Below are 115,343 nucleotides of genomic sequence, written 5' to 3'. Positions count from 1 at the left end.
CCGGAAAAGACGGAAATAAAGATCAATCTTATTTTTTGTGTCAGTTGTCGCAAGAACAATTGTCAAAAGCGCTGTTTCCTATTGGGGAATTAATAAAACCGCAAGTACGCGAAATAGCCGCAAAATTAGATTTGGTTACTGCAGAGAAGAAAGATTCACAAGGTTTGTGTTTCATCGGGAAAGTGCGTTTACCTGAGTTTTTACAGCAAAAATTAAAACAAAAAGAAGGGATAATTGTTGAGATTCCGGCAGAAGCCGCTATCTATGAAACAGAAAAACCGGAATTTGCTTCACTGGAAGAAGAGTTGCAATTTGAATCACAAAATCGTGAGTATGCTAAAGATCTGGGAAAAATAGTAGGAAAACACCAGGGAGCACATTATTTTACGAAAGGACAACGAAAAGGCTTAAATGTCGGAGGAACAAAAGAAGGACTTTATGTAATTGAAACTGATGTGGAGAACAATGTGATCTATACCGGTCAGGGAAACCAACATCCAGGATTGTTTAAAAAAGCATTGTTCATACAGCAAAGTGAAGTACACTGGATTCGTGAAGATTTGGCATTAAAATCTGGAGAAACAATGGAAGTAATGGCTCGGATCCGTTACAGACAGCCTTTGCAAAAAGCTACCTTGCACCAATTTGAAAACGGAATGTATGTTGTTTTTGACCAACCGCAATCTGCAATTACGGAAGGGCAATTTGTGGCTTGGCACCATGATGACGAAGTGTTAGGAAGCGGTGTAATTTCATAATGAAGTCTGAAAGAAAGGATAAGTATAGAAGAGATTAAGAAGTAAAAACGTCTTAGTCTTTTTTCTTTTTAATACCTTTTGCTCATTGTAAAGAAGTTTAAAATCTAAACAAATAGTTATATTCGCATTTTAATCAATAGTTATGAATTTATTCTACGTCATTATTGGATTGGTTTTATTAGTATTGGGTGGAAACTGGCTGCTAAAGTCTGCAGTAGGTTTGTCTCTTAAATTTAATATTTCCAAGATCATTATCGGTTTAACCGTTGTTTCCTTTGCTACATCTGCTCCGGAAATGATTGTAAGTATAGAAGCAGCATTAGATGGTTTTCCGGATATTGCAGTAGGTAATGTAGTAGGATCTAATATCGGTAACATAGGGTTAGTATTAGGAGTCGTGCTATTGATCAATGCCATTCAGGTGGAAACCAGCTTTTATGCGACCGATTGGCCAATGAAAATGCTGGCTTCGTTCTTATTGTATATCTTTTTACTGGGAGATGGTGTTTTGAGCAGAGTAGAGGGCTTTATCTTTATTGCCATTTTAATAGCTTTCATCATTTACCTGATCAGGAAGAATAAAACCATTGTGTCTGATTCTGACGAGCTTTCATCAGATGAGAATATGAGTTATCTGACGATCTTCGGTTTGTTAATTGCCGGAAGTGTCGGACTTTGGGCAGGTTCAGAATTATTGATCAAAGGAGCCGTGAACTTAGCACAAAGTTTAGGGGTGAGCAACCGTATCATTGCCGTTACAGTCGTTTCAATAGGAACCAGTGTTCCGGAACTGGCTTCCTCCGTTATTGCAGCATTGAAAAAAGAGAATGATATTTCCATCGGAAACATTATCGGTTCAAATATTTTTAATATTCTAAGTGTTTTAGGGATCACAGCTATTATCAAGCCGATCAACCATATAGACCCTAAGATCATTGGGAATGACATTTACTGGATGTTAGGGTTTGCTTTAGCATTGTTACCTTTAGTATTTTTACCCAAACGGAACAGTTTAAGTTTAAAAGAAGGAACCTTATTATTAACAGCCTACTGTATATTCATATATTTAACCGTTAAGTAATTTTACATTAGAACCGGCTTAAGCTGATCTTTCAGATTTTTAGTTATCTTTACCATACTATAAATCAGAAAGAATCATGAAAAGAACATTACTAACTTTCTTCATTTTTTTACTGCCGATATTAATCTTTTCACAAGAAGATGCATGGGTTTATTTTACAGACAAGCCTGATGCTTCTTATTATTTAGCGAATCCGTTACAAATGCTTTCTCAAAAAGCATTAGACAGGAGAACAAATCAGGGAATAGCCTTAGACGATACAGATGTTCCCGTTTCAACGGCTTATTTAGGGCAAATAGAAACATCAACCGGAATTACTGTTATGGCAAAATCCAAGTGGCTGAATGCCGTTCATGTAAGAGGAACTCAGACTGATATACAGGCATTAACTGCTTTATCATTTGTAGATCATATTTATTTTGCAAACCATTCCTTAAATACACTTACCGGTCCGGGAAGTACCACACCGGTTGCAACTAGCAGAGTAGGAGAAGTAAAAGACAAATTTGAAGTAGAGGTTAATTTCAGTTATGGAAACTCTGCCAACCAGATTGAAATGTTAAACGGAGATCTGTTACACCAACAGGATTATACCGGTGCCGGAAAGATCATTGCGGTTTTAGATGCCGGATTTATAGGAGTAGATACAGCATCACCTTTTCAGAGATTACATGATAATAATCTGATCTTAGGAGGCTATAATTATCCCGACGGAAATACGAATTTCTACACACGTCACAATCACGGTACAAATGTACTGTCTACTATGGGAGGTTATGTAGACGGACAATTAGTAGGAACAGCACCGGATGCAGAATATTATTTATTCATTACTGAAGATGTAAATTCAGAAAATCCGGTAGAAGAATCGTATTGGGTAGAAGCAGCAGAAAAAGCCGATAGTCTGGGAGTTGACGTGATCAATTCATCTTTAGGCTATGGAAGTTATGATAATCCGAACTATACATACACTTATGCGATGAGAGACGGTCAGGTTGGCTTTGCTTCAAGAGGTGCTTCCATGGCTTTTCAAAAAGGAATAGTTTGTGTAGTTAGTGCCGGAAACGAAGGAAGTACTTCTGAACCGCACATAGGCATTCCGGCCGATGCCGAAAATATCTTGACGGTAGGAGCCGTAGATAGTTCTGAAAATTATGTTTCTTTCAGTTCCATCGGAAATACAGCCGACAACAGAGTTAAGCCTGATGTATGTGCAAAAGGTTTGAGTGCCACGATCAGTTCAACCACCGGAACTATAACTACAGCAAGCGGAACTTCTTTTTCCAGTCCCATTTTAGCGGGAATGGTAGCTACTTTTTGGTCGGCTCTACCGAATTTAACAGCAGCTGAGGTCATTCAGTTTGTCAAAGAATCAGCAGATCAGTATGCCACTCCTGATATTTATAAAGGATACGGAGTGCCGGATTTTCAATTGGCTTTAACGAATGCTTTGTCGGCGCAATCTTTTCAACTACAAGAGGTTCATTTGTATCCTAATCCGGTTGCAGATTATTTATGGATCGATCCAAAAGAGAGCAATACAGGTAATTTAGAGGTTTTTAATCAACTAGGACAGAAAGTCTTAACGGTTAAGGTTGAGGGGCAAATGGTAAAAGTACCAACCGATGATTGGGCTTCCGGGATTTACTTCTATGATTTTTCCACTAATAATAGTAAATTGCGAGGGAAATTAATCAAACAATAATGAATCGAATTACACAACTTTTTAATATACAATATCCTATAGTTCAGGGAGGAATGATTTGGAACAGCGGTTACAAATTAGCCAGTGCAGTGAGTAATGCCGGAGGACTTGGACTAATAGGAGCCGGATCGATGTATCCGGATGTTTTGCGTGAACATATCCAAAAATGTAAAAAAGCAACTGATAAACCTTTCGGAGTTAATGTTCCTATGCTGTATCCTAATATAGAGGAGATTATGCAGATCATTAAAGAAGAAGGTGTGAAGATCGTTTTTACTTCAGCCGGGAACCCTAAGACCTGGACGCCTTTTTTAAAGGAGAACGGAATTACAGTGGTACATGTTGTGAGTAGTACCAAATTTGCCTTAAAAGCGCAGGAAGCCGGAGTCGATGCCATAGTAGCAGAGGGTTTTGAAGCCGGTGGACATAACGGAAGAGACGAAACAACCACACTGACATTGATTCCGATGGTAAAAGAAAGAGTGACGATTCCGTTAATTGCTGCCGGAGGTATTGCCACAGGAAGAGGAATGCTTGCCGCTATGGTTTTAGGAGCTGATGGTGTGCAGATGGGAAGCCGTTTTGCCGCATCTGTTGAATCAAGTTCACACGAAAATTATAAGAAAACGATTGTGGAAACCAATGAAGGCGACACGATGTTGACATTAAAAGAGTTAGCACCCGTTCGTTTGATCAGGAATAAATTCTACAATGACTTACAGGAATTGTATGCAAAATGTCCTACGCCGGAAGACTTAAAAGCACTTTTAGGAAGAGCAAGAGCTAAAAAAGGAATGTTTGAAGGCGATTTGGTAGAAGGCGAATTAGAGATCGGACAAATTGCAGGAGTTATCCATGAGATATTGCCGGTTGATACAATTGTTGAAAATGTAATCAATGAGTTCCGCCAGGCGCAACAAGAAGTTAGTAAAATTGAATTCTAAGACTATGAAGTTTTTTAAATACCTGACATTGTTATTATTATTTAGCGGAGTGTTTGTTTCGGCGCAATCTTTCCGTTTTAAGACAACCTCTTTGTCTATTTTAGAAAAAGACCATTACGGAAAATGGAAAAAATGGACCAAACCGAAACCAACAGAAGTTATTGTGACATTGGATTACGATAAAAATAAAATTGTTATTTATTCTTCTGATATTCAATATTACAGAATTGTAGAGTATTTAGGGAAAGAAATTTCAGAGACAGATGAGGTTAATTCCTATTTATGCACTAATGTAGAAGGAATAGCTGTTAAGATCTCATTCTTCGTCAGAAAAGACCAGCACAACAAAACACAACTTTACGTTTATCATAAGGACTTTTCGTTTTGTTATGATATAGAAGAAATTACAGACTAAAAAAATAAAAATGAAAACTAAAATCAGTGTACTGTTTTTTGCCTTAACAGCAGTACTATCCTTTGCACAGCAAAAACCAAAGTTAGTTGTCGGAATTGTTGTAGATCAGATGAAAATGGAATACCTGTACCGTTTTGCAGATGATTTTTCAAATGACGGTTTCAAACGATTAATGGACAAAGGCTATACGTTCCATAATACACATTACAATTATTTACCGACTTTTACGGCTCCCGGACATGCTTCTGTTTTTACAGGAACGACACCTTCAGTACACGGAATTGTAGGGAATTATTGGTTCAATAAAGCGATCGGTAAAGAAATGTATTGTACAGATGATGATTCGGTTACCACTTTGGGCGGAGGAACAGAAAGTGAAGGCAAAATGTCACCTAAAAATCTTCAGGCAACAACGATTACTGACGAATTAAAATTGGCTACTAAATTTGAAGGGAAAGTGATCGGGATCAGTATTAAAGACAGAGGAGCTATTCTTCCGGCGGGTCATTTTGCCAATTGGGCTTTCTGGTACAGTAAAACAGGTAATTTTGTAAGTAGTACGTATTACGGAGCTGAGATGCCGAAATGGGCGCAACAGTTTAACGATGAAAAACATTATTTAGAATACACCAATAAGACTTGGGATTTGCTGAAGCCTAAATCTGCCTATAACGAAAGTTTGAATGATAATAATCCTTACGAAGGGAAATTATTTAAAAAACAAGCCTTCTTTCCTTACAACATGAAAGAAATGTATGAAAGCAATGATGCCGGTGTTTTAAGAAGCAGTCCTTTCGGAAATAATTTAATCGTTGATTTTACTAAAAGAGCCATTCAAAGCGAACAACTGGGGCAAGATGCTGTAACCGATTTCTTAACGGTAAGTTTTTCTTCAACAGATTATATCGGTCACGCTTTAGGACCCCGTTCTATAGAGTTGCAGGATACTTATTTAAGGCTGGATCTGGCTATTGCCGACTTGTTAAATTACCTAGATAAAACAGTTGGTAAAGACCAGTATTTAGTTTTCTTAACGGCTGACCATGCCGGAGCTGAAAATGTTACCTATTTAAAAGACAACAAATACGATGTCGATAATATCCTTACCAAAAATTTTGAAAACTCGATTCATGCCTTCTCAGAAGAACATTTCGGTGCGGATCTGTTATTGAATTATTCCAATTTTAACCTGTTCCTGAATAAAGAATTAATTCAGCAGAAAGGTTTAGATTTATCCGAAGTAAAAGAAGCTTTCAGAACCTTTTTATACCGTCAAAAATTCATTAAGCGTGTTTATACCGAAGAGGACGTGATGCATGCTGCTGCCGGAGCAGATTATTATCTGAATTGTATAGCAAGAGGTTATGATCCTGTTCAAAACGGCGAACTGGTATTTATTTTCAAACCGGCTTATATAGAATATTCAGCAACAGGAACATCACACGGTTCGCCTTATACATACGATACCCACGTGCCGCTTATTTTTTATGGTTGGAAGGTACCAAAAGGCGAAAGTCATCAAAAGAAATACATAACTCAAATCGCTCCTACCTTAGCTCAAAAGTTAAAGATAACTTTTCCTAACGGAACAGAAGCTGAAGTTTTAGAGGAAGTACTGAAAGAATAAAGAAAAACGGTTGCTCAATTAAATGCGCAGCCGTTTTTTATAACCAATTTTAATCTAAATTATAAACCTTCAACTTCTACCTGATTTTTCAGGATATCTTCAAATGTTTCCCGTTGGCGTATCAAATGTCCTTTTCCGTTTAACCATAAAACTTCGGCAGGTTTTACTCTGGAATTGTAGTTAGAAGACATAGAGAAACAATAGGCTCCGGCATTGTGGAAGCACAAAATATCACCTTCTTTAATTTCAGCAATTCTTCTGTTGGAGGCAAAAGTATCAGTTTCGCAAATATAACCTACAACCGAATAGAATCGTTCTTTTCCTTTGGGATTGCTGATGTTCTCAATATAGTGTTGTGAACCGTATAACATCGGACGGATCAAATGATTGAAACCACTGTCAACTCCTGCAAAAACTGTTGATGTTGTTTGTTTTACCACGTTTACTTTTGTTAAGAAGAAACCGGCCTGACTGACTAAGAATTTTCCGGGCTCAAAAGCCAAAGTTAACGAACGACCGTATTCTTTTTCAAAAGTTAAGAAACGTTTGGTTAGTTTTTTTCCGAATTCTTCAACATTCGTTTCAATATCGTCTTTTTTATACGGAACTTTGAATCCGCTACCGAAATCGATAAAATCCAGATCTTTAAAGTGTTTAGCGGTTTCAAACAAAATTTCAGCAGCATATAGGAATACATCAATATCTAGAATATCAGAACCTGTATGCATGTGGATACCGTTAATGTGCATTTTAGTATTTTCTACAATGCGAAGTAAATGGGGTAATTGGTGTATGGAGATACCGAATTTACTATCAATATGCCCTACTGAGATATTGGCATTTCCTCCGGCCATAACATGTGGATTGATTCGAACACAAACCGGAATTTTCGGGTGGAGTGTTCCGAATTGTTCTAAAATGGATAAATTATCAATGTTGATCTGAACACCTAATTTAGCTACCTGTTCAATTTCTTCCAGTGAAACACCATTCGGTGTGTACATGATGGTTTTCGGGTCAAATCCTGCATGTAGCCCTAACTGAACTTCTTCAATGGAAACAGTGTCTAAACCGGAACCTAATTTTTTTAAAACCTTTAAAATGGAAATATTGGAAAGTGCTTTTACAGCATAATGGACTTTAAAATTTTCAACCTTAGAGAAAGCTTTTGTTAATCGTTGATACTGTTGTTCAATTCGTTCGGCATCATACACATACAGCGGACTCCCAAATTCCTCTACTAACTGTACTAAATCTTGCGTTTTCATTTTTAAAATTTTGTGCAAAGTAAAGGAATAAATTCTGAAGAAATCAATATTGTAACAATAATTAACAAATTATAACAAAATGTTATTTATATGTAAAAATAAAATCAAATTTTGATTAAAAATAACAAAAAGATGTGTATATCAAATTCCCAAATAATATACAAAAAAGTTAGCCATTTAAAAATTAGTTTGCTATTTTTGTTCCACATAAATAAAGAATAACAATCAAAAATTATGAACTTACACGAATATCAAGGGAAAGAAATATTATCACGCTATGGTGTGCGTGTTCAGCGAGGGTATGTAGCTAACAATGCTGAAGAAGCGGTTGAAAAGGCAAAACAACTTACTGCTGAAACAGGTACTGGATGGCACGTAATTAAAGCGCAAATCCACGCAGGTGGTCGCGGTAAAGGTGGTGGTGTTAAACTGGCTAAAAATTTAGATCAGGTTAAAGAAATCGCCGGACAAATCATCGGAATGGATTTGATCACTCCTCAAACACCTCCAACTGGTAAAAGAGTTCATAAAGTTTTAGTAGCTGAGGATGTTTACTATCCGGGTGAAAGTGAAACAAAAGAGTTTTACATGTCTGTTCTTTTAAATCGTGGAGAAGGTCGTAATATGATCATGTATTCTACAGAAGGAGGGATGGATATTGAAGAAGTTGCAGAAAAAACACCTCATTTGATCTTTACTGAAGAGATCGATCCTGCTGTTGGCTTACAAGCTTTTCAGGCAAGAAGAATCGCTTTCAATTTAGGATGTGAAGGAGATGCTTTCAAAGACATGGTAAAATTTGTTGATGCTTTATACAAAGCTTATGTCGGAGCTGATGCTTCGTTATTTGAGATCAATCCGGTTTTAAAAACATCAGATAATAAAATTTTAGCAGTTGATGCTAAAGTGGTTTTAGACGACAATGCTTTATACCGTCACAAAGATTTAGCAGAGATGCGCGACGTAAGAGAAGAAAATCCAATTGAAGTAGAAGCTAAAGAAGTTGGTTTAAATTATGTTGACCTTGACGGAACAGTAGGTTGTATGGTTAACGGTGCCGGTTTAGCAATGGCAACAATGGATTTGATTAAATATGCAGGTTTTGAGCCAGCTAACTTCTTAGATGTAGGAGGTACAGCAGATGCTAAACGTGTAGAAACCGCTTTCCGTATTATCTTAAAAGATCCTAATGTAAAAGCAATTTTGATCAACATTTTCGGTGGTATCGTTCGTTGTGACCGTGTAGCGCAAGGTGTTGTAGATGCTTATACAAATATGGGAGACGAAATTAAAGTGCCTATCATTGTACGTTTACAAGGAACAAATGCAGAGATTGCTAAAGAATTGATCGATAATTCTGGGATGCCGATCTTATCAGCAGTGCAGTTCCAAGAAGCAGCTGACCAAGTGAAAGCGGCTTTATCATAAGACAAAATTTTAAGAAGTGTATATAGTAAAAAAACGCCTGTACAGGCGTTTTTTTTATGCTATATAATTTTGATAATTATTGATGCTGATGTTTTGGGCCTTAATGTCGTGCATTAAGTTGTATAAACCGAAAAATGTTCGGTTGATGTAAATAAAATGCTTGGATCCTCTATTGCCATTCATATTTCGGATCTCAGTATCTTTAGAGTATTTTTCGCCCAATTCAGCTATTTTACCAAAGAAGACCTCATTCGAAAAATCGAAAGTAGTATTGTGAAACGGTTGCGTGAATAAACTCAACATTTCATGAAAGAGTTTTTTAAAGAAAACAATTTCTTCTTTAGAGTCATTAGGTTTCAAAATTTCCAGATCGTATAGTTTCCGTTCAAATAAGTCGGGATTATTAATGTTTTCTTTTTGTGCCAATTCAAAATAGGGAGCATAGAACTCTTCCGGGACAGTTTTCATACAGCCAAAATCCAATACAATAAGTTCACCGTTTGTATTCACTAAAAAATTTCCAGGATGCGGATCGGCATGTACTTTTTTTAATATATGCATCTGGTACATGTAAAAATCCCAAAGTGCCTGCCCGATTTGGTTTGCTTTTTCCTGATCGGTATTTACAGCAGTAAATTCAGAAAGATGCTGCCCTTCCATCCAGTCCATTGTAATGATTCGTTCAGAAGAAAGTTTGCTGTAATATTTCGGAAATAGAATATTAGGCAAATGCTGACATGCTTCAGCTACTTCAATACTTTGTTTAACTTCATTGACATAATCTGTTTCTTCGATGAGCTTGTTTTCTACTTCTTTGAAGTATTGGTCGGAATCTTTTCCTTTGATATTGAACATCTTAATAGCAATGGGCTTTACCAAAGCCAGATCAGAGGAAATGCTTTGTGCAACACCGGGATACTGGATCTTTACGGCTAATTTTTTGCCGTCTTTTTCAGCTTCATGTACCTGACCGATACTGGCTGCATTAATTGAAACAGGATTAAAGGTGTCATAAATTTCATTCGGACTTTTGCCGAAATATTTTTTAAAAGTCTTCGTAACTAAAGGAGCAGAAAGCGGAGGAACCGAGAATTGTGACAATGAAAACTTTTCTACATAGGCTTGCGGCAGAATGCTTTTTTCCATACTCAGCATCTGAGCCACTTTAAGAGCGCTTCCTTTGAGTTGTTTTAAACTGTCATAAATATCCGAAGCATTGTCAAGATTTAGTTGCTCTTTGGCTTCTTCTTCTGTTTTAATGAGTTTGTTGCCGTAGTATTTTAAATAATTGGCACCAACTTTTGCTCCGGTTTGCAATAATTTAGAAGCTCTTTCAATTTTAGAGGTCGGAATGTTGTCAATTGTTTTCATGACTTACGCTTTTACTTTTTCCTGCCAAATGAATTTTCCGAAATCAATGATATTTTTAAGTGGTTCAAGACTTAAGAAATCAAAACCTGCTTGTATCGACTTTTCAATAAAAACATCTGTTTTTTCAAACCCGGCTGAGGTATCATCGATCCAGAATTTCAAAGTGGACATTAATTGAAGCCATGCCAATTCAGAAATACCTTTTTGTTGTATCTTTTCTAAGTTTTCTTTTGGGAGATCAACAGGTTTTATACCTAAACCGTCTACATATTTTTTGAATTCAACACGAAGTGAACTTAATTTTTTCAGGTTTTCCAAGGCAGGTTTCCCATTTTCTAAAAGAAGTAAAACTAAGGTTCGGTTTGCCGTCAGCTGTTCGAAAAAAGTAAAATAAAAGCTCAAAAGTTTAGTTTTGGCATCATACGAATCATAATCTTTGCTATTACTCAAAGCTTTTACTGTAGCTTCAAAGAAATAGGTAAAAACACTTTCTTCTAATTGATCAAAATTGGTAAAATGCTCATAAAATTCTTTTTCACTGATCTTAATGCTTTCACAAAAAGCATAAACTGATTTCGGTTTTTCGTTTGTTTTTAGAAGTTCCTGAGTATAAGCTTCTAAAATTCCGTTTTTATCTTTAACTACTTTTTTAGCCATGACTTTTTCTTTCAAATTTACTAAAAAAATGTTGAATAGAATTGTAACAAATGTTAAACAAAAGTCAATTAATAACTATAAGTAAACAGAAAGTGTTAAAATTAAAATAGTATAAAGCAGTAATAAGAAAACCAGAGGCATTACAAATTTCAGCCATTTGTTATATCCCACATTGATCATGGCTAAAGAGGCTAAAATAAGTCCGGTTGGGTTGATAAAAGCAAATAACCCCATACCGTATTGGTAAGCATTAACGATAACTTCTCTGCCCAATCCGAAGGAATCGGCTAAAGGAGCCATGATAGGCATAGTTAAGACCGCCATTCCGGATGAAGAAGGAATAAAGAAGGACAAGCCTCCGTAAGTGATCAGCATACTGTTTACAAATACGATTTCATTCATGCCTGAAGTAAATTGACTGGCATGGTATAAAAGGGTATCGCTGATAAAACCTTCTTCCATAATGACTGAAACACCACGGGCAATTCCTATGATAAGAGCAACTCCTAATAATTCTGCAGCGCCATTGATAAAGGAGTTGACAAATTCACTTTCCTTGATTCGGGCAATAAAGCCGATCAGTACAGCAGCTACCAGAAATACACTGGACATTTCAACAAACCACCATCCCAGTAGGGAAACACCATAGATCATAACGACAAATGCCATAATAAAAATGAATACAATCAATTTTAGTTTTGCGTTGAGTTGTAAAACGGTTTGTTCTAAGCTCTGATAGTGTTCCAGAATGACTTGGTTTTCTTCAAAAATGACCGATTTTGAGGGATCTTTCTTTACTTTATTGGCATACCAGATGATATAAATTATACAGATCAATGTCCCCAGAATTAAAGCAATGATCCGTCCTTCGATTCCGGTGGTCCAGTTGATTCCTGCAGCGTTTGAAGCAATAATGGTGCTAAACGGATTTACGGTAGAAAACATAGTTCCGATTGATGAGCCTAAGTAAATAGAGGCCAGAGCGACCATAGCGTCATAACGAGCCGCAAGAAAAACCGGAATCAGAATAGGATAGAATGCAATCGTTTCTTCTGCCAAACCAAAGGTCGTTCCGCCCAAAGCAATTAACAGTGTAACAAAAATGATCAGTAAATATTCTTTTCCTTTCAGTTTTAAGGCTAACCAATTGATGCCTGCATTGAATGCTCCGGTCGTGTTCATGATGCCGACCAGTCCGCCGATGATCAGAACAAGAAAAATAATGTCTGCCGCTTCAATAATTCCTTTTATTGGTGATTCTATAAAATCTACTATTGTTTGGGGTTTAGCATCGATCTTTTTATAAGTATCGGGAATATTTATCGGTTTTCGGATGTCTTCATTTTTAAATTTAGCAATAGAAATTTTAATGTTGCGTTGCTCCAAATTTTCCTGAGTAGCAGCAATAGTTTCAGTGCCTTCCGGAGTTGTAATGATGAAACTATCATTTTCTTTATTATAAGTTAAAGTATCATATTTTCCTGTCGGAATGATCCAAGTTAAAAGCATCGTTAAGGCTGCAATGATGATAAGGATGGTTTGTGCTGTAGGGAATTTTATTTTTTTCATGTATTACTAAAAAATGAGCAATTGAATTATAAAAGTACTAAAAAAAGAAACTGTCTAAAAAGATGTGGTAACTTAGTTTGTTTTAAAGATACATCCTTTTAGACAGTTTAAAGAACAAAAGTAAAATGTTTATGATTTTAATTCTTTGTTGAAATATACTAAGTAATAATACATTTGTTTTTCTTCGTCCCAACCTTTTTCTACAAATTTTTCAGCACTTTCAGGATTAATGAAATCCATTTTGATCTGAATGTTCGTATCCAGTTCTATAGTATTTTTGGTTTTCTTTCTTACATCGGTTACGGCAGCATTGGCGATCGGAAAGTTAGAAACATCTTCAATACTGTATTTAGCCCCTTTGTCTACTTTGTAATTTTTGAATTCAGGAATGAACTCAGGGTTTTCCATTACTTCATTCAAGAAATTGGTTTCTTCAAATTCATCATTTTTAGCAAAGTGGTTAATGGCACGATTCATGAACAAAACTTCTTGTTGCTTATCTTCAGCCGGCAATACCACATCTTTAGCAAAATCTTTACAGAACTGAAGGTATTTTTTAGTCATAAAGTTTTCGTCTTGGAAAACATCAACAGAAAGGAAATGTTCTAACCAGTAGCGTGCATCGTAACGATTACTGTCAACCGTTAAAATTTTATACCCTTCTTCTTTTTGATAATTGAAAATGATACAACCTTTGTCTAATTTGTTTAGGTTAACCCCTTGCTGCAGGATCATGTTCAGACTGCTTTCGTTTTCTTCAAACTGAAGGAAATCAGTTTTGATCTCACTTTTGAAAACCCCGATAGCGTCAACTACATTGTTGTCAATAGAAACATGGGTTAAATAAGTAACGTAAACTTCTCCGCTTTTAATATGCGGATGATTAGACTGCTCAAACAGATGGTTCGCTATTTTTTTAGAGATTGTATGTACTTCAGAAGGATTGTTAAACGCCTCTGTAACCAAATTGTACATTTCGTTGTATTCTAAATCTACTTCATGAGCAAATTGATAATAGTTTTCTTCTTTTTCTCTGAAAGGTTTAAAGAAGAATTCCTTTAATAAAGGCATGATCTCATCGTTCAAGGCATAAGGCACATCAGATAAAAAGATAGCTTCGTTTCTGCTTTTATTCCCTACGCGGTGAATGGAAAGGTTCTCTATATGGGTGTTGAATAAGTTAATCATAAATACGGTGTCAATTAGTCAATTTTAATTTTTTAGAAATAGTACATACCGGTTTATTGTCAAACAGACAAACTACACGGGCAACTAGTTCCAGTTTTCATCAAATCCGAAGTCTTCAAAGCTATCATCTCCGTCAAACATATCAAAGTCTTCATCATCAAGATCATCATTAAATTCGCCGTAAATATCTTCACTAGACATAGCTGAACCTTTGAAACCGGTTTCAGGTGCTTCATTCGGTAAGTTTCCGTGAGAGAATAAAAGCTGCGGATAGTTTTCTCCCTTCTCTTTTTCCTCAATCGCACCTAGTTCAACAAAAAAGGTCCACATGGTGAAGAAATCGTAAACATAGATAATTTTAGTCTGGTTCTCATCTAAAATGTTTTCCAATACGAAATCGTGCATTACACTCATTTCTCCCGGAACATCTCCTGTATCAAATAGCGGAATTTCTTCGTCTTGTGTCCATTGGTCGTCACAAGTGTAAAAAGCAGCCATTTCCGTTCCGTCAAATCCGAAAGCGTTTACTACAGCATTATGTAAATCCTCTAAAGTTGCTTCACTTTCAATAGCAATGTCTCTAAAAATATCCTCTTCGGCATCGAGTATAACTCTGAATTTATAAATCATAACATGGGTATTAGATAAACCACAAAAGTAAGCATAATTTTAGATTTGGGATTTTAAAGTTGTCAACATTATTTTTCGTAGAACTCAAGAGGAAGATTGTCAGGGTCTTCAAAGAAGAAGAATTTTTTGCCTGTAAATTCGTCGGTTCGCACAGGTTCTGTCTTAATGTTTTGAGACTGAAAATATTTGAATGTTTCTTCTATGGAATCTACTTCAAAAGCTAAATGACGCAAACCGGCAGCTTCGGGTCTTGATATTCTGGCCGGTGGATCCGGAAACGAAAAAAGTTCAATGCAGTAATTGTTTCCTAATGCCAAGTCCAGTTTATAAGAATCCCGTTCTTTTCTGTACACTTCTTGCTGAATGGTGAACCCCAGAATTTCAGTATAGAATTTTTTGGAAACCTCATAGTTTGAACAAATGATGGCAATATGGTGTATTTTATTGATTTTTAACATAAATAAGAGCTTGTGAAAAGCAAAGATAGGCAAGAACTACAATTCGTCCTATTAATTCAACAGTTCGGTCAGGAACATTTCGATAGGAAGAAAAGCTAACGCAACTTTGTCATGTGAAAATTTAAAAACAAAATACTATGACACGATTAATTACAATTATTGCTCTTTTAATAGTTAAGTTGCTTTCGGCTCAGAGCATGAGTGAGAGTAAGATGGAAAAAGCTTTATCATTTTGGCAACAATCTAAAAATGAAGAAGCCAAAGTATTGTTTGAAGAAGTAACAGAATCCGATGCCGGCAATTGGTTACCGTATTATTATTTGTCACTATTGTATACAGCCGACGCGTTTGAGCAAAGAGAAAATCAAGAAACAATGAAAAGATTGTTAGAAACTGCTCAGGGATTTCAGGATAAGGCTAATAATTTACAGCCTGAAAATGCAGAAGTACTGATTATTCAGGCACGTATTTTAACCGGTTGGATTTTGGTAGATCCAATGTTGTACGGGCGTCAAAACTCGGCAGATGCAATGTATATTTTGAATAAAGCAGCTGAATTAGAACCGGAAAATCCGAGAGTTGCTTTGGAAAAAGTACTTTTTGATATAGGAAAAGCGAAGTATTTCGGACAGGATGTTCAAGGCTTTTGTGGTGAATTACAACGGACCAAAGAACTTTTTGCTACCTTTAAACCTGAAACGGCTTTGCACCCTGATTGGGGGAGGGAAAAGTTAGCCGAAGCATTGGCAAAATGTAATGAATAAAACTATGAACATTCAACGTGAATTTATAAAGGCTTTAAGCATCAGTATTATTATTTTTTTCGTTTTGGAAAGTGTTAATTATTTATACAACAGGCATTTTCCGGATCTTACAACATTAAAATGGCATTTGCTTTTTACCTTGTTGTACGGAATAGTACTGTACTTTATAAATGCAATGGTCTTTGTGGTACTGGATAAGATATTTATAAAGAACAGGTTTCATGCCAAACGACTGATAGTTGGGTTTTTAGCATCGTTCTTTATCTCCGGTTTAGCCGTTTTTGTATTGAGAATCGTGGAGGAGGTTTTGATTGAGAAAGTGCCGTTTTCACAATTTATAAAAGAAGAAACGCCTAATAACTACATGTTTACCATTGTTATAACCTTGATCGTTACTCTGGTTCTTCATCTGGTTTATTTTTATAAAAGTTTTCAGGAGAACAGGGTTAAACAGGAAAGGATCATAGCGGGAACGGCTTCAGCTCAGTTTGAAAGTTTAAAGAATCAGTTAGATCCTCATTTCTTATTCAACAGTTTAAATGTTTTGAGTTCGTTAATTGAGGAAAATCAGGATCAGGCTCAACGTTTTACTACTTCGCTATCCAAGATTTATCGCTACGTTTTAGAGCAACGTGATAAGGAGCTCGTTTCAGTTCAGGAAGAAGTAACCTTTGCTAAAACCTATATGAATCTGTTGAAAATGCGTTTTGAGAACAGTATTTCATTTGAGATTCCGGAAGATATTCCTCTTGAAGAATCTAAAGTAGTACCGTTGTCGCTACAGTTGCTTTTAGAAAATTGTATAAAGCACAATGTGGTAAGTGAAAAAAAACCACTGCACATCAGGATTTATATTGATAATAACGAATTAATAGTCGAAAATAATAAACAAAAGAAAGAAGTTTTACGAGACAGAAAGGGGGTAGGCTTGCAAAATATTGTGGATCGATACGCAATTTTAACCGAGAGAAATGTAAAAGTAGAAGAAACCGACGAGTCTTTTAAAGTAAAACTTCCGATTTTAACCAAACAAATCAGTATTATGGAAACAATAACAAATTATAACGAACAAACCGCTTATGCCAGAGCGAAAAAAAGAGTCAAGGAAATTAAAGAATTCTATGGCAACCTGTCTTCTTATTTAATTGTCATTCCCGTTTTGATGCTTATTAATTATAAAACGTTCTGGGCATTCCAGTGGTTTTGGTTCCCAATGTTGGGATGGGGAATGGGATTGATCTTTCATGCAATAAGAGCTTTTGGCTACGGAAGGTCATGGGAAGAGCGCAAGGTTCAGGAAATATTACGAAAAGAGCAAGAATCAAAGAATAATTGGCAATAATAATTTAAGAAATCAATAGCAGAATATCATGGAAACAAATTATATGGAACAAGATCGTTACGATAGAGCTTTGCATAAAGTAAAAAGGATGAAAAGATTTTATATACATGCTTTAGTATATGTAGTTGTAAATAGTATACTCATAATAGAGAGCATTCAGGAGTTAGGACCTGATGAGTCTTTTTGGGATTTAAAGAATTTTTCTACCGTTTTTTTCTGGGGAATAGGGTTGATGGCACATGGTTTATCAGTATTCCTGCCGGATATTATTATGGGGAAAGATTGGGAGGAACGCAAGGTAAAGGAGTTTATGGAAAAAGAAAAGGGAACTCAAAATAAGTGGCAGTAACCGGTTAATTACAGGATGAGAAAATACCTTTTAGTCATTATAAGCTTAGTCGCAATAAAGTTAGCTATTCATTTACCGGGAAATGGGAATTATGGTTTTCACAGAGACGAATTGTTACATCTTAGTGTAAGCGAACATTTAGCAACAGGATATTTTGAATTTCCTCCATTTATAGCATTTCTCGGGAAATTTGCACATGAGCTGTTCGGATACGATTTATTTTGGATAAGGATGTTTTCTACTTTAGCAGGTGTGTTAATACTGATCTTAACGTGTTTAATGACATACAAAATAGGAGGAAAGCTAAAAGCGGTTATAGTATCAGGTGTTTTAATTTTAGCTTTCGTTCCTTTTTATAGAAATCATTTACTTTTTCAACCGGTTGCTTTCGATCAGTTATTTTGGACGTTAAGTTTCTTTTTTACAGTTCTGTATTTAAAAGATAAAAAGAATTTGTACCTGGTTCTACTAGGAATTTCTCTAGGTTTAGGTTTTTTGAATAAGTATATTATATTTTTGTTGATAGTTTCTCTTTTTATAGCTTTGGTTATAACGCAACGAGAAAAGATCATAAAGAATAAATGGTTTTATCTGTCGGGAATAATTGCCTTGATGATGGTTTTGCCTAATTTATTCTGGCAGTACGAACACCATTTTCCTGTATTCTTACATTTTCAAAAATTAAAAGAAAGTCAGCTCGATGCAACAACCGGCTTAGATTTTCTGAAAGAGCAAGTAGCATCACCGTTTACTTTTATAATCGCATTACTTGGATTAATAAGCGTGTTTTTTATTGATTCTATTAAGAGATACAAAGCAATTAGTATTGCTGTTCTATTGGTTTTTGTGAGCATGTGGTTATTGAAATCGAAAGGATATTATTTCTTTTCGGCTTATCCGATGTTGTTTTCATTTGCCGGTTTTGCAGTTGAAACTATAACACAAAAGCGAAAATATATTTACTATATAATTACTGCAATTGTTTTGTTGCCAAGTATTTATTTTATTCCGGAAGCCATCCCGGTTTTACCTATTCCGGATTTTATTAAATACGAAAATCTTAAACCCGATGCAAATGGAAGATATAGGCTGACAGGCGACTATGCCGATATGTTTGGATGGGAAGAGCAAGTACAATTAGTCGATAGTATTTATAAGACTTTTCCGGAAGAAAAAAGGAAAAGTGTAGGTATTATGGCTGAAAATTACGGAGAAGCCGGAGCAATAACCATTTTAGGTAAAGCCTGTGATCTGCCTCAACCCGTTTGTGCTCACGGAAGTTTTTGGACATTTGGACCTGGCGAACCCAAAGTAGCATATATCACTATTGGATTAGAACCGGAAGTAGTTGACTTTGTGTTTAAAGAACGAAAACGGATTAAAATAATTCATCATCCTTATGCAATTGATGAAGAAAACGGAATTCCGGTTTACATTTGTTCGAAACCCAGTATCAATTTTAAAGAGTTTTGGCCAACTTTAGAAAGTAAAGTATTTAATTAAATCATATTTTTAAAAATGAATATATTAATCATCGAAGACGAAAAACCGGCAGCAAGACTATTGCAACGAAAAGTAGAGAAATTAGGTTTTACCGTGAATCAAATGTTACATTCAGTGGAAGAAGCTATAGTTTGGTTTCAGGCAAATGCCCAACCGGATCTGATTTTTTTAGACATTCAGTTGTCTGATGGTTTATCGTTTGAAATTTTTGAGCATTTTGATACAACCGATCCTATTAAAAGCGCCGTGATCTTTACGACCGCTTATGATGAATATGCGTTGCGGGCTTTTAAGTTGAATAGTATTGATTACTTGTTAAAGCCTATTGACGAAGAAGATTTAGAAGTGGCAGTCCGTAAATTTAAGGAACGCGCAGGAAATCAACAGATTAATTTAGACTTTGATGCTATTAAGAGAATGTTGGTCAACCCTGTAGAAAAAGAGTATAAGTCTCGTTTTTCAGTGAAAATAGGCAACCAGATCAAAGTGATTGCTATTGAAGAAGTGGAATGTTTTTATAGTGAAAACAAAGGAACCTATCTGCACACACTGGATAACCGTGATTATTTATTAGAAGGAACACTGGAAGTTTTAGAGAGTGAATTGAACCCGAAAGATTTTTTCAGGATCAATAGAAAATTTATCATTCCGTTAAAACCGATCCGTGAGATTCAGATGCACTCTAATTCCCGCTTAAAACTGATATTGCCAACGTATAAGGCGGATGAAGTAATTGTTGCACGCGAACGTGTAAATGATTTTAAAGATTGGATCGGGTAATTAAAAAAATAAGCGCCAATAGATAAAAAATCCAATTAAAACTAAATACAAAATATTGTTGAAACTAAAAGTTAGTAAGGCGAATGTATTCCACAATTTCTTTTTTATCAATTTGTAGTTAATTTTTAATAATGGAATTATAGCGATAGTCATTATATAAGGTAAATACGAAGTTAGAGTAACAAATACGCTATAAAAATCTTTGAAAGGTGCTGAAAAATAAAAGATATTACTATTAGTACTCAAAACAAACATGTAGTAAAACAATATTGGTCCCGTTGCTACTAAAAATAGTTTTACTGCATTGTATTTTTTTAATTTACGAGTTTTAAAATAATTGATGAGAAAATAAATAGAATTTACGATAAAAAATAATCCAGAAAGAACAAGGAAAAATCGGACAGCATTAGTGTTTTGCGGCGTTTTATAATGTGCCAATTGTTCAAATTCTTTGTTTCTCGGAAATAGAGTATCTATTTTTAAAATATGGTTTCCTTTTGCTAGTTCCTCTTTAATGTTAAACTGGATAGTAGTGTTATAATTATGATAAAAATATAGATTTACAGTTCCATTTGCATTATCCCAAATAGACGTTAAAAGAGTTCCATCTCCAATTTTATCTCGGCAAACGTGCATAGTGTCCGAAACGTTTTTACAAAATTCTAAATCTGTTTCGTACTTATCTTTTAAAAAAAGTACTCCGTTTTTATAGCGTGTTAGTCTAGTGGCATTTTCTTCCGAAGTAATAGATGGACAAAAATTGGATAATACGTAAGTTGGATTATTACCTTCGATAATTTTATAAGGTTCCACAACTATATAATCTCCGGATTTATCGATATAAATGAAAACATCATCAATAAAGAAACTTTGATCATATTTTTCAATGTATTCTTTAACTTCTGCTATTGTTTTACAAGTATGAAGAATATCTTTTAAATAAAATGTAGGATTTTTGATTTTTGATTTTGATTTAAGAGCTGAGTTTTCAATTTTTGGATGATAAGAAGCTAGTCGGGAAAAAACTAATCCATATTCATTCATTCCGGATTGTGGTGCATAGCCGTTTTGACCGTCATGTCTTGAACCTGTAAAAGCAGCACCATAAGGAGAATTAATAGTTCCGATTTCAAACCAAATACGAGGTGTTGTGCGCCATGCGTCTTCATTACATCCTACAATAGTTTTACCATTTTTGGTTATTTTGTACATGCTACACGAATTTCCAATACTAATTGAAAAAAGGAATAAAATACTGAATAGAACTTTTAAACACTTCATAATATTTTTTATCGCTATAAGTAAAACGATTGAAGTGCTTAAATGTTACAAAAACAAATTATTTACTCAAACGATGTAACGTATAAACCATAGTTGTTAATAAAACAAAAGCTACTAATTGATGTGCTAATCCTAACCATAACGGAACATGGAATAATAAAGTCATAACCCCTAAAGTGAACTGAAGCAAGACAATCGCTATCAGTACATTCAATCCGTTTCGCTGTTGTTTATCCGTGCTGAACTTTCTACTTTTAAAATATAAAAGAAACATCATAAAAACAACAATATAAGCAAAAGTTCGGTGAATGAACTGAACGCCGCTTTTTCCTTCGGTAAATGATAATAAAAGATTAGGCTGTTCTAAGGTAATACTTTCATGAAAAAACTGTCCGTCACTCATTAAAGGCCAATGATTATGCACTAAACCGGCATCTAAACCGGCAACAAAGCCCCCGTAGATAATTTGTATAATTAAGGCTATCAGAGCAATTCGGGCAATTTTTTGTAAAGATACAACAGCCGCTTTTTTTTCCGGATACATCAGATCTAATGCAACCCAGAGAGTGTAGGCAAATGTAATAAAGGCAAATGTTAAATGTAACGCCAGTCTGAAATGACTTACATCCGGATTGTCAATTAAGCCGCTTTTAACCATAAACCAACCTAAAAACCCCTGAAATGCTCCCATTCCTAAAAGAATGATACATTTTTTGATCGTTTCGCGATCGAGTTTCTTTCTGATTAAGAAATAAAGAAACGGAATGATAAAAACAACGCCTATGATCCTACCGATGAAACGGTGAAACCATTCCCAAAAATAGATGAATTTGTAATCTTCAAGATTAAATCCGCCTGATTTGAACTGGTTGATCTTTTGGTATTCCGGAAAAGTTTTATAGGCTTCAAAAGCCTCGTTCCATTTTTCTTCTGAAGTAGGAGGAAAAGTATCGGTAATTAAATGCCAATCGGTCATCGACAAACCGGAATTGGTTAAGCGGGTAATTCCGCCGACCATTACCATAATAAAAAGTAATACACAACCTAAAAGTAGCCAAATGATGACTGGTTTATTCGATTTCATTGTCCGATTTAATTTTTGCAAAATTACTTGATTTTATTTCTTTGATTGTATAACAAATCATAAAGTTTACTGTAATACTTTTTCATATGCTCTCCTTGCGTTTCCTCTTAAATAAACTTCACCACAATACTGATAGCCCATCCTGTCAAAGATCTTCATCATGGCATGATTATCAAAGTTTGTATCGACTTTAACGCTGAAAATATTTTGTTCTTTAGCATAGTTTTCAACATGCTCAATAATTACTTTGGATAAGCCTTGACCGAGAAAATTTTCATCGATTGCAATTCTGTGGATCACCACAAAATCAGAATCGGTTAACCATTTTCCGATAATGGTATCATAAGCAGGTTCAAAATTTTCAATTGCTGCACAATAGCCTATAACAGTTTCACTTTTAGTTAAAACAAATCCTGCATGATTCGCAATATCATTTTCAATTGATTGTTCATTCGGATATCCATCTTGCCATTGATCACTACCGTCTGCTTTTCTTCTCAAAATGGCTTGTCGGATTATTTTCCAGATAGTCTCTTTATCTTCAATTTCAGCTTTTCTAAAGGTATATGTTGTCATTCAATGCTCTAAAAAATAATCCAACGGTATGTTTTCAACTTAACTTATTTTCTTTAATCCCATTTTTTCGGCTCTTGCCAAAATAAACCGGTAAGCAGCATCATATTCATTAGGAATTTCTCCTTCTAAGATAGCTTCTTTTACAGCTTCTTTTAGAACACCGATCTCTCTTCCGGGTTTCAGGTCAAACAATTGCATGATCTCTTCGCCATCGATCGGCGGTTGAAAATTACGCACTCGGTCTTTTTCTTCAACTTCTACAATTTTTTCGCGAACGATCTTGAAATTGTTGTGGTATTTCTGAAACTTCTTAGGGTTTTTGGTCGTAATATCAGCTTCGCAAAGGGTCATAAGATTTTCCACATCGTCTCCGGCATCAAAAACTAATCGGCGAACAGCCGAATCAGTTACAATATCCTGTGCGAGAACGATAGGTCGCGAACTCATCATGACCATTTTTTGTACGAACTTCATTTTCTGGTTTAGCGGCATGTGTAAACGTACAAAGATCTTCTTTACCATTTTTCCGCCTAAGAACTCGTGTCCGTGGAATGTCCAACCTTGTTTTTTGTTGAATTTTTTAGTGGGTGCTTTACCGATATCATGAAGCAAGGCAGCCCATCTTAACCATAGATCGTCTGTATTAGGGCAAATGTTATCGACTACTTCTAACGTGTGATAGAAATTGTTTTTATGTGTATGCCCTTCTACTTCTTCGACATTGTTCAAAGCTGTAAGTTCCGGTAAAATGAGATCTAGTAATCCTGTTTGGTGCAACAGCAGAAAACCGATGGAAGGTTTAGCTGTGACTAATATTTTATTCAGTTCGTCGATAATGCGTTCTCCGGAAATTATTTCAATACGCTCAGCATTTCTGCTGATGGCTTCAAGAGATTCTTTTTCAATTTCAAAATGCAATTGTGTAGCAAAACGAATAGCACGCATCATACGAAGCGGATCATCAGAATATGTGATGTCCGGATTTAATGGCGTACGGATAGTTTTGTTTTTCAGATCTTCAACGCCGTTGAACGGATCGATCAATTCACCGAAGTTATTTTCGTTCAGGGAGAAAGCCAAAGCATTGATCGTAAAGTCGCGGCGCTCCTGATCGTCTTTAAGTGTGCCGTTTTCTACTACCGGTTTTCTGCTTTCAAAATTGTAGCTTTCTTTACGGGCTCCCACAAATTCTACATCAATATCATTATAGCGCAACATGGCGGTTCCGTAATTTTTGAAAACCTGAACTTTGGGTTGGTTCGGCAATAATTCCGAAACTTTTAAAGCCAGATCAATGCCGCTTCCTACCGCTACGATATCAATATCTTTTTTGTGATCACGTTGTAATAAAATATCGCGTACAAATCCGCCGATGACATAACTTTCAAGGTTAAGTTCTTTAGCGGCTTGAGCTACGATTTTAAAAACGTTATTGTCGAGATGTTGTTTGTAATTCATTATTCTTTGTTCTTTTTGTCATTTCGAACATAGTTGAGAAGCCTCAAATATGATGAGAATTTTCATTTTGTTCGGGGTAACAAAGCGTCATTACTTTCGGATAATCTTCACTTGGCTATCAAGGGTCAATTTGATAATTGTTGAAGGTTTATCGCAAATTTTATCGCGGTGCAAATTTACAACATAGTCAACACCTTTTATAATTTCAGGAGAAATTTCTTGAAAGGATTTTGGAGTAGGTTGTCCGGAAATATTTGCGGAGGTGGAAACCAAAGGTTTTTTCATTCGTTCCATGAGTTTGTAACAGAAGGGTTCGGATACTAAACGAATACCCAAAGTATTGTCGTCAGCAATAAGGTTTTTTGCGATATTCTTTGGTTTGTCTAAAATAAGTGTTGTCGGCTTTTTGGTATTGTCCCAAATATCCCAGGCTACTTGTGGTATTTCGTTAAAAACCTGATACAACATCCGTTCACCGTTTACTAAAACAAGCATGCTTTTGCTTTCTTCCCGTTGTTTAAGGGCGTAAATTTTTTTTATGGCTTCTTCATTGGTTGCATCGCAACCGATTCCCCATACGGTATCGGTCGGGTAGAGAATAATGCCTCCTTTTTGAATGACTTCTAAGGCGTTTTGGATTTCGGTTTGCATAGTGTTATTCTATAGAATTGGTATTTTGCAATATTTTTTGCCAAGCAGCCAGGATGCTCTCTTCCTCTTTTTCCATACTGTAATTTGATGTGATGAAGGTTGAAGCTTTTTCTGCTTTTTCTTTAAATAGGGAGGGGGTATTATTGTATTCGCTTATTATGGATTCAATGGTTTTAACAAATTCAATGATTTTCCCTTCTTTAATTTCAAATGAAAATTCCGGTTTAAAATATTCTTCCCCGCCTTGTCCGGAAAAACCGATAACAATGTTTCCTGCGGCCATTGCTTCTGCCGATGGTAGTCCGAACCCTTCTTTATGGTTCAGACTTAGGAAAAAAGTACTTTTTTTGAGAATATCAGAAACCTCTTTTTCTGATTTATTGTCAATTTCTGTGAATTGCCAATCTTTTATTTTTTGGCGTGCTTTGAGTATTTGAATAATTTGAGTAATATCTTCTTTTCTTTTTCTCGGCATATAGGCAATTGTTTTTTCCTTGCTATTTGATTCACAAGAAAAAAGATTCTTATCTATACCTAGTTTAATTCTGTAAACTTTGGTGTCAGGATATACAAAGTTTAAATATTTTTCAGAATTTTCAGAGACAACGATTGACCCCAGAAAGGATTTGTCGGTATAGATATTGCCTTTTTCAAAAGAGTCAGAAGAGCTATTGTCAAAAGTGTAAAAACAGTTTTGATTGAAGATGACTTTTTTCATGTCAGGTCTTATACAGTTTATATCCGGACCAAAAATTTCCGGAAATACCAGAATGCCGTTTTCGTCAATAGGGTCTTCACTTTTTGATCTTAGAAAGTTCTTAATAGATTTGTAGGTACCTGTCTTTTCTTTTAAGATCAATGTTTTTATTTCATTAAATAATGAGACATTATAGATGATCTTAGTGTTATTTTTAAACCATTGATGTCTGAACCCTTTTTTTCTGTGTACAACTTGCGCATCAAATCCGTTTTTATTCAGAATATCTACTTGACGGTATATTTGTTTTACCCCCCCGGCCGGTGCTTTACTATCTGTACAGATAAAATATATTTTTGTACTATTCATGTTATTTACGACAATATTGTTTTTACCCAGTTTTCTAATTTATATTTATTGTAGATATCTTCAGGAATATCCTCGTAAGGTGTTTGTAGAAAAGACTCAGGAATACTCTCGGTATTTTCATCCCATATAAAGATATTGTTGGGGTTGTAGAAATCGTATTCTTTTATATATGGATTAGTTGTTATTAATTTCTTTTTTAAGCCTAAGGCTTCATAAGGTCTGAATGATAAGCCTACTTGTGTAGCGTGTTGAATGTCTAATATTATTGTAGTATTTTGGTTATAGATAAAGGCTTCGTTAAAGGGAACAATTTTATGTATAAAAGAAATGTTCTTATGGTTTACAGTTTTAGAAAGCCCTTTGTCGTATGAGAATAGTGTAGCATGTGCGTGTAAATTTTGAGAACTGATTCTTTCCAGTATATTTATTAAATTGTTATAGCGATCATCATAGGTTCCCAGAAAGAAAACATCATATTCCGGTTCTTTTGAATTATCACTGTTGTAGAAAAAATTATACCCTTTAATCATTCCGTATTTTTTACAATCGTATTTGTCAAAACTATATACTTTGTCAAAATATTTCATAGTTTCAAACTGACCTTCTATTTTTTCGAAACTATCCCAGTAATATACAATAGATTTATTGCATTTATTAGTAATTTCTTCAAGTTGTTTTTCAGTTAAAATGTCGGGTCTGTTAATATAAGCAATGTCATATTTTTCATATTCATTTATTTTTCTTTCAAAATACTCTTTTTCATATATTTTTTTTATGTTTTTTCCTGTGAGTAGTTTTAAAAAAAAGTTATAGACCCTTTGTCCGAAATTCTTATATTTAAAGCCTTCGGCTCTGTTTGAAAAAGCAAATTGAACTTCATAATCGCTGAATTTTTCAAAACCTTCCAGAATCGTTTTGTAAAAACTATAATGATCCGGAGCAATATACAGAAGCCTTTTTTTTGAGGTACTCATTAAGAACTATGTTTAGATTATGTTTCCTGAAGTTTAATTTGATGTAAAAATAAGCAACAAAGATATTGTATGGATTCTAAAAATCATAGTTTGTTTTTAAGTATGAAAAGATTTTTAAACGTTCTAAGCAACTTCCATTTCTTTAATGTTATTTTATTATCTGACATTTTATATTTGTTAAAAATAATAGAGAACCATATATAGAATGTTTATTTTTGGCTTTTTATTTTCATTCAGACAAATGTTTTTTAAAAAAAGAGAGAGTAGACCATTAGATTTTTTAGTAATAGGAGCACAAAAATGTGGAACCACGGCTTTGTATTCTTATTTGAAGGAACATGAAGAAATAGGGATGTCTTTTAAAAAAGAAATGCACTTTTTTGATGATGAGACCTTATTTAGCGCAGATAAAGAAATTGACTATAAGGCTTATGAATCTTCGATTCAGGTAAAAACGGGAAAAGAAAGAATATATGGAGAGATAACACCGATCTATTTATATTGGCAGAACTCCTGTGAGAGAATTTGGCGATATAATAAAAATATAAAGTTGATAGCTATTTTAAGAAACCCCATTGAAAGAGCCTTTTCTCATTGGAATATGTCAAGGGAAAGAGGAATAGAGAAACATACTTTTTATGAAGCGATTCTTTTAGAGCAACAAAGACAAAAAGAAAGTTTACCATATCAAAACAGAGTGTTTTCGTATGTTGATAGAGGATTTTATTCAGAGCAGATCAGGAGATACAGAAGATTTTTTGATGATGATCATATACTTTTTATAAAGTATGAAGATTTTAAAGCGGATCAAAAAGAAAAATTAAATTCTATATTTGAATTTTTAAATGTAGATCCGTCCCGTTATGATTATGCTCATAAAATAATTCATAAAAGAGAATACGAATCAAAAATAACAGAGAAAGAGCGTCAGCTTCTTTTAGATACTTTTTATTATGATATAAAAGAAGTAGAAAGAATGTTAGGTTGGGATTGTTCAGATTGGCTAAAAAAAGAGAATGGATAAAAAAGTAATAGCTATAGGAGCGTTGGGAGGTAGTGGAACCAGAGCGGTTGCAAAAATAGTAAAAGAATCAGGTGTTTTTATAGGAGACGAATTAAATGGTCCTTTGGATAATCTCATTTTTACAAGGCTTTTTAAAAATCCGAAATGGAATAAAAAAGCGGCTATAAGTGACATTAATTTTCGATTAAGTGTTTTTGAAAAATATATGAAAGGAGAGAAACTTGATTTCGGAAGTTTTTATGAACTACTGAAAGTGGCAAAATCAAATAAGTTATCTCCTTCTCGGTATAATTTTTATTTTAATGTTCTAAAGAGGCGGACAATATTAGAAAACCCCAGAGATGTTTGGGGATGGAAAGAGCCTAATACACAGTTTTATATTAAAGAAGTTTTAGATTATTTTCCTGATCTGAAATACATTCATGTAATAAGAAATGGTTTAGATATGGCTTTTTCAACTAATAAACAGCAATTGCATAATTGGCATTGGAAGTTTAATATTGACAAAGATTTTAAAAATAAAGAAAGTTTTAATCAACTGAATTTATGGATCCGTTCTACTAAAAAAGTTATCAAAATAGCTCAAGAAGAAAAATATAAAAACAGGATTTTAATACTAAACCATACAGCATTATGTGACAACCCTAAAGAAGAAATTGACAGGATCATAGATTTTTGTGGTATTCCGTTATCTCAGGAAAAGTTAAATAAGCTTTATGAGATACCCGGTGATAAAGGTTCTAACGATAGGTATAAAAATTATGATCTCTCAATATTTGATTCTGAACAGTTGAAATTTGTTGAAAGTATGGGCTTTAATCTAAATTATAAAAAATGATCTCTCATAAATATAAGTGTATATTCATTCATATATCAAAATGTGCAGGAACATCAATAGAAGAAGCTTTTGGTGTAGACTCAGATAAATGGGATCAGCCGTCTTATGAAAATCTGTACGGTTGGTGTCCGAAAGAAAAACTCTTTCTGCAACATGCAACTCCTCAGCAGTTACTGGATAAAAATTATATTTCTAAAGAGCAATGGGAAACGTATTATAAGTTTATTGTCGTAAGAAACCCTTATGACAGAGCATTTTCGGATTATAATTGGGTGAAAAAAAATTTAGGGATCAAGAGAGCCGGTTTTTCAAGTTTTATATATGCTAAAGGTAAGTTTTATAACTGCCTGAACGTTAAAAACCTTGATTACAGAGGAATCATTTATACACTCAAAAATCATATTTTATATTGAATGATGGTTTAATAGAGTATGACAAAGTGTTAAGGTTTGAAAGTTTAAAAGAGGATCTTTCAGAACTTATTAAAGATCTGGGAGTAGAGAAAACTTTTTTCTCAGCAAAGCATAATGTTAACGACGATAAAAAGAAAGAGCATTATTCTCATTTTTATAATTTCGCAAGAAAGAATATTTTAGAGCGAAAATACAAAGAAGATATAGCGTTCCTGAATTATTCATTTGAAGATAAAAGAACCTTTTTTGAAAAGATATTTTAAGTAGAGAAATAAAATCAGAAAACTTATTTTATTTCGTTTAAAAAGTTAATTCTTAAGAATAGTAGAAATCCAGCTTTTTAAAGTATATTTATTGTAGATATTTTCCGGAATTTGTTCGTATTCATCACTGAAAAAATCGTTGGGAATATTTATTTCGTCATCTTCAATCACAAAGATGTTTTTAGGGTTATAGAAATCGTATTCTTTAATGGATTGATTTGTCGTAATGATCTTTTTTTCCAAAGCCAAAGCTTCAAAGATTCTAAAACTAAGCCCGTTTTGGTCTTTTCGCAGAATGTCTAAAATGATATCGCATTGTTCTAAATATTCTTTGACTTCTTTTTGTGAGATGCGTTTATTTGTAAAAATAGCATTTTCAATGAAGTCTTCAGGTTTCTTTTTGTTGAAGAAAATAGTTTGGTGAGAGATATTTTGGCGATCCAGAAAATCAACGATTTTTCGAAAAGTTGAGAAGCGCTCATCGATTGAAGCGATAGAGAAAACTTTATATTTTATTTGCTTTTCCTCATTGTGCGGCTCCTTATCTAAAGGAATATAGTTCGGTAAAAAAGTTAAATTGTATTTTTTGACATCATCTTTGTCAAAAGAATAAACCTTGTCAAAAATTTTTAAAATAGGTCGGGCATCATATCTTTCAAGGCTATCATACAAATAAGCAATGTAAGAAGAAGAAAATTGTTTGATTTTAAGATGCGTCTCTTTTGAAACCCATTCAGGATTTATTACTATAATTTTGTCGAAATCTGAATGCGAACGAAGCTGTTCAATAATATATTCTTCTGCTTTAATCCGCTTAATATTTTTCTTAAAAAAAGTTTTTTGAATGGAATTATGGATTCTTTCGAAAATGTGTTTGTACTTGTATTTGAATTGGCTAATTCTGATATGTTTAGCTTCATGACCTAATTCGTTCAGTTTAGCTACAATTTTTTCATCATATCCCCAAATATCAAAGCTTATTATACAGATTCTCATAGAATTTTTATATTTTTGCAAAAGTAACAATAAATTGGGTTTGAAAAAGATTTGTGTTGGTTTTTTGCTTTCGTATGACTATGAAAAGTTAAAGATATCTATTCCTTTGGTTTATAGAGATTCTGATAGGATTTTTATTGCAATTGATAGGGATAATCTTACTTGGTCAGGAAATAAGTTTGAGGTCAATGAAAGCTTTTTCGAATGGCTCAAAACCTTTGATGTCGATAATAAAATCGAACTGTATTACGAATCTTTTTACGTTCCTTCACTGTCAACTGAAGAAATGGATACCAGAGAACGGACAATGTTATCTGAAAAGATGGGGATAGGGAATTGGCTTATACAAGTTGATTGCGACGAATATTTTGTAGATTTTGCAGGTTTTGTCAAACAATTGAGAAAGTACGACCACTACTTAGATTTTCCAATCAAAGATAAAATTCAGATAGCAGCTTTTTGGGTCATTATATATAAATATACAGAGAAAGGCTTCCTCTATGTAGATAAGCCCATGAAAGCAATTTTTGCAACAAACTATCCTAATTATAAGTCTTTTAGAAGAACACATGAGAGAACTATTTATCTCGATAACTTAGTTTTACATGAATCCGTTGCTAGAACTGAAGAAGAACTTGAGTTTAAATTAAAGAACTGGGGGCATAATACACAAGTAAATGAGACTTTTTTGGCGAAATGGAAGAAAGTTGATGAGACGAATTACAAAGAACTTAAAGACTTTTATTATATAGAGCCGGAACGTTGGAAAACTTTAGGTTTTTTCCCGGTAAAAGAGCTTTCAGAAATTAATTTTTACACCAATAAAGACAAAAAATTAAAATTGACCAAGAGCTTTTTGTTCTTTAAAAACTTTGGGCAATGGTTTAAATTCCGGATTCTGAAACCGATTTCTTCAAAAGATAAAAACTGAATTCTCCTTAAAAATAGAATTTAAAAAGCATTAGGAAACCTAACAAATGAATATAGTTATAGTAAATAAAGGATTGCCTATTCCTGCCGTTCATTATGGGGGAACAGAAAGGGTGATCTGGGGGTTAGGTTATGAGCTAACTAAAATGGGACACGACGTTACATTTATAACTCCTCCGGGGTCTAAGTGTGATTTTGCAAGAGTAATCCCTTTAGATGAGAACAAATCTATTAATGAATTAATTCCGGCAGAAACTGATATTGTTCATTTTAATTCTTTTCTCGATGAGAGTTGTAATTTCCCTTTTGTTTTTACATTACACGGAAACAATCCGGAAGAGCATGAGATAAATCCGTATACAATTTATATTTCAAAGAATCAGGCAGAAAGAAATGGAGGGAAAACTTTTGTGTACAACGGATTACTCTGGGAAGATTATCCTGAAGTTTCTCTTACTAAACAACGTAAATACCTGCACTTTTTAGGTAAAGCGAGATGGAAAGTTAAAAACTTTGCAGGGGCTTGTGAGATTGCTTTGAAGGCTAATGAAAAGTTGTTAGTCATGGGAGGCAAAAGATTTGAATGGTATAATTTTAAGAATAAACCCTTTTATACTTTAAATCCGAAGATTCAGTATTTGAACTTTGTAGATAATTCTAAAAAGATAAGCATTATTGAGGAGTCAAAAGGTTTGGTTTTCCCTGTAAAATGGCACGAACCTTTCGGATTGGCAATAATTGAGAGTATGTATGCCGGAGCTCCGGTTTTTGGAACAGAAATGGGATCCTTGCCGGAATTGGTAAAATCAGAAGTCGGTTTTTTAAGTGATGACTACGATAAGATCGCAGATGTGATTAAGAACTCCTCTTTTTCGGCTAAAGTCTGCCACGAATATGTTGTAGAAAATTTTAGTGCCAGGATAATGGCAGAAAATTATTTAAAACAATACGAGAAAGTTTTAAATGGAGAAAAACTGAATTGATTTTTTCTACAATTTTACTTGTAAATATTGATCAATCCCTTTTTCTGTGAATTTGATCTTTTTTAAAGCCGTTTCATCCTCAATGGACTGATTAATTGTTACTCTGTCCTTTTTTAATTCTTTGTGATAGATATGATAGGCTATAGCAACATTTTTAAGCCTTCTGCCTTTTATCCCTGCATTGTGAAATCTTTCTATGAGTTCAGAGTCTTCCATTCCCCAACCGTTGAACTTTTCATTATAGCCGTTTATAGCAATAAAATCTTTTTTCCAGAAAGACACATTACAGCCCCGTAATTTTTTTGACCTTTTGGAAGTTGTTTTTATAAAGTTCATTAGGAAAGGAAACCGTATGGTTCTTGTTCTTTTTTTAATTCCTTTTGAAAAAGGTGAAAAATCGATTATCTTGTGAGTAAGTACACGATTGAGTGCCTTTTCCTGGATATTAGATCTGGAGCCGAACAAATAATGATTATCAAGAGCGTATGTTAAGTGGTCTTTGATAAAATGCTGATGCATAATAATATCACCGTCAATCTGAATAATATATTCATATTTTGATTGAGCAATGGCTTTATTTAAAATAGTAGCTTTTTGAAAGCCATTGTCTTCTTGCCAGACATGTAGTAAAGGGACAGGGAATTTTTTTTGAAATTTTTGAATTAGAAGCGCAGTATCTTCGTTTGAACCATCATCAGCAATTATTACTTCATCCGGCAGATGGCTCTGTCTTAAAACACTCAGCAGGAGTAATTCTAAGGCACTTGGCCAGTTATAAGTAGAAGCAATTAATGTGCATTTCGGGAAAAGGTTCATTTTAATATGTAATAAAGTTAATCTATATGTCTATACTTCATCCATAAAAATAATTCTTCTTTGAACTTTTTAAAAGCTAATAGATTTGCCAAAATTAAGCCGTTAAATCCATTAAAAATACATTTCATAAAAAAAAGTTCATACAAAAATACTTTAAAAGGTTCATTTAATATCCTGATCAAATAACTTTTTTTTCTTAATCTATAGGAGCGCATCGCATTTATTTGAGCTTCAATGGTAAGTAGAGAGTTGAATTGATCAAAATTATTATAAGGATGATAGTTAATCAGTTGTTTAGAAGTATAAAGGACAGGTTTAATCTTTTGCTCTGAAATGAAGAAAGCTTTAAAATATTCCTTGCTGAAAAGTACAGGAATAGTTTTTTTAGATAAACTGCTGTAGTTTATGGAGCCATCAATGAAATCAATTTGCTTTTTAAAAGCTAAACATTTATCAGGATGCCGTTTGTCTATAAAGGTTTTAAATTCTGTTACAGTGCCATCATGAATTCTGTCAAATGGTGATAGAATCAGGAAAAAATCTGCATCAGACGAATTATAGATTTTTTTATAGCTAATTTCTAAATCAAAATCAGTACAGTCTAAAAATGTAACCTCCCGAGAGGTAGATTTTATATCGTTATTATCAAATGAAAGTATAAAAATTTCAGAGATAAAATCATTTAATGAGTTGATAAGCGGCTCAAAATTAATATTTTGATGGTATTGGAATGTAATTAAGGCTACCTTGTTTTTCAACTGTTTTTTTATTAAAATGAAAACAAATTTAGTAAAATAATGAGTACTTTTGCAATTATTGCAAAAATATGAAGAAGCTATCGGTCTTAATGTATCACAATTTCACGACCATTAAAGAGAAGGGGAGTGGGCTGACAATTCATGCAGATCTTTTTGAATCCCAATTACAATATTTGGTAAAAAAGAACTACAAAGGACTGCATTTTAAGGATATAATAGCAAATAAGGATTTGCCGGAAAAAAGTATTATTTTAACTTTTGATGATGTAACGGTAAACCAATTGGAAATAGCACTTCCTTTACTTCAAAAGTATAATTTTAAAGCAACATTCTTTATACCGTTTGCTTATGTTGGAAAGTCAGATCTGTGGAATTCCGGTACCGAAAAGATCATGACTGTTGAGCAACTTAAATCTTTACCGGCTGACCTTATTGAATTAGGGCATCATTCTTTCGAGCATAAAAGGTTTAAAGCGTTATCAATCCTTGAAGCTAAAACAGATTTAGAACGATCAAACCAATTTATAAAAGACAATCAACTCGAAGTAGTGCCGGCCATTGCATATCCCTATGGAAGTTATCCTAAAGAGGTACAAAAGTTCAAGGAGTTTAAAACAGTTTTAAAAGAAAGCGGGATATTGTTCGGATTAAGAATCGGAAACAAGATCAATAGGTTTCCTTTTAAAGAACCTTATCTGATTAAAAGAGTTGATGTAAAAGGAGAAGATAATCTTCTGAGATTCAGTATAAAAATGCTTTTCGGAAGAATAAAATTATTTTAAACCTTTTTTGATCAGATACATTTTAGCATATCTGGAAAAAACTCCGTAGGCGTTAATACTGGCAATAGCTAAGCCGGGAACGCCATCTAAAAAACCTCTTTTCAAAATAAAAGATGAAAAAAAGCGGTAAAATGGCTTGAAGATCAATTTAAAAGTAGAGGCTTTCTTCCCTTTTTTAGTTTCCATATTAGCCTGAAACCAGGCATACGAATCCTTTTTTTGTAAAAAATGGTTCAACCCTTTATAGGTATAATGGAGCATAAAGTTTTTTAAGATACCTATTTCTCCTTCAACATGAAGTTTTTCATGAACATCACCGGAAAACGAAACACCGTTATTTTTAACCAATCGTAAAACCCTGTCTACTTTGTGGTATAAAAAACGGTTCATATAGAAATGAGGAAAATTGATTTTGTATCCATCATACCTGCGTGATTCAATGGCTTTAAGGATCTCTGCTTTTAACCTTTGAGTTACCCTTTCATCTGCATCAATAAATAAGATCCAGTCACTTTTAACCTGAATTAAAGCGAAGTTCTTCTGGTTAGAAAAGTTGTCAAATTTTCGTTTTAGAACTTTACAGCCTAATTCTTCTGCTAATTCAGCCGTACCGTCTGTGCTATAAGAATCTATCACAATAATTTCATCCGCAAAATCAACTGACCGGATAGCATCTTCCAGATAGTCAATTTCATTATAGGTAGGGATGATAACGCTTAACGTTGGCATAATTAGTTTTTCAAATAAGTAAGCAAATTTAAAAAAATGAAGTAAATTTGCCCTATGAAAAAAGAAATTTCTGTAATTATCAGTACATATAATTCACCGGAATGGTTACAAAAAGTGTTGTGGGGCTATAATACTCAAAACTATAGGAACTTTGAATTGATTCTTGCGGACGATGGTTCTAAACAGCCTACTTTTGATTTGATTGAACAGATGAAAAAAGAGGTTTTTTACCCTATAATCCATGTTTGGCACGAGGACAACGGTTTTCAAAAATCACAGATATTAAATAAAGCGATCGAAGCTTGTACCACAGACTACATTTTAATGTCGGACGGAGACTGCATTCCAAGACCTGATTTTGTAGAGCAGCACATTAAATACAGAGAAGAAAATCATTTTTTATCCGGAGGATATCATAAATTACCGATGAACCTTTCCAAAATGATTACCAAAGATGATATTTACTCCAATAGATGTTTTGATTTGTTCTGGTTGAAGAAAAATGGTATGAAAACCTCTTTTAAAAATTTAAAAGTGTATGCTAAAGGTTGGTTCAGTGATATTTTAAATTTTTTGACACCTACAACGCCAAGTTGGAACGGTCACAATTCATCAGGTTGGAAAAGAGATATTGTAGCAATTAACGGTTTTGACGAACGAATGCAGTACGGAGGACAAGACAGAGAGTTAGGCGAACGTTTGGTGAATTACGGAATTAAACCCAAACAAATCCGCTACAGCACTGTTTGTTTGCATTTAGACCACCCGAGAGGTTACGCTACCAAAGAATCTATTGATAAAAATAAAAATATCAGAAAAGAAACGCGTACCGAAAAGAAAAAGTGGACACCTTACGGGATTGTAAAATCATAATTTGTTTGCTAAAAAGCTTTCCATCTTCGGGATAATGATTTCAGGGGTTAGTTCTCTATACATGATACTAGGATTAGCCTCTATTTTTTTGCGCTCTGCAAACGTAAAAGCAGAATACAATTCCGGTTTTTCTTCTAACAGATGGACGGAAGCATGTAACTTGCCATCTTCAAAACTAGCCCAGTGATCTTTATTGACATAAGGAGAGAAAATAGTAAAAGTAGGTTTGTTTAGAGCCTTAGCGATATGAACGGCACCACCTTCGTTACCGATAAAAACATCGCATTGGTACATTAGAGTGATAAAATCACGAATGGATTGCGCATAAAGATCAATCAGTATGTTTTCCTTATGTTCGCATAAATTGTATATTTTTAAAGCTTCTTCTTTTTGTTTGGGAGCGTAATTAAAAATAATATTGATATCATATTGCTTAACCAGAAAATCACAGATTGCGGCAACATAATCATAAGGCATTGATTTTTGCGGTGTGCTGCCTAAGACGCCTAAAATAACTGTTTTCTTTCCGTTAGCATCAAACCATTTTTTGTTTTTCTCAGCTTCTGATAAGAAAAGTTTAGGATAATAGTCAAATTCAGCATTAGGTTCAATTTGCTTAATTAACTCAATTCTGTCTTCAATAGCTTTTCCGCTATTATGACTTTTCTCTTTAAGATGCTCTACAGGATGAGTATAGAATCCGAGATTTCCCATTTTTTTCCGACTCTTATTCCCGATGGTTATTCTGGCACCGCCAAATTTACAGATCAATCGGCTTTGCGTTTTTGAATAAGGGTCAAAAATGATATCGTATTTTTCTTTTCGTATCTGACCGATAAAAAGAAAGAGGTTCTTTAAATTCTTTAATTTTTTTTCTTCAATAGGAATTATTTTATCTATATTGGGATTGTGTTCAAGGACACCGGTAGTAAAATCATAAGCCATGAAATGAATTTCAGCATCTGGGTGTATCCTTTTATAATTATTTGCAATTATTGAGCTGATCAAAACATCGCCAATCCTTTTATTTTGGATGATTAAAACTTTCATGATAAAATAATTTCTTGGTGCAAAGTACTATTTTTTATACTTTTAAGCCAAAATTTAATTCAACATTTGTGAACATACGCATTTATACGAATCATACTATTGATCAAAGTATTATAAAACAATTGATTACAGATCTTCCGGCAAATAAAGATGTTTTAGTTGAGGGAAAACGAAATGTAATTAAAAAAGCTTCGTATAATGGTGCGGCAGTTACAATCAAGCAATTTAAAAGATTAAATTTTCTTAAAGCAATTATTTATACGTACTTCCGGGAAAATAAAGCAAAACGTTCTTTTGAATATGCAGCATACCTATTAGAACACGGAATTCTGACGCCTAAGCCTTATGCTTATGTTGAGGTGAGGAACGCTTTGGGACTATTATCTGAATGCTACTATGTTTGCGAATTGATCCGGTATGATTTTACTATCAGGGAAATTATTCACGACCCGTTATTTCCGGACAGAGAGAAAGTTTTAGAAGGTTTTACGGAGTTTTCATTTAAACTGCATGAAGCAGATGTGAATTTTTTAGACCATTCGCCGGGAAATACTTTAATTGTTAAAGACGGAGATCATTATAAATTCTACCTGATAGACCTTAATAGAATGAAATTTCAGAAAATGTCTCTTGAAGACAGAATGAATAACCTGAAAAAACTTTGGTTCTCTAAGGATATGATTCGTCTGATCTCAAAAAAGTATGAACAACTAAGTGGTTTGTCAGCAACAGAACTATCAGCTGAGCTGTTAAAGAAAACCAATAGTTTTAAAAAGAAAATTTACAGAAAAAAGTACTTAAAAAGAAAGTTGAAAGGAATATTCTAAATAAAAAAAAGGATTCAATTGAATCCTTTTTTTTATTTATTTTAAACGGCTACATTGTATTCTCTTAAAGCATCGTTCAGAGATGTTTTCAGATCCGTTGAAGCTTTTCTTTTACCAATGATTAAAGCACAAGGAACCTGATAGTCACCGGCAGGAAATTTTTTGGTATAACTTCCCGGAATAACGACAGAACGTGCTGGAACAATTCCTTTATATTCAACCGGTTCATTACCGGTAACGTCAATAATTTTAGTGGAAGCGGTCAGTACAACATTAGCACCTAAAACAGCTTCTTTTTCCACTCTTACACCTTCAACAACAATACTTCTTGATCCTAAAAAAGCACCATCTTCAATAATTACAGGAGCTGCTTGTAACGGTTCCAATACACCACCGATTCCAACACCACCACTTAAGTGAACGTCTTTCCCGATCTGAGCACAACTTCCCACGGTAGCCCAAGTGTCAACCATAGTTCCCGCATCAACATAAGCCCCGATATTAACATAACTAGGCATCATGATTACTCCGGAAGAAATATAAGCCCCGTGACGAGCCACTGCATTAGGAACTACACGAATCCCTTTCTCAGCATATCCTCTTTTTAAAGGCATTTTATCGTGATACTCAAAAATTCCGGTTTCGAGAGTCTCCATCTTTTGAATAGGAAAATATAAAACAACGGCTTTCTTTACCCATTCGTTTACTTGCCAACCTTTTTCTGTAGGTTCAGCAACACGAAGTGTCCCGTTGTCTAGCAATTCAATCACTTCTCTGATAGTCTTCTGTGTATTCTCGTTTTGTAATAGGGAACGGTCTTCCCAAGCCTGCTCTATAATAGTTTGTATCGCTTGCATTTTTTTAATTTTTGTGCAAAGATATAATCTTTTTTACAGATAAAATTTTGGTTTCAAAGGCTATTTTGTGAAAAAAATGAATATTCTTCTGTCACAACCTCTTAAAATAGTATGGCTGTTTTGGATAAATTTAAAATTTGTTGCATTATTTTAATCGATTTTTGCGAAAAGGTTATAATTTTTCAATAACTAACTAATATATTTGCAGTAGAAATCCTTTAAATCAAAATTAACATGAATATAGATGCAGATGTAGTACTAGTGGGTTCTGGTATCATGAGTGCTACATTGGGGACATTTTTAAAAGAGCTAGATCCAAATACTACAATTGAAATTTTTGAAAAATTAGACACCGCATCAATTGAAAGTTCCGATGCTTGGAACAACGCCGGTACCGGACATTCCGCTTTTTGTGAATTAAATTACACACCAGAAAAAAGCGATGGAAGTGTTGACATTTCCAAGGCTGTTAAAATAGCCGAACAATTTGAAGTTTCCAGACAGTTCTGGGCTTATTTAGTCAAAAAAAACTTAGTTGCTTCTCCTGAAAATTTTATTAGAACAACCCCTCATGTTAGTTTCGTATGGGGAGAAGATAATGTGAATTTTCTAAAGAAAAGACATGAAAAATTAACAGAGAATAACCTTTTCAAAGGAATGAAATTCTCTACAGCTGCTGATGAAATTAAATCTTGGATACCACTGGTGATGGAGGGTAGAAAAGAAGATGAGAAAATTGCAGCAACTTATATGGACAGGGGAACAGATGTGAATTTCGGAAATCTTACTCGTGCCTTGTTTGAATACCTTAAAGCGCAGTCAGGCGTTAAAATGCATCTGAAACATGAAGTATTGAATCTGGATAAAACCAAAGAAGGAACCTGGACTGTTGAAGTAAAAGATCTGAATTCCGGTAAGAAACGAAAAGTAACCGCAAAATTTGTGTTTTTAGGAGCCGGAGGAGGAGCCTTACCTTTATTAGAGAAATCTAATATTGAAGAAGGAAAAGGTTTCGGAGGTTTTCCGGTAAGCGGTCAATGGTTGCGTTGTACAAATCCGGAAGTGATCGAAAAACACCATGCAAAAGTATACGGAAAAGCAGCTGTTGGCGCTCCGCCAATGTCAGTTCCGCATTTAGATACGCGCATGATAGACGGGAAACAAGAGCTGTTGTTCGGACCGTATGCCGGATTTACGACTAAATTCCTGAAAAACGGTTCTTATAGCGATTTATTCAAATCGATCCGAACAAGTAATATTTCTCCGATGCTGGGAGCCGGAATGAAAAATATTCCTTTGACTAAATATCTTATCGGACAGGTAACTCAATCGCAGGAAGACAGGGTAGAAGCCTTGAGAGAATATTTTCCTAAAGCTGACGGGAAAGACTGGATGTTACAGGAAGCAGGAGTTCGGGTTCAGATTATTAAGAAAGATACAAACGGAAAAGGTATTCTTCAATTCGGAACAGAGATTGTAAGTGCGGCCGATTGTTCTATCGCAGCTTTGTTAGGAGCTTCGCCGGGAGCTTCCACAACAGTTTCGATTATGCTGGAATTACTGGATCGCTGTTTCGCCGAAAAAATGAAAACAGAGGAATGGCAAACTAAAATTAAAGAGATGATTCCTTCCTATGGACAATCGCTCAACAATAGTACGGAGCTTTTTGAAAAAGTAAGGAGTATGACCTCAGAAATATTAAAATTAGAAGCGTAAAAGTGGGAAAATCCCACTTTTACTTTTTTAAATTTGTTACTTAAAACAGAAATAATGGCCAGAGTTTTAGCTTTAGATTACGGAACGAAAAGAATAGGAGTTGCAGTTACTGATGAATTACAGATCATAGCATTCGGTTTGACGACCGTGACAACAGAAACAATTTTTACTTTTTTAAAGGACTATTTTGAAAAAGAAAAAGTCGAAACGGTTATTATTGGAGAACCCAAGCAAATGGACGGAACACCTTCACAAAGTGCTGAAGCAATTCTAAAATTCAGTACAAAGTTTCAAAAAGAGTTTCCCCTGATTCCGTTGGTAAAAATAGATGAACGCTTCACATCAAAAATGGCTTTCCAGACTATGATTGATAGCGGGCTGAAAAAGAAGCAGAGACAGAACAAAGGCTTGATTGATGAGATTTCCGCAGTTATTTTATTACAAGATTATCTAAAGTATAAAAGTTAATAAAATATATTTTTTTTAAAGAAATAATCTTTTTATATTAGAATTTTAAAACAAAATGTTAATGAAAGAAGTTTTAGATTCTAAAGATTTACAAATCTTAGAAATACTGCAAAATGACTCAACGCTGCCCATAAAAGAGATCGGTGAACAAATAGGACTTTCTTTTACGCCTACTTATGAACGCATTAAAAACTTGGAACGCAAAGGAATCATCAAAAAATATGTAGCACTAATTGACCGTATGAAAATAGGTCTGGAAATCGTAGTGTATTGTAATGTTACTTTAAAAGAACAATCCAAACAAGCTTTAATGGATTTTGAAAACACGGCTGCTTCTATTCCCGAAATTCAGGAATTGATCAGTTTGTCAGGAACATACGATTATATGCTCAAAATAGTGTCTACCGATATTACAACATACAATAATTTCGTTGTTAATGTAGTATCGAATATCCCTAACATAGGACAATACCATAGTAGCATTGTCCTGAATGAGATCAAAAAAGAAACGATGTTCAAACTTCCTAAAGCCAATAAATAGTATTAAACAACTTTACTCCTCACAGCATAGAAGGCCGATTTAATTTCATCCAAGCATAGATTTCCTATGCTGCCTTCGTGTGTGTGATTTAAATTAGTTATTGGTTCGTAGGTGTTATTTTCAATTTCCAAACCAATTTTTTTATAGGCTTCTCTAAACGACATGCCGTTTAAAACTTCTTGGTTTACGTTTTCAACACTAAACAAGTATTTGTATTTTTCGTCATCTAAAATATTGTCTTTAATGATGATATGATTCAGCATGAATTGACAAATTGATAAACAATCTTTCAAGGCTTCAATTCCGGGAAATAAACATTCTTTTGTCAATTGCCAGTCTCTATGGTAACCTGATGGTAAATTATTGGTCAAAAGCGCTAATTCGTTTGGAATCGCTTGAATTCGGTTGCATTTTGCACGAATCAATTCAAATACATCCGGATTTTTTTTGTGAGGCATAATACTGCTTCCGGTGGTTAACGAATCAGGGAAGGATAGAAAGCCAAAGTTTTGGTTCATATACAAACAAACGTCATACGAAAATTTACTCAGCGTAGCCGCAATACTAGATAATGCCACGGCAACAGCTTTTTCCGATTTTCCGCGTGTCATTTGCGCATAAACCACATTGTAATTCAAATCGGCAAAATTGAGTAATTCAGTCGTCATTTTTCGATTTAGCGGAAAAGACGAACCGTAACCCGCACCGGAGCCCAACGGATTTTTATTGGTTACATTATAAGCGGCAACTAAAAATTCCATATCGTCGGTTAAAGCTTCGGCGTAAGCACTAAACCATAAACCAAATGACGATGGCATGGCAATTTGCAAATGTGTATAACCGGGTAAAAGTACTTTTTTATATTGGTCACTCAACGCAATCAATTGTTCGAATAAGTTGGTTGTAAGTTGGGCAACTTCGCCTAATTCGTGTTTTAAAAACAATTTTAAATCAGTTAAAACCTGATCGTTTCTCGAACGGCCGCTGTGAATTTTCTTCCCGATTTCGCCAATGCGTTGCGTCAGCATAAATTCAATTTGCGAATGAATATCTTCAATTCCTTCTTCAATTTGGAATTTGCCCAATTCAATTTCACCTAAAATCGTGTTGAGTTCCTTTTCTAAAATAATCCATTCTTCATCAGAAATCAAACCGATGCTGTTGAGCATTTTAGTATGTGCCAATGAACCTAAAACGTCAAATTCAGCCAATAACATATCAAAATCGGTATCATTACCTACGGTAAATTTTTCGATAATGGTAGCATGATCTAAGTTTTCCGTTGATTTTTTTTGCCAAATTTTATTTCCCATTGTTATAAAATTTTAGAAAGTACGTTGATGTAAATGGATATTCCGTCTTTAATTTCGTCCAAAAAAATGTATTCGTCAGCGCTATGCGAACGTGTCGATAATCCTGGTCCCATTTTTAAAGAAGCACAAGGAATTACTGCTTGGTCGGATGAAGTTGGAGAACCGTATGTTTTTCGTCCGTAAGCAATTCCGGCTTGAACAAACGGATGTTCCAAAGGAATAGAAGACGAATTTAATCGCAACGACCTTGGTGTAACTTCACTTTTTACGTGTTGTTGTATGATTTCGTAAACTTCTGTATTCGAATAGTTTTCTGTAGTGCGCACGTCAACGGTAAACTGGCATTTGTCGGGAACTACATTGTGTTGTTCTCCGGCATGAATCACAGTAACCGTCATTTTTACTTCGCCTAATAATTCCGATTTTTTAGGAAACGAATACGATCTGAACCACAAAATATCGTCTACTGCATTTAGTAAAGCATTGTCGTTATTAGGATGTGCCGCGTGCGATGGTGTTCCTTTGGCTAAACAATCTAAAACCAATAATCCTTTTTCGGCAATGGCCAAATGCATTTCCGTTGGTTCGCCTACAATCGCAAATTCAATAGCACCCAATTTGGAATAAATAGATTCGACACCATTAACTCCCGAAATCTCTTCTTCAGCAGTAGCGGTCATCACTAAATTATAGTTGAGGTTTTCTTTGTCGTAGAAATAGACAAAAGTAGCTAAGAGCGAAACTAGTGCGCCTCCGGCATCATTACTACCTAATCCAAATAATTTTCCGTCTTTTTCAATAGGTTCAAACGGATTTAAAGTATAGCTTTTATTTGGTTTTACGGTATCGTGATGCGAATTCAACAAAATGGTTGGCTTGCTTTTATCGTAAAATTTGTTGTAAGCCCAAATGTTATTTTGTTCTCTGTGATATAGAATTTGGTGTTGTTTAAAAAAATCTTCAATCAACAAAGCGGTTTGATCTTCTTCTTTACTGAACGATTGCGTAGCAATTAATTTTTTTAGTAAATCTAAAGCGTTTTGGTATAAAATATTATGTTGTTCCGTTTGTAATTCGAGTACCTTCATACGAGTTTTTATTTAAGAGCGAAAGTATCGCATCTTCTTTAATTATAAATACATTCCTGACTCCTTTTTCAATAGCGGTAAAAGCATTTTGTAATTTGGGTAACATGCCTTTGTTGATGATTCCTTTTTCTTTGAGTTCCAAAAAATAGTCATAATTGATTTCCGGAATAAAAGAATTGTCATCTTCAAGATTAATCAAAACCCCTTTTTTTTCGAAGGAGTAAATCAAATTTACATCATATTTTTCAGAAAGTGAAACCGCTAATGATTGCGCAATAGTATCGGCATTAGTGTTTAATAACTGACCGTTTGCATCGTGAGTTATTGCACAGAAAACGGGGACAAGTGCATTATTTAAAAGGATTTCGATGAATTCCGTATTGATACTTTTTTCGGTCATGTCGCCTACGAAACCGAAATCTATCGGTTCAGTGGGACGTTTAACGGTTTGAATTGCATTTCCATCAGCACCCGATAACCCGATTGCATTACAACCTGATTTTTGCAATTGGGCAACCATATTTTTATTGATGTAACCGGCATACACCATCGTTGCAATTTTTAAGGTTTCAGCATCCGTAATGCGTTTTCCATCAATCATTTGTTGCGGAATGTGTAAACCTTCAGCCATTTTAGTAGCCAATTTTCCACCGCCGTGTACCAAGATTTTTAGCCCTTTTACCTGAGCAAAATCGGTCAGGAATTGGGCTAAAGTATCCGGATTGTCAATGACATTTCCACCTATTTTTATGATGTTAATTTGTTTTGTACTCATAATTGTTCCAAAATTTTCTTGAAAACAACTTGTGCCGAATAGATTCTGTTTTTGGCTTGTTCATAAATTAATGAATTTTCGCTATCCAAAACAGCATCACTTACTTCAACATTTCGTCTTACCGGAAGGCAATGCATAATTTTTGCACTATTGGTAACCGCTAATTTTTCAGGCGTTAGCATCCAATCTTCTTTCGTAGGAAGCACTTGTCCATAATCGGTAAAAGAAGACCAGTTTTTCACGTAAACGAAGTCGGCATCTTTCAAGGCTTCTTCCTGATTAGTTGTTACCACAGCATTTTGAGTGTATTTTTCATCTAGTTCATACCCTTTAGGATGTGTTATAACGAAATCTACATCGTTTGCCTGCATCCATTCGCTAAAAGAATTGGCAACAGCATGCGGAATCGATTTAATGTGCGGAGCCCAAGTCAACACTACTTTTGGTTTCGGTTTTGTTACCGGATGTTCGGCAATGGTAATACAATCGGCTAAACTTTGTAACGGATGTAAAGTTGCAGATTCTAACGAAACTACCGGAACAGTAGCGTATTTCATGAATAAACTCAAGGTTTTTTCTTGGATGTCTTCTTCTTTATTTTTTAATCCGGCAAAACAACGAATGCCAATGATATCGCAATATTCGCTTAAAACACGTGCGGCATCTTTAATGTGTTCTACCGTTGTGCCGTTCATGATAGCTCCTTCTTCAAATTCCCAATTCCAAGCATCTTGTCCGGCATTTAAAACCATAACTTCCATTCCTAAGTTTTGAGCCGCTTTCTGCGAACTCATCCTCGTACGCAAACTTGAATTTAAAAAGACTAAACCTATAGTTTTTCCTTTGCCTAAAGTTTCAAATGCGAATGGATCTTTTTTTAAAGCTAAGGCTTCGTTTACCAATTCGTTTAAATTGGTTATATCCTTAACTGAAATAAATTGTTTCATTTTTTATGGTTATAAATTATTTTTAAAATTATGCGTTAACTGCTGTTAGTGCTTCAAAAGCGGTAACAAACTCATCAATTTCTGTTTTACTGATATTCAAAGCCGGAAGAATACGAAGCGTATTGGGGTTCGAAGCATTTCCGGTTAACATTTTGTATTCGTCTAATAGTTTTTTACGAATTGGCGCACAAGGCGATTTCAATTCGATGCCAATCATTAAACCTTGGTAACGAATTTCCTGAATAGCACTGTTGTCTTTTAATTGGGCAACCAAATAATCACCCATTTCAGCAGCGTTTTCAATTACGTTTTCGTCTTCCATGATTTCTAAAACTGCCAAAGAAGCAGCACAAGCCAAATAATTTCCGCCGAAAGTTGTACCCAGCATACCATATTTTGCTTGGATTGAAGGAGCAATTAATACGCCACCAACAGGGAAGCCATTACCCATTCCTTTAGCTACGGTAATCACATCGGGTGTAACATTAGCAAATTGGTGTGCAAAGAATTTTCCGGTTCTTCCGTAACCCGATTGGATTTCGTCGCAAATAAAAACAGCACCAAATTCGGTACAAAGCGTTCTTATTTTTTGCATAAAAGCTGTAGTCGGAATTTGAACGCCACCCACACCTTGAATTCCTTCGATAATTACTGCGGCAATTTCATGTTGTTGGAAAGCTTCTGCTAAAGCGTTTTCATCGTTGAATGGCAGTAAAATAAAATTATCCGATTCGTTTACCGGAGCCACAATACTAGGGTTATCCGTTGCGGCAACAACAGCCGAAGTTCTTCCGTGAAAAGCTTTTGAAAAGTAAATTACTTTTTTTCTTCCGGTGTGGAAAGAAGCTAGTTTTAATGCATTTTCATTGGCTTCCGCACCGGAATTGCACATGAAGAAATTGTACTCCTCGTAACCGCTCAATTGTCCTAATTTTTCAGCCAATTGGTTTTGAATCGGGATTTGAACCGAATTCGAATAAAAACCGATGTTTTGCAATTGTTCGGTGATTCTTTTTACATAATGCGGATGCGAATGACCCACTGAAATAACAGCGTGACCCCCATATAAATCTAAATATTTTGTTCCGTTTTCGTCCCAAAGATAGCTTCCTGAAGCTTTTACAGGTGTTACATCAAATAACGGATAAACATCAAATAATTTCATTGTTCAAAAATTTAAAAAGCGTTTGCTTTAAGTTGTAATCCGGTGTTTTCTTCCCAACCCATCATCAAATTCATATTTTGAATCGCTTGTCCAGAAGCACCTTTTAATAAATTATCTATAGCCGAGTGCACTACTATAAAATCGTCTTGTTTTTCGATGTTTACTAAAGCTTTATTCGTATTCACTACTTGTTTTAAATCAATCCTATTTTTAGAAACCGTAACAAAAACGGCATCCGCATAAAACGATTCGTATAAAGCATATAATTCGTCCAAACTCAACGTTGTTTTAACCGTTGAACTCGTGTAAATTCCACGAGTAAAATCGCCACGCCAAGGCACAAACTGAATGCTCACTTCGTTGTTGTAACTGTTCAGTGTTTTTTTTATTTCGTCCAAATGTTGATGCGTTAAGGTTTTATAAGCCGAAATATTATTGGCTCTCCAACTAAAGTGCGAAGTAGGTGATAGCGATTGTCCCGCTCCGGTTGAACCTGTAATTCCTGTGGTATAGACTTCTTTCAACACATTTTTTTGTGCCAAGGGTAATAGCGCCAACTGAATGGCAGTGGCAAAACAACCCGGATTAGCAATATATTGCGCTTTTTGAATGGCTTCTTTTTGAAATTCCGGCAAACCATACACAAATTCGCCCGATTCGAAAGCGCCTTCCAAACGGAAATCATTTCCTAAATCGATGATTTTAGTGTTCGCATCTAATGTGTTTTTTTGCAACCAATTTTTACTTTCTTTATGTGGTAAACACAAAAAAAGAACATCGGTTTTTTCAACAGCATCCGTGAATTTTAAATTGGTTTCACCCCATAAATCCGTGTGAATTTCCGAAACTGGTTTTCCACTATAGGTACGACTCAAAGCAAATTGCAATTTCGCTTTGGGATGAATTTGTAATAATCGAATCAATTCTCCGCCCGTATAGCCGGCTGCGCCTATAATTCCAACTGTAACCATATTAGATTTCTAAAGGTTTTGCTTCTTTGTTTACTTGGTAATAAATAGAAAGTGAGTTGCTTACGATTTTGGAAAATCCTTTTACGTCTTCTCCGGTCCAAGCATTGTTCATTTCGCCATAGCTACCAAATTTAGAAGCCATCAAATCGTGTTCCGACTCAATTCCGTTTAAGATAAATCGGTAGGGTAAAAGTGTTACGTAAACTGTTCCGCTTACCATTTTTTGAGAGCTTTGTAAAAAAGCTTCGATATCACGCATGGCAGGATCAAGGAATAAACCTTCGTGCAACCAACTGCCATACCATTCTGATAATTGTGCTTTCATACTCAATTGGAATTTAGAAATCGTATGTTTTTCTAATAAATGATGTGCTTTTAACGTAATTAAAGCCGAAGCTGCTTCAAAGCCTACACGACCTTTAATTCCGATAATCGTATCGCCCACATGAATATCACGACCAATAGCAAACGGAGCGGCTATTTTTTCTAAATGTTGAATAGCTTCCGATGGATGTGCAAATGAAATTTCGTTAACACTAACTAATTCGCCTTGGTTAAAAGTCAAACTGATTTTTTCAGCTTCTGTTTTTTCTAATGGAGAAGGGAAAGCATCTTCCGGTAAATATTCGTGAGAAGTCAGCGTTTCTTTTCCACCCACAGAAGTTCCCCAAAGCCCTTTGTTGATTGAGTACAAAGCTTTTTCGAAATTCATTTCCACGCCATGTTCTTTTAAGAATTCGATTTCGGCTTCACGCGATAATTTTAAATCACGAATTGGTGTAATGATTTCAATTTGCGGACAAATTACCGAGAAAATCACATCAAAACGGACTTGGTCATTTCCTGCTCCGGTACTTCCATGTGCTACAGCATCGGCATTAATTTGTAACGCATAATTAGCAATACTTGTCGCCTGAATGGTTCTTTCGGCACTAACCGATAACGGATAGGTGTTATTTTTTAAAACATTACCGAAAACCAAATATTTAATGCAACTGTCGTAGTAGCTTTTTACAGCATCGACACAATGGTAAGAGTCAACGCCTAAAGCTAATGCTCGGGTTTTGATTTGTTGGATTTCTTCATCTGAAAAACCACCTGTATTTACGGTTACTGCGTGAACTTCATATCCTAAAGTTTTGGTTAAATAAATAGCACAAAATGAAGTGTCTAATCCTCCGCTAAATGCTAATACTACCTTTTTTTTCATTTTAAATTTTGATTTTCAATTGTTAAAAAAATAATCCTACGCCTTTGTTTCTAAACTTTACAGTTAAAATCTTGAGCAAAGAGTGTTTCTTTTTCATGTTCTTTAAACGCTCTTTTGCTTTTGACTTTTGTTCTATTTTTAAACGTTTTTCTTTTTCCTTTTCTATCGGATCCCAGAGCATAGCAGTACACATACAGTTCTTTCGTTCTTTACTCTTTAGTATTTCGAAATTCACACAGGAAGTGCAGCCTTTCCAAAAATCTTCATCTTGGGTAAGTTCTGAATACGGTACAGGTTCGTAACCTAAATCACTGTTGATTTTCATTACCGCTAATCCGGTGGTTAAACCAAAGATTTTTGAATTCGGGTATTGGGTTCTGGAAAGATTAAAAATGGCTTGCTTAATCTTTTTGGCTAAGCCAAACTGGCGGTATTCAGGAGATACAATTAAACCGGAATTGGCCACAAATTTTTCATGGCTCCACGTTTCTATATAACAAAATCCTGCCCAATCACCGTTTTCTGTAAGTGCAATAATGGCGTTTCCCTGCAACATTTTTTTTTCTAAATATTCGGGTGAACGTTTTGCAATGCCGGTGCCCCTCACTTTTGCGGAGGCTTCCATTTCGTTACAAATAGCTTCTGCATATTGTATATGCTTTTCAGAGGCTTGTTCAATTTTAAATACCATAGAGTTCTAATCCAAATATGTGGACAAATATAGATACAAAATTTGTATGAAATATTAGTTTAAGGATAAATTAACCTGTAAAAACATCAATTTGGATAAAAAATATTTTTTGTAATAACATTTTAGATAATTTATCTTTTTAGTGGGTGAAAATTCTATCAAAACATATAATTTAATTGTGTAATTTTGCGGTGAAAAATAAAAAAGCACATGATTTTACCAATTTATGGATATGGAGAGCCTGTTTTACGTAAAGTAGGAGAAGATATTTCGAAAGATTATCCTAATTTAAAACAGACAATTGCTAATATGTATGAAACAATGTATAATGCGCATGGAGTAGGATTGGCGGCTCCGCAAGTAGGCTTGTCGATTCGTTTGTTTGTTATTGATGCAAGACCGTTTGCTGAAGGAGATGATGTTTCTAAAGAAGAAGCTGCTCTGTTGAATGATTTTAAAAAAACTTTTATTAATGCAAGGATAGTAAAAGAGGAAGGTGAAGTTTGGGGATTCAATGAAGGCTGTCTGAGTATTCCGGATGTCAGAGAAGATGTTTTTCGTCATGATAAAATCACTATAGAATATTATGATGAAGATTTCAATAAAAAAACAGAGGAGTACGACGGGTTGATTGCTCGTGTCATTCAGCACGAATACGATCATATTGACGGGATATTATTTACAGACCATTTGTCGAGCCTTAAAAAGAAATTGATAGGTAAAAGACTTCAAAATATAATGGAAGGTAAAGCACGTCCGGATTATAAAATGAAATTTGCGAACAAAAAAGGGAAATAATAAGTGTGTCGTTAGTTTATAGCGAATAAGGATTAGTTTTTTTCAGCTTTTTGACTTTGAACTTTCGACTTTGAACTATATATTTGCCAACCTTAATTAAAAACAAGATTATGAGTATTCAAAAGATATTGGCTATATCAGGGAAACCGGGATTATATGAACTGAAGTTACAAACTCGTACAGGTTTTGTAGCGGAGTCTTTATTAGACGGCAAAAAAATTACTGTTGGTATGAGAAGCAACGTAAGTTTATTATCAGAGATTGCTGTTTATACCTATAGTGAAGAAATCCGTTTGAGCGAAGTGTTTAAAGCAGTTGCTACAAAAGAAAATGACGGTCCGGCGATGTCGCACAAAGAAAGTGAAGCTGATTTGAGAGACTATTTCAGAGAGGTACTTCCTGAATTTGATGAAGACCGTGTATATACTTCTGATATAAAGAAGATACTGAACTGGTATAATATTTTACAGCCTAAAGGATTGGTGACTGTAGAAGCCTTGACTGAGGAAGAGAATCAGGAAGAAGAAAAAGCAGCAGAATAAATTTCAGAGCATAAAATAAAAAATCCTACGTTTTTCCACGTGGGATTTTTTATTTTTATACATCAAATTAAACAGTAACAGAAATGAACACACGCCAACAACAATTGGAAGCCTTTAACAGGTTATTGGATATCATGGACGATTTGCGCGAAAAATGTCCTTGGGACAAAAAGCAAACCCTGCAAAGTTTACGTCATTTAACGATTGAAGAAACGTATGAACTGGGTGATGCTATTTTGGATAATGATCTTGAAGAAGTTAAAAAAGAGTTGGGTGATGTTTTGCTGCATATCGTTTTTTATTCAAAAATAGGAAGTGAAACTAATGCTTTTGATATTGCTGATGTTGCCAACTCAATTTGCGATAAATTAATTGACCGACATCCTCATATTTACGGAGATGTGGTGGTAGAAAATGAGGAACAAGTAAAACAAAACTGGGAAAAATTGAAACTGAAAGAAGGCAAAAAATCAGTTTTAGAAGGCGTTCCTAAAAGCTTGCCGGCTTTGGTAAAAGCCAGTCGCGTTCAGGATAAAGTAAAAGGCGTAGGCTTTGACTGGGAAGAACCGCATCAGGTTTGGGATAAAGTTCAGGAAGAATTACAAGAATTGCAGGATGAGGTAAAAGAAGGAAATCAGGATAAAATAGAAGCTGAATTTGGAGATGTGTTGTTCTCTATGATCAATTATGCCCGATTTTTAAAAGTGAATCCTGAAGATGCACTGGAACGAACCAATAAAAAATTCATTAAGCGATTCCAATATTTGGAAAGCAAAGCTGCCGAATTAGGGAAACCTTTAGCGGATATGACCTTAGCTGAAATGGATGTATTTTGGGAAGAAGCGAAGCGCTTACCAAAATAAGGAATTGGAAAATCTATGATTTTCAAATACTCCAAAAGGAAGAAGTGAAGCGATTATGATTACCGATTTAACTAAATTCATATAAACAAAACAGTTAAACCATGGCACAGATTAACCCTCATATTAATTTCAATGGAAATGCAGAAGAAGCCTTTATATTTTACCAATCGGTTTTTGGTGGAGAGTTTGCAAAAATTATCCGTTTCAAAGATATTTCAAGTCCGGAATTCCCGGTTTCAGAAAAAGAGGCAAATAAAATAATGCACATAGCATTACCCATTGGGAAAAATTTTTAATAGCAAATGATGTCCCGGAAAGTATGGGGCGAACAAACGAAAATGAAAATAGAAGTAAAATTTCAATAACTACTGAAAATAAAGAAGAAGCACTCAGATTATTTAAAGGACTTTCGGCTGGCGGACAAATTGAAGTGCCTATGGAGGAAAGCTCTTTAGGAGCTTGTTTTGGTATGTTTAGAGATCAATACGGTATTGAATGGATAGTGAACTTTGATCCTAATGATAAAGGATAAAGAACCGATTCATGATAAAAATTTTAAAACTTCATTTTACTATTTACATAAGAATAAAGATTAATTTTACAACCCAATTAAAAAATAATACTATTTTATGGCATCAGGTATTTTTGCGATTTTAGATGATATTGCGTCTTTGATGGACGATGTAGCAATGAGCAGTAAAATTGCAACCGAAAAAACAGCAGGTATTTTAGGTGATGATTTAGCAGTAAATGCAGAGAAGGCAACAGGTTTTGTTTCGTCAAGAGAATTGCCGGTACTTTGGGCGATCACTAAAGGTTCATTACTGAATAAAATGATCATTATACCGATCGCTTTAGTATTGAATTACTTTTTTCCGATAGCAATTAAAGTCATTTTAGTTTTCGGAGGGTTATATCTGGCTTTTGAAGGAGTAGAAAAGATCATTGAATATCTTTTTCATAGCTCAGAAACAGTGGTCGAAGCCCAATCGGATGAAAATATCGATAATGGATTAGAGGCGGAAAAAGTAAAAGTAAAATCAGCCATTACAACCGATTTTATTTTGTCAATTGAGATCGTTATAATAGCCTTAGGAACAGTTTTAGACAAAAGCATAGGAACACAGATTATAACGGTTACTATTGTTTCTTTTTTAGCAACTGTGGGAGTATACGGAATAGTAGCATTGATCGTAAGAATGGATGATGCCGGTTTTAAACTGTTGAAACGTTCCAACAATAGAAAAGGTTTTTTGTCAAGTCTAGGACAATTTTTAATAAAAGCCTTACCGGTTGTGATCCGGTTACTGGGAGTTATCGGGACAGTAGCTCTTATTTTGGTTTCCGGAGGAATCTTGGTACACAATATAGATTATTTACACCATTTGTTTCCGCAAGTACCTTCTATAATCAAAGAAATAGTTTCTGGTTTAATAGCCGGAGTTTTAGTAGTTTTTGTAGTGAAGACTTTCGGTAAACTACTTACTGTTTTTAAGAAAAAATAACACACCCTAAACTATATGAAAAAACCGAAGATATACTTCGGTTTTTTTAGTTCTTTATAATTTATTTATCATCTCTGATATAAGGTTTAAAGATCAGGCGGAGTGACGAATTTTTATTAAAATAGGCCGCCGTCCAGTTCACAAAAACATGAATTCGGTTACGCATTCCCATGATGAACAATAAGTGAAGTAACATCCAGGTTAGCCATGCAATAAAGCCTCCGAATTTTATTTTCGGTAAATCCACAACTGCTTTACTACGTCCTACGGTTGCCATACTTCCTTTGTCTTTGTATTGAAAAGGTTTTAACTTTTTGTCGTGTAGTAGTTTTTCAAAATTATGTGCCAGATTACCTGCCTGATGGATAGCAACATTGGCTAACTGAGGATGACCATGAGGAAATTTTTTGGTTTCCATATAAGAAATGTCACCTATAGCATAGATGTTTTCATAACCTTCAATCTGATGATATTCATCGACTTTAATTCGATTACCTCTTACCTTAATTGCTTTGTCAATACCTTCAGGATAGTTTCCGGCGACACCGGCTGCCCAGATCAACAAGCGGGAACGTATTTTAGTACCGTCAGCTAATTCTACCCATTTTCCGTCATAATCTTTTACCTGAGTCTTTAGCATAACATTAACGCCCATTTCCGTTAAGTATTTTTCAGCTTTTTTAGACGAGAACTCAGACATAGCACCTAGTAATCTTGGTCCGGCTTCAACCAGATAAATTTTCATTCTGCTGATATCCAGATCCTGATAATCTTTTGGTAAAACATATTTTTTCATTTCCATTAGGGCACCGGCTAATTCAACCCCTGTAGGACCACCACCAACTATTACGTAGTTAGACAAACTCTCTTTGGTATCTTCGTCTTTGGTTTTGTACATATCCTCAAAATTCTGGAGAATACGCATACGAATATACATGGCTTCTACAGTACTTTTCATAGGATAAGCATGTTTTCGTATGTTTTCATTACCAAAATAATTGGTATCGGCTCCGGTGGCAAATACTAAATAGTCATATTGAAAATCGCCGATCTCTGTAATAATAGTATTCGTTTCAGGTACCACTTTCAATACGTTTGTTATACGTAATGTTACATTGCGGGAACCGTTAAAAACTTTTCGTAAAGGAAAGGAAATATTACTGGCCGCTAGGCGTGAAGTTGCAACTTGGTAAAATAGAGGCTGGAATTGGTGGAAATTATTTCGGTCAATGACCATTACTTTGTAATCAGAATCGGATAATTCTCGTGCCAGCTTTAGTCCGGCGAATCCACCGCCTACGATGATTATTTGTTTTTTCATTTTATAGTTTTAAAAATGATGAAACGTCAGTTAAATAGTAATTTTTGAGGGTGATTGTTCAGATTGTGAATAATAGAATAAAAGGAACAATAGCTCCTGAAATGTAGATGATGATACATTAGATTATTGATTTTGGGTTAATGATTGTCTTGTTTTGTAATAAAAGAGTAGAGCGTTTTATGGTATTGTTTTGATTTCAAGTATTCTATAAACAGAAAAGAGCACTTGAACGTTTTACGGAATAAAATTAATTAATTATTATTTATGAAATCAAAAAATCGTTGAATTTTTATTAACGAAAACGAAATATTAGTGTAAATACTTCAAACAGGTTTTGGAGTTTGTAAAACTCAAGTGCTCTTAATTTATTTTTTATTTGAGATGTGCTCTCAGCATCCAGGCTGTTTTTTGGTGTTTATTCATTAGACCGGTAATAAAATCACTCATTCCTTCAGCTTTGTAATCTTCGGCAAAAGGAGCAATTTTTTCTCTCAGATTGATGATAATGCTTTCGTGCGTGTTCAAAAGTTCAGCAAAATAGCTCTGACTATCATTTTTACCTTCATAGACTTCACTTAAATGCGTTAATTCCTGATATTTAGATAAATTAGCCGGAACATAATGTCCTATAATACGAATGTATTCGGCTACTTCGTCAACGGTTTCCAACTGTTCGTGGTACAGTTCATCTAAATAAGTATGAACACTATGAAAGTCAGAACCTTCAACATTCCAGTGCGCATTCAGTAATTTAGAAAATAACACAAATTCATCTGCTAAAATGGCAAATAGTTTTTCAGCAATTGCCTGACGGTTTTCGGTGGTAATTCCAATGTTCGTTTTCATATATGATTTTAATTTAAGATTATCGAAATTCATTTGAAAGTATAGTTCAAATAAAAAATAAAAGGCTGTCTATAATAAAATGTTATAACAGATATTTATAGCATAAAATGTCCTCGCCTGAAATGAATCCAGTGAAGCCCTTCTTTTGAAGCAAGAGATTTCGATACAGCTAAAGATGTATTTTGGCTGTTTAAAAGAAAGGATTTTTGTTGTTGTAACGTTAGATTGGGGAAATCTAAAGTATTCATAGCTGTAAATTTTAATTAAACTTTAGTAAAAACTAAAATAGGTGGATGAATTTATTGAGCTATTTTGTTACCCAAATTTACGAAGAAATCAGCGCTTAAATAATTAACTTAGCTTAAGGTTTTGTTAAAGTTTAAATTGTTTAATTTCAATAAGTCAGATGAACACAGAAAATAAAAAACTTCCGTATTATGCAGTAATTTTTACGTCAGTCAGAACCGCTATCGATGAAGGATATGCAGAAACAGCATCCCGAATGATCGAACTGGCAGAGAGCCAACCCGGTTTTTTAGGGTTGGAAAGTGCTCGTAATGAGATCGGGATCACAGTTTCCTATTGGGAAAACCTCGAAGCTATACGAGCCTGGAAACAAAACAGCGAACACCTTTTAGCTCAGGAAAGAGGAAAAGTTTTGTGGTACGAACAGTATAAAGTAAGGATAGCTAAAGTAGAGCGGGAGTACTCATTTTAAAAATGAGTAATAAAATATAAACTTCCGATACTGATTATACTCCAGAGAATAACAGCAAAGACTAAAGGTTTACTTCCGATGGTTTTCAGGGTGCGGGGTGTTAAAGTAGAACCGATAAGGAATAAGGTCAAGGTTAATCCGGCTTTAGCTATTTGAGTGACAACAGGGGTAAAAGGATTGAGAACAGGAAAATAACTGTTCAGCAGAATGGCTAATACAAACAAACCGATGAACCAGGGAATTTTGATTTTTGACGTTTGGTTCTTAAACCAGAACATAGAAAATAAAGAAACCGGAATGATCCATAAAGCCCGTGCTAGTTTAACGGTAGTGGCAATTTTTAACGCTTCGTTCCCGTACTTAGAAGCGGCTCCTACAACCGAACTGGTATCGTGTATACCAATGGCACACCACAAACCGAATTGTTCCTGTGTTAGTCCTAAAAAGTGTCCGATCACCGGATAAATAAACAAGGCAATAGAATTAAGCGTAAAGATAATAGCTAAGGACAATGAGATTTGTCGGGTATCTGATTTGATAATAGGGGAAACGGCAGCAATAGCGCTTCCGCCGCAAATGGCAGTTCCAACGGAGATCAGATAGGACAAGGAATTTTCCAGCTTAAAAATTTTACCGAAAACGTACCCCAGAATTAAAAGAACAGAAATACTCACAGCAGTTATACTAAAACCGGTTTTTCCGGCGGCTAACGCTTCGTCTATCTGTAAGCCAAAGCCTAACCCGACAATTGAGATTTGTAATAGTAAGTGTATGACGCCGTGTAATTGTTTTTCAAACGGATTGCCTATGGCAATTGCAGTAATAAAACCCAACGCCAATGCTAAGGGCGAAGAAATGAGCGGAGTCAGACACAATAGTCCTAAGATTATAAATAACAGTTTCGGGTAGAGATGCGGTTGTGCAATGCTTTTCATCAGTTGACTTTTTGAATTTCAGAGTTCAAAAGTCTTTATTTTTATAGTACAAAACCAATCGTATTTTGTTCTAATGGATAACTAAAAGTTATAAGTAAGAAATCGCATAAAGAGCGTAATAAGTTCCGAACGTTCGCCTTTGGGTAAAATGAGTTGGAACGTACGGTTAATATTAAAGTTCTTAATATCAATTATAGCGAGTGTATGATTTTGCAATTCTTGAAAAATACTGCTGATGGATAAAAATGCCATTGCCTGAGAATGTAACAGGTAATTTTTGATGCTTTCGCTACTTCCTAAGTGCATAATGACCTGTAGTTTGTTAAGAGCAATACCTTTGTCCTGTAAATGATTTTCGATAAACTCCTGGGTACCCGAACCCGGTTCACGAAAAACGAGTTCCATAGCATACAGGTCGTTTACTTTTAGAGTCGTATTGGCTAAAGGATGTTGCGCCTGAGCGACCAATACAATTTCATCTTTTTTAAAAGGGTGGTATTCCAGAAGAGAGGATTGTGAAGCACCTTCTATGATGCCCAGATCGATAGTGTGGTTTTCCAGTAAGGAAGAAATGGTTTCGGTATTATGCGTAAGCAATTCAATCTGAATGTCTTTGTAGTACGCATGAAAAGTAGCCAGGATTTCCGGTAAGATATAGTGTGCAACAGTGGTACTGGCACCGATTCTGAGTTTACCTTTTTGTTTTTGGTTCACCTGATGGATTTCAAATTCCAAGTCACGGTAAATACTTCTGATTTTTACGGCATAGTCGTATAAGATTTTACCACTTTGTGTAAGTTGAATGCTCGTGCCTTTGCGGTCAAACAGTTTGGTGTTGAACTGTTGTTCGATCTCTTTGATATGTTTGGTTACTGCAGGCTGACTGATATGCAATTCCTGTGCAGCTTTGGTAAAACTCAGCCGGGTAGCAACGGTATAAAATACTTTTAAACGGTAATCAAACATATACAAAGACTTGGATAAAGGTCAAAGGTAGGTTTTTTATAGAAAAAGGAAAACAACTGAAAACAGATCTATATTTAGTCTAAAGATTCTTTTAAGAGATTTAGTATTTGAGAGAAGTGTTTTATTCTGTTAAAATTATCCAAGTAAAAAATAAGTTTCGTTTGAATTTTATAATTTTACAAGATGAAAACAACCGAAAATATAGAGCAGTTTTACCAACGTGTTCCCAGAGCCAATGCTTTAAATTTACCGTTAGACAATACCGGAGCGGGGCATATCAATGTGTTTTCCCGAGAGCAATGCAGCATTAAAGCGCCGTATATGCGCCGTGATTTTTACAAAGTATCTCTGGTTATCGGAACCGGAAAACTGCAATATGCTAATCAATACTTACTTATTGACCGACCGGCTTTGCTTTTCAGTAATCCGCAAATACCATATTCATGGGAAATTACCTCTCAGGATCAGAAAGGTTGGTTTGCTTTGTTCTCCGAATCTTTTTTACTGAACAATGAGCGTGCCGGCAGCCTGAAAGAATCGCCTTTATATCGGGTAGGAGGGAATCCGGTTTATTTTCTGAACGAAGCACAATTAAAGGAGATCTCAAGGATCTTCGAAAAGATGTATGCAGAGATACAGTCCGATTACCCTTTTAAATACGATGTCGTTCGCAATTGTTTGCATTTAATTATACACGAAGCTATGAAAATGCAACCGGCCGATACGTTCCAAAAGCATCACAATGCCTCTGAACGGATCGTAGCTTTGTTTCTGGAATTGCTGGAGCGGCAGTTTCCGGTAGATTCACCCGACGATCCGTTGGCTATGACGACTGCTAATCAATATGCAGAACAACTTTCGGTTCATGTCAACCATTTGAACAGAGTGGTGAAACAACATACCGAACAAACCACAACGCAGCATATTGCACAACGCATTGTTCAGGAAGCATGGGCATTATTGCAACACAGCGATTGGAGTATTTCGGAGATTGCTTACAGCCTCGGATTTGACACACCGGCTTATTTTACGAACTTCTTTAAACGTAAAACAGGAAAAAATCCGTTGCAGGCCAGAGGAAGTACAAATATTTGAAATTTATAAGTGATGCTTTGAAATCTATAAGCTAAAAGAACCCTTTCGGGATAACTTTGTTGTATCAAAAAAATAATTATGATGAAGTATAGAATTTTAGGAAACAGCAACGAAAAAGTTTCCGCTTTAGGCTTAGGTTGTATGGGGATGAGCTTTGCTTATGGTCCGTTTGACGAAAGTGAGAATTTAAAAACACTGCAACGAGCATTAGACTTAGGAGTTAACTTTCTGGATACTGCGGATATGTATGGTAACGGAGCCAATGAAGTTCTGTTGTCTAAAATACTCAAAGACAATCGGGATAAAGTATTTTTAGCAACAAAGTTCGGTTTTCGTTTTCGCAACGGAAAGGTTGGTGACAGCAATGCTGTAGACACCTATTTTGACGGTTCTCCCGAATATGTAAAGCAGGCTGTTGATGCCAGTTTGCAACGTTTGGGTGTAGATGTAATTGACTTGTATTATGCACATCGGGTAGATCCACAGGTGCCGATAGAGGAAACGGTTGGTGCCATGGCTGACTTGGTACAAGCGGGAAAAGTACGTTATCTGGGATTGAGTGAGGCTTCACCGGAATCCATCCGCAAAGCGAATGCGATTCACCCTATTGCGGCTTTACAGAGTGAATATTCTTTGTTGACACGGGACGTGGAAGGAGAGATATTAAATACGGTAAATGAATTTAATATGGCTTTAGTTCCGTATTCACCTTTGGCGAGGGGTTTGGTTACAAATGATTTCAATGTATCGGCTTTAGATGCCGGAGATTTCAGAAAAACATTGCCGCGCTATCAGGGAGAGAATTTAGAAAATAATATGAACCTTACGGATGCTTTTAAAGCGTTTGCAATCGAAAAAGGCATTACATCAGCACAATTAGCACTGGCTTGGGTATTGCATCAGGGAGAAAACATCATTCCTATTCCGGGAACGCGTAAAATAACACGATTAGAAGAAAACAGTAAGGCTGTTGATGTGGTACTTACAGGAGAAGATTTAAGAACAATAGATGCTATTCTGGCGAAATACCCTAATGTAGGGAATCGCTACAACGAAGGTGCTATGAAATTGGTGAACAACTAGATCAACCAACATTTTCATAAAAATAAAACCCAAGCTTTAAGCTTGGGTTTTCTGTATTAGATCTCTCTGAGTTTTGTTAACTTTTCTTTCCAAAGTTTCAGATCATCCTTGTGGCGTTCAATGTTCTTTTGTACTTCTTTTAAGAACGGATTGTCTTTTTTAGCGTTAGTGATGAACTGTATGTTATTTTCCAATTGGAAAATTTCGTTTTGCACTTCATCAATTTTCTTTCTGATGAAGAACTGCTCTTTTTCAATAGCATGATTGTCTTCATTTTCCACCCATTGTTCCAGTTTGGCATCAAACTTCATTAATTCAGTATCTTTTTTAGACAAGCTTAGCTTTTCAAATAAAGCATCTAATATTTTGTTGAACTTTCCTTCAATATGGCGACGGTTAAAAGGTACTCTTCCAATAGATTTCCAAGCTTCTATATGTCCTTTGATTGCATCCAGATCTGTTTTGTGATCGCCGCTTAAAACAAAAGATTTTAAATCTTCTAAATAAGCTTTCTTATTTTCAAAAGCTTCTACTTCTTCTTTGTTTTCGGCGTTTTTTACTTTGTGTAAACGGTCAAAATAATGGTTGCAGGCATTTTTGAACTCAGTCCAGATCTTGTCGGAATATTTTCGTGGTACATGACCGATCTTTTTCCAGTCATCCTGAATTTTTTTCATGATCGGAGTAACTGTGTTGAAATCCTCACTATCTTTTAAGGACTTGGCTTGTTCTACTAAAGCCAGCTTTTTATTCAGGTTATCCTGTTGTTCGTTTTTAATTTCTTTGTAAAAAGCATTTTTCTTAGCGTTGAAATTGCGAACGGCAGTTTTGAACTCGTCCCAGGTTTGCTCTGTAACTTCTGCAGGAACTCTTCCGGCTTTAAAGAAACGTTCTCTCATTTCTTCCATTTTCTTGATCTGAGCCTGCCATGCATTGTGACTGTTGATCTCTTCTTCGCTTAGAGCAATGATCTGATCAATGATTCCTTTTTTCTTTGCTAAGTTCTCTACTTCACGTTCTTTGATAGTCGACAAATACGCTTCTCGTTTGTCGTGCATCTCTTTAGTTACCTCGCTGAACTCGTTCCAGATGGCTTCGCGGTGTTCGCGATCTACAGGTCCGATCTCTTCTTTCCAGACACGGTGTAACAGTTGTAATTCTCTGAAAGCTTTTAAAACATCTTCTTCCTGAAGCAGCTCTTTAGCTTTATCTATAATCTCTTGTTTTTGTTCTAAATTGTGTTTAAAGTCCAGATCACGGGCTTCTTTGTCCAAATGGATCAGGTCATAAAAACGTTCAATGTGAAAATGGTAGTTATTCCAGACAATATTGTATTTGTCTCTCGGAATAGCTCCTGCCGTTTTCCATTGCTCTCGAATGTCGTTCAAGCGTTTGAACATATCTGCAATAGAAAGCGTTTCATCTGTATTGTCTACCAAAGCTTTTAGTTCTTCGATCAACTCATTTCGTCTTGATAGATTGCTCTTCAAGTTTTTCTGAAGCTGATTGTAATGCTGATTGCGTTTGTTCTTGTAATCGTCGTATACTTCGTCAAAACGGTTCTTTATTGGTAAGTGGTATTCGAATTCGACATTTTCATCCGTATTAGAAGCATTGAACTCATCTCTTTTTTCATCCATCAGATGCTGATAATGGTTCATGAAAGCTTTGCGAATTTCTTCAGCATGATCTTTAAAAGACATTACCGGATGATTTTTTACCAATTTCTGAAGTTCATCGGTAAGTTCGTCCATGGACATGGAATCGTAATCTAACATCGGGATGCTATGGCGATCCTTAATTGAGTCGTCTTCATTTTCTTCTGCGTTGGAATTGTCAATTTCATCCTGAGCAGATTGGTTCTTTACAACAACATTTTCTTGCGACTCTAATTGTGGTTGTCCATCTGCTTCTTGCAGGTTATCATGCTTATCTTCTAACATTTTATAAATGCTTAAGGTTACTAATTCTGCACCAAGATAGTAAAGCGGAATGAGAATTCAAAGAAAATCCGATAAATGTATCGTTTTTTTAAGCTAATGAATTGTCCTGTTGAATGATAGTTCCGGGTTTGTTGTTTGCGGTCTGTTTTTCTATCAGGTTTAAATGTGATATACTATTTATTCCAGATGCGCCAAGCTTTTTCAGCCTGAAAAACTAACATTTCGTAACCGTTTTGGATTTTAGCACCTTGTTCTTTCGCTTTTTTCATAAAAGTGGTTTCTTCCGGATTGTACACTAAGTCAAAAGCAATGTGTTTGGCGGTGAACAAAGAATAGTCAAGTGGTGGACATTCATCTACCTTAGGGTGTGTGCCGAGTGGGGTAGTATTGATAACGATTGTATATTCTTTAAAAACATCGGCTGTAAGTTCGTCATACGAAAGCTCGTATTCAGATGGTGTGCGACTTACATAATCAAATTCGATCTTTAATTTGCGCAACGCAAAAGCAATAGCTTTGCTGGCTCCGCCGGTTCCTAAGATCAGTGCTTTAGTATGGTGCTCTTCTAATAGGGGGAGTAATGCTTTTTTAAAACCGTAATAATCTGTATTGTAGCCTTTTATTTTTTTATTCTTTGAAATAGTTATTGTATTGACTGCGCCGATCTTTCGGGCATTTTTAGAAAGAGCATCAAGATAAGGGATGATCTCTTCTTTATAAGGAATTGTCACGTTGAGTCCGCGCAATCCCTTTGTGTCTTTTAGTAATTGGGGGAAATCTTCAATTTTAGGCAGATCAAAATTCACATATTCGCAATTGTCAAAATGAAGCAAAGCGAATTTTTCAGCAAAGTATTTTCTGGAAAAGGAGTAGGAAATATTTCTGCCTATTAAACCAAATTTTACCTGTTTTTTGAATTTTTTCTTTTTTCCCATTTTATTCTTTTTTTCCTAATTGAAGGGCTAATTTTTCAAGTCCAAAAATTACTAAAAATCCTGCCAATGCCATAACGATTGCCCAAATAATTTTAGGGTCGCCGTTAAAATATTGCGGTAAAATGCTTTTTTCTATAAAGGGAACCGTTTCGCCATGGCTGTTGATCCTTGTTTCCAAAACTTCTTTCCAAGGCCATATTTTATTCAGTGAACCGATCATAAAACCGATCAATAAAGCCAAAGTGGTATTCTTATGATGGGCAAACATCCAGGTAAGTATGCGGGAGAACAATTTTAAGCCTAAGATAGCACCTAAGGCAAAAACAACAAGCTTAAGTATAGCTTGTCCTAAAAGTTCAGAGTTCATTTGTGTAATGCCTTCTCTTAGTTGGTTGATCGTGCCAATAACCGTTGCGTAAGACCCCATTAAAAGTAGGATAAAAGCTCCTGATACACCTGGTAAAATCATAGCAATGATAGCTAAAAAACCCGACAAAAAGAGGTATGGATAACTGTCAGGAGAATGAGTCGGTTCTGCAATGGTGATGTAATAGGAAAGTACCGTTCCTAAAAGCAACGCAATAATGCTTCGTGCTTTCCAGTGTGTAATTTCTTTCCATATAAAAGCAATACTGGCCAGTACTAATCCGAAGAAGAAAGACCACACTAAAATAGGGTGTGTTTCCAGTAAATGTGTTATGACTTTAGAGAAAGTAAAGATACTGATCCCGATACCAAGAAGCAAAGCAACTAGAAAATTACCGTTTATAGCTCCCCATGTTGCTTTTAACCCGTTTGTTTTTAAGGTTTTTAAAGTACTCAGGTTAATTTTATTGATACTATCGATCAATTCCTGATAAATTCCGGAAATGAAAGCAATGGTTCCTCCGGAAACTCCCGGTACAACATCGGCTGCTCCCATAGCAATTCCTTTTAGCGTAATGAAAAGGTAGTCGGGGAAAAGTTTTCTCATAGTTCATAAAAAAGCCATTTTACTCCGCTAAAAGGTAGTGTTGTAAAATGACTTTGTAATTATCAATTAGTTTCTAAATTTTTCAATAAGGTTTTGCACAGCTTTCTTTGTCCATACGCTTGGAAAAATTTCCGATAGAATTGTATGATTGTTGAAATTTAAGCGCAAGGCATTTGTCAGGTGAAATTTTCCGCTTTTGCCATCACCTACTAAATAATATAATCCTGCTAAACGGTATTCAATCTCATATTCATCCGGAAAAACTTCTATGGATTGCAACAATACTTCAATAGCGGAATCGTATTCGCCCAATTGTTGTAATGAATTGGCCCATAAAACAAAAGTGTCCAGATTAATATCGCCGTTTTCAAATGCTTTTTTATAGCCTAATTCGGCTTCTTCATAAAACTGAAGGGCATCATTTATTGCAGCATAGCGTTTCCAGTAAAAACTATTGTCCCCGTCAATTCCTAAAGCTTTATTAACATAATATAGAGCTTTCTGGAAGTTTTTTTCATGAAGGTAAAAATCGGTAATAGCGATCCAACCTTTGTCAAGTAAGGGGTCTTCATGAACAGTTTTATGATAGAATTTTAATGCTTGTTCTTTGTTTCCTAGCTTTTCATAGCATTTTCCCATGCGCAACAGCGCGAAAGAGGTAGCATCGTCAATTTCTGTTGTAATCGTATAGCAGTCAATGGCTTCCTGATAACGTTTTAGTTTTTCAAGTGCCTTTGCTTTTTCTAAATAAGCACCTAAAAAAGATTCATCGATCAAAGTAGCATAATCAAATGCCCATACAGCCTTTTCGTAATTTTTTAAAGCATAGTACTGGCGGCCTAACTGATGCCAGGCTACCTCGCTATATGGACTTCTGTCAATGAATTTTTCTAAGTAACGGATGGCGTCTTCATTTTGGTCTAAAAAGTCAAAACAATAGACAACATTGTATAAGGAGGAATAATCCTGTTCGTCTTCTTCCAGACATTTGATAAAGAATTCTTTGGCTTTTTCCAGATCATCCATGAAAAGATATTCCATACCGATCATTGAATATACATCAGCATAATCCTCAGTGTACTTTAAGGCGACTTTCAGGGAATCGATTGCTTTAGCATGTTCATCTCTCTTCGAAAATATATTAGCCTGCTGAATGTAGATCTCTTCATTTGTAGGTTCAATGGCATACAATTCACCCAAGAGTTTTTCTGCAAGGTCTAATTTGTCTTCGTAAACCAGCATTTCAACCTGTACCAGCTTTAAACCTGTTGACTTAGGGTGTTGCTCTAAACCAAGTTTTAAAGCTTTTTTGGCTAAATTTAGCCTTCCGGTATCCATGTAATGGAGTACTATGTCTTCGAATTCTTCCGAATCGAAAAAGAAAACTTTATTCGTTTTCAACATGGACTCAAACTTGGATAGTGAAAGGTTGTTTTCATCTTCATCGTGACTCAATCTCATACGCTTTGCAATTTATGGTTTTGTCCTTACTAAAAGTAAGGAATATATTTGGGTCGATTTTTTGAATAGCAAATTGTTTTAAACAATTTAATTAACAATTCAGATCGCTCTTAATTTTCGTTTGCTATTTCATTTAGTATGTCAATAATGATGCCACAACCTTCTTTGATTTCTTCTTTTGATATAGTAAGCGGAGGGGTTATGCGAATTGCCTTACCTTCGAAGAGTAACCAGAACATGATAACGCCTCTTTTAAGGGATTCTAAGATGACACGATTAGTGATTTCAGGACTTTCTGTCATGGCTGCAAGCATTAAACCCTTACCACGGACTTCTGTAATAAGCGGATGAACTAAAAGTTCCCGGAACAATTGTTCTTTTTCTAAAGCTTCTTCCATTAAATGGCTTTCCGTTATTTCCTGTAAAGTGGCCAGTGAAGCGGCAGCTATTACAGGATGTCCGCCAAAAGTCGTGATGTGTCCTAATTTAGGATCATGGCTTAATAGATTCATCATAGCATCAGAGGCTGTAAAAGCACCAACCGGCATACCGCTGGCCATTCCTTTACCCATAACCAAAACGTCAGGAACTATATCGTAATTCATAAAACCGAATAATTTTCCGGTACGGCCAAAACCCGGTTGAATTTCGTCTAATATCAATAGGGCACCTACTTCGTCACATCGCTGGCGTACTTTTTTCAAAAAACCGTTTTCCGGTTGGATGAAACCGGCACCGCCTTGAATGGTTTCTAACAGAACGCCGGCAGTTTTAGTGGTTATTTTTTCTAGATCGTCTTCGTTGTTGAAGGTAATAAAGTCAACATCGGGAATTAGAGGACGAAAAATTTGTTTGCGTTCTTCGTACCCCATAACACTCATACTTCCCATTGTATTTCCGTGGTAAGCATTATAACAAGAGATCCATTGACTTCTTCCGGTGACTCTCCGGGCTAATTTTAAAGCACCTTCAATAGCTTCGGTTCCGGAATTGACCAAATAGGTTTTATTCAACGGTTCAGGTAGGTGAGTAGCGAGTAGTTTACAGAATTCTGTTGCAGGATGTTGGGCAAACTCTCCGTATACCATTACATGAGAATATTTGTCTAATTGCGCTTTAATGGCATCGTTGACTCTTTTAGGTTGATGTCCTAATGTATTTGCTGAAACTCCTGCTACGAAGTCGAGATAAGCGTTACCGTTAGTATCGTAAATATAGCTTCCTTTAGCATGTGATATCTCTATTGCTAAAGGATGTTCAGAGGTTTGTGCCTGATATTTGAAAAAATCGTTAAGCATGGTAAATTGAGTGAATAAAAGTTAGATCAGGGCTGTTTTTCTACAGTCTTCTTGTCTTTGTTATCCGGATTATTTTTGTCGTATTCTAAAGTTTCCGGTAAAACTTCCATAGGAACATCTTCTTCTAATGCTTTTTTCCTGCTTTCGATTAGGATTTGTTCGTGAATAAGGTTCTCTTCTTCCGGAAAGATCCCTTCTTTAGATGTAATGCGTTCGTCTCCTCTCCATATAAATCCTCTTAACCTTCTGGCATTTTCAGGGAATTCACTTTCAGGGTAAAGATTGCTTTCTATTTTGTCAAATGCAGTTACCGTTTCTATCTGGTTGTTGCTGATCTGCATGTTAATCTTACTGCACTTTTTCTTGTCTATACCAATAAGTTCATTATCATCGTTATAGATGTAATAAATGGATTCTGTGTTTTTAACGAGATCAACTTCACTTAGTTTGTTGTCCCTGAATTTTCCGAATAGGTTTTGTCCTTTCATCTGATTGTAGCCGTTTTGGCTTAAGGTATCTTTTTGGACCAGAAAAGCATTATTCAAAACTTTCAGTGAATCCAGTTGCTCTGTTTGGTTGTTACCGATAAGATGCATAACATCACCGGTCATTTGATTTTCATTATTCCATAGAACAGGGTTTCCGATTAATTGTGTCAGAGCTGTTTTATTATTGGAATGGATAGAATCGCATTTTCCGCTCATATCGGTCTTGTAAAAGCGCACGTTGTTAAAAGCTCTGATCGTTCGGTCTTCGGGAGGACCGGTTACCAGAATTTTTTTGCCGTGCATATACAGCGAGTCGTCTTCTACTTTTGTAATAACAACAGCTCGTTTCGTTAATATGATGGAATCTTTTCGGGTTACAGGATCGCGCCACATTTCCGCATAATGCCCTTTGGCAACCATGTTGTTTATCGTATCCGTGATTTTGACATTATTGACGGCTCTAGAAAAGTTTCGGGATTGGTCGTAGTAAAGATCATCTCCTTCAATAATTTTATTATCATACGTTATTGTGGAGTTCTTTAATAGTTTTCCTGTATTGTTCTTGGTGTCATAAAAGCCGTTTTCAGTATAAATGACATTTCCTTCGTTTGTAATAGTTGATGGTCCGAAAACATAAGCATGTCCGGATTCTTCGTAGAAATCCAAGTGATTGGTCTCTATTTTTGCTTTTGGGTTGGTAACAACAACTTTGGTGTTGAATTGGTATTTTTTAGACTGAACAAAGTATTTTCCGGATTTACTCTTTAAGGTATTTTCTTTGTTTACAATTGTACCGTAACTGTTGTAAAAAGCAACTTGATTTTTTTTGTCAAAATAGATTGTATCTGTTGTCAGAGTAGATTCAGGAGAGCGCAAATATACATCTCCGGTCGCAAAAGCCAATTCTTTTTGTCCGTCATATTCAGCATAGCGACTGTTCAGGGTAATGCTGTCTCCCTGATTTATACGAACATTTCCGAATGCTTTGATGTAATTTTCCTGATCAAAGTAATAGGCTTTGTTGCAATTGATCTTTACGCCATTATGCAGGACTTTCACATTTCCGGTAAAAACGGTAGCTCCGGGAATCTCATCTTGATTCCGATCAACAAAATCCGAATTTTCTACAATTATTTTTTTGGTTTCCTGAGCATTTAATAGTGCGAAGCAGCTGAACAGGGAAATAATATATAAGGCTAATTTTTTCAAACTTTGATATTTTGGTTCAAAAATAAGTAAAAACTCTAAAAGCCTTTGAGTATTAAGAATTTTTTATAAAAAAAGCGTCCTACTTTTTTGTGGGACGCTTTGTGTATTATTTCACTATAGTTTGTGTTCTATCCGGACCAACTGATATAACTTTTATAGGAACTTCTACTTCTTTTTCAATAAAAGCAATATATTCTTTTAGTTCCTGTGGAAGTTCTTCATAGGAAGACATTCCTGTTAAATCTGCATTCCAACCTTTTAATTCTGTGTAAACCGGTTGAACATTTTCAGGTTCTATGTTGTAAGGCAAATGATCAATTGTTTGACCTTTATACTTATAAGCAGTGCAAACTTTTAAAGTATCAAATCCGGAAAGGACATCTCCTTTCATCATATATAACTGAGTTACTCCGTTAATCTGAGCAGCATATTTTAAAGCTACGAGGTCTAACCATCCGCAACGACGGGCACGACCGGTCACTGAACCGAATTCGTTTCCTACTTTTGCCATAGTTGAGCCGGTTTCGTCAAAAAGTTCAGTAGGAAATGGGCCAGAACCCACACGGGTTGTGTATGCTTTGAAAATTCCGAAAACTTCTTTAACGCGGTTAGGCGCAATACCTAAACCGGTACAAGCTCCGGCAGCAGTAGTATTTGATGAAGTAACGAAAGGATATGTTCCGAAATCAACATCTAATAAAGAGCCCTGAGCTCCTTCAGCTAAAATAGATTTTCCTTCTTTTAAAGCTTTGTTTAAATAGTCTTCACTATCAATAAAAGTTAGTTTTTTTAAGGCTGCAATAGCTTCAAAAAATTCTTCTTCCATTTCTTTTAAGTCGTATTGCAGGTCAACATCATAAAAAGCGATCATGGCTTCGTGTTTGTCTGCTAAGGCTCTATAACGTTGTTTAAAATCGTTTAATTCAATGTCTCCTACACGTAAACCGTTTCTTCCGGTTTTATCCATGTAAGTTGGACCGATTCCTTTTAATGTGGAACCGATCTTTGCTTTTCCTTTAGAAGCTTCAGAAGCTGCATCGAGTAAGCGGTGAGTGGGTAGAATAAGATGTGCTTTGCGAGATATGAATAACTTAGAGGTTACATCCATATCAAATTTAGCTAAACCTTCAATTTCTTTTTGGAAAACAACAGGGTCCATAACCACGCCGTTTCCGATAATATTAATGGCATTTTTGTGAAAGATCCCGGAAGGAATTGTTCTTAAAACGTGTTTGATACCATCAAATTCTAAGGTGTGTCCGGCATTCGGTCCTCCTTGAAAACGGGCAATAATATCGTATTTTGAAGTAAGAACGTCAACGATTTTTCCTTTACCCTCGTCGCCCCATTGTAATCCCAGTAGTAAATCTACAGTCATTTTTTAGCAGTTAGAAATTATAAGTTAGTATTAGTTTGTTGTGTTATTTTCTTTTTTTCTTCCGTAGAAGTAAAGCGAGTGGTTCTGAATTTCGATTCCGAACATATCTTCCATTGTTTTTTTGATCTGCTGGATGCGTGGATCGCAAAATTCAATAACTTCACCTGTATCGGTTAAAATAATGTGGTCATGTTGTTTGTCGAAATAGGATTTTTCATAATGCGCTTGGTTTTGGCCAAACTGATGTCGACGAACTAAACCGCAATCTAAAAGTAATTCTATGGTGTTGTATAGTGTTGCTCTACTAACGCGATAGTTTTTGTTTTTCATTTTGATATACAGGGATTCAATATCAAAATGTTCGTTTGAATTGTATATTTCCTGAAGAATAGCATACCGTTCAGGGGTCTTACGATGTGCTTTTTCTTCTAAGTATTTGGTAAATACGTTTTTTACAATTTCCTGATTGTTGTTGTTTTCCATTAGTTATAAAATGAAACAGCTACAAAGATACTCTTATTTTTTTGAATGTGAAAAAGATCTCTGAAAATGAAGTTGAGATCTTAGTTCTGATACACCCGATTCACCTTGTCTACGCCGTCTACTTTTTTAATATTATCAATTAATTTTTTCAAAACAGTATTGTTAGGAACAATAACGGTAATTCGCCCTTTAAAGATACCCGCTTCTCCGCTTAGTGATATGTTTTGAATGTTTACGTGCATCTCGTTAGAGATCACTTTGGTTAGTTCATTCGTTAAGCCTAAGGTGTCCATTCCTGTGATTTCTATAATGGCTTTGAAATCTTCCTGAGAGGAGTCGATCCACTTGGCCTGAATGATACGATAAGCATAGTTAGACTGTAAACTAATAGCATTCGGACAATCTTTTCTGTGTACTTTTATGCCTTCATTGATTGTAATAAAACCGAATACATCATCTCCGGGAATAGGGTTACAGCAACTAGCCAGTTTGTAGTCCAGTTTTTCCTGTTCTTTTCCGAAAACCAGCATGTCATATTTTTTGCTGATCTCATTACGCTGAATGATTTCCGGTTGCGGATTCGGAGAACGCTTGATGGTTTTCTTGAAAAAATTTACCAAAGTATTGTTCTTCTGGGCTGCAAAATCTTTTAACTGCTGGTTGTCGATGGTACCTATACCCACTCTGTAAAACAGATCCAGACTGGTTTGTAATTTAAAATATACAACTAATTCATTGACAACATTTTCGGAAAGATTGATTTTTAAATGGCGAAGTTTACGAGCCAGTATTTCTTTTCCGTCTTCTCCTATTTTTTTGATGTCTTCGTTCAGTACATTCTTAATCTTATTTTTAGCACGAGATGTCGTAACGTAATCCAACCATTGAGCTGTAGGCTTTTGATTAGGAGAAGTGATTATTTCTACCTGATCGCCACTGTTTAAAATATGATTTAGCGGAACCAGTTTTCCGTTGACACGGGTACCTCTTGTATGTACTCCGATCTCAGAGTGTATAGAGAAGGCAAAATCAAGAGAAGTAGCTCCTTTAGGTAAGGATTTAATATCTCCTTTAGGAGTAAAAATATAGATCTCTTTGGAATACAGGTTTAATTTAAAATCTTCGACAAAATCTACAGCATTTGAAGTCTGATTTTCCAGAGCTTCTTTTAATTGATTGAGCCAGATTTCTAATGTATGTTCTTCGGTATCATCTGAATTTTTGTATTTGTAATGTGCTGCATATCCTTTTTCAGCGATTTCATCCATACGTTCGCTACGGATCTGAATTTCTACCCAGCGCCCTTTGGGACCCATAACGGTCGTATGCAGGGCTTCGTATCCGGTTGATTTCGGAGAAGAGATCCAGTCACGCAAACGGCTTGGACTCGGGCGGTAATGATCGGTAACTATGGAATAAATTTTCCAGGCTAAGAACTTCTCGTCGTGTTGGGTGGCTTTATAGATAATACGTAAGGCAAACTTGTCATACACTTCATCAAATGTTACTTTCTGAGCACGCATTTTTCTACGAATAGAATAAATGGATTTCGGTCTTCCTTTGATGATGAACTCAATACCTTCATCGTCTAAAGATCTGGTCAAAACATCTGAAATGGATTTGATATAAGCATCCTGTTCCTGTTTGGTCTCTTTTATTTTGCTGACAATTTCGTTGTAGATATCAGGTTCTGTGTATTTTAATCCCAGATCTTCCAGTTGGGTTTTAATGTTGTACAAACCTAAACGATGTGCTAACGGAGCGTAAATATATAGGGTTTCCGAAGCAATTTTAGCCTGTTTATAGTCAACCATGCTTTCCATCGTCTGCATATTATGCAAACGGTCGGCTATTTTGATTAGAATTACCCGAACATCTTCATTGAGTGTAAGCAACATTTTTCGGAAGTTTTCAGCTTGAAGCGAAATATCCTGATCGGTTTTTACTTTAGCAATTTTGGTTAAGCCTTCAACGATCTTCGCAATTTTAGGATTGAACATTCGCTCAATATCTTCAACGGTAATGTTAGTATCTTCAACGACATCGTGCATTAAAGCAGCGGCAATGGAAGTCGCTCCCAGACCAATTTCGGCTGCAACAATTTTAGCTACTGCAATAGGATGGAAAATATAAGCTTCTCCGGATTTTCTTCTTTGCTCTTTATGAGCATCTACTGCTACATCAAAAGCTTTACGGATCAGTTTCTTATCCTCGTCGGAAAGCGTTTGGTAACTGATGCGTAAAAGTTCTTTATATTCTTGCGCAATGGCTTTGTTTTCTGCTTCTAAATCTATTTCTACCATACTAATACTATAACTTCTTTAAAGTTACTACAAAGGAATGAAATTAACAATTTTATTTTAATAGGAAAAAGACTTTATGGCAAATAGCTATACAAGGTTACTTAAAGTCTCTTTGACGTTTCGCTTCAAAAAGTAAAATGGCAGCAGCAACAGAAACATTCATGGAGTCTATTTCACCCTGCATCGGGATGATGATGTTTTTAGTACTTTCTGTTCGCCAAATCGCGGTTAAGCCTGTCGCTTCAGTTCCGACAACTAAAGCGGTAGGCAAGCTGTAATTTTGAGTATGGTATTCGGTCGAATCCTGTAATGTCGCCGAAAAAATGTTGACCTCGTGTTCTTTTAAATACTGTACTACTTCTTCAGACGTTCCCACAGCAAGTTGTCTTGTAAACAAACAGCCTACACTTGACCGTACGATGTTAGGATTGTAAATATCAGCCCGGGGATTAGCAATAATTACCGCATCTATATTTGCCGCATCTGCGGTACGTAGAATGGCCCCTAAATTTCCGGGTTTTTCTAAACCTTCGGCAACCAGAATAAGCGGATTGTTTGATAATTTTAAATCTTCAAGAGCTAACGATTTGGATTCGGCCACCGCCAAAATACCTTCGGTAGTATCTCTGTAGGCTAACTTTTGGTATACTTCTTTTGAAATTTCTATTTTCTCTGTTTCTTTTGAAATTTCTAATGAGGTTAATTGTTCTTCCGAAAAGATATGAGGTAAAAACAGGACGGTTTTCAGGGTGTACCCGCCCTTTATAGCAAGTTCTATCTCTCTTTTTCCTTCAATTAAAAAGGTTCCGGTTTGTTTTCTGGTCTTGGCTTTTTCCTGAAGCTGGATCAGTGATTTTACATACGGATTCTGAACAGATTCTATTTTTTTCATCATGCTGTTTAGTTCTCAGTTTCTTTTGGATCGGAATTATCAGTAGAAACAATACTTTCTTCTTTCGTAACTTCTTGTTCTTTACTTCCGAAAATGAATTTTCTCAGAGCGCCTAATAATCCGAGAAGACCTACAATGATAACTTTTCCGAATTTAGCTAAAATAGCAAAAAAACCTGTTTTTGCGAGTAGCTTTCCGGCTACAAGTCCGCCAATGGTCCATGCTGCTACATTATCGGTTCCGGAATCAAAATCACTATAACGTGATCCCTCTTTGTATGTCACACTTTTTGTTATGAGCGGAATAGATTTTTTAACTTCATCCAGTTGGTTGATACCGGAAACTGCCGAAAGGTTAAACATCCCTTTTCTTCCCAGTACCCTAAGATCATAATTTAAAGTATTGGTCTCACTATCGTCAAATTTTATTTCTTTTGCCCAGTGAAGCACTTTTGCAGTATTGTCATAATATGGTTTTGAAGCCCAACCTACCAGGTGCGCTTTTTCATAGCCTAATTTTTCTCTTTCAACATTTTCACTTTCAAAATCTTTCTGTAATTCTTCCAGTAACTCATCATAATCAATGTCATTGGCATCGTCGTCTTTTACATAGCCGATATTGTGATAGCTTATCACAAACATCCAAGAATTTTCACTGGTAACGCCTAGTTTTTCAGGTAAAATAGATCCCAAAACAGTTGTGTCTCTTATATTTCCCCATAGATCGGTTAAAACATATTGGGTTTGCTCTCCGTCTAAGAATTTATATCCTTTTGGGATATCAATATCAGCATTTTCATTTTTAAATTCAATTTTTCCGGTTTGATACTGCATTGAATTTTCGATCTGCTGAAAAAAAACAGCCAGAGAGTCAACCTCTTCTTGAGCAGTGGAAAAATAAGTACAGCTAATAGTTAATAGAAAGGTTAGTAGAGCTTTTTTCATATAGGGTTAATTTTTAAAGTATTCCTCGAGCTTTGATTTCTAAATATTTATTGATCGTGTCTAATGTTAACTGTTCGGGTTCGGTTAAAACCGAGTAAATGCCATATTTTTTTAATTCATTGACAATTAAGCGTTTTTCAAAAGCAAATTTTTCGGCAATGGTTTTGTCGTAAATTTCTTGAACAGTGGTCGCTTTTTTATGAATCAGTTCATTAAGTTCCGTATTGTTAAAGAACACTACAACCAATAAATGATTTTTAGCCATTCCTTTTAAATAAGGCAATTGTCTGTGTAAACCGTCTAATGTTTCAAAGTTGGTATACAACATAAGAAGACTTCGCTGGTTGATGTTTTTCTTTACATCTACATACAGACGACTGAAATCGCTTTCAAAAAAATCGGTTTTTATGTTGTAAAGATTTTCCATGATCTGCTGCATCTGGCTCTGGCGTTTTTCGGCAGCTATAATGTTCTCAACCTTCTTTGAAAAAGTCAGCATCCCTGCTTTATCGTGCTTTTTAAGGATTACATTCGATAAAACTAAAGTTGCATTGATCGCATAATCGAGTAAGCTTAAACCATTAAAAGGCATTTTCATAACACGCCCTTTATCGATGAGCATGTATACATTTTGCGATTTTTCGTCCTGAAACTGGTTAACCATCAATTGGTTTCTTTTTGCAGTTGCTTTCCAATTGATCGTTCGGATGTCATCTCCCTGAACGTATTCTTTGATCTGTTCAAACTCCATAGTATGACCGATACGTCTTATCTTTTTTAATCCGTATTGGAACAGGTTATTGGAAAAAGCCATTAAATCGTATTTTTTTAATTGAATATACGATGGGTAAGTGGGTACCATTTGGTTTTCCTCATAAATGAATCTTCTGCTGATTAAACGCAGCGGAGAAGACACATAAATATTAAGTTTTCCAAATGTATATTCACCACGTTCAGTAGGTCTCAGGAAATATTGATAACTATCTTTTGTCTGAGTTTTAATTTTTCTGGAAACTTCAAAATGCCGTTGCTGGAACTGATACGGAACTTCGTCGATGGCTTTAATCAGAACCGGAAAAGTGTAATAGTTTTGTAAATGAATAGTAATGCTATTGTCATCACCATTAGAAAGTTTTTCCGGAGTAAGGCGAGAAGCGGTTACTTTTTTTCCGGAAGCAAAGAGTAAAAGGATATCGATAGTGGTAAAAGCCACTAATAACACCAAAAGATACCAGGCGGCATTGTAAAACATAGGAAGAAAGAACGACACTATGAATAGTGCAATGATCCCCATGATACAATAGAAGAAAAAATTATTGATGTATAGCTGTTTATAGAATGCCGGCATTGTCCTTTTTCAAATTGAGTTTTTAGTTATCGCGGAATTTCGACGGTATCAATGATCTGTTTGATGATCTCGGTACTGTTAACTCCTTCCATTTCACGTTCCGGAGTAACAACAACGCGGTGTTGCAATACCGGAATAGCTGCCTCTTTAATATCGTCGGGTGTTACAAAATCGCGTCCTTTGATCGATGCGAAACCTTTAGCAGCATTTAAAATAGCTATAGAAGCTCTTGGAGAAGCTCCCAGATACAAAAAGGCATTTTCGCGGGTATTGGAAACTATTTTTGCAATGTATTCAATCAAATGCGGTTCAATGATGATTTGTTTTACCAAATGTTGAAAATCAGCAATATTAGTTTTAGATAAAATTGTAGCGATAGCGGCTAATTTATCTTCATTTTTCAATTCATTTTCTTTATTTAAGATATGGATCTCCTCTTCTAAGTTCGGGTAATCGATATTGATCTTAAACAAGAAACGGTCTAATTGTGCTTCGGGCAGTCGATAAGTACCCTCTTGCTCAATCGGGTTTTGCGTGGCAATTACAAGAAACGGTTTGTCTAATACGTATGTAGTTCCGTCGGCAGTAATTTGGCGTTCTTCCATTACTTCAAACAAAGCGGCTTGTGTTTTTGCCGGAGCCCTGTTGATCTCATCAATTAAAACAAAGTTGGAAAATATCGGTCCTTTTTTGAATTCAAAAGTTGATTTTGACAAATCAAAAACGGAAGTTCCGATGATATCCGAAGGCATCAAATCGGGTGTGAACTGGATTCTGCTGAAATCAAGAGATAAAGTCCTGGCTAACAGTTTAGCACTAATAGTTTTGGCTACTCCCGGAACCCCTTCGAGTAAAACATGTCCGTTTGCTAAAACAGCTACGAGCAATTGGTCGATCATTTTATTTTGCCCTACAATCACTTTAGCGATTTCCTGACGAATTTGAGCCAGACCATCCTGTAAGGGCTGTAGATCGATACGAGATTCAAAATTTACATTTTCGGCATTTTCATTTGTCTCGTTTTGCGGATTGTTTTCAAAAAAGTTTTCCATTATAGATTTAATTTTTCAATCAGTTCGTTCAATTTAATAATATCAGCTTCTGTAGCTTGTGTTTGTCTGCGTAATTGGTTGATGTGATGGACCAATTTTGCAATATCGTCTATATTTTTACTGGTTTTTTGATGTAATCTTTTAATAAAAGAGTCATCCAGATTAAAGGTATCAATATAGTATTCGTTTCTAATTTTTTCAAGTAAATATTTGATCTTTTTTTCAATGATATCCAAATGATTCTTTTCCTGATAATACAGATTCCCTATGGTTTTGGTGAATTCTACGGTTGTATTTTTTAACGGTTCAATAACGGGAACTACTCGTTGGCGGCGCTTAGCATTAAAGATCATAAAAAAGATCATAGAAAGCAGTGCAAAGAGCCAAGCCCACTTTAATGAAGGTTCACTAAAAATAAAACGCAATGGTGACTGATCTAAATTTTCACTTTCATAGCGATCTACTTTCCAGAAGATAGGATCTTTTTGAGGGATATTATTCAGTATACTTTCAGCATAGGACTGGTTCTTCAGCATGTAATAATTTGTGAAAGCTTCCGGCTGGGTGTGTAGGTAAAAAGCACCTTCACCAAAGGGGACTTTAATGAAATTGGTTTGTTCGTTTTTAAAATTCTTGCCGTATTTCTGTTTCCCTAAAACAGTTGTACGAGCAGAGTCAATTTCTATAAAATAACTGTTGTTAGTGCCTTTGTCAAAATAGTTCTTTTCTTTTTTTGCATTTTGAACCTCCAGTTGTAAGGTATCACTAAATATATTTCCATAACTTATTTTAAAATGAAGTGAATCGTGTAAGATCTTCGGAAAATCAAAAGAACTTAGAAAGATAGAGTTTCCGTGACTGGCAAAATACATTAGTTCTTTTAAGGATTCATCATCAATATCAAATTTGTTGTCAATGTACAAGACCGTTCCTGAGACACTATAAGAGGAATCTTTGTAACGGTATTTAGCATCTAAAAATTCGTATGGACTTTTCCCGAATCGTGTAACGGATTGCGGATTAAAATAGGTGTCACACTCGTTATCAAAGATATAGAGTCCGAAAGGCTTCTTGTCTTTGATCTTATAGGTTTCGGTCCAATCAACAGGTTTCGGTCGGCTGGCATCAATAGCGATGATGGCAATCCAGAGAAAGAACAGAATTCCTATGAATATTTTTAACTTTTTTGACATCTTATTGTTTTCCTATTGATTTTAAAAAGGCTTTTTGAGCTTTCTGGAAATCCTCTTCGGTTAGTTCAAATTCGCCATACCAACTGTATTCGTACACATACGAAAGAAATCGGAAATCTTTTTGTAAAGCCATATCGTTAATTTCGTATAGGTAGTCTGAATTCGTCTTTTCGATATCCCATTCAATAATGTTTCTGTCGGAAAGCGATTTTAGCAACCATAAATAATAGTAACGAATCGCAACGCGGAAATCTTTTCCGCCTACGGCATCTTTTACAATTTTATTGAAATCAATGGTATGGATATTTTCTTCAACATTTTCTGTTACGTTGATCTTTTTACTTGAACGACTAAAAATCCAGCCTCCTTCTTTGTTGATGATCATTCTGACGATCAGATAGACCACAAACAGAATAACGATAACAGCTAGAATACGGATGAGGATCTGAAAACCGCTCAAAGCTTCCGAGGCAGAAGTGTTACCGAAGATATTAGAGATCAAATTTTGTAGAAATCGTAAGATTTTATCACCTAAAGAGGGTTCGTAACTGTCTTGTTCTATTTCGTAATTAAAATCGTTTCCGTTGTATTTTTCAGCTAATGCACTTCCGAATGTTCTATGAGCATTAGCAATAGAATCTCTAGCTGTTTGTGCTAAAGACTGAAAGGCTATAACAAGGCTTAATAGAAAGGTTATGTAGATGCTCTTTGTTTTCATATTAAGCAATGGTAACTGATTTTTTTACTTTTTGATGTACTTTGAACGGATAGATCAGATAATAAAAACTAATCGCTGAAAGCGTAAGTAAAATAATTGAAATGCTTAGAAATGTAGGCATTTCTAAAGCGTATCGGGTAATGAAACCTTCTAAAAAACCGGCTGCAAAGGTAAAAGGCATGGTGCTGATGAAGATTTTAAAACTGTTTTTGAATCCTATTTTGAAGGAATCTAAGCGCGAATAGGTTTTAGGAAATAAAATGCTGGCTCCTAAGATAAATCCGGCTCCGGCTTCAATGACCATGGCAAAAATTTCCATTGAACCGTGGATCCAGATACCGCGAACACTTTCCCAGAATACATTTTCCTGATAAAAGAAATATTGGAAAGATCCCAGCATGATACAGTTCTGCAACAATACATAAAAAGTACCGATCCCTAGAAAGATTCCCCAGAAATAAGACATGGCACCTACTTTTAAATTATTAAGCGTGATACCGATAAAACTTCCCCAATTACTGCCGCTTTTGTAAACAGCTACAGGGTTTCCGTCTTTGATATTCTCTAAGGTCATGTTTACATAGTAATCCCCTAAAATAAGTCGTACAAAGCTGTCGTCGTTGTGAGCAGAAAGGACACCGATCCCTGTTAGCAGGAAGAATGTAATAAAAGCGTATAGAATGTACCTGCGGTACTGGTAAACCAGTAAAGGAACCTCCGTTGTAAAAAAATACTGAATTCTATTGGTCTCAGTTCTTTTTGTTTTGTAAATTTTTTGATAGGTTTGTGCCGCTAAATAATTTAGATAAACGGTTGTCTTGCTTTTCGGGTAATAAGTCTGAGCATAAGACAAATCATTGACTAAATGAACGTATAAACTAGCCAAATCATCAGGATTTTTTTTAGCTTTGCCAAAAATAGCTTGTTCAAAGTTAAGCCATTTTTCTTTATTTTGTTTAATAAATGCGACCTCTCTCATGGGAGTGCTAAAATATAAATTAAGATGCAATTAACCATAAACACGACACAAAATGTTACTATAAATTTTACAGCTGCAACTGTAGGAGATAGGTTATTGGCTCAGATTTTAGATATTTTAGTTAAGGCGGCATACATTGTTTTAGTTATTTTTTTATTTGAACTGACTGATTTTGACCGTTTTTTTACAGGTTTAGATCCTTGGTCAATTATGGCTGTCATTTCGTTAATCGGTTTACCGGTCATGTTCTATTCTTTAGTTCAGGAAAGCCTGTGGGAGGGACAAACCATAGGTAAAAAGATCGCAAAAATTAAAGTGATCAAACTGGACGGTTATCAGGCTAGTTTCGGCGACTATCTGATACGCTGGTTGTTCCGTATTGTGGAATTAACCGTTGGGAATGGTTTGTTTGCTTTAATCGTTATGATTATAAACAAGCGCAATCAGAGGCTAGGAGATATTGCAGCCGGTACGGCAGTGATCTCTTTAAAGAATAAAATTAATATCAATCATACAATTTTACAGGAGATCAATGATGATTATGTACCTACGTATCCGTTAGTTATCAAATTATCAGATAATGATATGCGGATCATCAAAGAGAACTTTGAAAAAGCAATAGCTATGAGAGACTTTAATACCATTATAAAACTACGGGAGAAGGTCATTGAAGTAACCGGAATAAAGAACCAGTCCGGAAACGATCAGGATTTCATCAAAACACTATTGAAAGATTACAACTATTATACGCAAAATATGTAATTAATAGGTAAGGTACAGGTATCCGGTTAAGGCTTCGGGATAGTCTTCGTCGTTAAGATATAAAATGTAGAAATAAGTACCTTCAGGAGCTTTATTACCGGCAAATCCATCTTTAACATAACCGTCCCAATTCGGAACATTATTGTTACCAGTCCATAATAATTTACCCCATCGATTGTAAATTTCCAGTTTAAAGTCGGTAAAAATATCCCGCAATCCGTCAATGAAGAAATCATCGTTATAACCATCATTATTGGCAGAGACTGCATTGTAAATTGTCGGAGGACAATTTCGGACGATCAGGTCAAATGAGGTAATACTATAGCAGCCAAATTCATTTTCAATTCTTACATAAATAGTTTCCGGAGTCGTTAAAGCCTCATAATTCATTGTATTGAGGATCTCATTTTGTTCATTTTCGGCATCTTCATAGGAATTATAAAAAGTAACCGAATGATCAGCATTGGTTGTAACCGACTCTTCATAAGCCGAAAAATCAAAATTACCTTTGGTAAGTCCTAAATTGCAAGAGGTAAGGTTTTCTAAAGTAGCAAACGGAGGAGATAACCACTGTGTTATTTCTATTTCAAAAGAATTGTTAGTTTCTACTAATTCTAAAATAGTATTATCATAATCAACAGTAGCAGTAAGGATGAAAATTTCCGTTGCGTCCAGCGGAATTGTTAATGTCACCGAACCTTGTTCATTGGCTCCGATGGCAATAGGATTTTGTGTAAACGTAGTTCCGATCAAGGTGTTGTTGACATAAAAACCAATGGTAGTATCTTCCGGAAGGATCTCAGTACTATTAACATTGTAAACGGTATAATCAACAGTTATTGAGTCGGAATTACAACTTGTGCTGTAATCATTCAAAACAATAGTAGCGTCGGGCAGTTGACTATTCAGTTTTACAGCAACAGCATTAATCATGATAAAATCCTGAAAAGATGTTAGTTCAATCAAAGCATCTGTATCACTGACTTGGATATAATTTTGAATATTATAGATGTCCAGATCCATATTATATAGAGTATTAGATCCCGTAACACTATTAGTTCCGTTAAAAACATTATTGGCCGGATTAAGAGCGTTACTCAGAACCTGACTATTGATATAAAAGGATTCCGTAGGTAAAACGGCATCACCTTCCCAAGCGATGAATCCGGCAGTAGCACCGTTGTTATCTAAAACGTTAAGATTGGTCAGATTAATACTAAGGTTATCCGGGACACCTTGTAAACCATCATAAATATTGATCTGATTGAGTTGAAAGACCGGATTTTCATAAACGATTAAAATGGCCCAGCCTGCAAAGTTAGTTTTTCGAATAAGATGTAAACTTTCATAGGCAGAAATGTCTAACCCGGAAAGTTCGTATGTACCGTTTCCATAACTTTGTACGTAAGAGGTAATATCTTTGAAAGCACTGAAATAAGTATACGTATTAGGCGAAAAAAAACGGCTATGACTAAAGGTACGATCAGGAGTGATTGCATTGCCGTTTAACTGAACATCAAAATCCCCATCGCCGCTTCCTGCCCAGTAAAGATAAGCTTTAACCACAGTATCATTAGGACCGAGATTTAAAGTAGCTGAAGAAGATGTGATCGTTACAGAACCGGCTGAGGTATTATTTTCGGCAGTATTCATGGTATTACCGACAAAAGTAAAATCATAACGCCCGTTAACCTGTGTATAAAGTGAAACATCTTGGCTGTAACTATAATAAGAAAGCAGACTTAATATGAAGAAAAATAAATTTCGGGTCTTTTTAGTCATTGGGTCACCGGATCTTTTATAAAGCAAATTACCATAAAAGTAATAAAAAAGCCAATAGCTTTTTATTCCTATGGTAAAAATTAGTAATTTTCCCCGTTAAAAGATGTAATCTTGAAAATTTATCAGGTAAGGAAATACGAGAAAGAAAGTAAAATGCTTTGGAACGAATTTGTTAAAAAAGCTAAAAATGCTACTTTTTTATTTGATCGGGATTTTATGGAATACCATCAGGATCGATTTGAAGATTATTCTTTATTGGTCTTTGATGCGAAAGAAAATGTAAAAGCTGTTTTTCCGGCAAATAAGGCAGGAGATACAGTGTTCTCACATCAAGGGCTGACTTACGGAGGCTTAGTTGTGGAGAAAAAAACAAAATCGGAAGAAATTTTTACAATAATGGATTCCATTGTTCGTTTTTTAAGAGCACAAGGGATTATCACTTTACAAATGAAATCCTTGCCTATCATATACAATTCAACGATGTCTAACGAATTGGATTTTTACTTTTTTAAATCCGGTGCCAATTGTTTCAGAAAAGATCTGAATTTAGCATTTCCTTTAAAGGATCCGGAATTATGGTCTAAAAGTAAATGGAAACATTATAAAAAGACTAAAAATATTGAAGTTAGATTTGATAATAAGTTCAACGATTTTTGGGAAGAAATATTAATTCCCAGACTTTTACAAAAATACAATGCAAGCCCGGTACATACCTTACAAGAAATAGAATCACTGGCATCCGATTTTCCGGAGAATATAAAACAGGTTAATGCTTACATAGATAATCAGATCGTAGCAGGAATCACACTTTTTCAGGATACGTTTGTTGTAAAATCCCAATACGGAGCTACGTCAGACTTGGGAGAAAAGAACAGAGCGCTGGATTATTTGTATTTTACCTTATTTGAACATTTCAGAGCGGAAAATAAGCTTTATTTTGATATGGGAGTTGTTACAGACACAAGTTTTAAAGAAGGTTTTAATAAAGGCTTATTGCAGCAGAAAGAAGAGCTCGGAGGTGTTGTGTTTTGTCAGGATTATTACCAATTAGATTTACAGGTAAAATGATAAAATTTCTTGATTTACATAAGATCAATAAACCATTTGAAAATCGGTTTAAACAAAGATTTCAGCAATTCTTAGATAAGGGCTGGTACATTTTAGGAAATGAGGTTCAGACATTTGAAACTGATTTTGCGGCTTATAGCGGTAGCCGATTTTGTGTAGGAGTAGCCAATGGATTAGATGCTTTGACTTTAATTTTAAAGGCATATATTCAACTGGAAAAAATAGAAAAAGGAGATGAGGTTATCGTTCCTGCCAATACCTATATTGCAACTATTTTAGCAATTCTGGAAGCCGATTTAATTCCGGTTTTAGTAGAACCAAAGTTAGAAACCTATACAATAAACCCTGATCGGATCGAAGAAAAAATATCCTCAAAGACAAAGGCAATCCTTCCGGTACATTTGTACGGACAATTAGCCGAGATGGATGAAATTTCAGCTATAGCTAAACGATATGATCTATTAGTTATAGAGGATGCAGCACAATCTCACGGAGCTAAAGCTCATTATGAAAACCATCCGAAAGCCTATAGCTTTTATCCCGGAAAAAACTTAGGTGCTTTGGGTGATGCCGGAGCCATTACAACAGATGATCCCGAATTAGCAGAAGTTTTGTATGAACTACGGAATTACGGTTCGAAGAAAAAATATGAGAACGAACGCATCGGCGTAAATTCTCGTTTAGATGAGTTACAAGCGGCATTTCTGAACTTAAAATTACCTTTTTTAGACAAGGAAAATGAAGCCAGAAGGCATATTGCCCGACGCTATTTAACGGAAATGACAAACCCTAAAATCATTTTACCGGATTGGAATAGGGAAGCTGCTCATGTTTTTCATCAGTTTGTTGTCCGTACGGAAAACAGAAATGCATTTCAGAACTTTTTGCAAGCGAACGAAATTGAAACGATGATCCATTATCCGATTCCGCCCCACCAGCAAAAAGCATTAAAAGACTGGAATCAGCTTTCGTTTCCTGTCACTGAGAAAATCCATCAGGAAATAATCAGCTTGCCGATCAACAGCAGTTTGACCGAAGAAGAAATAGCAACCATTATTAAGGTAGTAAATGCGTATTAAGTTTGAATGAATTTCAAAAAATAAAGGAAAATGTGCTTTTTAAAATCTTCTCATTCAATAGTCTGAGTTTGGTTTTAAGAGTCGTGACCAGTTTTTTGACCTCAAAGGCAATTGCTATGTTCATCGGAGCTTCCGGAATGGCATTAGTAGGCAATCTAAGAAACTTTCTATCTTCTTTAGAGGCTTTAGGAACTTTGGGAATCCAAAATGGAATTATTAAAAGAGTAGCAGAGAATTATTCCGACAAAAAGAGATTATCACATTTGTTCTCAATACATTTTTTAGGAATTCTCATTCTTTCCGTTTTTTTAGGAATCGGAATTGTTGTGTTTTCTGAGTTCATTGCGAACAAAATTTTCGATCATGCCGATTATTCAACGGTTCTGAAAGCTATTGGAATTTTATTCCCTTTTCAGGTACTGAATGTGTATTGCATTGCTTTTCTGAATGGGTTGAGTCGCTATAAAAAAGTAGTCTGGGTAAATAGTGTCAGTTACTTGTCCGGATTGGTACTTTCTGTTGTTTTGATGTATTTTTTCAGAACAATGGGGGCATTATTGGCCGTTTCAGTCATAGGGCTCGTTTTGTTTTTGGTTTCTTTTTATTTTGTAAAGGAAGAAATCACAGCTTTTCAGATCGGGAGTTTAAGAAGTAGCTTTAAAGAGCTGAAAGGAACCTTGTCGTATGGACTAATGAGTTTGTTCTCAGCAATAATTTCGCCTCTTATTTATTTGTTTATCAGAAGTCTGGTTATCAATTGGGACAGTCTGGATGCGGCGGGATATTACGAGGCAATGAACAAGATTTCGGCTCTGTATATGATGTTCATTTCTTCCATGATAACCTTATATTATTTGCCGGAATTTTCAAAAGATACAAATCAGATAAAGCCTTTAACTAAAAATTACCTGACTAAGATCATTCCGCTTTTTGCTTTAGCACTGAGTGTTTTATTTTTGTTGCGAATGTATTTTATTCCGTTGTTTTTAAGCAAGGAATTTTTACCGGTTTCCCAATTGTTCTTCTGGCAAATGCTGGGCGATATTTTCAAGGCAGCTTCTTTAATACTGGGAATACAGTTTTACGCCAGAAAGTTAGTGAAACCTTATTTTATATTTGAAATTATTTCTTTTGCAACGATGATCTCTTTGAGTTGGTTTTTGATTTCGTATGCTAAAGTAGAAGGAGCCGTTATGGCTTATTGCGGGACCTATTTTGTGTATTTTGTAATGTTATGGATGTACTTTAACGGTTTATGGAGAAAACAAACAGAATAGGCATATTGATCCCTTGTTTTAATGAAGTTGAGCGTTTTAAAATGCTCAACTGGAGCAAGCAATTTGAAACCTATCGGGATGTCGATTTTCTGTTTATAAATGACGGAAGCTCAGATCAGACTCAGAATGTATTGGATACTTTTAGCAAGGAGTTTGAAAATGTTTTTTGCCTGAGCCTGTTAAAGAATTCGGGAAAGGCTGAGGCTATCCGGCAGGGAATTTTTCAGTTTAACATTATTCAATATGATTATGTAGCGTATTTAGATGCTGATCTGGCAACTCCGGTTTCTGAATTGATTCGTATCTCTCAGTTTTTACTGCAAAACGGTAATTTGGCTCTGGTAATGGGAGCAAGAATAAAACTGACCGGAAATCAGGTAAGAAGATCGTTGCTACGCCATTATTTCGGACGTGTATTTGCAACTATCATGAGTCAGGTTATTCTAAAATTTCCCATCTACGATACGCAATGCGGGGCTAAAGTCATGCGTTCTGATTTGGCATACCGATTATTTAAAGATCCTTTTATAACCAAATGGCTTTTTGATGTTGAATTGCTTTTGCGGTTTAAAAGGTCAGATCGTGAGTTTGAGTTAAAAATTAAAGAGATCCCGTTGGAAATATGGGAAGAAAAAGGAGGTTCAAAAATAAGAAAAAGAGAATTTTTTCAGTTTCCTTTGCAACTTTTAAAAATATATTTCAACTATGTTTAAATGGATCGATAAGATTTATATCCCTTTTGTAAAAACAGCGGAGGTAAAATTTCTCATTCTCTTTGGGTTTTTCTTCAGAGCCCTATTCTTTGCGTTGTATTTTACAATTACTAAATGGCCGGATAGTTGGAGCTTTATGGAGTTAGTGCCTTATCTGATGAAATTTAATTTATCCGGTTATACCGGAGAAAGGAGTCCCGGATATCCGTTATTGATAGCATTAGGGGGAGGAACTATGCGGCTAACGATCGTATATCAATTTGTTATCGGTGTTGTAACTTCTGTGATCCAGTATAAATTATTATTAAAATTAGGTTTTCAAAATAAAAATGCGCTTTGGATCGCGGTTTATCTGGAAACTTTACTATATGTGTTTTTTTATGAAACAGCTATTTTAATAGAAAGTCTTACCGTTTTTTTACTATCGGCCGTTTTCTATATTTTAGCAGATAATTATTTCAATAAGCGAGACCTTAAATCAGAGTTATTGTTTAGCCTTCTTTTAGGTTATCTGGTTTTAACCAAACCTTTCTTTGCTTATATTCCGTTTGTTATCTATGGTTTTACTGTTTTGTATCGATTTCATTGGAAAAAGATCATCAACCAGAAGATCATTATTTTAATTTTCCCCTTATTAGTCTATTTCGGTTGGTCTTATGTCAATAAAGTAAACACAGGATATTTTGTTTCTACAACTTATTTTGGTCTCAACATTTCCCAAAATTGCGTTTATTTTGCTGAAAAAGGTCCGGAAAAATACCAGTGGATCATAGATCCTTATGTAAAATACAGAGAAGAAACCATCAGAGAGAAAAAAGATGTGGCAATGGCTATCTGGCATGCTCATTATCATGATTTACAATATAAATATCCTTATTTTCCGGAGTGTTCCTATTATTTGGGAGAATATGCAAAAGAAACCATCAAGAACAATCAGTATGATTATTGGAAACAGGTTGTAACCCGTTCCTGGTTGGATTTTTGGAGGGTAAAGATTTATTGGGATTTTGAAAAAGTAAAATTAAAACCACTTGTAAGAACCATTTGGCGTTTGCAAAAGATTACATTGTACTTTTTCAAATGGAGTTTTCTGGCTTTAGTTCCTTTTTTTGTCTTCCGATTTTTTAAGAAACGTAAGATCGCTTTTGAAATAGTAGCAGTGACCATTATATTTGCCGGATCGCTTCTACAAGGTATTGTTACTTACGGAACGAATGTAAAATACGCTTATCCGTATGAATTTTTAATGATTATTGTAGTGCTGTTGTTTTTTAAAAAAGAAGTCAAATTGCCCAGACGGATAAGTACTTTTTTGCAATGATCCGATAATGATGTTCTGCCTCAATAAACTTTCGGGCATTAGTTGAAATATCAATGATCTCGGCAGGATTTTCAATTAAAAAAGAGAGTTTTTGACATAGTTCTTCTACATCAGGAACAGCATTGATACAAACACGGTCATCCTGTAAATGGTAGTATTCGGAAAATTCGGTTTCAGCACCGGTAAAAACAACTTTTCCTTTAGCCATAGCCTCTAAAGCATTATAGCCCTGATCGTAAGCATAAACCTGATCTAAAAGGATATGTGCTTTGTTGTATAACTGAATATATTCGGCATAGGGAATGTTCTCCGTTACAATTGCCTCAACACAATTCGGGTATTTTTTTTGAATTCTTTCCAATGCCTGTTCAAAGAACGGAATGCCTTTTTTTTGATAACTCAAGTGGTTAATGCCTAAAAAGATGATAATTTTATCTTCAAAATGTAAAGGTTCAAATTTGATTTTGTCAACATTAACAGGATTCGGAATAAAATGGGTTTTAAAGCCCGTTTTTTGCATTGGAATCTCATAATCCAGATCAGATGTAATGAGCGATTGACAATTGTTTTTTAGCCATTGAAATGTTTTTCGGTAAGATGTTTTTCTGTATTTTAACGGAAACTGAAATAGTTTTTTGAGACCCAGATTTTCAAAGTAAGGGGTTAAAATAGAATAGTTAAGTTCTTGTTTGAAAAGATAGTCTATAACAGGAGTTTCATCGCCGCAAATTAATAAACTTCTGTTCTTTATCCTTTGAAACAGCTTTTTATAAAGCCATCGACTGAGTACCGGATAGGTTTCTAAAGCATCTGAATTAATTAGCTGAACATGGTTGTAATCTGAAAATTGAGGAAGTAAGAAATAAAAACGAATTGCCTTTTCAAGTTTTTCTAAATTGATGAGCTGTAGTTTTCGCAGTAGTTTATGAACATAAATGATCGGTTTAGTATGCGTAAAAGAAGCGTAGACAGAATGATCTACCGGAAATTGTTTGAATTTATCGCCGCAACCTACAATGGTAACCTCATGACCTAAAGTTTGTAGCCCTTCCTTTAAAGAATTGTGCAATCGGCTGTATTCACCAACTAAAAGGATTCGCATATAATTAATTCTAAAATATTCTAATTTCTGATTACATTTGTGTAAATATACTACAATTTGAGTGTGCTCTACCAACAAAATGATTTAGAAATTTTAGTTTCGACCATGAATCAAAAGGATCTCGGTTTTTTATATCGAATGTTTCCCGATGATCTATGGCAATCAATTTCCGTTTTGGTGGTGAATCAAACCGACGGAGAAGAGCTGCAGTCTGGTTTTGAAAATGTGAAAGTTGTGAACTGTTATGAATTCGGACTTTCAAAGAGCAGAAATATAGCCTTACAACAGGCTGAAAAAGATTTGGTTCTGCTAGCTGATGACGATGTTATTTTTGAACATGATTTTGCGGCTAAGTTATTACATGCGTTTAATAAAAATCCTTTTACAGATGTTGTTAGGTTCCGGTATACTCAAAACGGAAAACAGATCAAGAAATATCCGCAAGCCTTCTGTCAGGATTTAAACTGGTTTCAGGTTTTAGATATCTCTTCTGTAGAATTAGCTTTTAAGAGAAAAGTTATTCTGGAAACTAATGTCAGGTTTGATGAAAATTTCGGTATCGGAGCTTGTTTTCCGATAGGAGAGGAGGCAATTTTTGTGTCAGATCTGAAAAATAAAAACTTCAGGATAAGTGGTGAGCCGGAAGTCATTTTAGATCACCCGGGAGAAACAACAAGTAAAAGGATAAATTCTGAGATGCTTTATTTTAATCAAAGTGCCGTTTTTTTTAGAATTTTCAGGAATAAATATGTACTTTGGATTTTCTTAAAACTATTTTTTGATCTCAAACAAGGTAAAATAGGGATACTTCAGATTCCCAAGTTAATTTCACAGGCTATAAAAGGTAAAAAGCAGTATGTCAAAAATTCAAGATTGTAAAATAATTGCCATTCCGAAAATCCATGATCCGAGAGGGAATTTATCGGTTATAGAAGAACAAGTTATTCCTTTTGAAATAAAGCGTGTGTATTATTTGTATGATGTTCCGGCCGGAGCAGAACGCGGCGGACATTCGCACAAAGAACAGCAAGAATTTCTAGTGGCTTTATCCGGAAGTTTTGAGGTAATATTAAATGACGGTGAAAGGGAGAAAACAGTTGTTCTGAATAAACCCTATGAAGGCTTATTAATAGCTAATAATATTTGGCGCGAATTGCGCAATTTTTCTTCAGGATCTGTATGCTTGGTTATCGCTTCAGATGTGTTTGAAGAAAGTGATTATATCAGAGGATTTAATGACTTTTTACAAACAAAACGTTAGTTGTAAATACTAAAATCAAAACCTTTACTTCTTAAGAATTGCTTGAACCGCAAAAGCTTTTTAAGAACACTGCCGGGCATTTTATACAATAGTTTTGTTTTGAACGGAATTGAAGTCTTTATTGTTTTAAAATAATGTTCTGATCGCTCTAGATCACCAGCAATTTTAAACTGCATTGCATATTCTAAACGGTAGAGATCCAAAAACCGTTGTAAACTTCCGTTACTTTTTTCTTTTTCAGAGAATTGTTCAAAATTCATTAATCTTTTCCGAGTGATCGGAGTTTTAGAAAGTTGGTTGTCTAAAGAAAAATTGTATTCTACAGTGAATGCCGAAGTCAGGGCAACAGGATATTCAAGAGCAATCTTAGTATATAGTTCCAGATCCTGTCCGCTAGTAACAGTAGGATTGAATCTTTTCTCCGTAAAGATACTTTTCGGAATAGCAAGAGAAGATGTTAATCCGATCCGATAAGGTAAACTGGCGTCAAAAAAATTGTTCACGACACCTCTGAAGTCTTGAGCAATATTTTTATAAAATGTTCTGACGTTCTTGTGAGTAGCTATTTTCATAAAATAACGACTTGCATAGATACCACAATCAGGAAAATCCTGATACAAAAGATAAATTTCCTCTAAGTGATCGGGTAGCCAATAATCGTCAGCGTCTAAAAAAGCAATCAACTCTGATGTAGCCTTTTCAATTCCGAAATTACGTGCCGTTCCTACACCTTGATTGTCCTGATGGTATAATTTAATCCTTGAGTCATGGTATGATTTAAGAATCTCAACAGAATTATCATCGGAACCGTCATTAACAACGATAAGTTCGAAATCTGTAAAAGATTGTTGTAATACAGATTCTAGGGTTTTCTGAAAAATAAACCCTTTGTTGTAAAGTGGTATGATGATCGAAATTTTGGGCATTTATTTTGTAGCGACTAAAATGATTTCGTTTTTACGGAAGCCAAAATAATCATTTTTATCAAAACTTTTGACTTCAATCGAAAAACCAACGGATTCTAATCGTTTTTTTAAGCCTTCAACGGAATAGATACGAACATGATCTTCTTGTCCGAAATGGATCAAGCGGTCTTGTTCTGAAGTGATATTTTTGTCTTCGTAGATATCTCCGTCTTTAAAAGGAGTCTGTATCAGAATCTTTCCGTTTGTCTTTAAAACCCGAAACAATTCTTTCATAGCTTGCACATCATCAGGAATATGTTCCAGAATATGATAACAAAGAATAAGGTCAAAAGAAGCATCAGAAGTAGCTATCTCAGTGATATTGTAGTGATGGTCAGAAATAAAATCACCTGACAGATCAGAGGCATGATAGTCCTTATTTTGTATATTTTTCCACTTTCGGTACAAACATCTGGAAGGGGAGAAATCTAAAACGGAATGTACCTGAGGTAAATATTCAGAAGCAATGATCTCCCATAGTCTTCTGTCGCGTGATAAGCTACCGCATTTCGGGCAAAGTTTGTCCTCATTTTCCAGAATGATCCATTCTTTATTTTTAAAATGGCAGATAGTACATTTGTGTTGGTTTCCTTTTTTAGATAAGGCAAAAAAACTCCGCAAACCGGGCTCAATCATATAAAGCACCTTATCAGGAATAAGGTTGCGGATAACTTTCTTGAGAGAATTATACATTTTGTTTTGGGCTAATGGTACAAAAATAGCCTAATTTATAAAGGAAAAACAGATTTAGATTTGGTTTTTTTGAAATTAAATTGTTTCGTATGCTTTTTTCAAATTGTTTGAATAAGAACTTGAAGAAATTTAAGAATCCGAATTTCTTTAAGAATTGATAACTTGTTCCTAATTTTGTGTCTGTATATTCTAAGCGTTGGTTACAGATCAGAAAGTATAAGTTTTCAATAGCCTTTTCTGTTTTTTTTATAAATACGGAGTTCGTCTCTACATTAAGATGGATCAAAGGGTTTTTAAAATGTTCCACAAGAACGTTTTCTTGCTTTAAAAGCTTTAAAAAAACAACATCTTCATAACCGTATTCTGTTATGTATTCCGGAAATCTGATAGTTTGAAAGATTTCTTTTTTAAGTGCCAGATTCCAGGTAAAGACAAATTGATATGGATTTTTTTTTCGAAATTCTAATTTTTTCACTTCTGTTTTCGTACCATATAACCAGCGAAGTTTGTTTTCGGCAAAAGGTTCTTCCGGATACAAAACGCCACCGAAGATGGCATCTTTATTAGTTTCTTTTAAAATAGTTACCCAATTTTTAATGTAGTTTTTTTGTTGCGGCATGGCATCGGCTTCCTGAATTAATATCCAGTTATATTGCGATTGCTCTACCAGAAAATTAATGTTTTGTCCCCGACCTAAATTTTTTTTGTTTTTTATATACCTACAGTGTGATAAATGTGTTATTTCTTCGTTATCAGCTGAAGTATTACGACTATCATCTCCTACAATTATCTCATAATCAAAACCTAAGGTGTCGGCTTGATTCTTTAATTCCCTTACTAATGGCAAGACATTATATTCGTATGTAGGGATCAGAATAGAAAGCATATTTACACCGTTCTTTGAACTACTTCAAATACTTTTCCTTCATCAAACTTTAGGGTTTTAGAAGGGAATTTCAATAATAAAGCATAATCGTGAGTAGCCATAACGATAGTTTTGCCGTTAGCATTAATTTTTCGTAACAATTCCATTACTTCAACACTGGTTTGCGGATCAAGATTTCCGGTAGGTTCATCGGCTAGTATTAAATCTGGGTCGTTAAGTAAAGCTCTGGCAATAGCAATGCGTTGTTGCTCTCCACCCGAAAGTTGGTGGGGCATTTTATTGAGATAATGCTTTAAGCCTACTTTTTCCAGTACTTCATCAATCTTAAGGTTTATTTCTGCTTTGTCTGTCCAACCGGTTGCTTTCAGTACAAAAAGAAGGTTCTCTTTTATATTTCTGTCCGGTAAAAGTTTAAAATCTTGAAAAACAACGCCCAATTTCCTTCTCAGGTAGGGAATGTTCTTTTCTTTTAAACCGTTTAAATCATAACCTACAAGTCTTCCTTCTCCTTCTTTTAAAGGTAAATCAGCATATAAAGTCTTTAAAAAACTACTCTTTCCTGCTCCGGTTTTACCTATCAGATAAATGAACTCCCCTCGTTTAACTTCTAAATTAATATTGGTCAATACGGGGTTTTTTTCTTGGTAAATGGTCACATTTTTTAAAGAGAGAATGCTTGTGGACATAATTTGACGACAGATTTTGGTGTAAAAGTAAGAACTAAATTTTCGGTTACAAAATTTTATTTCACTTAACGGGAAGTTCCTTTTTTTATTGCTTGGTTTAAAATAATTGTTTGATCGTTTTTATTTCGTTACGGTTAATAAAATGTTACAATAATCTGTTAACACTTTTCGTTAATACCATAAGGAAATATTATCTTTGAGGACTATTACAAAAAACAAATTCAAATGATTAAGAAAATCAGACTAGCCTCCCTTTTGTTTATGGGAAGTCCGGCTTTGCTTTTTTCGCAGCAAACGGCCATTTATACAAATGAATTGAAAGAGTTTGACAGAGCGGTTGAATTGTACAAAGACAAACAGTACCAATCCGCTCAGATTATGTTTGGGGAAGTTAAAAATACAATAAAGAATCAGGAAGTTCAGGCTGATTGTGCTTACTACATTGCAAATTGTGCCATTCGTTTAAATCAATACGGAGCCGATCAATTAATTGAAGATTTTGTAGAAGATTATCCGACAAGTACAAAACAAAATCAGGCGTATATTGAAGTGGCTCATTACTATTTTAACCAAGGAGGCTATGCTAAGTCCTTAGAATGGTTTGACAAAGCCGATACGAGTAATATGTCAAATGCCGACAGGGAAAAATACAATTTTCAAAAGGGATATGCCTATTTTACTTTGAAACGAAATAAAGAAGCTCAGAAACACTTAAATCAGGTGGTTAATTCGCCTGTTTACGGTAGTCAAGCTAAATATTATTTGGGTTATATGTCTTATGAAACAGATGATTATAATGCTGCTAATGAATACTTTGATCAGGTTTCAGATCAGGACAAATACAAAGAAAAGATGGGCTACTTTCAGGCCGATATGAATTTTAAACTGGGAAATTTTCAAAAGGCTATTGATCTGGGGCTGGCTCAGTTGCCTAAGTCAAATGCTCAGGAGAAAAGCGAACTGTCTAAAATTATCGGAGAAAGTTATTTTAACCTGAAACAATACGATAAAGCACTCCCTTACCTGTTAGATTACAGAGGAAAAAAAGGCAAATGGAATAATACTGACTTTTACCAGTTAGGGTATACCTATTACAAGCAGAACGATTATGAAAATGCTATAAATCAGTTCAATAAGATCATTAACGGAAATGATCATGTGGCACAGAATGCTTATTATCATCTGGCAGAATGTTATTTGGAAACAGATAAAAAACAACAGGCTTTAAATGCTTTTAAAACAGCTTCTGAAATGGATTTTGATCTGAAAATTCAGGAGGATGCCTATCTTAACTATGCTAAGTTGAGTTATGAAATAGGAAATCCTTATCAATCCGTTCCGGAAGTATTGAAAGCTTATTTGGATAAATATCCGAATACATCTTACAAGCAGGAAATTAATAATCTATTGATCAGTTCATACATCACATCTAAAAACTATACAGAGGCTTTAGAGTTGTTAGAGAAAAACAAATCCCCTGAAAATCGTCTCGCTTACCAAAAAGTAGCTTTTTACAGAGGACTGGAACTTTTTACAGACGGGAATTATCAGGCGGCTTTTGACTTGTTTAAAAAGTCGATCTCAGAAAATAAAGATCTGAAGTTTACGGCACGTGCAACTTTTTGGAAAGCTGAAGCAGAATATAATTTAGAACAGTATAATGAAGCTATGTTAAGCTATAAACAATTTTTAGGTTATAGTGAAGCGGCTTCTGTACCGGAATATAAAAATGTTCAGTACAATTTAGCGTATGCGTATTTTAAATTAAAGGATTATGATAATGCCATCAAGCATTTTACGGATTTCTTAGCGGTGGTTAAGAATGATAATGTAAGAAAGGTTGATGCTTATTTACGCTTGGGAGATTGTAACTTTATTTCAGCTAAGTATTGGCCGGCAATGGAAGCATATAACAAAGCTATTGAAATGAATAGCGTAAGTAAAGATTATGCTGCATTCCAAAAAGGGATCAGTTACGGATTTGTCGGAAAGAATGACCGAAAGATTGAAGATCTGGAAAAATTTATTAAAACGTATCCGAACTCACAATATGCCGATGATGCTTTGTATGAGTTAGGGAATACGTATGTGAATGAAAATAACGAATCAAAAGCTATTGCATCTTATGATAAGTTAATCGCTAATTACCCGAGTAGTTCTTATGTAGCCAAATCGATTTTGAAACAAGGATTGATCTACTACAACAACAATAAATCAGAACCGGCTTTAGTGAAGTTTAAAAAAGTAGTAGCGGAGTTCCCGAATTCGCCGGAATCTTTACAAGCGGTTTCAACAGCACGTTTGATCTATGTCGATAACGGAAGAGTGGATGAGTATTCAGACTGGGTAAAAACATTGAGTTTCGTTGAAGTGTCGGATGCCGATTTGGACAATACTACTTATGAATCGGCTGAGAAGCAATATTTGATGAATAATAGTAAACAGGCTATTTCAGGATTCAGCAATTATGTAGCTAAGTTTCCGAATGGATTGCATGCTTTACATGCTAATTTCTATTTGGCGCAATTGTATTTTGCTGATGGTTTAGAAAGTAATTCGGCTAAACATTATGAATATGTGATCAGTCAGCCGAGAAATGAATTTACAGAACAAGCTTTAGCTCGTTTGAGTCAGGTATATTTAAAAGCGAAAGAATATGACAAAGCCATACCGGTTCTGTCCCGATTAGAAAATGAAGCCGATTATCCGCAAAATAAAACCTATGCGCAGTCTAATTTAATGAAAGCGTATTATGAAAAAGAGAATTATGCAAGTGCTGTTGTATATGCCGAAAAAGTTTTGTCAAACGATAAAGTAGATGACCGGATAAAAAGTGATGCACAGATCATTATTGCACGTTCTGCTATTAAAACCAATGACGAAACAAAAGCAAAAGCAGCTTATGCAGATTTGTTGAAAATTGCAAAAGGAGAATTAGCTGCCGAAGCATTGTATTATGATGCCTATTTCAAAAATAAAGAGGGAAAATTTGAAGAGTCAAACAAAGCGGTTCAAAAATTAGCAAAAGATTATTCAGGATATAAATACTACGGAGCAAAAGGCTTAGTAGTAATGGCAAAAAACTTTTACGGATTGAAAGATAGTTTCCAGGCAACTTATATTCTAGAGAGTGTAATTAAAAATTTCGGAGATTATCCTGATGTTGTGGAAGAAGCTCAAACTGAGTTGGCAGCCATAAAAGCAGAAGAAGCCAAAACGAATTCATCAATCACAGAATAAATTACTTCAGATGTTAACTGATAATCGAAAAAAAGAAAACGTACGTATGAAAAATATCAAGATATACCTTCCTTTAGCTATAGCTTTGTTCGTAAGCCAAGTTTCGTTAGCACAAGAAGAAGATAATATAGGTTCAGAAGTTGTAAATGTTGTAAAACCTTATACTCCGGCTATTTCTGATGCTTTTAAAGTGAAAGAAACACCGGTAATAGACGATGATGAAAACACACAGAAAGAAGCAATAGAATACAATATTTTTTCTTTTCCGGTAGCCTCAACCTTTACGCCGGCAAAAGGAAAAGCAGCAGGAGTTGATAAAGCAGAAAAAGAAAAGCTCTATAGGAATTATGCAACTCTGGGTTTCGGAAATTATCCGACAATCAATGCCGAACTCTTTGTTACCGAAAATTTCGGGCGTAACAGTTACATAGGCGGAATGTTGCGTCACCTGTCATCGCAAGGCGGAATTAAAGATGTGGTTTTAGATGACAAATATTACAACACCAGTTTGGATGTTACTTACGGTACCCGGGATCGTGATATGAGTTGGAATGTCGATTTAGGTATAAAAAATCAAATCTATAACTGGTACGGATTACCTGTTGAGAATATCATCTTTACAGAAGATATGATTAATGCAATAGACGAAAAACAATCGTATAACACTATTGCACTGGGAGGAAAATTGAGTTTAACGGATAGTTATTTCAGCGAAGTAAGTTTGCAGTTCAAGCGCTTTTCCGATGCTTTAAGTTCAGGCGAAAATCGCTTTTTTGTAAAACCGAATTTTGATATTGAAGCTTTCGACCAAAAGATCAAGGCTAATTTCATTATTGATTATGTTGGCGGAAGTTTTGATAAAGATTACGAAGGTCTTTCTGATATCAGTTACAGTACTATCATTTTCGGAACTAAACCGAGTATTTTATACCAGCAAGACGATTTATCAGTTCAGTTAGGTGCAGGAGTATTCTACAGCACAGGTAAATTCAACGGAACAAGTGATAGTAAAATATTTGTATATCCTAATGTAAAAGCATCGTATAAGATCGTAGGCGATTTATTGATCGGTTATGCCGGTGCTGAAGGAGGATTAAATCAAAACTCGTATGCTGATTTTGTAGATCAGAACCCTTTTGTATCGCCAACGCTTTACGTTGCACCAACTGACAATAAATATGATATTTATGTCGGTTTAAAAGGGAAATTAGCTAATTCGGTAGCATTTAATGTAAAAGGTTCTTATAACAATGAAGACGGAAAAGCACTTTTTACAAGTAATCCCTATATTTATGCAAATGCAAATACAGAAGGCTATACTAACGGAAACTCTTTCGGCGTGGTATACGATAATGTAAAAACGGTAAGCATTTTCGGAGAACTAAAAGCTGATTTCTCTAAAAGTCTAAGCTTGGGAATTAACGGAACCTATAATAACTTTTCAACAGATTATGAAACAGAAGCATGGAATTTACCGCAATTGAACATCGGAGCGACTGTTGATGTTGATTTTGATGAAAAATGGTATGCCGGAGCCAAAGTGTTTTTTGTAGGCGAAAGAAAAGACAGAATTACAGTTCAGAGCTTAGCGGCCGTTTTTCCACCGGAGTTCATGACAGAGGAAGTAACACTTGATAGCTATTTTGACCTGAATATGCATGTGGGGTATAAGTATAATGACCGTTTAACCGCTTTCTTGAAAGGAAATAATTTAGCAAGCCAACAATACAATCGTTGGGCTAACTATCCGGTTCAGGGAATTCAGATTTTGTTAGGTGCAAATTATAAATTTGACTTCTAAACAACAGAATTAAAACAATATAACCTGTAAGATTTTTTAAAAGCTTACAGGTTTTTCTTTTTTTAGCTATGACATCACTTAAATCGAAAATATATACACATTATCAAGAACTTTTAGAAGATAAGGTTCAAACCCTGCGAAAACAAATTTCGGATCTGGCGGAGGATGCTCAAAACGATGCTAAAGGTTCTGCGGGAGATAAGCATGAAACAGCATTATCAATGATGCATTTAGAGCAGGAAAAGCTAAATCAGAAACTAAAAGAAACCTTAGCACAAAAAAGCGTATTAGAAAGTATTGATATTTTAAAAGTAAATAAATTAGTAGGAATAGGAAGTCTGGTATATACGGATAAGTTCTTGTTTTTTGTAAGTACGGCACTGCCAAAAATAATTATTGATGGTGCAAACATAATCTCATTATCACTTGAATCTCCTATCGGAAAAGAGATGAAAGGAAAGCACGCCGGAGACGAATTTAGTTTTAATACGTCAAAATATAAAATCTTAAAAATAGAATAGATAGATTGTTACAAAACAACTTCTTTGTCAATCTGAGCCGGTTTCAGATTCTATAATAGTAAATTGATTATCATTTGAAATCGAAGATTTAACAACGTAGGACACGGTCAAAATAGCAACTGTTTAACTTTTTACAACCGTTTCTCTCGGTTCTTAAAGAAGATCTTCTTTTCCGAAGATTAAAAAATTAAATAAAAAAATTGAAATATGTAACTAAAGTTAACTAAAACCGATTCGTTTAGTTTGTAATAGTTGTAAAAAGTGTATTTTTTGTTTTAAAATATAACTAATAATCTCATTGTGGTTTATAAAAATAAGCTAAAAGCCCAACTTTGCTTCATCAAAATAATGTTACAGGATAAAAACATTAAAAAAATAAAGTAAAAAGATAGCAACGATATGTGTGGTATTTTAGCAGTTATAGGAAAAGGAAAAGATGAGGCTTTAGTTAAGCAACTTTCTAAAAGAATGAGTCACAGAGGTCCGGATGAAAGTGATGTTCATGTGACGGAGGCAGGACATATTCTGGCTCACGAACGATTATCAATTGTAGATTTACAAACCGGAAAGCAACCTATTCAGGGAACTTCAACCGCTTGGATGGTTCACAACGGAGAGATCTATAATCATAAGAAATTAAGAGAAACAGTTTTGAAAGACCATACATTCAGAACAACTTCTGATTCTGAAGTTATTGTACACTTATACGAAGAATTCGGATATGATTTTTGTGATTATTTGGACGGAATGTTTGCTTTTGTTGTGGTCAATGGAGATGATTTTATAGCCGGACGTGATCCGCTGGGGATTAAACCGTTGTACTACGGTATTGATGATAGAGGAAGGTACTATTTCGCAAGTGAAATGAAAGCAATTGCAGACCAGTGTACGACTTTTTCAACTTTTCCTCCGGGGCATTTTTATACTGAAAAAACAGGATTTGTTAAATATTACAAACCAGAGTGGGAAGATGCCGCAAAAGCAGTCGAAGAGATCGATTATAAAGCCATTCGTGAAACATTGACCGAAGCGGTTAAAAAACGTTTAATGGCTGATGTCCCTTTTGGAGTATTGCTTTCTGGCGGATTGGATTCTTCTTTGACTTCTTCGATAGCGAAAAGATTACTGGAAAGTTCCGGACAAGTGTTGCACTCATTCTCTATTGGCTTAGATGAATCAGCACCTGATTTAATTGCTGCAAGAAAAGTAGCGGAGTTTATCGGTACCCAACATCATGAGTTCTACTTTACGGTTGAGGAAGGTATCCGGAACCTTGAAAAATTAATATGGCATTTAGAAACGTATGACGTAACGTCCATTAGAGCCAGTACGCCAATGTATTTTATGTCTAAGGCTATTAAAGAAACAGGAATTAAGATGGTATTGTCCGGTGAAGGAGCAGACGAGATTTTCGGAGGATATTTGTATTTCCGCAATGCACCTTCAGCAGAAGAATTCCAAAAAGAAACTATCGAAAGAGTTCAGAAGCTATTTACAGCTGATTTATTAAGAGCAGATAAGTCAACTATGGCTCATGGTTTAGAAGCTCGCGTTCCGTTTTTAGACAAAAGTTTCCTGGAATTAGCCATGAAAGTAAAACCGGAAGAAAAACAACCGAAAACGTATAACGGAGTAGAAAAATATATTTTGAGAAAAGCGTTTGATACCCCTGAAAAACCCTATTTGCCGGATGAGGTATTATGGCGTCAGAAAGAACAATTTTCAGACGGAGTAGGATATAACTGGATCGATACCTTGATCGAATATTGTGAATCACAGGTAACAGATGAAGAATTTGCTAAGGCCGCAGAATTGTTTCCGTACAACACACCGTTAACAAAAGAAGCCTTTTATTATAGAAGTATCTTTCATAAACATTTTCCGCAACAAAGCGCAGCGCAAACCGTGAGAAAATGGATTCCGAAGTGGCAATCTAATCAAGACCCAAGCGGAAGAGCAAATGAAGCCCATGTAAAAGCAGATGTAACTATTGCTACTAAGGATACCTCTAAACTGACCGTTTAATTTTTTTATGGTTATAGTTTGTTTTGATAATCGTCGACTCGTGTAAAATGAGTCGGCGTTTATTGTTTTAGGGCAATAAATCAGCTATTTTGTTAATAACTTGCCGATAAAATGCAATTCTTTAAGATATTTTTTTTATCTTATTACTTATATTTGTCTGTTTAATAGAAATGAGAATATAAGCATTTAGATATGAGTGAAGAAGTAAAGAAGAACAATTATTCGGCTGATAGTATTCAGGCATTAGAAGGGATGGAGCACGTAAGAATGCGTCCTTCCATGTACATCGGGGATACTGGCGTTAGAGGTTTACATCACTTAGTTTATGAAGTAGTAGATAACTCGATTGATGAGGCTTTAGCCGGACATTGTGACACTATTTTGGTTGCCATTAATGAAGACAATTCTATAACAGTTGAAGATAATGGTCGTGGTATCCCGGTGGATATCCATAAAAAAGAAGGCGTATCAGCGTTGGAAGTAGTAATGACCAAAATCGGAGCCGGAGGTAAATTTGATAAAGATTCGTATAAAGTATCAGGTGGTCTTCACGGAGTAGGTGTTTCTTGTGTGAATGCGCTTTCAGATCATTTAAAAGCTACAGTTTACCGCGAAGGAAAAATTTGGGAACAAGAATATGAAAGAGGAAAATCTCTCTACCCTGTAAAACAAATCGGGACCACAGAAAAAAGAGGGACTATTGTAACTTTCAAACCGGATGGAACGATTTTTCAACAAACTTTAGAGTATTCGTATGATACCTTAGCCGCTCGTTTAAGAGAACTTTCTTTCTTGAATAAAGGAATTACCATTACACTTACAGATAAAAGAGAAAAAGACGAAAAAGGAGACTTTAAGTCGGAAACTTTTCATTCAAAAGAAGGTCTGAAAGAATTTGTAAAATTCCTGGACGGAAACAGAGTGCCTATTATAGGTCATGTTATCAGTATGGAGAATGATAGAGGCGAAATACCTGTTGAAGTAGCATTGATCTATAATGATAGTTATACAGAAAATATATTTTCGTACGTAAATAATATCAATACTCATGAAGGAGGAACGCACCTTCAAGGGTTCCGTATGGGATTAACACGTACCTTGAAAAAATATGCCGATGCTTCCGGATTGTTAGATAAATTAAAATTCGAGATTTCAGGAGACGATTTCCGTGAAGGATTAACAGCGATCATTTCAGTTAAAGTAGCCGAGCCTCAGTTTGAAGGGCAAACCAAGACTAAATTGGGTAACAGAGAGGTAGTTTCTCCGGTTTCTCAGGCAGTTGCGGAAATGTTAGAGAATTATTTAGAAGAAAATCCGAACGATGCTAAGATCATTGTGCAAAAAGTGATTTTAGCCGCTCAGGCGCGTCACGCTGCTAAAAAAGCACGTGAAATGGTACAGCGTAAAACCGTAATGGGAGGCGGTGGATTACCCGGTAAACTTTCTGATTGCTCTAATCAAGACCCTGAAAAATGCGAAATTTTCCTTGTAGAGGGAGATTCGGCAGGTGGAACGGCTAAGCAAGGTCGTGATCGAAATTTTCAAGCTATTTTACCTTTGAGAGGTAAGATACTGAATGTAGAGAAAGCAATGCAGCATAAAGTATTTGAGAATGAAGAGATTCGAAATATTTTTACAGCATTGGGGGTTACTATCGGAACAGAAGAGGATAGTAAAGCATTGAATTTATCTAAATTAAGATACCATAAAGTAGTCATCATGTGTGATGCCGATGTGGATGGTAGCCACATCGCAACGTTGATTTTGACCTTTTTCTTCCGTTACATGAAAGACCTTATTGAACAAGGTCATGTTTATATTGCTACTCCGCCTTTATATATGGTTAAAAAAGGAAATAAAAAGGAATATGCTTGGAATGATGAGCAACGTGACCAGATTTCAAATCAAATGGGAAGCGGATCTTCTATCCAGCGTTACAAAGGTCTTGGAGAGATGAATGCGGAGCAGTTGTGGGATACAACTATGAATCCGGAATTCAGAACATTAAGACAGGTTAGTATTGATAGCCTTTCTGAAGCAGATAGAATATTTTCTATGCTAATGGGAGATGAAGTACCGCCTCGTAGAGAATTTATAGAGAAAAATGCAGCTTATGCAAAAATTGATGCGTAAGACGAATTGTAGTATAGCGGTTTTGTTTATGCTTTGTTTTTCAATGGCAAAAGCGCAAACAACATTAGAACAAGAAATAGGGTATCTGTTATCAGATGCCCTTTTCTATTCCGAAAAGTATATAATACCGGCAACTGACGGCGCGGTTTATCAGGCTTCATCAGCATGGATGAGTACTGCTAAAAAACGTGAAAAATGGACTGTTGAAGCCGGGATTTATGGAAATGTGTTTTTTGTTCCCAATAGAGATAGGTCATTTACAGTTTCGAACAGTGATTTTCAGTTTTTTCAGATTGAAGGAGCGGAAAGTGCAACTGTACCTACCGCATTAGGGGATAATCATCAGGTGTATTTGGTTGGAGATTTAGACGGTGAACAGATCCGTTTTAAAACGCCGCAAGGTATTAATCAGGAGACAGTCGTTTATCCTTACTTACAGGTGGGGGTAGTATTGCCTTATGGCTTTGAAGTAATGGGGAAATATTCGACACGAACTAAGTTGAAAAAAGGCGATTATCAGGTCTTCGGATTTGGATTAAAGCACAACTTCAGTCAATATTTTCCATCACTTGAAACTAAAAAAATTAACCTAGCAGCCATGATGATGTATTCTAATGAAGATATTAGTTTCGATTTCTTAGATGTGAATACGAGTTATGGTAATATGGGGATCAATCGGTTCACCGGAATTGTAAATACTTATCATCTGCAACTTGCCGCTTCAAAAGAAATTAAAGATTTTGAATTAATGTTAAGTTTTATTGCAAATGTAAGTGATTTTAGTTACAAGGTAAACGGAACAACCGAAGAACCTACAATTTTTGCAAATGCAATTAATGATCTGTTGCCGGAATTAGAAGAAACTAAATTCAACTACGTGGGGGAATTCTCTGTGAATTATTTCTTTAATAAGTTCTATGCTAAAGGAACATTTTCTTTCGGCAAATTTGCGAATGCAAATTTAGGTTTAAACTATATAATCAACTGATAAATTAAACAGGATGAAAGTAACAGTAGTAGGTGCAGGACATTTAGGTGCTACTTGTGCTAATGTTTTGGCATACAGAAAAATTGCAAGCGAAATCGTATTGCTAGATATTGAAGAAGGTTTAGCAGAAGGTAAAGCGTTAGATATCATGCAAAGTGCTCCGACTACGGGGTTTACCTCTGTGGTTTGTGGTTGTACCAATGATTATGAAAGAACAGTTGATAGTGACGTTGTAGTGATCACATCCGGTATACCGAGAAAACCGGGAATGACCCGAGAAGAGTTGATCGGGATCAATGCGGGAATCGTAAAATTGGTAGCAACAAATGTTCTTAAATTTTCACCGAATGCAATATTCGTTGTGGTTTCCAACCCTATGGATACTATGACCTATCTGACATTAAAAGCAACCGGATTGCCTAAGAATAAAGTAATAGGTATGGGAGGGGCTTTAGATAGTTCTCGTTTTAGGTATTATTTGTCTCAGGCTATGAATGAACCTATGAATGATATTCAGGCAATGGTTATTGGAGGGCATGGAGATACGACAATGATTCCTTTAACTCGTTTAGCAACTTATAATGGTTTACCTGTTACAACTTTTCTATCTGATGAAGAACTACAGGAGGTAGCTGCTAAAACAATGGTTGGCGGAGCTACTTTGACTAAATTATTAGGTACGTCGGCTTGGTATGGACCGGGTTCGGCAGTAGCATTTTTAGTGGATAGTATTTTGAACAATCAAAAACGGATGATTCCTTGTTCAGTATATTTAGATGGAGAATATGGTGTTGAAGATGTCTGTATTGGAGTGCCTTGTATCATCGGAAAAAACGGAGTGGAGCAAATCGTTGATGTAAGGTTAGATGAGGAAGAAAAAAATAAGTTTGCAAAAAGTGTGGAAGCAGTACGGAATATGAATAAAGACCTTCGTTCAGTCTTGTAAACTTTTGAACTTCAAATGTTAAAAAAATAAACAACTTTCGGCTTATATAGGTTTAAACAGTAGAATAATCATATTTAGAAAAAAAACGAATTTTATTTTGTAATAAAATTGGTTAATCCTGTTGTAAATTATATATTTGTCCGTTTTTTATAAAAAAATAGAGTAATTAATATTTAGTAGTAATGCAGAATAAAGGACTAATTAAATTTTTCGCAGTATTATTTGCCTTGGTTTGTCTTTATCAATTGTCATTCACTTTTGTGGCAAACGGAATTGAAAAAGATGCGAAAGCACATGCAAATGGAGATTTCCAGAAAGAGGTAGCTTACTTAGACTCAGTAGCTAAAGAAAAAGTATTCTTAGGGTATACTTTTGACGAAGTAAGAAATAACCAAATTAATAAAGGTCTTGACTTAGAAGGAGGTATCAACGTGATCCTTCAAATCTCAGTTAAAGATATTTTAAATGGTTTGGCAAACGGTTCAAAAGACCCTGCTTTCAACAAAGCTTTAGCAGATGCAAAAAAGAACCAGGAAGGAAACCAGGATTATATAGATGCTTTCTTTAAAGAAGCAAATGCTGCAAATATCAAATTGGCAGATGCAGAAATTTTTGGAAACAGAAATTTAGATGACGTAATCAAGTTTGATATGACTAATGCTCAGATTGAGCCAATTATTAAACAAAAAGTTCAGGAATCTGTAGAATCAGCTTTCAAAGTATTAAGAGAGCGTATCGATAAATTCGGTGTAACTCAGCCTAATATTCAGTTATTAGGAAATTCAGGAAGAATTTTGGTTGAATTACCGGGAGCTAAAGATGTAGATCGTATTAAAAGACTTTTACAAAGTACGGCACAATTAGAGTTCTGGGAAACTTATAAAGTAGAAGAAGTAGGGAACTTCTTAATGGCAGCTAATGAACTTCTTAAGAAAACAGAAGTTAAAGAAGAAACTTCTGAAATTAAAGAAGCAGCTAAAGGACTTGATTCTTTGCTTACAGATAATGTAGATTCAACAAAAGTACAAGTGAATCCTTTGTTTGACAGCATGTTAATGCCGGGGCAACAAGGAACTCCGTATGTAGGAGTGTTCAATGTTAAAGATACGGCTAAAATTAGTTCTTATTTAAACCGAAGTGATGTTCGTTCATTATTGCCTTCAGAATTATCGAATGTAAGATTTGCTTGGGGTAAAATCAATGAAAAATCACCGGAAACGGTTGAATTATACGCTTTAAAAGGAAACAGAGAAAATAAAGCACCTATTAGTGGTGGTGTAATTGTAGATGCCAGAGATACTTTTGATCAATTAGGGAAGCCTGCTGTGTCAATGCAAATGAATGGTGTTGGAGCACGTGAGTGGGAAAAGTTAACCGGTAAAGTATCACAACAAGGAAATGCAATTGCTATTGTTTTAGATAATATTGTTTATTCGGCACCCGGTGTAAGCAGAGGTGCAATCAGCGGAGGTCAGTCTGAAATTTCAGGAAGTTTTACTATCAATGAAACAAAGGATTTAGCTAACATTTTAAGAGCAGGTAAATTACCGGCTGCTGCTGAAATTGTACAGTCAGATGTTGTTGGACCATCATTAGGAGAAGAAGCTGTGAATAGCGGTATGATTTCATTCATTATCGGTTTCTCTTTAGTGCTATTATGGATGATCGTGTACTATGGTAAAGCGGGTTTCTATGCTAATTTAGCTTTATTAGTGAATATCTTATTCATCTTTGGTGCTTTAGCAAGTTTTGGTGCTGTATTGACATTGCCGGGTATTGCGGGTATCGTATTAACAATCGGTATGGCAGTAGATGCCAACGTAATTATCTACGAAAGGGCAAAAGAAGAGTTGGATTCCGGTAAAACGGTTGAAGAAGCCATCAATTATTCATTTACATGGAAAGGAGCAATGTCTTCAATTGTTGATGCTAATATTACAACAGCATTGACCGCTATTATCTTATTAGTTTTCGGTACAGGTCCGATCAAAGGTTTTGCTACCACTTTATTGATAGGTATTATTACTTCTGTATTTACAGCAATTTTTATTACAAGAATATTATTGGATTGGAGTTTGTCAAGAAACGAAAATATCACTTTTGCAACTTCAGTTACTAAAAACTGGTTTAAAAACTTAAACTTTGACTTCTTATCAAAACGTAAGATCGCTTATATGATTTCAGGTGTTTTGATCGTTTTGAGTTTGATCTCATTGTTCACAAAAGGTTTAAATCAAGGTGTTGACTTTGTAGGAGGTAGAACTTATCAGGTTCGTTTTGATAAAGAAGTTTCTGCACCTGAAGTAGCAGCTGACTTAACTAAGATTTTCGGAAGTGCTGAAGCGAAAGTGTTCGGTAATAAAAATCAGTTAAAGATTACTACAAAATATAAAGTAAATGAAGAAGGTGAAGGAGTAGATAAAGATGTAAATGAAAAATTATACAGTGGACTTCAAAAATATTTACCGGCTGATTTAACGTATGATAATTTTGTTAATTCTTATGAAGGTAAAGAATTTGGAATCATGCAGGCTTCTAAGGTTTCCGGTACTATATCTAAAGATATTAAGACAAACTCTATCTGGGCAGTATTAGGATCGCTATTAGTTGTATTTGTTTATTTGATGATCTCGTTCAGAAAATGGCAGTTTGGTTTAGGAGCAATTGTAGCGGTAGCGCATGATGTTATCATTGTATTAGGTATATTCTCGTTCTTCTATACTATCTTACCGTTTAATATGGAAATTGATCAAGCGTTCATCGCTGCTATCTTAACGGTTATCGGGTATTCATTGAACGATACGGTAATTGTATTTGACCGTGTAAGAGAGTATTTAGATTACAATTCATCACCTGACTTTAAAGGGTTGGTAAACAAAGCGTTGAACTCTACATTGAGTAGAACGGTGAATACATCTGCTACAACATTAGTTGTATTGATCGCAATCTTTGTTTTCGGAGGAGAAACAATTCAAGGTTTCGTATTTGCGATCTTAGTAGGTATTTTGGTAGGTACCTATTCGTCTTTATTTGTGGCAACACCGGTAATGAACGATACGATGAGTGCTAAAGAGGCGGAAAGAATGGCTTTGAATAAAAAAGAAGAATAATAGAAAGATAAAAAATATTTCTTTAGAAAAAAGTCCTGACATTGTCAGGACTTTTTTTGTAAATTAACATTTTAAAATGTATTTGTTATGAGGAAAATTTCTGTTTTAGTATTGTTGTTGCTAATAGCCTGTAATCAAAATATAGTTGTGGATGAATTGGATAAGAGTTTGACTAATAATCGTTGGCAGCAGGCAGATGATAAAGTATTTGAATTTGCGATAGAACAAGAAGGCGAATATCAGTTGGAACTGCATCTGGCGCATATTTATGATTTTCAATTTGAACAGGTGCCTGTTGAAGTGTATTTATCGAAAGAGGAACAGATTCTTTTAGGAGAAGAATTAGTGGTTAGTTTTAAAGATGATGATGGAAAAGAGTTAGGCGAGTGTGTAGGAGATATTTGTGATTTATATACCCCTGTGAGTTCGAAAATAAAGTTATCTGAGGGAGAGTATAGAATAGTGGTTCAAAACGGATTTAAAGGAACTTATTTACCTAATATGTTAGGAGTAGGTATACGGCTTAAAAAGACCCCGTAAAAAAAGCCGAGTTCACTCGGCTTTTTTTACGATTATTATTGCTTTTAAGCTGTTTTTTTAGCTCTGTATACTAAGTAGAAACCTACTATGATGAAAGGAATGCTTAGCCATTGTCCGGTTGAAAAAACACCTAAGGCACTTTCGAAACCTCCTTGGCTTTCTTTCACGAATTCTACTAAAAAGCGAACGGTCCAAAGTAAGATCAAAAAGATACCGAAAATATAACCTAATTTGTTTCTGGCATCTGTTTTCCAATATAAATAGAACAGAATGGCAAATACAAAAATGTATCCGAATGCTTCGTATAGTTGAGCCGGATGCTTAGGCGTTACAGCATTTAATAATTCGGCATATTGAGGATTGTTTGCAATGGCATCATAGGCTTGATTAACATTGGTAATTCCTGTCTTTTCTACTGCTGATCTAGGACTGTAATAGTCTCTGATGAATTTAATTCCGAAAGAAGAAGTAGTAGGAGTACCGACGATCTCTGAATTAAAGAAATTTCCCAGACGAACAAAGATCCCACCTAAGGAAACAGGGATTACAATACGATCTAAAATCCATAGAACCGGCTTTTTAACTACTTTCTTACTGTAATAAATCATTACTAATATGATTGCAATAGCAGCACCGTGACTTGCTAAGCCTGCAAAACCTGTAAATTCCCAACCTTGAGCTGTTTCTCTGATCGGTAGTAAGATCTCTAATTTATGGTCTTTAAAATAATCCCAATCATAGAAAAAAACATGTCCTAATCTGGCACCGATAAGAGTGGCTAAAACAGTATATACAAATAAATTATCCAGTTTATCTAAAGATTCACCTTCTCTTTGGTAAATAGCTTTCATGACGTACCAGCCTAATCCGAAGGCTACAACAAACATTAAACTATAAAAACGCAGGGTGAAAAAACCGATATCTATTCCTTCAGAAGGATTCCAAACCATATTTAAGGCAAGCATAAGTATTTATTTTAGGCTAAAATAAGGATTAAAATTGGTAAAAATGTTAAAGAAATTGAAATAAAAAATACTTAAATCTGAAATTTAAAGAGTAATATTGTCAAGGAACCGGGTCGTACCCACTACCTCCCCAAGGATGACAACTCAGGATTCTTTTGATAGCCAGCCAACCCCCTTTAAATAGTCCGTGTTTTTTTAATGCTTCTACTGTATAATGTGAACATGTGGGTTCGTATCTGCAAGTAGCAGGAGTGTACGGAGAAATGGCCACCTGATAGAAGCGGATTATAAAAAGGAATGGAGCAATGAGTATTGAACGTAGGGTTATTTTGTTGTTTTTTGAGCACATAATCAGTCTTCTGAAGTAAAATTATTAAATAATATTTGAAAGATAAAAGAGAACATGATTAATGTCAGCTTTTATAATTAAAAGAGTACTTATTTTTGTATTGTAGTTTTAAAATTTCATTTTTTTGGGCGTTGGTTAGAAATAACAAACGATTTTTTGTTTTAATTTATAGTTTTATAGAATTGTTAAAAAGAAAAAAGGATTGGTAAAAAACCAATCCTTTTTTTATTGAAATTAAATGCAATTAATAATTAAAAGTAGTTCCTTCTTTTCCGTCTTTTAATAGGATGCCTAATTGAGCCAGATTGTCCCTTATCTGGTCTGATAAAGGCCAGTTTTTATCAGCTCTGGCTTGATTTCGCATACCAACAAGCATATTAAGTACTCCGTCTAATTTGTCAGAGTTAGCGCTGGTATTTTTTTCATCTTTAATCCCTAAAACGTCAAAAACAAAGGTAGCTAAAGTTGTTTTTAGAGTTTCGATGTCAGTAGCGTTTAAAGTTTCCTTTTCGTCATGAACTAAATTAACAAATCTGATTCCTTCAAATAACTGGGCTATTAAAATAGGAGTATTGAAATCATCATTCATGGCATCATAACAACTTTGTGTCCATTCTGCAATATTTAAACTGGAACTATCTGAAGCTTTAAGTTTATCAATAAGTTCGATACTTTCCATTAATCGGTTGTATCCTTTTTCGGCGGCTAAAATGGCTTCGTCAGAAAAATCTAAAATACTTCTGTAGTGTGCCTGCATCATAAAAAAACGAGCAACACCAGAACTGAAGCCTTTACTTAGATTCGGATTATCTCCCGAAAATATTTCTTGTGGTAAGATATTATTTCCGGTTGATTTAGACATTTTTTTACCGTTAAGGGTCAGCATGTTAGCGTGCATCCAGTAATTTACAGGGTTGTGTCCGGTGCAAGCCTCTGACTGAGCGATTTCACACTCATGATGTGGGAATTTTAAATCCATTCCTCCGCCGTGAATGTCGAAGGTTTCTCCCAGATATTTAGTACTCATGGCTGTACATTCTAAGTGCCAACCGGGAAATCCATCACTCCATGGAGAAGGCCAACGCATGATGTGCTCAGGTTCGGCTTTTTTCCAAAGAGCAAAATCCTGAGGATTTTTTTTATCACTTTGACCGTCCAAATCACGGGTGTTGGCAATCATATCTTCTAAGTTACGACCACTTAAAATACCGTATTTGTAATCTTTATTGAATTTAACAACGTCAAAATACACAGAGCCGTTAGAAAGATAAGCATAGCCATTATCAATAATGGCTTTGATGATTTCTATTTGTTCAATAAGATGTCCGGTTGCAGTTGGCTCTATACTAGGAGGTAAAAGGTTGAATTCTCTAAGAATTTCATGAAAATCAACGGTGTAGCGTTGAACGATTTCCATAGGTTCAACCTTTTCTAGGCGAGCCATCTTGGCAATCTTGTCTTCTCCGTCATCAACATCATCAACCATGTGACCGACATCTGTAATATTTCTTACATATCGAACTTTATAGCCTAAATGCAATAAATAACGAAAAATGACATCAAAACTCATAAAAGTTCTGACATTTCCTAAATGAACGTTGCTGTAGACTGTAGGTCCACATACATACATACCAACTCTTCCTTCATGGATAGGTTTGAATATTTCTTTTTCTCCACTAAGGGAATTATAAATTTTCAGTGTTTGGGATGTATAAAGTTTCATCTAAAAAGTGTATGTGAGTTTTTGTCTATTAATGAAATTTAGTTTCAAGTTTGATGTAGTCTAAGAATTCTTTTCTTACATTCTTGTCCTTAAATTGCCCTCCGAATTCAGCTGTGACAGTGCTACTTTCTATATCGCGAATGCCTCTTGAGTTAACGCATAAGTGCTTTGCATCAATAACACAAGCAACATCTTCAGTATTTAATACTTTTTGCAATTCCTGTACAATTTGTATGGTTAGTCGCTCTTGTACTTGGGGGCGCTTTGCAAAATAATCAACAATACGGTTCATTTTTGATAGCCCCACTACTGTTCCGTTAGAAATATAAGCAACATGAGCCCTGCCTACAATGGGTAAAAGATGGTGTTCACAAGTTGAGTAAACTACGATGTTTTTTTCAACTAGCATTTCACCGTATTTGTATTTGTTTTCAAAAGTCGATGAACTAGGCTTTTTATTAGGGTTTAATCCGCTGAATATTTCACGGACAAACATTTTAGCAACACGGTTAGGAGTTCCTTTTAAACTGTCGTCAGTTAAATCCATTCCTAAGGTATGTAAAATATTCTCAACGTCTTTTTTGATTAATTCTATTTTTTGATCATCTGAAAGGTCAAATGCATCTTCGCGTAAAGGAGTCTGAGCACTTGTAGCAATGTGGTTATTGCCAATTTCGTCTTGTAAATCCTCGTTTTGAATCATTTTTATGGTTTTATAAAGCTTTTTTTAATTCGCAAAGATAACTAAAACTTTAAAAATAATAGGAGCTAAAATAAAAATGGTTTTTTATGAGTTTTTTTGGATATTTCATTTACTTTGAAAACTAAATAATAGATAAAAAATGTTAATTATTAAGAAAAAGGTGTTTTAATATTAAATATTTGTAAATTTGTGAACCTAACTATATCCATGAAAAAATGAAAAAAATATTTTTTATTCTTCTGTTTTTAATTGGCCTTTATTCGGGCTTTTCTCAATCCAAAACCAATAAATGTAAATTTAATTTTTCTTTTGAGGTTTTAAATAGTAAAGAAAATATGTCACCAAAAGATGAATATGTTTCTTTAAACTGGGATTTTTCAAAATTGAATTTAAAAAAAGATTTAGTTGAAATTGAGATCGTTCCGATCTTAGATTGCTTTAATGGTTTAGATGCAACTGATTTGAGAGATGTTGTAACTATTAAAAGTACAGATAAAGACTTTAAAAGTACTGAAGAGAGAAAAATTAGACATTTAGAGTTAATGTCAAAATGTTTTAAATATAGATTGATTGTGAGAAATAATAATTGCTCAGAAACTTCTGAGTGGAAGTATTTTTCTTTTTTTAATTAATTATTGCTAGATAATGATAAAGAAATTACTTTTTCAATTCGTTTTATTACTGTCTTTTGTAGGGTATTCTCAGTCTCCGACTTGTGATGCTGCGGATCCTATATGTTCAGGTAATGTGGCCCCTTTTCCTAATACAACAGGAGTTCCTTCTTTCGGAGGGCCAGGATGTTTAGGTACTACACCTAATCCGGCTTGGTTTTATTTCCAAATATCGGAATCCGGAAATTTGGAGTTTACTTTAAATCAAGGGAATAATGCGCCTAATTACAATAATCAAGATGTTGATTTTATTCTTTGGGGGCCTTTTACAGGACCTAATTGTGTCGATTTGTACGATTATAGTCCGGGAGCAACAGAAGATAATATTGTTGACTGTAGTTATTCTGCTTCTGCAACTGAAACAATTTCAATTCCTAACGGAATAGCGGGAGAATATTATGTTTTATTAGTAACTAATTATTCTAATAATTCAGGGTATATAGAATTAAATCAAACAAATCAAGGACAATCCGGAGCAGGATCTACTGATTGTGATATCGTATGTGGTGTTGATTTAGGAGCTGATCAATATTTTTGTACAACTAATGTTAGTTGTTATACCTTAACGGCAGAGTTTAACCAAGCTCCTACACAAGCAGGTACACCAACGTATTCTTGGTATTTAGATACGGTATTTTACCAATCAACAAGTACAAATACGTTACAGGTTTGTCAATCAGGAACTTGGAGTGTTGAAGTAGTTCGTCCGGGATGTTCCGATGTAGCTACAGATAGTGTAGATGTTGTTTTCTCGTCACCTCCGGTTTTAAATACACCAAGCGATATGTCGGGGTGTGGTCCTTTTGATTTGAATTCTCAGATTTCTGCAATCGTGGCTCCGAATGATCCATCGAATTATGTCGTTTATTTTTATCTGGATGTCTTTGAATGTTGGGGGGGTACCTCTAACTATATTCAAAATCCGGGTGCTTTTATGCCAACGGCTGCTTCAACTGAGATTTATGTCAGAGTTGAAAATGCAGGAAATCCAAGTTGTGCTAATGCAGACGAATATTTTACAATTAATTTAAGTACTTGTGTTACCGCAACACAGCCTGATAATTTATATTTATGTGATTTAGACGGAGACGGAGTAGAGTCATTTGATTTAACGCAGCAAGACGCGGTTGTTTTGGGCTCATATACGCCTGCATCTGATTATACGATAACGTACCATACGACGCAGGCCGGAGCCGATGACGGAACTATAGATTTAGCGACACCTTTCAATGCCTATCTCAATACGAGTAATCCCCAGACGATTTACGTTCGATTAGAGGATGACGGAACTATAGATTTAGCGACACCTTTCAATGCCTATCTCAATACGAGTAATCCCCAGACGATTTACGTTCGATTAGAGGAAAATGCTACAGGAGATTACGGTACGACGACTTTTGAGTTAATATTATCCGGATCTCCGGTTGTTACCTCTTTATCCGCGGTGAATGGTTCTATTTGTGAGGGCGAAGATGCTGTATTTGATCTAAGCGGAACGGCAGGAGCTACGGTGACTTATACGGTTAATGGGGGTTCTGATCAGACAGTAACTTTAGATAGTAGCGGAAACGGTCAGATAGTAATAGTAGGTCCGACAACAGATCAAAATGTTGTATTAAGTGATATTACTTTTGCAACTTGTTCTTCAATGTTGTCAGATTCAGCTACAGTAACAGTAAATCCTTTGCCTGAGTTTACGACATTATCGAGTAACGGAAGTATTTGTGAAGGCGAAGATGCATTGTTTGACATAACCGGAACTGCAGGCGCTGTGGTAACATATACAATTAACGGTGGTTCTAACCAAACAATT

110 protein-coding genes and 1 pseudogene (1 of these 111 running past the window's edge) are annotated in these 115,343 nt (G+C 35.2%); 52 read left to right on the top strand and 59 right to left on the bottom strand.

Features of this window, described 5'->3' with window-relative positions; all coding sequences use genetic code 11:
- The 6 genes from mnmA to pafA all read left to right on the top strand — a co-directional run.
- Window positions 1–758, top strand: partial view of a tRNA 2-thiouridine(34) synthase MnmA gene (gene mnmA, locus NHF50_RS02120; protein WP_252774901.1) — the 3' portion only. It extends 430 nt beyond the left edge of the window; the window shows 758 of its 1,188 coding nt (coding positions 431–1,188); the start codon falls outside the window, past its left edge; its stop codon occupies window positions 756–758.
- 142 nt (window positions 759–900) lie between these two features.
- Window positions 901–1,839 (top strand): calcium/sodium antiporter, encoded by a 939-nt coding sequence (locus NHF50_RS02115; RefSeq protein ID WP_252774900.1) that lies wholly within the window; start codon window positions 901–903, stop codon window positions 1,837–1,839.
- Window positions 1,840–1,915: 76 nt separating this feature from the next.
- Window positions 1,916–3,544 carry a S8 family serine peptidase gene (locus NHF50_RS02110; protein ID WP_252774899.1) on the top strand — a complete coding sequence of 543 codons (1,629 nt, stop codon included), beginning with the start codon at window positions 1,916–1,918 and terminating at the stop codon, window positions 3,542–3,544.
- A complete protein-coding gene (locus NHF50_RS02105) occupies window positions 3,544–4,488 on the top strand; it encodes a nitronate monooxygenase family protein (RefSeq protein WP_109568122.1) in 945 nt (314 codons plus the stop codon). Before NHF50_RS02110 ends, NHF50_RS02105 begins: the two co-directional genes overlap by 1 nt.
- A 4-nt stretch (window positions 4,489–4,492) precedes the next feature.
- Window positions 4,493–4,903 carry a hypothetical protein gene (locus NHF50_RS02100; protein ID WP_109568121.1) on the top strand — a complete coding sequence of 137 codons (411 nt, stop codon included), beginning with the start codon at window positions 4,493–4,495 and terminating at the stop codon, window positions 4,901–4,903.
- Window positions 4,904–4,913: 10 nt separating this feature from the next.
- Window positions 4,914–6,530 (top strand): alkaline phosphatase PafA, encoded by a 1,617-nt coding sequence (gene pafA, locus NHF50_RS02095; protein ID WP_252774898.1) that lies wholly within the window; start codon window positions 4,914–4,916, stop codon window positions 6,528–6,530.
- Window positions 6,531–6,589: 59 nt separating this feature from the next.
- Here pafA and lysA read toward each other — a convergent pair whose 3' ends face one another.
- Window positions 6,590–7,798 (bottom strand): diaminopimelate decarboxylase, encoded by a 1,209-nt coding sequence (gene lysA, locus NHF50_RS02090; protein WP_252774897.1) that lies wholly within the window; start codon window positions 7,796–7,798, stop codon window positions 6,590–6,592.
- A 234-nt stretch (window positions 7,799–8,032) separates the two neighbouring features.
- Here lysA and sucC point away from each other — a divergent pair, with 234 nt between their 5' ends.
- On the top strand, window positions 8,033–9,226 hold the full coding sequence (gene sucC / locus NHF50_RS02085) for an ADP-forming succinate--CoA ligase subunit beta (protein ID WP_109568118.1): 1,194 nt from the start codon (window positions 8,033–8,035) through the stop codon (window positions 9,224–9,226).
- Window positions 9,227–9,280: 54 nt separating this feature from the next.
- Here the strand turns inward: sucC and NHF50_RS02080 are convergent, their stop codons facing one another.
- The 6 genes from NHF50_RS02080 to NHF50_RS02055 all read right to left on the bottom strand — a co-directional run bounded on the left by NHF50_RS02080 (window position 9,281) and on the right by NHF50_RS02055 (window position 15,099).
- Entirely contained in the window at window positions 9,281–10,597 is a 1,317-nt protein-coding gene (locus tag NHF50_RS02080; RefSeq protein ID WP_252774896.1) for an AarF/ABC1/UbiB kinase family protein, read from the bottom strand.
- A gap of 3 nt (window positions 10,598–10,600) precedes the next feature.
- Window positions 10,601–11,254 carry a TetR family transcriptional regulator C-terminal domain-containing protein gene (locus NHF50_RS02075; protein WP_252774895.1) on the bottom strand — a complete coding sequence of 218 codons (654 nt, stop codon included), beginning with the start codon at window positions 11,252–11,254 and terminating at the stop codon, window positions 10,601–10,603.
- A gap of 75 nt (window positions 11,255–11,329) precedes the next feature.
- Window positions 11,330–12,823 carry a YfcC family protein gene (locus NHF50_RS02070; RefSeq protein ID WP_252774894.1) on the bottom strand — a complete coding sequence of 498 codons (1,494 nt, stop codon included), beginning with the start codon at window positions 12,821–12,823 and terminating at the stop codon, window positions 11,330–11,332.
- 129 nt (window positions 12,824–12,952) lie between these two features.
- On the bottom strand, window positions 12,953–14,011 hold the full coding sequence (locus NHF50_RS02065; protein WP_109568115.1) for a nucleoid-associated protein: 1,059 nt from the start codon (window positions 14,009–14,011) through the stop codon (window positions 12,953–12,955).
- 84 nt (window positions 14,012–14,095) lie between these two features.
- Entirely contained in the window at window positions 14,096–14,641 is a 546-nt protein-coding gene (locus tag NHF50_RS02060; protein WP_252774893.1) for a plasmid pRiA4b ORF-3 family protein, read from the bottom strand.
- A 68-nt stretch (window positions 14,642–14,709) separates the two neighbouring features.
- Window positions 14,710–15,099 (bottom strand): VOC family protein, encoded by a 390-nt coding sequence (locus NHF50_RS02055; RefSeq protein ID WP_252774892.1) that lies wholly within the window; start codon window positions 15,097–15,099, stop codon window positions 14,710–14,712.
- Window positions 15,100–15,236: 137 nt separating this feature from the next.
- Here NHF50_RS02055 and NHF50_RS02050 point away from each other — a divergent pair, with 137 nt between their 5' ends.
- Genes NHF50_RS02050 through NHF50_RS02030 form a run of 5 tightly spaced genes read left to right on the top strand, consistent with a single transcriptional unit; the run spans window position 15,237 to window position 19,837 of the window.
- Window positions 15,237–15,863: a hypothetical protein gene (locus NHF50_RS02050; RefSeq protein ID WP_252774891.1), complete on the top strand. Its 627-nt coding sequence runs from the start codon at window positions 15,237–15,239 to the stop codon at window positions 15,861–15,863.
- Between the two features lie 4 nt (window positions 15,864–15,867).
- Window positions 15,868–17,205: a histidine kinase gene (locus NHF50_RS02045; protein ID WP_252774890.1), complete on the top strand. Its 1,338-nt coding sequence runs from the start codon at window positions 15,868–15,870 to the stop codon at window positions 17,203–17,205.
- Between the two features lie 28 nt (window positions 17,206–17,233).
- Complete coding sequence (locus tag NHF50_RS02040) at window positions 17,234–17,554, top strand: 2TM domain-containing protein (RefSeq protein ID WP_109568111.1); 321 nt, start codon at window positions 17,234–17,236, stop codon at window positions 17,552–17,554.
- A 15-nt stretch (window positions 17,555–17,569) separates the two neighbouring features.
- Window positions 17,570–19,057 (top strand): glycosyltransferase family 39 protein, encoded by a 1,488-nt coding sequence (locus tag NHF50_RS02035; protein ID WP_252774889.1) that lies wholly within the window; start codon window positions 17,570–17,572, stop codon window positions 19,055–19,057.
- Window positions 19,058–19,072: 15 nt separating this feature from the next.
- A complete protein-coding gene (locus NHF50_RS02030; RefSeq protein WP_252774888.1) occupies window positions 19,073–19,837 on the top strand; it encodes a LytTR family DNA-binding domain-containing protein in 765 nt (254 codons plus the stop codon).
- On the opposite strand, the gene NHF50_RS02025 is transcribed toward NHF50_RS02030, so the two are convergent.
- The 7 genes from NHF50_RS02025 to NHF50_RS01995 form a co-directional block, all read right to left on the bottom strand.
- Entirely contained in the window at window positions 19,838–21,049 is a 1,212-nt protein-coding gene (locus NHF50_RS02025; protein ID WP_252774887.1) for a hypothetical protein, read from the bottom strand.
- A 127-nt stretch (window positions 21,050–21,176) separates the two neighbouring features.
- On the bottom strand, window positions 21,177–22,202 hold the full coding sequence (locus NHF50_RS02020; RefSeq protein ID WP_252774886.1) for a COX15/CtaA family protein: 1,026 nt from the start codon (window positions 22,200–22,202) through the stop codon (window positions 21,177–21,179).
- 66 nt (window positions 22,203–22,268) lie between these two features.
- Entirely contained in the window at window positions 22,269–22,778 is a 510-nt protein-coding gene (locus tag NHF50_RS02015) for a GNAT family N-acetyltransferase (protein WP_252774885.1), read from the bottom strand.
- A gap of 39 nt (window positions 22,779–22,817) precedes the next feature.
- Window positions 22,818–24,236 (bottom strand): CCA tRNA nucleotidyltransferase, encoded by a 1,419-nt coding sequence (locus NHF50_RS02010; RefSeq protein ID WP_109568106.1) that lies wholly within the window; start codon window positions 24,234–24,236, stop codon window positions 22,818–22,820.
- Window positions 24,237–24,326: 90 nt separating this feature from the next.
- Window positions 24,327–24,887: an L-threonylcarbamoyladenylate synthase gene (locus tag NHF50_RS02005; protein WP_252774884.1), complete on the bottom strand. Its 561-nt coding sequence runs from the start codon at window positions 24,885–24,887 to the stop codon at window positions 24,327–24,329.
- 4 nt (window positions 24,888–24,891) lie between these two features.
- Window positions 24,892–25,953, bottom strand: coding sequence for a glycosyltransferase (locus NHF50_RS02000; RefSeq protein ID WP_252774883.1), 1,062 nt, complete (start codon window positions 25,951–25,953; stop codon window positions 24,892–24,894).
- A gap of 5 nt (window positions 25,954–25,958) precedes the next feature.
- On the bottom strand, window positions 25,959–26,927 hold the full coding sequence (locus tag NHF50_RS01995) for a lipopolysaccharide core biosynthesis protein rfaS (protein ID WP_252774882.1): 969 nt from the start codon (window positions 26,925–26,927) through the stop codon (window positions 25,959–25,961).
- A 205-nt stretch (window positions 26,928–27,132) separates the two neighbouring features.
- Between NHF50_RS01995 and NHF50_RS01990 the strand changes: the two genes are divergently transcribed.
- Genes NHF50_RS01990 through NHF50_RS01975 form a run of 4 tightly spaced genes read left to right on the top strand, consistent with a single transcriptional unit; the run spans window position 27,133 to window position 29,465 of the window.
- Window positions 27,133–27,951, top strand: coding sequence for a sulfotransferase domain-containing protein (locus tag NHF50_RS01990; protein ID WP_252774881.1), 819 nt, complete (start codon window positions 27,133–27,135; stop codon window positions 27,949–27,951).
- Window positions 27,944–28,789: a sulfotransferase gene (locus NHF50_RS01985; protein ID WP_252774880.1), complete on the top strand. Its 846-nt coding sequence runs from the start codon at window positions 27,944–27,946 to the stop codon at window positions 28,787–28,789. The genes NHF50_RS01990 and NHF50_RS01985 overlap by 8 nt, the downstream gene beginning before the upstream one ends.
- A complete protein-coding gene (locus tag NHF50_RS01980) occupies window positions 28,786–29,202 on the top strand; it encodes a sulfotransferase family 2 domain-containing protein (protein ID WP_252774879.1) in 417 nt (138 codons plus the stop codon). Before NHF50_RS01985 ends, NHF50_RS01980 begins: the two co-directional genes overlap by 4 nt.
- Window positions 29,199–29,465: a hypothetical protein gene (locus NHF50_RS01975; RefSeq protein ID WP_252774878.1), complete on the top strand. Its 267-nt coding sequence runs from the start codon at window positions 29,199–29,201 to the stop codon at window positions 29,463–29,465. The genes NHF50_RS01980 and NHF50_RS01975 overlap by 4 nt, the downstream gene beginning before the upstream one ends.
- Before the next feature lie 45 nt (window positions 29,466–29,510).
- On the opposite strand, the gene NHF50_RS01970 is transcribed toward NHF50_RS01975, so the two are convergent.
- Window positions 29,511–30,461 carry a hypothetical protein gene (locus NHF50_RS01970; protein ID WP_109568099.1) on the bottom strand — a complete coding sequence of 317 codons (951 nt, stop codon included), beginning with the start codon at window positions 30,459–30,461 and terminating at the stop codon, window positions 29,511–29,513.
- 40 nt (window positions 30,462–30,501) lie between these two features.
- Between NHF50_RS01970 and NHF50_RS01965 the strand changes: the two genes are divergently transcribed.
- The gene (locus NHF50_RS01965; RefSeq protein WP_252774877.1) at window positions 30,502–31,392 is read left to right on the top strand and encodes a hypothetical protein; all 891 of its coding nucleotides are present in this window, start codon (window positions 30,502–30,504) and stop codon (window positions 31,390–31,392) included.
- Between the two features lie 46 nt (window positions 31,393–31,438).
- The gene (locus NHF50_RS01960) at window positions 31,439–32,374 is read left to right on the top strand and encodes a glycosyltransferase (RefSeq protein WP_109568098.1); all 936 of its coding nucleotides are present in this window, start codon (window positions 31,439–31,441) and stop codon (window positions 32,372–32,374) included.
- A gap of 6 nt (window positions 32,375–32,380) precedes the next feature.
- Here NHF50_RS01960 and NHF50_RS01955 read toward each other — a convergent pair whose 3' ends face one another.
- Together NHF50_RS01955 and NHF50_RS01950 are read right to left on the bottom strand one after the other, a co-directional pair.
- Complete coding sequence (locus tag NHF50_RS01955) at window positions 32,381–33,190, bottom strand: glycosyltransferase family 2 protein (RefSeq protein ID WP_252774876.1); 810 nt, start codon at window positions 33,188–33,190, stop codon at window positions 32,381–32,383.
- 17 nt (window positions 33,191–33,207) lie between these two features.
- Window positions 33,208–33,948: a hypothetical protein gene (locus NHF50_RS01950; protein ID WP_252774875.1), complete on the bottom strand. Its 741-nt coding sequence runs from the start codon at window positions 33,946–33,948 to the stop codon at window positions 33,208–33,210.
- Between the two features lie 68 nt (window positions 33,949–34,016).
- Between NHF50_RS01950 and NHF50_RS01945 the strand changes: the two genes are divergently transcribed.
- Window positions 34,017–34,730, top strand: coding sequence for a polysaccharide deacetylase family protein (locus tag NHF50_RS01945; RefSeq protein WP_252774874.1), 714 nt, complete (start codon window positions 34,017–34,019; stop codon window positions 34,728–34,730).
- Here NHF50_RS01945 and NHF50_RS01940 read toward each other — a convergent pair.
- Window positions 34,722–35,459 carry a glycosyltransferase family 2 protein gene (locus tag NHF50_RS01940; protein ID WP_109568094.1) on the bottom strand — a complete coding sequence of 246 codons (738 nt, stop codon included), beginning with the start codon at window positions 35,457–35,459 and terminating at the stop codon, window positions 34,722–34,724. The two genes, NHF50_RS01945 and NHF50_RS01940, sit on opposite strands and share 9 nt — an antisense overlap.
- A gap of 54 nt (window positions 35,460–35,513) precedes the next feature.
- On the opposite strand from NHF50_RS01940, the gene NHF50_RS01935 reads away from it, so the two are divergent.
- Complete coding sequence (locus tag NHF50_RS01935; protein WP_252774873.1) at window positions 35,514–36,332, top strand: glycosyltransferase family 2 protein; 819 nt, start codon at window positions 35,514–35,516, stop codon at window positions 36,330–36,332.
- On the opposite strand, the gene NHF50_RS01930 is transcribed toward NHF50_RS01935, so the two are convergent.
- Window positions 36,327–37,382, bottom strand: coding sequence for a glycosyltransferase family 9 protein (locus tag NHF50_RS01930; RefSeq protein WP_109568092.1), 1,056 nt, complete (start codon window positions 37,380–37,382; stop codon window positions 36,327–36,329). The two genes, NHF50_RS01935 and NHF50_RS01930, sit on opposite strands and share 6 nt — an antisense overlap.
- A gap of 68 nt (window positions 37,383–37,450) precedes the next feature.
- Here NHF50_RS01930 and NHF50_RS01925 point away from each other — a divergent pair, with 68 nt between their 5' ends.
- Window positions 37,451–38,209 (top strand): lipopolysaccharide kinase InaA family protein, encoded by a 759-nt coding sequence (locus NHF50_RS01925; protein WP_245896491.1) that lies wholly within the window; start codon window positions 37,451–37,453, stop codon window positions 38,207–38,209.
- Window positions 38,210–38,250: 41 nt separating this feature from the next.
- Here the strand turns inward: NHF50_RS01925 and NHF50_RS01920 are convergent, their stop codons facing one another.
- Window positions 38,251–39,066 (bottom strand): 2,3,4,5-tetrahydropyridine-2,6-dicarboxylate N-succinyltransferase, encoded by an 816-nt coding sequence (locus NHF50_RS01920; protein ID WP_252774872.1) that lies wholly within the window; start codon window positions 39,064–39,066, stop codon window positions 38,251–38,253.
- Window positions 39,067–39,300: 234 nt separating this feature from the next.
- On the opposite strand from NHF50_RS01920, the gene NHF50_RS01915 reads away from it, so the two are divergent.
- The 3 genes from NHF50_RS01915 (at window position 39,301) to NHF50_RS01905 (ending at window position 41,791) form a co-directional block, all read left to right on the top strand.
- Entirely contained in the window at window positions 39,301–40,782 is a 1,482-nt protein-coding gene (locus NHF50_RS01915) for a malate:quinone oxidoreductase (protein ID WP_252774871.1), read from the top strand.
- A 54-nt stretch (window positions 40,783–40,836) separates the two neighbouring features.
- Window positions 40,837–41,250, top strand: a complete 414-nt coding sequence (gene ruvX, locus NHF50_RS01910; RefSeq protein WP_252774870.1) for a Holliday junction resolvase RuvX — start codon at window positions 40,837–40,839, stop codon at window positions 41,248–41,250.
- 61 nt (window positions 41,251–41,311) lie between these two features.
- On the top strand, window positions 41,312–41,791 hold the full coding sequence (locus tag NHF50_RS01905; protein ID WP_109570570.1) for an Lrp/AsnC family transcriptional regulator: 480 nt from the start codon (window positions 41,312–41,314) through the stop codon (window positions 41,789–41,791).
- Window positions 41,792–41,793: 2 nt separating this feature from the next.
- Here NHF50_RS01905 and argH read toward each other — a convergent pair whose 3' ends face one another.
- Genes argH through NHF50_RS01865 form a run of 8 tightly spaced genes read right to left on the bottom strand, consistent with a single transcriptional unit; the run spans window position 41,794 to window position 49,951 of the window.
- Window positions 41,794–43,104, bottom strand: coding sequence for an argininosuccinate lyase (gene argH, locus NHF50_RS01900; RefSeq protein WP_252774869.1), 1,311 nt, complete (start codon window positions 43,102–43,104; stop codon window positions 41,794–41,796).
- Window positions 43,105–43,106: 2 nt separating this feature from the next.
- The gene (locus NHF50_RS01895) at window positions 43,107–44,192 is read right to left on the bottom strand and encodes a M20 family metallo-hydrolase (protein ID WP_252774868.1); all 1,086 of its coding nucleotides are present in this window, start codon (window positions 44,190–44,192) and stop codon (window positions 43,107–43,109) included.
- Entirely contained in the window at window positions 44,158–44,967 is an 810-nt protein-coding gene (gene argB / locus NHF50_RS01890; RefSeq protein ID WP_109568087.1) for an acetylglutamate kinase, read from the bottom strand. The genes NHF50_RS01895 and argB overlap by 35 nt, the downstream gene beginning before the upstream one ends.
- Window positions 44,964–45,914 (bottom strand): N-acetylornithine carbamoyltransferase, encoded by a 951-nt coding sequence (locus tag NHF50_RS01885; RefSeq protein WP_252774867.1) that lies wholly within the window; start codon window positions 45,912–45,914, stop codon window positions 44,964–44,966. Before NHF50_RS01885 ends, argB begins: the two co-directional genes overlap by 4 nt.
- 28 nt (window positions 45,915–45,942) lie before the next feature.
- Window positions 45,943–47,079, bottom strand: a complete 1,137-nt coding sequence (locus NHF50_RS01880; protein ID WP_252774866.1) for an aspartate aminotransferase family protein — start codon at window positions 47,077–47,079, stop codon at window positions 45,943–45,945.
- An 11-nt stretch (window positions 47,080–47,090) separates the two neighbouring features.
- Window positions 47,091–48,050: an N-acetyl-gamma-glutamyl-phosphate reductase gene (gene argC, locus NHF50_RS01875; RefSeq protein ID WP_252774865.1), complete on the bottom strand. Its 960-nt coding sequence runs from the start codon at window positions 48,048–48,050 to the stop codon at window positions 47,091–47,093.
- A 1-nt stretch (window position 48,051) separates the two neighbouring features.
- On the bottom strand, window positions 48,052–49,260 hold the full coding sequence (locus tag NHF50_RS01870; RefSeq protein ID WP_252774864.1) for an argininosuccinate synthase: 1,209 nt from the start codon (window positions 49,258–49,260) through the stop codon (window positions 48,052–48,054).
- Window positions 49,261–49,282: 22 nt separating this feature from the next.
- On the bottom strand, window positions 49,283–49,951 hold the full coding sequence (locus NHF50_RS01865; RefSeq protein ID WP_109568082.1) for a GNAT family N-acetyltransferase: 669 nt from the start codon (window positions 49,949–49,951) through the stop codon (window positions 49,283–49,285).
- Between the two features lie 210 nt (window positions 49,952–50,161).
- Between NHF50_RS01865 and def the strand changes: the two genes are divergently transcribed.
- From def to NHF50_RS01840, 6 genes are all read left to right on the top strand, one after another.
- On the top strand, window positions 50,162–50,749 hold the full coding sequence (gene def, locus NHF50_RS01860) for a peptide deformylase (protein WP_109568081.1): 588 nt from the start codon (window positions 50,162–50,164) through the stop codon (window positions 50,747–50,749).
- A 110-nt stretch (window positions 50,750–50,859) separates the two neighbouring features.
- Window positions 50,860–51,291, top strand: a complete 432-nt coding sequence (locus NHF50_RS01855; protein WP_109568080.1) for a DUF5606 domain-containing protein — start codon at window positions 50,860–50,862, stop codon at window positions 51,289–51,291.
- 83 nt (window positions 51,292–51,374) lie between these two features.
- Window positions 51,375–52,154 carry a nucleoside triphosphate pyrophosphohydrolase gene (gene mazG / locus NHF50_RS01850; protein ID WP_109568079.1) on the top strand — a complete coding sequence of 260 codons (780 nt, stop codon included), beginning with the start codon at window positions 51,375–51,377 and terminating at the stop codon, window positions 52,152–52,154.
- A gap of 101 nt (window positions 52,155–52,255) precedes the next feature.
- Window positions 52,256–52,450 (top strand): hypothetical protein, encoded by a 195-nt coding sequence (locus NHF50_RS15790; RefSeq protein WP_308219292.1) that lies wholly within the window; start codon window positions 52,256–52,258, stop codon window positions 52,448–52,450.
- 23 nt (window positions 52,451–52,473) lie between these two features.
- Window positions 52,474–52,686, top strand: coding sequence for a hypothetical protein (locus NHF50_RS15785; protein ID WP_308219291.1), 213 nt, complete (start codon window positions 52,474–52,476; stop codon window positions 52,684–52,686).
- Between the two features lie 97 nt (window positions 52,687–52,783).
- Window positions 52,784–53,659: a DUF808 domain-containing protein gene (locus NHF50_RS01840; protein ID WP_252774863.1), complete on the top strand. Its 876-nt coding sequence runs from the start codon at window positions 52,784–52,786 to the stop codon at window positions 53,657–53,659.
- 61 nt (window positions 53,660–53,720) lie between these two features.
- Here the strand turns inward: NHF50_RS01840 and NHF50_RS01835 are convergent, their stop codons facing one another.
- The 3 genes from NHF50_RS01835 to NHF50_RS01825 form a co-directional block, all read right to left on the bottom strand.
- Entirely contained in the window at window positions 53,721–54,980 is a 1,260-nt protein-coding gene (locus NHF50_RS01835; protein ID WP_109568076.1) for an NAD(P)/FAD-dependent oxidoreductase, read from the bottom strand.
- 372 nt (window positions 54,981–55,352) lie between these two features.
- Window positions 55,353–55,826, bottom strand: a complete 474-nt coding sequence (locus NHF50_RS01830; protein ID WP_109570569.1) for a Dps family protein — start codon at window positions 55,824–55,826, stop codon at window positions 55,353–55,355.
- A gap of 95 nt (window positions 55,827–55,921) precedes the next feature.
- Entirely contained in the window at window positions 55,922–56,074 is a 153-nt protein-coding gene (locus NHF50_RS01825; RefSeq protein ID WP_170108156.1) for a hypothetical protein, read from the bottom strand.
- 158 nt (window positions 56,075–56,232) lie between these two features.
- On the opposite strand from NHF50_RS01825, the gene NHF50_RS01820 reads away from it, so the two are divergent.
- Window positions 56,233–56,544, top strand: a complete 312-nt coding sequence (locus NHF50_RS01820; RefSeq protein WP_109568075.1) for an antibiotic biosynthesis monooxygenase — start codon at window positions 56,233–56,235, stop codon at window positions 56,542–56,544.
- Here NHF50_RS01820 and NHF50_RS01815 read toward each other — a convergent pair.
- Both NHF50_RS01815 and NHF50_RS01810 read right to left on the bottom strand, forming a co-directional pair.
- Entirely contained in the window at window positions 56,541–57,479 is a 939-nt protein-coding gene (locus NHF50_RS01815) for a YeiH family protein (RefSeq protein ID WP_252774862.1), read from the bottom strand. The genes NHF50_RS01820 and NHF50_RS01815 overlap by 4 nt on opposite strands.
- An 81-nt stretch (window positions 57,480–57,560) precedes the next feature.
- Window positions 57,561–58,445 carry a LysR family transcriptional regulator gene (locus NHF50_RS01810; protein WP_252774861.1) on the bottom strand — a complete coding sequence of 295 codons (885 nt, stop codon included), beginning with the start codon at window positions 58,443–58,445 and terminating at the stop codon, window positions 57,561–57,563.
- Between the two features lie 183 nt (window positions 58,446–58,628).
- Between NHF50_RS01810 and NHF50_RS01805 the strand changes: the two genes are divergently transcribed.
- Window positions 58,629–59,540 carry an AraC family transcriptional regulator gene (locus NHF50_RS01805; protein WP_252774860.1) on the top strand — a complete coding sequence of 304 codons (912 nt, stop codon included), beginning with the start codon at window positions 58,629–58,631 and terminating at the stop codon, window positions 59,538–59,540.
- An 81-nt stretch (window positions 59,541–59,621) separates the two neighbouring features.
- Window positions 59,622–60,623, top strand: a complete 1,002-nt coding sequence (locus NHF50_RS01800) for an aldo/keto reductase (protein ID WP_109568071.1) — start codon at window positions 59,622–59,624, stop codon at window positions 60,621–60,623.
- Window positions 60,624–60,679: 56 nt separating this feature from the next.
- Here NHF50_RS01800 and NHF50_RS01795 read toward each other — a convergent pair whose 3' ends face one another.
- The 16 genes from NHF50_RS01795 to NHF50_RS01720 form a co-directional block, all read right to left on the bottom strand.
- On the bottom strand, window positions 60,680–62,566 hold the full coding sequence (locus tag NHF50_RS01795) for a DUF349 domain-containing protein (protein WP_252774859.1): 1,887 nt from the start codon (window positions 62,564–62,566) through the stop codon (window positions 60,680–60,682).
- A 173-nt stretch (window positions 62,567–62,739) separates the two neighbouring features.
- On the bottom strand, window positions 62,740–63,501 hold the full coding sequence (locus NHF50_RS01790; RefSeq protein ID WP_252774858.1) for a shikimate dehydrogenase: 762 nt from the start codon (window positions 63,499–63,501) through the stop codon (window positions 62,740–62,742).
- Between the two features lies 1 nt (window position 63,502).
- Entirely contained in the window at window positions 63,503–64,474 is a 972-nt protein-coding gene (locus NHF50_RS01785; RefSeq protein ID WP_252774857.1) for a DUF368 domain-containing protein, read from the bottom strand.
- Window positions 64,475–64,540: 66 nt separating this feature from the next.
- On the bottom strand, window positions 64,541–65,935 hold the full coding sequence (locus NHF50_RS01780; protein WP_252774856.1) for a tetratricopeptide repeat protein: 1,395 nt from the start codon (window positions 65,933–65,935) through the stop codon (window positions 64,541–64,543).
- A 110-nt stretch (window positions 65,936–66,045) separates the two neighbouring features.
- Window positions 66,046–67,233, bottom strand: coding sequence for an aspartate aminotransferase family protein (locus NHF50_RS01775; protein WP_252774855.1), 1,188 nt, complete (start codon window positions 67,231–67,233; stop codon window positions 66,046–66,048).
- A gap of 26 nt (window positions 67,234–67,259) precedes the next feature.
- The gene (locus tag NHF50_RS01770) at window positions 67,260–68,930 is read right to left on the bottom strand and encodes an OstA-like protein (protein ID WP_252774854.1); all 1,671 of its coding nucleotides are present in this window, start codon (window positions 68,928–68,930) and stop codon (window positions 67,260–67,262) included.
- A 106-nt stretch (window positions 68,931–69,036) separates the two neighbouring features.
- Window positions 69,037–70,308, bottom strand: coding sequence for an adenylosuccinate synthase (locus tag NHF50_RS01765; protein WP_109568064.1), 1,272 nt, complete (start codon window positions 70,306–70,308; stop codon window positions 69,037–69,039).
- Window positions 70,309–70,338: 30 nt separating this feature from the next.
- Complete coding sequence (locus NHF50_RS01760; RefSeq protein ID WP_109568063.1) at window positions 70,339–70,791, bottom strand: Fur family transcriptional regulator; 453 nt, start codon at window positions 70,789–70,791, stop codon at window positions 70,339–70,341.
- An 80-nt stretch (window positions 70,792–70,871) separates the two neighbouring features.
- Complete coding sequence (locus tag NHF50_RS01755; protein ID WP_252774853.1) at window positions 70,872–73,094, bottom strand: bifunctional (p)ppGpp synthetase/guanosine-3',5'-bis(diphosphate) 3'-pyrophosphohydrolase; 2,223 nt, start codon at window positions 73,092–73,094, stop codon at window positions 70,872–70,874.
- A gap of 97 nt (window positions 73,095–73,191) precedes the next feature.
- On the bottom strand, window positions 73,192–73,986 hold the full coding sequence (locus NHF50_RS01750; RefSeq protein WP_252774852.1) for an RNA methyltransferase: 795 nt from the start codon (window positions 73,984–73,986) through the stop codon (window positions 73,192–73,194).
- Window positions 73,987–73,994: 8 nt separating this feature from the next.
- Entirely contained in the window at window positions 73,995–74,930 is a 936-nt protein-coding gene (locus NHF50_RS01745; RefSeq protein ID WP_252774851.1) for a DUF2167 domain-containing protein, read from the bottom strand.
- A gap of 13 nt (window positions 74,931–74,943) precedes the next feature.
- Complete coding sequence (locus tag NHF50_RS01740; RefSeq protein WP_252774850.1) at window positions 74,944–76,278, bottom strand: DUF58 domain-containing protein; 1,335 nt, start codon at window positions 76,276–76,278, stop codon at window positions 74,944–74,946.
- Between the two features lie 26 nt (window positions 76,279–76,304).
- Window positions 76,305–77,330, bottom strand: a complete 1,026-nt coding sequence (locus tag NHF50_RS01735) for a MoxR family ATPase (RefSeq protein ID WP_252774849.1) — start codon at window positions 77,328–77,330, stop codon at window positions 76,305–76,307.
- Entirely contained in the window at window positions 77,330–78,523 is a 1,194-nt protein-coding gene (locus tag NHF50_RS01730; RefSeq protein ID WP_252774848.1) for a DUF4350 domain-containing protein, read from the bottom strand. The genes NHF50_RS01735 and NHF50_RS01730 overlap by 1 nt, the downstream gene beginning before the upstream one ends.
- A gap of 1 nt (window position 78,524) precedes the next feature.
- On the bottom strand, window positions 78,525–79,241 hold the full coding sequence (locus tag NHF50_RS01725; protein WP_252774847.1) for a DUF4129 domain-containing protein: 717 nt from the start codon (window positions 79,239–79,241) through the stop codon (window positions 78,525–78,527).
- A gap of 1 nt (window position 79,242) precedes the next feature.
- Complete coding sequence (locus NHF50_RS01720; RefSeq protein ID WP_252774846.1) at window positions 79,243–80,220, bottom strand: stage II sporulation protein M; 978 nt, start codon at window positions 80,218–80,220, stop codon at window positions 79,243–79,245.
- Between the two features lie 24 nt (window positions 80,221–80,244).
- Between NHF50_RS01720 and NHF50_RS01715 the strand changes: the two genes are divergently transcribed.
- Complete coding sequence (locus tag NHF50_RS01715) at window positions 80,245–80,982, top strand: RDD family protein (RefSeq protein ID WP_252774845.1); 738 nt, start codon at window positions 80,245–80,247, stop codon at window positions 80,980–80,982.
- On the opposite strand, the gene NHF50_RS01710 is transcribed toward NHF50_RS01715, so the two are convergent.
- Window positions 80,983–82,764 carry a gliding motility-associated C-terminal domain-containing protein gene (locus NHF50_RS01710; RefSeq protein ID WP_252774844.1) on the bottom strand — a complete coding sequence of 594 codons (1,782 nt, stop codon included), beginning with the start codon at window positions 82,762–82,764 and terminating at the stop codon, window positions 80,983–80,985.
- 111 nt (window positions 82,765–82,875) lie between these two features.
- Between NHF50_RS01710 and NHF50_RS01705 the strand changes: the two genes are divergently transcribed.
- The 5 genes from NHF50_RS01705 to NHF50_RS01685 are packed head-to-tail and all read left to right on the top strand — an operon-like array spanning window position 82,876 to window position 88,222.
- Window positions 82,876–83,832, top strand: a complete 957-nt coding sequence (locus tag NHF50_RS01705; protein ID WP_252774843.1) for a FemAB family protein — start codon at window positions 82,876–82,878, stop codon at window positions 83,830–83,832.
- On the top strand, window positions 83,829–84,911 hold the full coding sequence (locus tag NHF50_RS01700) for a DegT/DnrJ/EryC1/StrS aminotransferase family protein (RefSeq protein ID WP_252774842.1): 1,083 nt from the start codon (window positions 83,829–83,831) through the stop codon (window positions 84,909–84,911). Before NHF50_RS01705 ends, NHF50_RS01700 begins: the two co-directional genes overlap by 4 nt.
- 32 nt (window positions 84,912–84,943) lie before the next feature.
- Window positions 84,944–86,188, top strand: a complete 1,245-nt coding sequence (locus tag NHF50_RS01695; protein WP_252774841.1) for an O-antigen translocase — start codon at window positions 84,944–84,946, stop codon at window positions 86,186–86,188.
- Window positions 86,167–86,901 (top strand): glycosyltransferase, encoded by a 735-nt coding sequence (locus tag NHF50_RS01690; protein WP_252774840.1) that lies wholly within the window; start codon window positions 86,167–86,169, stop codon window positions 86,899–86,901. The genes NHF50_RS01695 and NHF50_RS01690 overlap by 22 nt, the downstream gene beginning before the upstream one ends.
- Window positions 86,894–88,222 (top strand): hypothetical protein, encoded by a 1,329-nt coding sequence (locus NHF50_RS01685; protein ID WP_252774839.1) that lies wholly within the window; start codon window positions 86,894–86,896, stop codon window positions 88,220–88,222. The genes NHF50_RS01690 and NHF50_RS01685 overlap by 8 nt, the downstream gene beginning before the upstream one ends.
- Here the strand turns inward: NHF50_RS01685 and NHF50_RS01680 are convergent.
- Window positions 88,185–89,324 (bottom strand): glycosyltransferase, encoded by a 1,140-nt coding sequence (locus NHF50_RS01680; protein ID WP_252774838.1) that lies wholly within the window; start codon window positions 89,322–89,324, stop codon window positions 88,185–88,187. The genes NHF50_RS01685 and NHF50_RS01680 overlap by 38 nt on opposite strands.
- 63 nt (window positions 89,325–89,387) lie before the next feature.
- Here NHF50_RS01680 and NHF50_RS01675 point away from each other — a divergent pair, with 63 nt between their 5' ends.
- Together NHF50_RS01675 and NHF50_RS01670 are read left to right on the top strand one after the other, a co-directional pair.
- Window positions 89,388–90,203: a glycosyltransferase family 2 protein gene (locus tag NHF50_RS01675; protein ID WP_109568038.1), complete on the top strand. Its 816-nt coding sequence runs from the start codon at window positions 89,388–89,390 to the stop codon at window positions 90,201–90,203.
- Entirely contained in the window at window positions 90,181–90,585 is a 405-nt protein-coding gene (locus tag NHF50_RS01670; RefSeq protein ID WP_109568037.1) for an FdtA/QdtA family cupin domain-containing protein, read from the top strand. The genes NHF50_RS01675 and NHF50_RS01670 overlap by 23 nt, the downstream gene beginning before the upstream one ends.
- Here the strand turns inward: NHF50_RS01670 and NHF50_RS01665 are convergent.
- The 4 genes from NHF50_RS01665 to NHF50_RS01650 are packed head-to-tail and all read right to left on the bottom strand — an operon-like array spanning window position 90,582 to window position 93,815.
- The gene (locus NHF50_RS01665) at window positions 90,582–91,511 is read right to left on the bottom strand and encodes a glycosyltransferase family A protein (RefSeq protein ID WP_109568036.1); all 930 of its coding nucleotides are present in this window, start codon (window positions 91,509–91,511) and stop codon (window positions 90,582–90,584) included. The two genes, NHF50_RS01670 and NHF50_RS01665, sit on opposite strands and share 4 nt — an antisense overlap.
- Window positions 91,512–92,243, bottom strand: a complete 732-nt coding sequence (locus NHF50_RS01660) for a bifunctional 2-polyprenyl-6-hydroxyphenol methylase/3-demethylubiquinol 3-O-methyltransferase UbiG (protein WP_252774837.1) — start codon at window positions 92,241–92,243, stop codon at window positions 91,512–91,514.
- A complete protein-coding gene (locus tag NHF50_RS01655; protein ID WP_109568034.1) occupies window positions 92,236–93,129 on the bottom strand; it encodes a glycosyltransferase in 894 nt (297 codons plus the stop codon). The genes NHF50_RS01660 and NHF50_RS01655 overlap by 8 nt, the downstream gene beginning before the upstream one ends.
- A gap of 2 nt (window positions 93,130–93,131) precedes the next feature.
- Complete coding sequence (locus NHF50_RS01650) at window positions 93,132–93,815, bottom strand: cell division ATP-binding protein FtsE (protein WP_109568033.1); 684 nt, start codon at window positions 93,813–93,815, stop codon at window positions 93,132–93,134.
- A 225-nt stretch (window positions 93,816–94,040) separates the two neighbouring features.
- On the opposite strand from NHF50_RS01650, the gene NHF50_RS01645 reads away from it, so the two are divergent.
- The 9 genes from NHF50_RS01645 to NHF50_RS01605 all read left to right on the top strand — a co-directional run bounded on the left by NHF50_RS01645 (window position 94,041) and on the right by NHF50_RS01605 (window position 109,119).
- Complete coding sequence (locus tag NHF50_RS01645) at window positions 94,041–97,055, top strand: tetratricopeptide repeat protein (RefSeq protein ID WP_252774836.1); 3,015 nt, start codon at window positions 94,041–94,043, stop codon at window positions 97,053–97,055.
- Between the two features lie 46 nt (window positions 97,056–97,101).
- The gene (locus NHF50_RS01640; RefSeq protein WP_252774835.1) at window positions 97,102–98,856 is read left to right on the top strand and encodes a TonB-dependent receptor; all 1,755 of its coding nucleotides are present in this window, start codon (window positions 97,102–97,104) and stop codon (window positions 98,854–98,856) included.
- Between the two features lie 68 nt (window positions 98,857–98,924).
- On the top strand, window positions 98,925–99,377 hold the full coding sequence (locus NHF50_RS01635; protein ID WP_252774834.1) for a hypothetical protein: 453 nt from the start codon (window positions 98,925–98,927) through the stop codon (window positions 99,375–99,377).
- A gap of 399 nt (window positions 99,378–99,776) precedes the next feature.
- Window positions 99,777–101,402, top strand: coding sequence for an asparagine synthase B (gene asnB / locus NHF50_RS01630; protein WP_252774833.1), 1,626 nt, complete (start codon window positions 99,777–99,779; stop codon window positions 101,400–101,402).
- Window positions 101,403–101,594: 192 nt separating this feature from the next.
- On the top strand, window positions 101,595–103,535 hold the full coding sequence (gene gyrB / locus NHF50_RS01625) for a DNA topoisomerase (ATP-hydrolyzing) subunit B (protein ID WP_252774832.1): 1,941 nt from the start codon (window positions 101,595–101,597) through the stop codon (window positions 103,533–103,535).
- A complete protein-coding gene (locus NHF50_RS01620) occupies window positions 103,528–104,523 on the top strand; it encodes a DUF6588 family protein (protein WP_252774831.1) in 996 nt (331 codons plus the stop codon). The genes gyrB and NHF50_RS01620 overlap by 8 nt, the downstream gene beginning before the upstream one ends.
- Before the next feature lie 13 nt (window positions 104,524–104,536).
- Window positions 104,537–105,469: a malate dehydrogenase gene (mdh, locus tag NHF50_RS01615; RefSeq protein WP_252774830.1), complete on the top strand. Its 933-nt coding sequence runs from the start codon at window positions 104,537–104,539 to the stop codon at window positions 105,467–105,469.
- Window positions 105,470–105,651: 182 nt separating this feature from the next.
- The gene (secDF, locus tag NHF50_RS01610) at window positions 105,652–108,579 is read left to right on the top strand and encodes a protein translocase subunit SecDF (RefSeq protein ID WP_109568027.1); all 2,928 of its coding nucleotides are present in this window, start codon (window positions 105,652–105,654) and stop codon (window positions 108,577–108,579) included.
- 87 nt (window positions 108,580–108,666) lie between these two features.
- Window positions 108,667–109,119 carry a gliding motility lipoprotein GldH gene (locus NHF50_RS01605; protein ID WP_252774829.1) on the top strand — a complete coding sequence of 151 codons (453 nt, stop codon included), beginning with the start codon at window positions 108,667–108,669 and terminating at the stop codon, window positions 109,117–109,119.
- 44 nt (window positions 109,120–109,163) lie between these two features.
- Here NHF50_RS01605 and lgt read toward each other — a convergent pair whose 3' ends face one another.
- The 4 genes from lgt to folE form a co-directional block, all read right to left on the bottom strand.
- A complete protein-coding gene (gene lgt / locus NHF50_RS01600; protein WP_245896484.1) occupies window positions 109,164–110,084 on the bottom strand; it encodes a prolipoprotein diacylglyceryl transferase in 921 nt (306 codons plus the stop codon).
- A 100-nt stretch (window positions 110,085–110,184) separates the two neighbouring features.
- The gene (gene yidD / locus NHF50_RS01595) at window positions 110,185–110,433 is read right to left on the bottom strand and encodes a membrane protein insertion efficiency factor YidD (protein WP_109568025.1); all 249 of its coding nucleotides are present in this window, start codon (window positions 110,431–110,433) and stop codon (window positions 110,185–110,187) included.
- A 244-nt stretch (window positions 110,434–110,677) separates the two neighbouring features.
- Window positions 110,678–112,156: a cysteine--tRNA ligase gene (gene cysS, locus NHF50_RS01590; protein ID WP_109568024.1), complete on the bottom strand. Its 1,479-nt coding sequence runs from the start codon at window positions 112,154–112,156 to the stop codon at window positions 110,678–110,680.
- A gap of 28 nt (window positions 112,157–112,184) precedes the next feature.
- Window positions 112,185–112,859 (bottom strand): GTP cyclohydrolase I FolE, encoded by a 675-nt coding sequence (folE, locus tag NHF50_RS01585; protein ID WP_109568023.1) that lies wholly within the window; start codon window positions 112,857–112,859, stop codon window positions 112,185–112,187.
- Between the two features lie 215 nt (window positions 112,860–113,074).
- Between folE and NHF50_RS01580 the strand changes: the two genes are divergently transcribed.
- Together NHF50_RS01580 and NHF50_RS01575 are read left to right on the top strand one after the other, a co-directional pair.
- Window positions 113,075–113,491 (top strand): hypothetical protein, encoded by a 417-nt coding sequence (locus NHF50_RS01580; RefSeq protein ID WP_252774828.1) that lies wholly within the window; start codon window positions 113,075–113,077, stop codon window positions 113,489–113,491.
- 13 nt (window positions 113,492–113,504) lie between these two features.
- Window positions 113,505–115,343 (top strand): annotated as a pseudogene (locus NHF50_RS01575) (hypothetical protein); the annotation flags it as partial.

The sequence above is a fragment of the Flavobacterium sp. NRK F10 genome (genome assembly GCF_024054235.1).
Taxonomy (GTDB): Bacteria; Bacteroidota; Bacteroidia; order Flavobacteriales; family Flavobacteriaceae; genus Flavobacterium; species Flavobacterium sediminis.
This window is presented reverse-complemented; position numbering and strand designations above follow the sequence as displayed.

Excerpts from the sequence above, each read along its gene's own strand:
- NHF50_RS02115 (WP_252774900.1), top strand. The coding sequence starts at position 901 with ATGAATTTATTCTACGTCATTATTGGATTGGTTTTATTAGTATTGGGT.
- NHF50_RS02110 (WP_252774899.1), top strand. The coding sequence starts at position 1,916 with ATGAAAAGAACATTACTAACTTTCTTCATTTTTTTACTGCCGATATTA.
- NHF50_RS02105 (WP_109568122.1), top strand. The coding sequence starts at position 3,544 with ATGAATCGAATTACACAACTTTTTAATATACAATATCCTATAGTTCAG.
- NHF50_RS02100 (WP_109568121.1), top strand. The coding sequence starts at position 4,493 with ATGAAGTTTTTTAAATACCTGACATTGTTATTATTATTTAGCGGAGTG.
- pafA (WP_252774898.1), top strand. The coding sequence starts at position 4,914 with ATGAAAACTAAAATCAGTGTACTGTTTTTTGCCTTAACAGCAGTACTA.
- lysA (WP_252774897.1), bottom strand. The coding sequence starts at position 7,798 with ATGAAAACGCAAGATTTAGTACAGTTAGTAGAGGAATTTGGGAGTCCG.
- sucC (WP_109568118.1), top strand. The coding sequence starts at position 8,033 with ATGAACTTACACGAATATCAAGGGAAAGAAATATTATCACGCTATGGT.
- NHF50_RS02080 (WP_252774896.1), bottom strand. The coding sequence starts at position 10,597 with ATGAAAACAATTGACAACATTCCGACCTCTAAAATTGAAAGAGCTTCT.
- NHF50_RS02075 (WP_252774895.1), bottom strand. The coding sequence starts at position 11,254 with ATGGCTAAAAAAGTAGTTAAAGATAAAAACGGAATTTTAGAAGCTTAT.
- NHF50_RS02070 (WP_252774894.1), bottom strand. The coding sequence starts at position 12,823 with ATGAAAAAAATAAAATTCCCTACAGCACAAACCATCCTTATCATCATT.
- NHF50_RS02065 (WP_109568115.1), bottom strand. The coding sequence starts at position 14,011 with ATGATTAACTTATTCAACACCCATATAGAGAACCTTTCCATTCACCGC.
- NHF50_RS02060 (WP_252774893.1), bottom strand. The coding sequence starts at position 14,641 with ATGATTTATAAATTCAGAGTTATACTCGATGCCGAAGAGGATATTTTT.
- NHF50_RS02055 (WP_252774892.1), bottom strand. The coding sequence starts at position 15,099 with ATGTTAAAAATCAATAAAATACACCATATTGCCATCATTTGTTCAAAC.
- NHF50_RS02050 (WP_252774891.1), top strand. The coding sequence starts at position 15,237 with ATGACACGATTAATTACAATTATTGCTCTTTTAATAGTTAAGTTGCTT.
- NHF50_RS02045 (WP_252774890.1), top strand. The coding sequence starts at position 15,868 with ATGAACATTCAACGTGAATTTATAAAGGCTTTAAGCATCAGTATTATT.
- NHF50_RS02040 (WP_109568111.1), top strand. The coding sequence starts at position 17,234 with ATGGAAACAAATTATATGGAACAAGATCGTTACGATAGAGCTTTGCAT.
- NHF50_RS02035 (WP_252774889.1), top strand. The coding sequence starts at position 17,570 with ATGAGAAAATACCTTTTAGTCATTATAAGCTTAGTCGCAATAAAGTTA.
- NHF50_RS02030 (WP_252774888.1), top strand. The coding sequence starts at position 19,073 with ATGAATATATTAATCATCGAAGACGAAAAACCGGCAGCAAGACTATTG.
- NHF50_RS02025 (WP_252774887.1), bottom strand. The coding sequence starts at position 21,049 with ATGTACAAAATAACCAAAAATGGTAAAACTATTGTAGGATGTAATGAA.
- NHF50_RS02020 (WP_252774886.1), bottom strand. The coding sequence starts at position 22,202 with ATGAAATCGAATAAACCAGTCATCATTTGGCTACTTTTAGGTTGTGTA.
- NHF50_RS02015 (WP_252774885.1), bottom strand. The coding sequence starts at position 22,778 with ATGACAACATATACCTTTAGAAAAGCTGAAATTGAAGATAAAGAGACT.
- NHF50_RS02010 (WP_109568106.1), bottom strand. The coding sequence starts at position 24,236 with ATGAATTACAAACAACATCTCGACAATAACGTTTTTAAAATCGTAGCT.
- NHF50_RS02005 (WP_252774884.1), bottom strand. The coding sequence starts at position 24,887 with ATGCAAACCGAAATCCAAAACGCCTTAGAAGTCATTCAAAAAGGAGGC.
- NHF50_RS02000 (WP_252774883.1), bottom strand. The coding sequence starts at position 25,953 with ATGAATAGTACAAAAATATATTTTATCTGTACAGATAGTAAAGCACCG.
- NHF50_RS01995 (WP_252774882.1), bottom strand. The coding sequence starts at position 26,927 with ATGAGTACCTCAAAAAAAAGGCTTCTGTATATTGCTCCGGATCATTAT.
- NHF50_RS01990 (WP_252774881.1), top strand. The coding sequence starts at position 27,133 with ATGTTTATTTTTGGCTTTTTATTTTCATTCAGACAAATGTTTTTTAAA.
- NHF50_RS01985 (WP_252774880.1), top strand. The coding sequence starts at position 27,944 with ATGGATAAAAAAGTAATAGCTATAGGAGCGTTGGGAGGTAGTGGAACC.
- NHF50_RS01980 (WP_252774879.1), top strand. The coding sequence starts at position 28,786 with ATGATCTCTCATAAATATAAGTGTATATTCATTCATATATCAAAATGT.
- NHF50_RS01970 (WP_109568099.1), bottom strand. The coding sequence starts at position 30,461 with ATGAGAATCTGTATAATAAGCTTTGATATTTGGGGATATGATGAAAAA.
- NHF50_RS01960 (WP_109568098.1), top strand. The coding sequence starts at position 31,439 with ATGAATATAGTTATAGTAAATAAAGGATTGCCTATTCCTGCCGTTCAT.
- NHF50_RS01955 (WP_252774876.1), bottom strand. The coding sequence starts at position 33,190 with ATGAACCTTTTCCCGAAATGCACATTAATTGCTTCTACTTATAACTGG.
- NHF50_RS01945 (WP_252774874.1), top strand. The coding sequence starts at position 34,017 with ATGAAGAAGCTATCGGTCTTAATGTATCACAATTTCACGACCATTAAA.
- NHF50_RS01940 (WP_109568094.1), bottom strand. The coding sequence starts at position 35,459 with ATGCCAACGTTAAGCGTTATCATCCCTACCTATAATGAAATTGACTAT.
- NHF50_RS01935 (WP_252774873.1), top strand. The coding sequence starts at position 35,514 with ATGAAAAAAGAAATTTCTGTAATTATCAGTACATATAATTCACCGGAA.
- NHF50_RS01930 (WP_109568092.1), bottom strand. The coding sequence starts at position 37,382 with ATGAAAGTTTTAATCATCCAAAATAAAAGGATTGGCGATGTTTTGATC.
- NHF50_RS01920 (WP_252774872.1), bottom strand. The coding sequence starts at position 39,066 with ATGCAAGCGATACAAACTATTATAGAGCAGGCTTGGGAAGACCGTTCC.
- NHF50_RS01915 (WP_252774871.1), top strand. The coding sequence starts at position 39,301 with ATGAATATAGATGCAGATGTAGTACTAGTGGGTTCTGGTATCATGAGT.
- ruvX (WP_252774870.1), top strand. The coding sequence starts at position 40,837 with ATGGCCAGAGTTTTAGCTTTAGATTACGGAACGAAAAGAATAGGAGTT.
- NHF50_RS01905 (WP_109570570.1), top strand. The coding sequence starts at position 41,312 with ATGAAAGAAGTTTTAGATTCTAAAGATTTACAAATCTTAGAAATACTG.
- argH (WP_252774869.1), bottom strand. The coding sequence starts at position 43,104 with ATGGGAAATAAAATTTGGCAAAAAAAATCAACGGAAAACTTAGATCAT.
- NHF50_RS01895 (WP_252774868.1), bottom strand. The coding sequence starts at position 44,192 with ATGAAGGTACTCGAATTACAAACGGAACAACATAATATTTTATACCAA.
- argB (WP_109568087.1), bottom strand. The coding sequence starts at position 44,967 with ATGAGTACAAAACAAATTAACATCATAAAAATAGGTGGAAATGTCATT.
- NHF50_RS01885 (WP_252774867.1), bottom strand. The coding sequence starts at position 45,914 with ATGAAACAATTTATTTCAGTTAAGGATATAACCAATTTAAACGAATTG.
- NHF50_RS01880 (WP_252774866.1), bottom strand. The coding sequence starts at position 47,079 with ATGAAATTATTTGATGTTTATCCGTTATTTGATGTAACACCTGTAAAA.
- argC (WP_252774865.1), bottom strand. The coding sequence starts at position 48,050 with ATGGTTACAGTTGGAATTATAGGCGCAGCCGGCTATACGGGCGGAGAA.
- NHF50_RS01870 (WP_252774864.1), bottom strand. The coding sequence starts at position 49,260 with ATGAAAAAAAAGGTAGTATTAGCATTTAGCGGAGGATTAGACACTTCA.
- NHF50_RS01865 (WP_109568082.1), bottom strand. The coding sequence starts at position 49,951 with ATGGTATTTAAAATTGAACAAGCCTCTGAAAAGCATATACAATATGCA.
- def (WP_109568081.1), top strand. The coding sequence starts at position 50,162 with ATGATTTTACCAATTTATGGATATGGAGAGCCTGTTTTACGTAAAGTA.
- NHF50_RS01855 (WP_109568080.1), top strand. The coding sequence starts at position 50,860 with ATGAGTATTCAAAAGATATTGGCTATATCAGGGAAACCGGGATTATAT.
- mazG (WP_109568079.1), top strand. The coding sequence starts at position 51,375 with ATGAACACACGCCAACAACAATTGGAAGCCTTTAACAGGTTATTGGAT.
- NHF50_RS15790 (WP_308219292.1), top strand. The coding sequence starts at position 52,256 with ATGGCACAGATTAACCCTCATATTAATTTCAATGGAAATGCAGAAGAA.
- NHF50_RS15785 (WP_308219291.1), top strand. The coding sequence starts at position 52,474 with ATGGGGCGAACAAACGAAAATGAAAATAGAAGTAAAATTTCAATAACT.
- NHF50_RS01840 (WP_252774863.1), top strand. The coding sequence starts at position 52,784 with ATGGCATCAGGTATTTTTGCGATTTTAGATGATATTGCGTCTTTGATG.
- NHF50_RS01835 (WP_109568076.1), bottom strand. The coding sequence starts at position 54,980 with ATGAAAAAACAAATAATCATCGTAGGCGGTGGATTCGCCGGACTAAAG.
- NHF50_RS01830 (WP_109570569.1), bottom strand. The coding sequence starts at position 55,826 with ATGAAAACGAACATTGGAATTACCACCGAAAACCGTCAGGCAATTGCT.
- NHF50_RS01825 (WP_170108156.1), bottom strand. The coding sequence starts at position 56,074 with ATGAATACTTTAGATTTCCCCAATCTAACGTTACAACAACAAAAATCC.
- NHF50_RS01820 (WP_109568075.1), top strand. The coding sequence starts at position 56,233 with ATGAACACAGAAAATAAAAAACTTCCGTATTATGCAGTAATTTTTACG.
- NHF50_RS01815 (WP_252774862.1), bottom strand. The coding sequence starts at position 57,479 with ATGAAAAGCATTGCACAACCGCATCTCTACCCGAAACTGTTATTTATA.
- NHF50_RS01810 (WP_252774861.1), bottom strand. The coding sequence starts at position 58,445 with ATGTTTGATTACCGTTTAAAAGTATTTTATACCGTTGCTACCCGGCTG.
- NHF50_RS01805 (WP_252774860.1), top strand. The coding sequence starts at position 58,629 with ATGAAAACAACCGAAAATATAGAGCAGTTTTACCAACGTGTTCCCAGA.
- NHF50_RS01800 (WP_109568071.1), top strand. The coding sequence starts at position 59,622 with ATGAAGTATAGAATTTTAGGAAACAGCAACGAAAAAGTTTCCGCTTTA.
- NHF50_RS01795 (WP_252774859.1), bottom strand. The coding sequence starts at position 62,566 with ATGTTAGAAGATAAGCATGATAACCTGCAAGAAGCAGATGGACAACCA.
- NHF50_RS01790 (WP_252774858.1), bottom strand. The coding sequence starts at position 63,501 with ATGGGAAAAAAGAAAAAATTCAAAAAACAGGTAAAATTTGGTTTAATA.
- NHF50_RS01785 (WP_252774857.1), bottom strand. The coding sequence starts at position 64,474 with ATGAGAAAACTTTTCCCCGACTACCTTTTCATTACGCTAAAAGGAATT.
- NHF50_RS01780 (WP_252774856.1), bottom strand. The coding sequence starts at position 65,935 with ATGAGATTGAGTCACGATGAAGATGAAAACAACCTTTCACTATCCAAG.
- NHF50_RS01775 (WP_252774855.1), bottom strand. The coding sequence starts at position 67,233 with ATGCTTAACGATTTTTTCAAATATCAGGCACAAACCTCTGAACATCCT.
- NHF50_RS01765 (WP_109568064.1), bottom strand. The coding sequence starts at position 70,308 with ATGACTGTAGATTTACTACTGGGATTACAATGGGGCGACGAGGGTAAA.
- NHF50_RS01760 (WP_109568063.1), bottom strand. The coding sequence starts at position 70,791 with ATGGAAAACAACAACAATCAGGAAATTGTAAAAAACGTATTTACCAAA.
- NHF50_RS01755 (WP_252774853.1), bottom strand. The coding sequence starts at position 73,094 with ATGGTAGAAATAGATTTAGAAGCAGAAAACAAAGCCATTGCGCAAGAA.
- NHF50_RS01750 (WP_252774852.1), bottom strand. The coding sequence starts at position 73,986 with ATGAAAAAAATAGAATCTGTTCAGAATCCGTATGTAAAATCACTGATC.
- NHF50_RS01745 (WP_252774851.1), bottom strand. The coding sequence starts at position 74,930 with ATGAAAAAAGCTCTACTAACCTTTCTATTAACTATTAGCTGTACTTAT.
- NHF50_RS01740 (WP_252774850.1), bottom strand. The coding sequence starts at position 76,278 with ATGCCGGCATTCTATAAACAGCTATACATCAATAATTTTTTCTTCTAT.
- NHF50_RS01735 (WP_252774849.1), bottom strand. The coding sequence starts at position 77,330 with ATGGAAAACTTTTTTGAAAACAATCCGCAAAACGAGACAAATGAAAAT.
- NHF50_RS01730 (WP_252774848.1), bottom strand. The coding sequence starts at position 78,523 with ATGTCAAAAAAGTTAAAAATATTCATAGGAATTCTGTTCTTTCTCTGG.
- NHF50_RS01725 (WP_252774847.1), bottom strand. The coding sequence starts at position 79,241 with ATGAAAACAAAGAGCATCTACATAACCTTTCTATTAAGCCTTGTTATA.
- NHF50_RS01720 (WP_252774846.1), bottom strand. The coding sequence starts at position 80,220 with ATGAGAGAGGTCGCATTTATTAAACAAAATAAAGAAAAATGGCTTAAC.
- NHF50_RS01715 (WP_252774845.1), top strand. The coding sequence starts at position 80,245 with ATGCAATTAACCATAAACACGACACAAAATGTTACTATAAATTTTACA.
- NHF50_RS01710 (WP_252774844.1), bottom strand. The coding sequence starts at position 82,764 with ATGACTAAAAAGACCCGAAATTTATTTTTCTTCATATTAAGTCTGCTT.
- NHF50_RS01700 (WP_252774842.1), top strand. The coding sequence starts at position 83,829 with ATGATAAAATTTCTTGATTTACATAAGATCAATAAACCATTTGAAAAT.
- NHF50_RS01690 (WP_252774840.1), top strand. The coding sequence starts at position 86,167 with ATGGAGAAAACAAACAGAATAGGCATATTGATCCCTTGTTTTAATGAA.
- NHF50_RS01685 (WP_252774839.1), top strand. The coding sequence starts at position 86,894 with ATGTTTAAATGGATCGATAAGATTTATATCCCTTTTGTAAAAACAGCG.
- NHF50_RS01680 (WP_252774838.1), bottom strand. The coding sequence starts at position 89,324 with ATGCGAATCCTTTTAGTTGGTGAATACAGCCGATTGCACAATTCTTTA.
- NHF50_RS01670 (WP_109568037.1), top strand. The coding sequence starts at position 90,181 with ATGTCAAAAATTCAAGATTGTAAAATAATTGCCATTCCGAAAATCCAT.
- NHF50_RS01665 (WP_109568036.1), bottom strand. The coding sequence starts at position 91,511 with ATGCCCAAAATTTCGATCATCATACCACTTTACAACAAAGGGTTTATT.
- NHF50_RS01660 (WP_252774837.1), bottom strand. The coding sequence starts at position 92,243 with ATGTATAATTCTCTCAAGAAAGTTATCCGCAACCTTATTCCTGATAAG.
- NHF50_RS01655 (WP_109568034.1), bottom strand. The coding sequence starts at position 93,129 with ATGCTTTCTATTCTGATCCCTACATACGAATATAATGTCTTGCCATTA.
- NHF50_RS01650 (WP_109568033.1), bottom strand. The coding sequence starts at position 93,815 with ATGTCCACAAGCATTCTCTCTTTAAAAAATGTGACCATTTACCAAGAA.
- NHF50_RS01645 (WP_252774836.1), top strand. The coding sequence starts at position 94,041 with ATGATTAAGAAAATCAGACTAGCCTCCCTTTTGTTTATGGGAAGTCCG.
- NHF50_RS01640 (WP_252774835.1), top strand. The coding sequence starts at position 97,102 with ATGAAAAATATCAAGATATACCTTCCTTTAGCTATAGCTTTGTTCGTA.
- NHF50_RS01635 (WP_252774834.1), top strand. The coding sequence starts at position 98,925 with ATGACATCACTTAAATCGAAAATATATACACATTATCAAGAACTTTTA.
- asnB (WP_252774833.1), top strand. The coding sequence starts at position 99,777 with ATGTGTGGTATTTTAGCAGTTATAGGAAAAGGAAAAGATGAGGCTTTA.
- gyrB (WP_252774832.1), top strand. The coding sequence starts at position 101,595 with ATGAGTGAAGAAGTAAAGAAGAACAATTATTCGGCTGATAGTATTCAG.
- NHF50_RS01620 (WP_252774831.1), top strand. The coding sequence starts at position 103,528 with ATGCGTAAGACGAATTGTAGTATAGCGGTTTTGTTTATGCTTTGTTTT.
- mdh (WP_252774830.1), top strand. The coding sequence starts at position 104,537 with ATGAAAGTAACAGTAGTAGGTGCAGGACATTTAGGTGCTACTTGTGCT.
- secDF (WP_109568027.1), top strand. The coding sequence starts at position 105,652 with ATGCAGAATAAAGGACTAATTAAATTTTTCGCAGTATTATTTGCCTTG.
- NHF50_RS01605 (WP_252774829.1), top strand. The coding sequence starts at position 108,667 with ATGAGGAAAATTTCTGTTTTAGTATTGTTGTTGCTAATAGCCTGTAAT.
- lgt (WP_245896484.1), bottom strand. The coding sequence starts at position 110,084 with ATGCTTGCCTTAAATATGGTTTGGAATCCTTCTGAAGGAATAGATATC.
- yidD (WP_109568025.1), bottom strand. The coding sequence starts at position 110,433 with ATGTGCTCAAAAAACAACAAAATAACCCTACGTTCAATACTCATTGCT.
- cysS (WP_109568024.1), bottom strand. The coding sequence starts at position 112,156 with ATGAAACTTTATACATCCCAAACACTGAAAATTTATAATTCCCTTAGT.
- folE (WP_109568023.1), bottom strand. The coding sequence starts at position 112,859 with ATGATTCAAAACGAGGATTTACAAGACGAAATTGGCAATAACCACATT.
- NHF50_RS01580 (WP_252774828.1), top strand. The coding sequence starts at position 113,075 with ATGAAAAAAATATTTTTTATTCTTCTGTTTTTAATTGGCCTTTATTCG.